We start from the raw sequence: 105,098 nt of genomic DNA on the forward strand, positions 1-105,098 counted from the left end.
GATGCTTGTTCATGCGAGCAGACTCCATGAGGGATCACACAGATGACGATCATCGGCCGGTGTCGCCCGATCTGAAGGGCCACACACCGTCGACCCGGCTCAGATCGTGAAGTCGTACTCGATGGTCAGCGGCGCATGGTCGGAAAAGCGTTGCGCCTTGTAAACACTGGCGGCGCGAGCGGTCTCAGCCACCGCCGCAGTGGCCACGTGGTAGTCGATACGCCAGCCCACGTTCTTGGCCCAGGCCTGCCCCCGATTGCTCCACCAAGTGTAGGCCTCGCCGGTGGCCTCGGGATGGAGGCGGCGGTACACATCGACCAGGCCAATCTCGCCCAGCATGCGCGTGAACCAGGCCCGCTCCTCGGGCAGGAAACCGCTGTTCTTCTGGTTGCTTTTCCAATTCTTGAGGTCGATTTCTTGATGGGCGATGTTCACATCGCCGCACAGCACGAACTCCCGCTCGGCCCGCAAGCGCTGCAGATGGGGAAAGAACTCGTCGAGGAACCGGTACTTGGCCTGCTGGCGCTCGTCCGAGCTGGAGCCGCTGGGAAAGTAGCAACTGATGACGGAGAACTTGCGCGAGGGCGTGTCGAAGCGGGCCTCGACGTAGCGGCCTTCGGGGTCGAACTCGGCCGAACCGAAGCCGATGATCACATCGCTGGGCACGTGGCGGCTGTACAGGCCCACGCCGGAATAGCCCTTCTTCTGGGCACAATGGAACCAGCCCTGCATCCCATGCGGGGCTCGCATCACTGCGGTGAGGTCGCCCTCGTGGGCCTTGATTTCTTGCAGGCAGACGATATCGGCCTGCTGCTGACCCAGCCAGTCGAAGTAGCCCTTGTTCGCCGCCGAGCGGATGCCATTGAGATTGGTGGTGATGATGCGCAACATGGGGCGGGAGCTTACCTTCCCGGCCCGCAGCTTGCTCAGGCGAAGACTTCGGCCTGACTCAGCCAGGCGCCCTGCGCGTCTTTGGCCGACACCTGAGGCGGCACGCCAGCATCGGGCCAATCGATGCCCAGGGTCGGATCGTCCCAGCGGATGCAGCGCTCGGCCTGCGGTGCGTAATAGGCCGTGGTCTTGTAGAGAAAGTCGGCGCTGTCGCTGAGCACCAGGAATCCATGGGCAAAGCCCGGAGGAATCCACAACTGCCGGTGATTGTCCCCGCTGAGCTCCACCCCCACCCACTGGCCAAAGCGTGGACTGGATCGGCGCAGGTCCACCGCCACGTCGAACACCCGGCCGTGCGTGACGCGCACGAGTTTGCCTTGGGCATTGGGGTGGAGCTGGTAGTGCAGTCCGCGCAGCACGCCGCGGCGCGAGCGCGAATGGTTGTCCTGCACGAAATCGACATGGGTGCCGACGGCTTCGTCGAAGACGGACTGCCGAAAGCTTTCGAGGAAGAAGCCGCGTTCATCGCCGAAAACACGCGGCTCGAAGACGAGCACCTCGGGCAAGCGGGTGGCCGTGACGTTCATCAGAACACCTTTTCCGTGAGGAGCTGCAGCAGGTACCGCCCGTAGCCGCTCTTGGCCAAGGGTTCGGCCAGTCGGGCCAGCTGCTCGGCATCGATCCAGCCTTGGCGCCAGGCGATTTCCTCGGGACAGCAGATCTTCAGGCCCTGGCGCTTTTCCAGAGTCTGGATGAACTGGCTGGCCTCGATGAGCGAGTCGTGCGTGCCGGTGTCGAGCCAGGCATCCCCTCGGCCCAACACTTGCACGTCGAGCTCGCCGGCTTGCAGATACAGCCGATTGAGGTCGGTGATCTCGAGTTCACCACGTGCGCTGGGCTGCAGCGTTTTGGCGCGTTCGACCACCTGGGCGTCGTAAAAATACAGGCCCGTCACGGCATACCGGCTCTTGGGCTGCCGCGGCTTTTCTTCCAGACTGATGGCCCGGCCAGCCGCATCGAACTCCACCACCCCGTAGCGCTCGGGGTCGTGCACCGGGTAGGCAAAGACCGTGGCCCCGCGCTGGCGGGCTTGCGCGACCTTCAGGCGTGCAGCCAGATCGTGGCCGTAGAAGATGTTGTCGCCCAGCACCAGTGCGCTGGGCGCACCGGCCAGGAAGCGCTCGCCGATCAGAAACGCCTGGGCCAGGCCATCGGGGCTGGGTTGCACGGCGTACTGCAGGGACACGCCCCAGGCGCTGCCATCGCCCAGCAGTTGCTGAAAGCGCGGCGTGTCCTGCGGCGTGGAAATCACGAGGATCTCGCGAATGCCCGCCAGCATCAGGGCCGACAGCGGGTAGTAGATCATCGGCTTGTCATAGACCGGCAGCAATTGCTTGCTGATCGCCAAGGTGGCCGGATGCAGCCGGGTGCCGGAGCCGCCGGCGAGGATGAGGCCTTTGCGGGTCATGACCACCCCCCGACGGCCGTACCGGCCGCCACCCCCCCAAGGGGGGCCGGGCCTGGCTTGGGACGGCCCGGCGCGGCGGCCCGGGACCACCCCCCAACGGCCACACCGGCCGCCACCCCCCCAAGGGGGGCCGGGCCTGGCTTGGGGCGGCCCGGCGCGGCGGGCCGGGGCGATGCGATGACGTGAGCGTGTGTCATGTGTCGTCGAGCGTTTAGGGCAGGATTTCAGCGAGCATGCGGTCCACCCCTTGCTGCCAGGGCGGCAGGTGCAGGCCGAAGGCTTCGCGCAGGCGGGTGGTGTCGAGACGGGAGTTCAAGGGCCGGCGCGCCGGTGTGGGATACGCATCGGTGGGCACGGGCTCGATGGCCTGCGGCAGCACGCGGATGGGCTGTCCGTGGGCGCGGGCCCGTTCGATGACATGGCGTGCATAGTCGAACCAGTTCGTCTGGCCCGCGGCCACCAGGTGGTACAACCCCGCCAGCTCCGGCCGGGCCTGCACGGTGCGCAAGGCATGCGCTGTCACGTCGGCGATCAAGTCGGCCCCAGTCGGGGCGCCGACCTGGTCGCTCACCACGGTGAGGCGGTCGCGCTGGCTGGCCAGGCGCAGCATGGTCTTGGCAAAGTTGCTTCCCCGGGACGCATAGACCCAGCTGGTGCGGAAAATCAGGCACCGACAACCGCTTTGCATGATGAGCCGCTCGCCTTCGAGCTTGCTGCGGCCGTAGACATTGAGCGGCGCGGTGGGCTCGTCCTCGCGGCGAGGGTGCTCGCCACTGCCGTCGAAGACATAGTCGGTGCTGTAGTGCACCAGCCAGGCGCCCATGGCCTTGGCCTCGCGGGCCAGCACGGCAGGGGCGGTGGCATTGAGCAAGGTGGCCTGCGCGGGTTCGCTCTCGGCACGGTCCACCGCGGTGTAGGCCGCGGCATTGACGATCACGTCCGGGCGTAGCGTGCGCACCGTGCAGGCCAAGCCGTCGAGCTGCGCCAAATCCCCACACAAGCCGTCCAGGCCCTGGCGATCGAGCGCCACCAGCTGGCCCAGCGGGGCCAGCGCGCGCTGCAGCTCCCAGCCGAGCTGACCGTTTTTTCCCAAGAGCAGCAGCTTCATGCGACCTTGGCGTGGGCCGACGGGTACTGCGTGGCCATCCATTCGCGGTAGGCGCCGCTTTGCACCTGAGCCACCCACTGGGGGTGATCGAGATACCACTGCACGGTCTTGCGGATGCCGGTGGCGAAGGTTTCGGCCGGTCGCCAGCCGAGCTCGCGCTCGATCTTGCGCGCATCGATGGCGTAGCGTCGGTCATGGCCGGGGCGGTCCTTCACGAAGGTGATGAGCCGGCTGTAAGGCCCGGCCGGATCGGGCCGCAGTTCGTCGAGCAAGGCGCACACGGTGCGCACGATCTCGAGGTTGGTCATTTCATTGCAGCCGCCAACGTTGTAGGTCTCGCCCACACGGCCACGCGCCAGCACGGTACGAATGGCGCTGCAATGGTCTTTGACATAGAGCCAATCGCGCACGTTCGAGCCATCGCCATAAACCGGCAGTGGCTTGCCGGCCAGGGCATTGACGATCATCAGCGGGATGAGTTTTTCGGGGAAGTGATAGGGGCCGTAGTTGTTCGAGCAGTTCGTGGTGAGCACCGGCAGGCCATAGGTGTGAAACCAGGCCCGCACGAGATGGTCGCTGGCGGCCTTGCTGGCCGAATAGGGGCTGTTGGGCTGGTAAGGATGGCTTTCGGTGAAGGCCGGGTCTTGCGGCCCCAGGGACCCATAGACCTCGTCGGTGGAGACATGGAGAAAGCGGAAGGCCGCCTGCTCGTCGGCCGGCAAGGCCTGCCAATGGGTGCGGGCCGCCTCCAGCAGCGTGAAGGTGCCTTGCACATTGGTGCGGATGAAGGCAGCCGGGCCATGGATGGAGCGGTCCACATGGCTTTCGGCCGCGAAGTGCACGATGGCGCGCGGCCGGTGCACAGCCAGCAGCCGATCGAGCAAGGCACGGTCGCAAATGTCGCCATGGACGAAGACATGGCGGGGGTCGCCGCGCAGGCTGTCGAGGTTGTGCAAATTGCCCGCGTAGGTGAGGGCGTCCAGGTTGAGCACGGGCTCGTCACTGTGTGCGAGCCAATCCAGCACGAAGTTGCTGCCGATGAAGCCGGCGCCGCCGGTGACGAGGATCATGGGTGAAAGCCTGCCTGATGAAATGAGTGCTCGGCACGCCGTGCCGTGCCATGACCCCGTATTGTGCGAGGCCGGCGTGCGTCGGCCAACCGTCGACCACCCCCATGTCGGGGATGCAGGCTGCGCCGGCCCCCAGCTGTGGGGCCCCAGCCCGGCGCCCATGGCCCGGCCTGGGAGCCAAGGGGATAATCCGCGCCATGGTGCCCACCGCAGCCTGGGCACCCCCCTACGTTTGCGGAGATTGCATTGAAAATCGCTATCATCGGATCGGGTTATGTCGGCCTGGTCACGGGGGCTTGCTTTGCCGACTTGGGCATCCATGTCACCTGCATCGACATCGACGAGGACAAGGTGCGTCGCCTGCAGCAAGGCGAAGTGCCCATCTACGAGCCGGGACTGGAAGCACTGATCCGCCCGGCCTTGGCCAACGGTCGGCTGCATTTCACCAGCGATGTGCGCGCAGGCGTGGCCGGGCGCGAAGTGGTGTTCATTGCCGTAGGCACCCCTTCGGACGAAGACGGCTCGGCCGATTTGCGCCACGTGCTGGCAGCGGCCCGCTCGCTGGCCGAAGCCATCGACGGCTTCACGGTGGTGGTGGACAAAAGCACGGTGCCGGTGGGCACGGCCGACCGGGTGCGCGAGGAGATCGCCGCGGTGCTGCGCCGCCGGGGCGTGACGCATGAATTCGCGGTCGTCTCCAACCCGGAGTTCCTGAAGGAAGGCGCGGCCGTGGCCGACTTCATGCGGCCCGACCGCATCGTGCTGGGCCTGCCCGGTGGTGAGCTGGGCCGCCGCGCGCGCGAAGTGATGGACCGGCTGTACGAGCCGCTGCAACGCAACCATCCGCGCACGATCTACATGGATGTGCGTTCGGCCGAACTCACCAAATACGCCGCCAACGCGATGCTGGCCACACGCATCAGCTTCATGAACGAGCTGGCCAATCTGGCCGATGCCGTGGGCGCCGACATCGAAGCCGTGCGTGTGGGCATTGGCTCGGACTCGCGCATCGGTTACGACTTCTTGTACGCTGGCACGGGCTATGGCGGCTCGTGCTTCCCGAAGGACACGCGCGCGATTTTGCACACCGCGCGCGAGCATGGCGTGCAGTTGCAAGTGATTGGCGCCGTCGAACAAGTCAACGAGCGTCAAAAGCGGGTGCTGGTGCGCAAGATCACCGCGCGCCTGGGCGAGAACCTGAACGGCCGCCGCTTCGCGCTATGGGGCCTGGCCTTCAAACCCAACACGGACGACATGCGGGATGCCCCCAGTCGGGTGATCATCCGCGAGCTGCTGGTGCGCGGGGCGGAGGTGACCGCCTACGACCCGGTGGCCACGAAGGAGGCGCAACGCGTGCTGCGGCAAGATCTGGCCGACCTGCCCGGCGGGTTCGAGCGGGTGCGCTTCGTCGAGACGCCCGATGCGGCCTTGCCTGGCGCCGATGCCCTGGTGATTGCCACCGAATGGAAAATTTTCCGCAGCCCCGACTTCGGCGCGCTGCGCTCGCAGCTCAAGCAGCCGCTGGTGTTCGATGGGCGGAACCTGTATGCGCCCCAACGCATGCTTGAAGAAGGCATCGAATACCACGCCATCGGCCGGCCCATGCCGCAACGCTAAGACGGTGGCTCTTCGGCGTCCAGCCAGTGGGCGCAGCCATGTTGCAGGATGCGCCGGCGCAGCGCGGGCGTGGCCCCACGCACGCGCAAGGGCTGCCCGCTGAGCAGTTGATGGGCCTGCACGAGCAACAACAAGCCCATGGCTTGGGGGTCGAGATCGCGCAGGCCAGACAGCTCGATCTCCAGCGGCTGCGGCCTGTGCAAAGCCTGCTTGAATGCCTGGCGCAGCGGCTCGATGGTCAGCCCACAGGCCACACCGGCCAGCCGCACACGCTGGCCCCCCTCCTCCGCCATGGGCTCGACTCGCACGTCCAGCGCGGGGCAACCGCGCCAACGCCTGCGCGCCCACCACAGCGGCAGCAAGCAGCCCGTCAGCAGTGGCAGCGCGGCCGCGGCATCGCGCGCATAGCGCTTCCACAGCGCAGGCTCTTGCAGGATCCGCCACAGCCATTCCAAGCCCAGATGTCGCCAGGCCGCCGGCGCGCGGCGCACCGTGCCGGCCTGGAAGTTGACCACCGCCCCGAGATGACTGATGAGCGGGGCGTGCAGCTGCGGGTGGTTGTGCGCGATCCAGGCCTGCCCTTTCTGGGCACCCAGGGCCACGACGATGAAATCCGCCCCGCTCGCATTGATGCGCGCCCAGGTCTGCGGCGTGCTCATCGACTCGAGCGACCCAAAGCCCGGGGACTCGAAGCCCACGCAGCGCAAGCCCCCTGCGCGCGCATTGAGGCGCTCGCAAGCCGCCTGAGCCGCCCCCTCGGGGCCGCCGAAGAAATAGACCTTGAGCGGCGCGGCCGCGTCCTCACGGCTCAAGGCCTCGAACAGATCCGAGCCGGCCACCCGCTGGCGCAGCGGCAGCCCCAGCAGCCGCGCCGCCCACACCAGGGGCATGCCATCGGCCAGGCTGAGCTGGCTCATCAACACCGAACGTCGGAACGCGGCATCCTTGCGCGCGGCGATCACGAAGTTCAGGTTCGGCGTGGACACCCAGCAGCGTCGCCCGCTGCGTGCGGCCTCGCGCAGCGCCTGCACGGCGCCGGGCAGGTCGATGACGTCGAAGGGCAGGCCCCACAGGCAGACCACCCGGCGGTCCAGGTCGATGACCGGCGCACGAGCCGGTGTGGACAGCGCGCTGACCTCGCCCGGCATCAGTCCACACGCCCGTAGTGGTCCTCGAAGCGCACGATGTCGTCCTCGCCGAGATAGGCGCCGGACTGCACCTCGATGATCTCCAGCGGCAGCTTGCCTGGATTGGCCAGGCGGTGGCGCTGGCCCAAAGGAATGTAGGTGGACTGGTTTTCGGTGAGCAAGAAGGTGCGGTCTTCGCAGGTGACCTCGGCCGTGCCGCGCACGACGATCCAATGCTCGGCGCGGTGGTGGTGCATTTGCAGGCTCAGCCGCGCCCCCGGGTTGACGACGATGCGCTTGACTTGGAAGCGCTCGCCAGCGTCGATGGCGTCGTACCAGCCCCAGGGCCGGTAGACCTTGCGATGCTGCAACGCCTGTTGGTCGCCGTTGCGGCGCAAACGCTCGACGATCTTCTTGACCGACTGGGTGTGGGCCTTGTTGGCCACCAAGACCGCATCGGGCGTCTCGACGACGACGGCATCCTCCATCCCCACGGTGGCCACCAGCCGTGAGTGGGCCATCACCAAGCTGTTGCGGGTGTCTTCAAGCAGTGCCGGGCCGCGCACCGCATTGCCGTGCTCGTCCTTGTCGGCCACGGCCCACAGGGCATCCCAGGCGCCCACATCGGACCAGCCCACGCTCATGGGCACCACCACGCCGGCACCGAGATCCGGGTGCGCGGCCAGCTTTTCCATCACGGCGTAATCGATGGAGTCCGTCGGGCAGGCTTCGAAGGCGGCACGATCCACCCGCAGGAAGTCGAGGTCCCGGCGCGCACCGGCCACCGCCTGCTCGCAAGCGGCCAGGATCGCCGGCGCGAGCCGCTGAACCGCACGGCGCCAGGTCGAGGCCCGCAACAAGAAGATGCCGGCGTTCCAAAAGTACTCGCCACTGGCCACGTAGGCGGCCGCCTGTGGCGCATCGGGCTTCTCGACGAAGGCGTCGATGCGGCAAGCCCGCCCCGTCTGACTCAAGCGCTGGCCAGCCCGGATGTAACCGTAGCCCGTCTCAGGCCGGTCGGGCACGACGCCGAAGGTGACCAAAGCGCCCTGCCCGGCCGGCGGCACGCCCTCCATGACGGCTCGTCCAAACGCGCTCACATCGCGCACGACATGGTCCGACGGCATGACCAGCAGCAAGGGATCGTCGCCGTCGGCCAAGGCGGTCAATGCAGCCAGCGTGAGCGCCGGTGCAGTGTTGCGTCCGGTGGGCTCCAGCAGGATGCGCGAGGGCACCCCCACTTGGCGCAGTTGCTCGGCGATGACGAAGCGGTATTCCTCGTTGGCCACCACCAGCGCAGGCCCCACGTGCAATGCGTCCAGCCCCTGCAGCCGCTGCGCCGTGGCCTGCAGCAAGGAGTCGTCGCCCAGCAAGGCCAGCAGCTGCTTCGGGTAATGCTCTCGGGAAGCCGGCCACAGGCGGGTGCCTGAGCCGCCACACAGGATGACGGGTTGAATCTGCATGCGCGCAAGATAGCAGGAACGGTCCGCATTGGACCGCCTGGCCTGCGCGCTGTCACCCCCGCCATTGCGGGATGCGCCCCTTCAAGGGGTGGCCTCGCCCAGCAAGCGGCGCGTGTGCTCGCGGTATTCGCTCGGGGGCATGCCGTAGCGCGACTTGAACACGCGGCTGAAATGCGCCAAATTGGCAAAGCCATGGGCCAGCGCGATCTCGGTGACCGAGCGGCGCGTCGGGCGCAGCAGTTCGCGCCGACAAGCCTCCAGGCGCTCGCGCAAGATGTAGCCGGCCACGCCCTCGGCTTCGTCCGAGAAGGCGTTGTACAGATGGCGCCGACTGCAGTTCAAAGCCGCCGCAATGGCCTCCACGTTCAGTCCCGGATCACCCAGGCGGGCGGCCACCAGCTGCTTGATGCGCTCTCTCAAGGCCTCTCGCTGGGACATCGCCGTGGCCCGCCCGGCCAGCTCCAGCAGCGACAAATGCACAAACTGCGTGATCGCCTCGCCCGCAGCGCGCGCGGCCTCGTCATGCATGCCGGGCAGCTCCCGATAGACGCTGCGCATGGTTTCCAGTGCCAAGCGGGCCACCCCTCCATGGCCGCCGAGTCGCCGCGCCATCAGCTCGTCCAAGGCCAGCCCACGCTCCAGCAGGTGCGCCTTGGGCACCATCACGATGAGATGCTCCACGCGCACCGGGTTGGCCACCGCGTAGGTCTCGGTGGTGTCGTAAATGCTCCATTGCCCCGGCGTGACCCAGGCCAGCCGGCCCTGTTGCTCGACACCGGCGCAGCCGCTGTACGGCGCCACGATCTTGAGGTAGCCGTGGTCGCTGCTGCGCGCTTTGTCGCGCGAGCGCATGACACGGTGGCGATTGGCCTCCAATCGCGTGAGAATGACCGCACCGGCATGGGCGCTGACCATGCGTCCGTCGAAGTCGGTGTCGCCGTAGACGTCGGACTCCAGGCCGCAGAAGAGCCGGCTGATCCACTCCGACCAAAAGGGCACCCGCTCGCGCGGCGCCACTTCATCGGTGTTCATCATCACGGTGGGCATGGGCTGAGCTCCTGAGTCGCAGCTGCTCATTATTCGAGGGCCGCTGGGCCCTGCAAAGGCTATCGAGCCCATAGCGCGGGTAAATCCCCAGCCGGTGTGCACGGATCGTCAAACCGCTTTGCATGCTCGGCAAAGCAGCCTGGCGGCCGTCTTCCTACCATCGCAGCTGGCTGTCGTTGGTGCAGCGCCACGACCAGACCCCCACAAGGAAAAGGAGACTGCCATGTCCTCGTCGAACGACCGTCCCTGCCGCCGCCACCCGGCTGCTGCCGTGAGCCGACGCACCGCCGTGCAAGCCTTGGCCGCTGGCGCCGCCACCGTGGCCCTCCCGGCCTTGGCGCAGGCCTCCGCCGGCGCCGTGCGCATCGGCTACGCCATCGCCCGCACCGGCCCTTGGGCGCCCGGCGCCCAGGTCAGCCAGGAGCCGAACTACCTGCTGTGGGCCGAGCAGGTCAATGCCGCCGGGGGTCTGGACGTGCAAGGCCGCAAACGCCCCATCGAATTGGTCAGCTCCGACGACCGCAGCGATATCGAAACCTGCGTGCGCTCTTACCAAAAACTCATGGGCAGCGACAAGGTCGACCTCATCTTGCCGCCCTGGGGCAGCAATGCCAATTTCGCCGTGGCCCCGCTGGCCAACCGCTTCGGCTACCCGATGCTCGCGCCCACGGCCTTGTCGCGCAAGCTCATCGACATGAACTTGCCCTACTTCTTCTCCTTGCTGCAACAGCCCGACCGCATGATGTCGGCCTTGGTGGACATGTTGCAGGCCCAAGGCGCCAAAACGGTGGCCATTCTGTACATGGATGACCTGTTCGGGCTGGAGAACTTCGCGGCCCTGAACAACGCCTTGAAGACCAGCAGCCTGCAAGTGGTCGAGCGCAAGAGCTATCCGCTCGGCGTCAAAGACCTCGCCCCGGTGCTGCGTGGCATCAAAGACCTCAACCCCGACGCTTTCATCGGCATCACCTACCCCCCCGACACGCTGTTGGCCAGCCGGCAGAGCAAGGAGATCGGCTTCAACCCGCGCTTCTTCTACTGTTCGGTGGGAACGGCCTTCCAGCTCTACCGCAATGTGATGGGCGCCAGTGCCGAAGGCGTGCTGGGCATGGGCTCATGGAACGCCAAGACCAGCCCCGCGGCCAAAGCCTATTTCGAGGCCCACGTGGCCAAATTCGGCGCACAAAAAGAGCCCGACCGTTGGGCCAGCGGTCATTGCTGGGCCGGGTTGCAAATCCTGCAAGCGGCCGTGGCCAAGGTGGGGCTGGACCGCAAGGCCATCCGCGATTACGTGGCACGCACCGAACACGACACCCTCATCGGCAAGATCCGGTTCACCGGCAGCGAGAACACCGCCACGCCCGGCACGGTGGGCCAATGGCAAAAGGGTGAGTTCGAGGTGGTGTGGCCGCGCAGCATGGCCACCGCGCCTTTGCTGGCGCACAAGCCGGCCTGGGTGTGAGTCGGGCCCATGTCTTTGAGTGCCTGGCTTGAGTTGATGGCCTCCGGTCTCATCACCGGGGGCATCTACGCCTTGGTGGCGCTTGGCCTGAACCTTCAGTACGGCTTGATGCGCATCCTCAACATCGCGCACGGCGAGTTCCTGATGGTGGGCGCTTTTCTCACCTGGCTGATGCACACGCAGTTCGGCCTCTCGCCGCTGCTGATGCTGCCGGTGAGCTTCGCGCTGCTGATGGGCGTGGGGCTCATCGTGCACCGGCTGTGGTTCCGACCGCTTGCGGCCACCTCCCCCAACCTCGATGTCTTCGAAGCGCGTGGCCTGATGGTGTGCTTCGGCCTGCTGTTCCTGGTGCAGAACTTTGCCTCGCTGATCTGGGGCGGCGACCTGCGCGGCTACGACTACCTCACCCAGCCCGTGGCCGTGGGCGGCGCGCAGTTCGCCGCCAACAAACTGGTGGTCTTTGGCCTGGCCCTGTCGTTGAGTGGCGTGCTCATCGTGCTGCTGCGCACCACCTTGCTCGGCAAAGCCGTGCGTGCGCTGATGCAATCGCCCGTCGGGGCTCAGTTGGTGGGCATCGACACGCAGCGACTGCACCCACTGATGTTCGGCATCGGCCTGGGCCTGTCGGGCGTGGCCGGCTGCCTGCTGTCGATGACTTATGCGATCACGCCCTCGATGGGAGAGCCGTATACCGTCACCGCCCTCATCGTCATCACGCTGGGCGGCTTCGGCAGCATGAGCGGCGCGTTGGCCGGTGGATTGCTGCTGGGCGTGATCGAGGCGCTGGGCATGCATTTCACCAATCCGTCTTTGAAATCTTTGCTGAGCTACGCCGTGTTCATCACCGTGCTGCTACTGCGGCCCAACGGGCTGTTCAAGAAATGAAGGATCGAAGCTATCTCAGGCGCGATGCCCTCACGCTGCTGGCCCTGCTCGGCGTGGCCCTGGTCGTGGCTCGGTGGGGCAGCGAGTTCGTGCTGTCGCTCACGCTCACCTGCCTGATGTACATCGCGCTGTCGTCGAGCTGGGCGCTGTTTTGCGGCACCACCCGTTATCTGTCGCTGGCCACCGCGGCCTTCTTCGGCATCGGCGCCTACACCAGCGCCATCGTGCTGGCCCAGGTCTCGTGGCTGTCGGCCGTGGCCTTGGGAGCGTTGTTCGCCGCCGCCGTCGCAGTGGTGATGGGCGCTGCCGTGCTGCATCTGAGGGGCACCTACTTTGCAGTGCTCACCTTCGGCATGACCGAGCTGATCCGGCATGCCATCACCTACTTCGAAAAGCAAGTCACGGGCACGGTGGGCCGCGTGTTGGTCGTGGTGCCCGAGGATGACACGGTTTACTTCACGGTGCTGGGGCTGGCCGTGTTGGCACTGATCACGGCCATCGTCGTGCGGCGCAGCCGCTTCGGTTTGGCCCTGGTGGGCATCGGGGCCGACGAGCAGCGCGCTCAGACCCTGGGCGTGAACACCCGGCTGGTGAAGATCGGCGGCTTTGCGCTGACGGCGGCCTTCGCCGGCGCCGTGGGCGCGGCCATGTCGGTGCGCTGGACTTACATCGACCCGACCACCGTCTTCAACCCCTTCATCGGCTTTCAGACCGTGCTGATCGCGCTCATCGGCGGCGCGGCCACGCTGTGGGGACCGCTGATCGCCGCCATCGTGTTCAGCCTGCTGGCTGAGACCCTGCGCCTGCAGCTGCCGCAGCTGTACATGATGTCACTGGGCCTGCTGCTCATCCTGTGTGTGCTCTACCTGCCTGGCGGCCTGGCCTCGGTGCGCTGGCACACCGTCGGGACGTGGTGGCGCCACAGTCGCTGGTGGTCGAAGGAGCCGCACCATGGCTGAAGTCTTGCTCGAAGCCCGCGGTGTGACGGTGCGCTTTGGCGGCCTGACCGCCGTGGACCAGGTCGATGCGCACTTCCACGCCGGTGAGCTGGTGGGCATCATCGGGCCCAATGGGGCGGGCAAGACCACCTTCTTCAATGCCATCTCCGGTGTGATCGCACCCACCCGTGGGCAGCTCGTGGCGCAGGGACATGATCTGACCGGCGCCAAGCCGCATGCCTATGCCCACCACGGCATCGCACGCACCTTTCAGACGCCACGCGTCTTTGCCGAACTGCCGGTGGCAGCCAACATCGACTTCGGACTGCAATTCGCCGGCCGCCGCCGCGACGCCTCGCCGCTGTTGCGGGATACGGGCAGCATCCTCGAGGTGATCGGACTGTCGGCCCAGGCCGCCCAGCCGGCGGCCACCCTCACGCCTTCGCAGCAGCGCCTGCTGGAAATCGGCATGGCCTTGGCCACGCGACCGCGCATGCTGCTGCTGGACGAGGTGGCCGCCGGCCTCACCGAGGCGGAAGTCGAGCACATGGCCCGCCTGATCCGGCGGCTGCGTGACGAATTGAATCTGACGGTGGTGTGGATCGAGCACGCGGTGACGACCTTGCTGCGTCATGTCGAGCGCGTGCTGGTGCTGCACCAAGGACGCAAGATCGCCGATGGCCCGCCGCGCGAGGTGGTGCGCCACCCCGAGGTGATCGAAGCCTACCTGGGAGACGAAATGGCCGAGGTTGTGGCATGAGGAACGACTTGGCTCAGGCCCCAAGCGCGGGCCGCAAGCTCGCCCACCTCAAAGTCGAGGGGCTGAGCGCCGGCTATGGCGGCTTCTTGGTGCTGCGCGATCTGACGCTCGAAGCTCGACCCGGCCTGACCGTGATCCTGGGCCCCAACGGCGCGGGCAAGACCACGCTGCTGAAGGCCATCGCCGGACTGATCCCACGCACTGGCACCGTCTTGCTCGATGACGAGGCCCTGCCCGTGGGCCGCCCCGACGAGATCGTGCGCCGCGGGCTGAGCCTGGTGCCCGAGGGCCGCCAGCTCTTTGCCCAGATGACCGTGAGAGAAAACCTCGAGCTCGGCGGCTGGCTGGTGGACAAGGCCGAGCGCGCGAGGCGTCTGGCTCAAGCCTTCAAAGACTTTCCCAGACTTGCCGAACGCGCGCAGCAACTGGCCGGCACGATGAGCGGCGGCGAGCAGCAGATGGTGGCCGTGGCGCGCGCCATGATGAGCGCACCGCGCCTGCTGATGCTCGATGAGCCCTCGCTCGGTCTGGCGCCGCGCATGGTCGATGAATTGCTGGCCATCGCACGGCGCATCGCCGACGCCGGCACCACCGTGTTGATGGTCGAGCAAAACGTCCGCAAAGCCCTGGCAGTGGCCGATTGGGGCTATGTGCTCGAACGTGGCGTCCTCGTGGCCAGCGCGACCGCCTCGTTGCTGTCGCGCTCCACGGTGATCCGCCAGGCCTACCTGGGAGGCCCGTCGGGGGCCTCCTGCTCGTCTTCGTCCTCTGCCTCCGACACGAAGGAGAAGTCCATGTCCGACCTGTCCATGCTCATCAACGGCCTGGCCGTTTCCGCCGAGAAGGGTGCCACCTTCGAACGTCGCAACCCGCTCGATGGCAGCGTGGCCACGCGCGCGCCTGCGGCCAGCACTGCCGATGCCATCGCAGCCGTGGAAGCCGCCGCGCAAGCCTTCAAGACCTGGAGCCAGACCGGCCCTGGCGAACGTCGCACGCTCCTGCTGAAAGCCGCTGACGCGCTGGAGGCCAAGACCCCCGAATTCATGGAAGCCGTGCCCGCCGAAACCGGCGCCACCGGCATGTGGGCTCACTTCAATGTCTTCCTGGCCGCCAGCATGTTGCGCGAAGCCGCCGCCCTGACCACGCAAATCACCGGCGAGTTGATCCCCTCGGACGTGCCGGGGTCCTTGGCCATGGGCGTGCGCCAGCCCGCCGGCGTGGTGCTGGGCATCGCCCCATGGAACGCCCCGATCATCTTGGGCGTGCGCGCCATCGCCACACCACTGGCCTGCGGGAACACCGTCATCCTCAAGGGATCGGAGAACTGCCCGCGCACCCACCAACTCATCATCCAGGCGCTGCAAGACGCAGGCTTCCCGCCCGGCGTGGTGAACTACATCACCAACGCCCCTGCCGATGCCGGCGCCGTGGTCGAAGCCATGGTGGCGCATCCGGCGGTCAAGCGGGTGAACTTCACCGGCTCCACCAGGGTCGGCAAGATCATTGCGATGACCTGCGCCAAGTACCTCAAGCCGGTGGTGTTGGAGTTGGGCGGCAAGGCCCCCATCGTGGTGCTCGACGATGCCGATCTGGACGATGCGGTCAATGCCACGGCCTTCGGCGCCTTTGCAAACTCTGGCCAGATCTGCATGAGCACCGAGCGCATCATCGTGGATGAGAAGATCGCCGAGGACTTCATCACCAAGCTGGTGGCCAAGGCCCGCGGGCTCCCCCTGGGCGACCCGCGTCAAAGCGACCCAGTGGTGCTGGGCTCGGTCATCGGCATGGGCACCGTGGAGCACTGCAATGCCCTGATCGACGACGCGCTGGCCAAGGGGGCCCGCCTGCTGTGCGGCGGCAAAGCAGACAACACCCTGATGCCGGCCACGCTGCTGGACCACGTGACGCCGGACATGAGGATCTACCGCGAGGAGACCTTCGGTCCGGTCAAGTGCATCGTGCGGGTCAAGGGTGTGGAAGAGGCCATCGCCTGCGCGAACGACAATGAATACGGATTGTCGGCTGCGGTCTTCGGGCGTGACATTGCACGCGCCATGCAGGTGGCGCGGCGCATCGAGTCCGGCATCTGCCACATCAACGGCCCCACCGTGCACGACGAAGCGCAAATGCCCTTTGGCGGGGTCAAAGCCAGCGGCTATGGCCGCTTCGGCGGCAAGGCCGGTGTGGCCGAGTTCACCGAACTGCGCTGGATCACCGTGCAAACGGCTCCACGCCACTATCCTTTCTGATCGCACGAGACCCACCGCAAGGCGCGGGCCGCACCGCACGCGCCGATCGAACGGCAGACGGCCTGCGGCAGCCCCGCCCCCGGCGGGCTGCCTTCCAAGGAGCTATCGGCCCGCGCGGCGCGGCTGCAGCGCCCGCGCCAGCGGCGCATCACGTCGATAGACATCGTCGGCAAAGCGCACGGGCGCCCCGGCGGCCTCGGCCCAGGCCGTGAGGTATACCAAGGCCACCGACACCGGCGATTCGAGCCGCACGTATTGCGACGCCGCGGCATCGTCTCGCATCGCCGCGGCCACCCGCTGCGCATTCCACGGGGGTTGATCACGCAGCAGCCAAGTCGCCAGGGCGGCGGGCTCTTGCACGCGCACGCAGCCGTGGCTGAAGTCGCGACGCTCGCGCAGGAAAAGGCCGCGCGAGGGCGTGTCGTGCAGGTAGATGGCCTCGTCATTGGGCATCATGAATTTCACGGCGCCCAGGGCATTGGCTGGCCCGGGTTTTTGGCGCAAGCGCAGGCTGCCCGCGCGCAGCCCCGCCAGCGCCTCGGCCCCGAAAGGCACCACCGGCGAGTGGTCCGACGCTGCGGCCACCACTTCTTTGTCGTGGCGCTGCAGATAGCCCGGGTCCGCTTCGAGGCGCGGCAGTTCTTCTTCGCGCAGGATGCTGGGAGGCACGTTCCAGTAGGGACGGAACACCAGGTAGCGCAGCTCCTCCATCATGGAGGGCGTGGGGTGTTTGCCGCTGCGGCCCACGATCACCCTCGACTCCAGCACCGGCGCCTCGGTGGCATCGGCATAGGCCCACAAACGGAACATCGGCACATTGACCACGATGAGCGGCCGGCCCGGCACGAAGGGCATCCAGCGCAGCCGCTCCAGGCTCAATTCGACCTGGCGCACACGCTGCCACAGCGGAACGTTGAGCGCCGCCACGGTCGACGGTCCGATGACGCCATCGTCGTTCAGTCCATGACGAGCCTGAAAGCGCCGCACGGCCGGCTCCCAGGCCGGGTCATACATGTCCGGGTCGCCAGAGGCGGGCGCATCGCCTGGCAGCTCGCCCAAAAAGCGCAGCCGCTCGAAGACCTGCCGGGCCTGGGGATGCGACTGGCCAGGGCGCAAGCCGGGGCGAAACACCGGCAATGCGACTTGCCTTTCCCGCGCTGCCTGGGCCCGCAGTGCGGGCAAGGTCACACGCAGGGCCTCGTAGGCCGGCCAGGCGGGGCGCAGGGCCTGCAAGGCGCTGGCCAGCCGGCCGCCCTCCAGGGCGTGATGCAACACGGCGGCGAAGTCGGGCACCACGGTCGCAGGCCGACGCTTCCAGCCATCTCGGCGCGGATCGACCCGGCCCAAGTGCAGATCGCGCAGCAAGCGCAGCACGGCCAGACTCAAACGCACATCGAGCGCCGACACGTCGGCAGCCTCGGCGTTGGGGGCTGCATCGAGTGCGGCACCAACGGCCCGGGCGAGTTCATGCGCCTGGTAGTCGGCGGGGTGCAATCCATCGTCCTCGGCGGCGGCCAGCACCGACAGCGCCTCGGCCAACCCAGGACGCGCCCGGCCCTGGGCATCGAACCACCGCCAGCCGCGAGGGCCCAATGCGTAGAAGCGCCGCAGGGCCTCGGCCTCGGCCGGCGCCACGGGCGCAGCCCAGACCGACTCGGGATGCTCAAGCCATGGGGTCGGCAGCGGTGCTGCCACGGTGCGAGGCACCGTGACGATGCCGGCACAGACGGCCACACAAATCGCAAGACACAAAGCAGATCGACGCATGGGGTGCCAAGGGTAACGCCGATGCCGGCTTTGACGGCATCCCCCGAATCGGCGAGCCTGAGCCTTGGCCGCGGTGGCACGATGCGGCCGGCCGCGCCGCTTCGCCACGGATGCGCAAGATGCGCATGCAAGGCCCTCAAGCGGCCGCCGCTGGCGTGAGCAGCCGCTCGATGAGCTCACGCACGCTGCGAATTTGATCCCCAAAGGGCAACGCACCCACGCCGCGGAAAAACAGGCCCTTCTTCACATCGCCTCGCAAGGCCGCGGCCAGTTGATGGTCGATGCAAAACTGGCCCCAGCCCGGCCGTCCATCGCGCAGCCCACATTGGGCCAGGCAATCGAAGGCCTTGGTGCAGCGACGCTTGGCGCGTGCGGCGGCTTGCAGTTTGGCCTCGATGCCCAAATAAGCTTTGAGCCAAGGGGTGAGCACCGCGCGCGCGGGCAGACCAGCCACGCTGGTGAACTCGACCATGTCCTCCTCGCGGGCTTGTGCCAGCACCCGTTTGAACTCCGGGTGTGCATCGCCTTCTTCGGTCACGGCAAACGGGGTGCCCAGCTGCACGGCGCTGGCCCCCAGCGACTGCACGCGGGCGATGTCGGCATGCGTGCGAATGCCCCCGGCGGCAATGAGCGGGATCTCCCGCTCGATGCCGGCCTTGTGCAGGAACTCGCGGGTTTCGGGCAAGACCCGCTCGAAATCGAATCGGGGGTCGTTCAGATCGGCGACCTTGGCAGCGCCCAGATGGCCCCCGGCCAGACGCGGATGCTCGATCACGATCGCATCGGGCAGACGCTTTTTGCGCTCCCACTTCTTCACCAGGAGCTGCACGCCGCGGCTGTCCGACAAGATGGGGATGAGCAGAGCCTTCGGATGGTCTTGCGCCAAATCGGGCAGGTCCAGCGGCAAGCCAGCACCCACCACGATGGCGTCGATACCCGCTTCCAATGCACGCTTGACGCTAGCGGCATATTGGCTGACCGCGCGCATGACGTTCATCGCCAACAAACCTCGGCCAGCACTGCGCTTGCGAGCCGCGGCCACCTCGCGGTCGATGGCTTCGAGGTTGGCCGCATCGATGGCCTGCTTGGCCGCTTCGCCGCTGCCCAAGCCACGGGTGCGCTCCATCAGGTCGGGATGGTGACGGCGCAGGTCCACGCTGCTGAGCGTGCCCACACCGCCCAGCGCAGCCACGCTGCCGGCCAAACGATGGGCGGACACCCCCACCCCCATGCCGCCCTGGACGATGGGCAACAGACGCCGCCCCCGCAGGCGTAGCGCCGACAGGCCGCTGCGCTCGAGCAGCCCGGCCAATGCAGGTTCGACACAAGACGCGACTTCAGACATGAACACACCGCTCGATGGAGAGGGTGAGAAGGTAAGCGCATCTCGTCAGTCGTGACTTGAGCCTGCTCAATGAACGATCGTCGATGCAGCACGAGCACCGGCGGCTTGGCGCGTGAGACGACGTTGCCGGTGGACCAGGCCGGCACAACGCCACCGGCGGGCACATCGACCCCATGCACCTCACCGACTTCGATCACCTGGGGCTGCCCATGCAATGCCCCATGACCTTGACGGCCACCTGACAACCCCATCCGGGCGTGCGACTTGAACGACCACACGCGCCCGCATCCCTCAGGACAAACCCGCGCAATAAGGTGGACGTAAGCCGGGCCGGTCACATTGCATTGCGTCGATGCAGCGTCGCGTGCTGCCACACGTTGGGACGGGCGGCGCCATCCACGCCCGCAATGCAATTTCTCGTTTCGAGAGGAGACACTCGATGGACAACAACAACGCGCAGGCTTACTGGTCGGCCACTCTGAGGTTGCTGACCAAGGTGCTGCTGATCTGGGCCCTGGTGTCCTATGGGGCCGGCATCTTGTTCGCCCCGGCCCTCAATGCCATTCATCTCGGGGGCTATCCCCTGGGTTTCTGGTTCGCCCAACAAGGGTCGATCTACATCTTCATCGCGCTGATCTTCTGGTACGCCAAGAAGATGAAGCAGATCGACCGCCAATTCGGCATGCAGGAAGACTGATCGGGGGCGCACCATGGATCTTCAATGGATGACTTACCTGATCGTGGGGCTGAGCTTCGCGATCTATATCGGCATTGCCATCTGGGCCCGCGCCGGCAGCACCAAGGACTTTTATGTGGCCGGCGGTGGCGTGCACCCCGTCACCAATGGCATGGCCACGGCGGCCGATTGGATGAGCGCAGCCTCCTTCATCTCGATGGCCGGCCTGATCTCCAACATGGGCTACGGCGGCGCGGTGTTCCTGATGGGCTGGACCGGCGGCTATGTGCTGTTGGCTTGCCTGCTGGCGCCTTACCTGCGCAAGTTCGGCAAGTTCACGGTGCCCGAGTTCATCGGCGACCGCTACTACTCGCAGTTTGCCCGCAATGTGGCCGTGGTCTGTCTGTTGGTGGCTTCCATCACCTACATCATCGGTCAGATGACCGGCGTGGGCGTGACCTTCGCACGCTTTCTGGGCGTCACCAGCGACCAAGGCATCTACATCGGCATGGCCATCGTGTTCGCCTATGCGGTGTTCGGCGGGATGAAGGGCATCACCTACACCCAAGTGGCACAGTACATCGTGCTCATCCTGGCCTACCTGGTGCCGGCATTCTTCATTTCGCTGAATCTGACCGGACACTTCCTGCCGCAGCTGGGCCTGGGCGCGAACTTGGCAGGCACCGACGTGTCGCTGCTGTCCAAGCTCGATCAAGTGATCACCGATCTCGGCTTCGCACAGTACACGAGCAACACGGCCGGCAGCACGATCAACATGCTGTTCTACACCATCTCGCTGATGATCGGCACGGCCGGCCTGCCGCACGTGATCGTGCGCTTCTTCACCGTGCCCAAGGTGGCCGACGCCCGGTCGTCGGCCGGCTGGGCCTTGGTGTTCATCGCGCTGCTGTACACCACCGCCCCGGCCGTGGGGGCCATGGCCCGTCTGAACCTGTTTGGCACCACCAACACGGCCGTGGGCATCACACAGAACGAGGCCGGACAGCTGGTCGTCGACCCCGAAGTGATCAAGGCCAAGCCTGACCTCTTCTCCCCCGAAGCCAGCCTGCCGTATGACAAGCGCCCCGAGTGGATGAAGCGCTGGGAAGCCACGGGGCTGCTGAAGTGGGAAGACAAGAATGGCGATGGCCGCATCCAGTTCTACAACAGTGCCACCAAGGACCCGGAGGTGCAGGCCAAGGCCGCGGCCGCAGGCTGGAAAGGCAATGAGCTGACGGTGAACGCCGACATCATCGTGCTGGCCAACCCCGAGATCGCGCGACTGCCCAACTGGGTGATCGCCTTGGTGGCCGCCGGCGGCCTGGCCGCAGCGCTGTCTACCGCAGCAGGCTTGTTGCTGGCGATTTCCTCGGCCATCTCGCACGACCTGATCAAAGGTGCGATCAAGCCCGATATCAGCGAAAAAGGCGAACTGGTGGCCGGCAAGATCGCCATGGCCGGCGCCATCTTCGTGGCCGGCTATCTGGGCTTGAACCCGCCGGGATTTGCCGCCGGAACCGTGGCCCTGGCCTTCGGCATCGCTGCTTCGACGATCTTCCCGGCCCTGATGATGGGGATCTTCAGCAAGACCGTGACCGACAAAGGCGCCAGCGCCGGCATGATCGCGGGTCTGGCCGTGACGCTGTTCTATGTGTTCGCACACAAGGGCATCTTCTTCATCAAGGGCACCGAGTATGTCCACCTCATCGGCGGAGCCAACAGCTTCTTCACCATCACCCCCGAAGCCTTCGGCACCGTGGGCGCGCTGGTGAACTTCGCCGTGGCTTTTGTGGTCAGTAAGATGACGGCCCCCGTGCCCTCGCACATTGCCGCGATGGTGGACGCCGTGCGCACTCCCAAGGGCGCCGGCGCCGCCACGGCGCACTGAGCGGCACGCAGCCGCCGCGGGTCGTCTGTCTGCACGGCCCGCCCCGACCCCGCCGGTGCGCGGGGTCTTTTCTTGGCCAACAATCGACGCTGCGACGGTCCACGGTCATGAGCATCTATCTCCTCAATTGGTTCTTTCTGCTGGCGCTCGTTCCAGTGGCGTTTTTCTGGCTGCGACGCGCCTGGCGCATTGGGGTACGCCGCGACTTCTCGGAGGTGGCGCTCAAGAAGGGGCTGCCGCCGCCCGATGCCGAGCGCTACGCCCCCTATGAGCTGGCCATCAACCTGTTGGGGGGCCTCGTGTTGGTGGCGGTGTTGGTGGCGGTGCTGGGCTTCCAGGCGCTCAGCCGCGATGAATGGATTGCCATTGCCGGCTCGACGCTGTGGATCAAGATCTTCGCCTCCCTCGCCCTGAGCCGGCAGGCCCATGGGTTTGCGGTAGCGGGCCGCCGGCGGCCTGGGAGTTCACCGTAAGGCCGCCGTCGAAGGCACAGGCACAATTCGTGTTGCAAGGAGAGCCTTGCCGCCATGAACGGCGCGCCCAGAATGAGGAGACACCGATGTTCAGGAGTCTGGGGGCGCAGCGGCTGGTGTTTGTGTTCTTCGCCGGCTGGCTGTTGCTGAACTTTCCGCTGATGGCGCTGTGGGACCGCGAGGCCACGGTGCTGGGGGTGCCGCTGTTCCCCGCAGCGCTTTTCCTCGTGTGGGCGGTGCTGATCGGCATGACCGCCTGGCTCGTGGAACGCCTGGACGACTGACATGGTGCTCAGCGCGCCGCTGGTCATCGTCACCGCCTTCGCTTACTTGCTGCTGTTGTTCGCCGTGGCCCACCATGGCGACCGTCGCGCGGCCGAGGGTCGATCGATCATCGGCAATGCCTGGATTTACACCTTGTCGCTGGCGGTGTACTGCACCGCCTGGACCTACTTCGGCAGCGTGGGTCGCGCCGCCACCGCAGGCGTGTGGTTCCTGCCGATCTACCTGGGCCCGACGCTGGCCATGGTGCTGGCATGGATGGTGGTGCGCAAGATGATCCGCATCGCCAAGACGTACCGCATCACTTCCATCGCCGACTTCATCGCCAGCCGCTATGGCAAGAGCCCCGCCCTGGCCGGGCTGGTGACGCTGATCACGGTGGTAGGCATCGTGCCCTACATCGCGCTGCAGCTCAAAGCCATCTCCGTGGGCTACGGCCTGCTGACGCAGCCGCCGGCGCCCCCCGGGGGGGTTTCCGGCTCGGCCTGGTGGCAGGATACCGCGTTGTATGTCGCGCTGGTGCTGGCCGGCTTCACGATCGTCTTCGGGGTGCGCCACCTGGACAGCACCGAACGCCACGAAGGCATGGTCGCAGCCATTGCTTTTGAGTCGCTGGTCAAGCTGCTGGCCTTCCTGGCCGTCGGCGTCTTCGTCACCTGGGGGCTGTACGACGGCCTGGGCGATCTGTTCGGCCGGGCCCTGGCCGACCCGGAACTGGCTGCCCTGCTCAGCCCCTCCCAAGGCGCGGGGCAGGGCCATGGATTTGCTTACGGCTCGTGGTTCGCGCTGACGCTGCTGTCGATGCTGTCGGTCATCTTCTTGCCGCGGCAGTTCCAAGTGATGGTGGTGGAAAACGTCGATGAGAACCACCTCAAACGCGCCGCCTGGGCCTTCCCGGCCTACATGCTGCTCATCAATCTCTTCGTGCTGCCCATCGCGCTGGGCGGATTGATGCACTTCGACAAAGGCAGCCACGACCCCGAGGGCTTCCTGATCTCGCTGCCGCTGTCGGCCGACCAACAGGCCTTGGCCTTGTTGGCCTTCATCGGTGGCTTGTCGGCCGCCACGGGCATGGTCATCGTCGAGTCGATCGCCGTCTCGACCATGGTATGCAACGATCTGATCATGCCCTGGCTGCTGCGCACCCGGCGCGTGCAAGCCCGCTCGGGCGGCGATCTGACCGGGGTGCTGTTGGGCATCCGGCGCGCGGCCATCGTGGGCATCTTGCTGCTGGGCTACTTGTACTTCCACCTCGCCGGTGAAGCCTACGCGCTGGTGAGCATCGGTCTGATCAGTTTTGCCGCGGTGGCCCAGTTCGCGCCGGCGATGCTGGGGGGCATGTATTGGAAAGGCGGCACCCGCGAAGGCGCGATGGCCGGCCTGTTGGCCGGTTTTACCCTGTGGATGTACACGCTGTTGTTGCCTTCACTGGTCAAGTCGGGCTGGCTGGAGACCTCGCTGCTGGAGCAAGGCCCCTTCGGCTGGGAACTGCTCAAGCCCGAAGCGTTGCTGGGCCTCAGCGGGCTGGACCCGCTCACGCACTCCTTGTTCTGGAGCCTGTTGGCCAACATCGGCGCCTATGTGGGCCTGTCCTTGTGGCGCGGCCCCTCGGCCCATGAAACCAGCCAGGCCATGCTGTTCGTCGACGTGTTCGATCGCACCCAGGCCACCCGTCCGGTGTTCTGGCGCGGCCGCGCGCACGTGGCCGATTTGTTGCCGCTGGTCTCACGCTTTCTCGGTCCGGCACATGCCCAGCGGCTGTTCGAGGACTATGCCCGCCAGGTCGGTGCGCCCAGCATCGAGCGCATCCCGGCCGACGCCCGCCTGGTGCACTACGTGGAAACCCAGCTCGCCGGCGCCATCGGCAGCGCCTCGGCGCGCGTGATGGTGTCCTCGGTGGTCGAAGAAGAAGCCCTGGATCTGGACGACGTGATGCGCATGCTGGAGGAAACCTCGCAACTGCGAGCCCACTCGCGCGAGCTGGAGGAAAAATCGCGTGCGCTGGAGCAGCTCACGGCCGAGCTGCGCCAAGCCAATGAGCAGCTCAAAAGCCTCGACCGCTTGAAGGATGATTTCATGTCCTCGGTCACGCATGAGTTACGCACACCGCTGACCTCCATCCGGGCGCTGTCCGAACTGATGCTCGACGACGCGGACATGGATCGCGCCCAGCGCCAGCAATTCCTGGGTCTCATCGTCAGCGAAACCGAACGCCTGAGCCGACTGGTCAACCAGGTGCTGGACATGGCCAAGATCGAGTCGGGCCACGCCGAATGGCACCCCACCGACGTGGACTTGGCTGCGTTGTTGGAGCAAGCCGTCAACACCACGCGAGAGCTCTTCCACGAGCGCGGCGCCGAAGTCCACCTGCATCTGCCACCGGGCTTGCGCACGCTGCGCACCGACCGCGACCGGCTGATGCAGGTGATGTTCAACCTGCTGACCAATGCCGCCAAGTTCGTGCCGCAGGGCCGCGGCCGCGTGGACGTTCGGGTCCTGCCCGACGAGCGCGGCGTTCGCATCGAGGTGCAAGACAATGGCCCCGGCGTCCCCGAGTCGCTGCGGTCCACGGTGTTCGAAAAATTCCGTCAGGGCGGGGACGAGAGCATCCGCCGTCAAGGCACCGGGCTGGGCTTGCCCATCAGCCGGCAGATCGTGGAGCATTTCGGCGGACGCATGTGGTTGAGCGAGGAAGACGGCCCCGGCGCCTGCTTCTGCCTGTGGCTGCCCTGGACGCCCACGAACGAATCGATGCATCAAGAACGCCCCACCGGAGACGAGCATGCCTGCCAAGATCCTCATCGCGGACGATGAGCCCAACATCTTGCTGTCGCTGGAATACCTGATGAAGCGCGAGGGCTATGAGGTGAGCTTGGCGCGTGATGGTCAGGAGGCCCTGGAGGCCATCCGTGCCGACCCGCCGGCCCTGGTGCTGCTCGATGTGATGATGCCGCGCCGCAACGGCTTCGAAGTGTGCCAGGAAGTGCGCAGCGACGAGCGCCTGCGCGGCGTGCGCATCTTGATGCTCACTGCCAAAGGGCGCGACACCGACATCGCCAAAGGGTTGGCGTTGGGTGCCGACGCCTATGTGACCAAGCCCTTCTCCACCAAGGACCTGGTGGGCAAGGTGCGCGAGATGCTGGAGGCACAGGGCTCGTGAGGATCGATCGCCGCTTCGTGCTGGCCTTGCTGGCCTTCGCGCTGGCGCTGCTGTCGTGGGGCGCGCTGAGCGTGGCGCTGGTGTGGTCCACCGTCGATGAGCCCCAGCGCCACATGCTGCGCACGGTGTTGACCGAGCGAGCCCCCTTGATCGCCATGGCCTTCGTCGTCACGTTGGGCCTGGTCGTGTTGCTGTTGCGCCCGGTTTATCGGCGCTGGATCACCGCGGCGGCCCGACTGGCCGAGGACACCCAAACCGTGCTGGGCACCGGCGTCGTGCGCGAAATCACCCCGCGCGGCAGCGCCGAGCTGCGTGCACTCACCGGGGTGATCAACGAACTCGTGCGCCAACGCGCGCGGCTGCGCGAGGACATGGCCCAGCAAGTGCGCCTGGCCAGCCAACGCATCGAACAGGAACGCTCGCGCCTGGCCGCGCTGATGGCCGAGCTCCGGCAAGCCGTGGTGGTGTGCAACCTCGACGGACGCATGCTGCTGTACAACGCCCGTGCGCGCAGCCAGTTCCGTGCCCTGTCCAGCACGCCGGCCCTGGCCGACGGAGCGGAATTGATCGGTCTGGGCCGCTCGATCTACACCGTGATCGACCGCCGTCTGGTGGCCCATGCGCTAGACCACCTACGCCGTCAAATGGCACGTGGTCAGCCCGACCCCTCGGCCCAGTTCGTCACCAGCACGCCCACGGGCCAGCTGTTGCGCGTGCAGATGACGCCGGTGCGCGATCCATCGGAGTCGGGCCTGGGCGGCTTTTTGCTGATGCTGGAGAACATCACCGAGGCCTTCGAGGCCGAAAGCGAGCGCGACCGCGTCTTGCACGACCTCATCCAAGGCACGCGCGCCTCGCTGGCGTCGCTGCGGGCGGCCGTCGAAGTGCTGGATGATCCTGCACTGGACGCATCGATGCGTGAGCGCTTGCAGCACGTGGTGCGCGAGGAAACGGCCACGATGAGCCGCCGGCTCAACGACCTGGCCCAGCGCAGCACCGAAGCGCGGCGCACCCGCTGGCCGCTGGAGGACATGCTCGGCGCCGACTTCGTCGCCGCCGCCGCCCAGCGTCTGCAAGCCATCCACGGCGCTCGTGTGAACGTCGGCGAGGTCGATGCCACCGTGTGGCTGCGCGTGGACAGCTTCTCGTTGCTGCAGGCCCTGGCCTACCTGGCCGGCCGGCTGGTGGACGAGTACCAGGTGCGCTATTTGCAGTTGCGCCTGGCCCCGGCCGGCGCACATGCCCACCTGGACCTGGTCTGGCCCGGCCAGGCGATGAGCACCGAGACCGTGATGAGCTGGGAGCTCGACCCCATGCAGGGCGGCGCGGGCGCCTCCCCGCTGAGCGTGCGCGAAGTGCTCGACCGCCACGGCGGCGAATTCTGGTTCGAACGCGAGCGCACGCGCAATCAGGCCTTCTTCCGTTTCCTGCTCCCGCAGGCCACTGCCCCGGAAGCCCCCGCGGCAACAGCCCTGCTCCCTCAGGACCGCCGGCCGGAGTTCTACGATTTCGATCTGTTCCAGACCAGCGATTCCAACCAAGACCTGGCCGAGCGCCGGCTCGTGGACCTGGTCTACACCGTGTTCGACACCGAAACCACGGGCTTGGAGCCCACCGGCGGGGACGAAATCATCCAAATCGGTGCCACGCGCATCGTCAATGGCAAGTTGCTGCGCCAAGAATGCTTCGAGCAACTGGTCGATCCGCAACGCCCGATCCCGCCGGCCTCCACGGCCATCCACGGCATCACGCCGGAGATGCTTTTGGGCCAACCCACCATCGACAAAGTCCTGCCCGCCTTTCACGCATATGCCCGCGACACCGTGCTGGTGGCGCACAACGCGGCCTTCGACATGCGCTTTTTGCAGCTGAAGGAAGCCCGCACCGGGGTGCGCTTCGACCAGCCGGTGTTGGACACCCTGCTGCTGTCGGCCGTGGTGCACCCGCACCAAGACTCCCATCAGCTGGAGGCCATCGCCGAACGTCTGGGCGTGACGGTGTTCGGCCGCCACACCGCGCTGGGCGACGCCATCGTCACGGCCGAGATCTTCCTCAAACTCCTCCCCCTGCTGGCCGCCCAAGGCATCCACACCCTCGCGCAGGCGCGGGAAGCGTCGAAAAAGACCTATTACGCCCGTATTCACTACTGACCGCCATGCTAGGCTGCCGGTATGTCAAAGGTCGAGCACCAGACGTGAGCAGCGCGCTCGGGAACAGCAGGACATCATGCGCCGATGCGCCTCGCGCTCGGCGCGGCTGAGTACGCTGTCGCGGTGATCGACCTCACCATCGACCACGCCCACCTCGCAGCTACCACACAGGCCTTCTTCGCAATCGCTTTGCACGTCCACGTTTGCCCCGCGCAACACCTCCAAGAGCGTTTTGTCGGCCGGTACCTGCAGGCGCAGCCCTGAGTTGCGCAGTTCTACCTCGAACGGCCGCTCCTGCGCCGGATCGAGCCGCTTTGCACCACCGGAAAAGTGTTCGATATGCAAGGCCCCTTCGGGCCACACGGCAGCCAACTGTTCCAATTCGTCGAGCATACGCCGAGGTCCGCAGGCGTAGATGCGCGTAACCGCATCGGGCGTGCCGAGCAGGCGGCCGAGGTCATTGCGCTGGCCCGCCGAACTCACATACAGATGCAGGCGTTCACCATGGAGGGCACGCAACTCCCGACCGAAAGCCAGCACAGCCTGCGAGCGGACGCTGTAGTGGATCTCGTAGTCGATGCCCAGCGCCTTGGCGCGAGCGGCCATCGCCATGATGGGCGTGATGCCGATACCGCCAGCAATGAATAGCAGCCGGCCGGCCGTCTCGTCCAGGCGGAAGTGGTTGCGCGGACCGCGCACGCGCAGGACCTGTCCCGGGTGGACCTCGTCGTGGATCCAGGCCGAGCCCCCTCGGCTCGCAGGGTCGCGCTGCACCGCCACGACCCATTCCTGCTCGTCCTGCACATCGCCGCACAGCGAGTACTGCCGCGATAAGCCCGTCTCTCCGCACTCGATGTCAATGTGCGCCCCGGGGCTCCAGCGCGGCAGGCTGCGCCCATCGGGCGAGGCCAGCCGCAGGCGCACGATGCCCTCGGCCACCGCATCGACGGCGCGCACGACCAACGGACGGACCATGTCGCGTGCCAGCGGGGCCCCGATACGCACCGGATGCCTGCTGCCCAGCACCGATGGGTCGCGCCGCTCGGGGTTGCGGGCCGGATCCCATTCCACCCACAGGTGCTGTGGCCCGCGGAACGACACGTTGTGCACGTATTCGTAGCGCTGCGATGCGAGCCGCATGTGGGGAAGCCTTCGACTCAGCTCCTCGATCATGATCTGCATCTCCATGCGGCCGATGTTCTTGCCCAGGCACTGGTGAGCTCCGAAACCGAATGTGAGATGTTCCGCCGAGTTCTCGCGACGGATGTCGAAGAGGTCCGGGTCGACGAAATGGTCGCCGTCGTGGTTGGCCGAGGCCACCACGAGCAACAACTTCGACTCGGCGGGAATGGACACGCCGTCGAGCACCACGTCGCGCGTGGCGCGGCGACGCCAAGAGGCCACCGAGCCGCTGAAGCGTAAGCACTCCTCAAGGGCAGGCGAGATCAACGCCGGGTCCTCGCACAGCTCGCGCCAGGCGGTGGGGTGCTGCAGCAGCAGCTTGATCGCGTTGGCCGAGGCGAAGGCGGTCGTTTCGTGCGCGGCCACGATGATGGCCATCATCATCGAGTGCAGGTACGAGTCGGTGATGACGTCGGGGTGGAGCTTTTGCTGACGGATGGAGTAGCGCATCCACCCGGGCCCATCTGGCGTGCGGCGCATCTTTTCGAGCACCTCGCCAGCGAATTGCCAGAACTGCCCCACCGTGTGCGCCACCGACAGCTGCTCCTCGGGTGAAGGTCGACCGAAGGCGTTGACCGTGTGCGCGATGGAGAAGCGACGCATCTTCTCCCGGTCCTCCGCATCGACACCGAGGAAGTGCAGCGCCACTGTGAATGGCACCTCCCAGAGCAACTGGTCGACCAAGTCCGCGCGGCCGTCGTTGACGAAGCGGTTTACCGCCTTGCGCACCAACTCGCGCACCATGGGCTCGTGCTCGGCCAGGTGCTCCGGGGTGAAGGGGGCCATCAGCACACGGCGGCGTGCCATGTGCATCGGCTCGTCCTCGTTGACGAGCGTGCGGCTCATTGCGTAGCCGTACTGCTGGAGCACCCGCAGCGCTTCGTCAGACGTGGGCGAGATGCGCTCGAGCACGATGGACGGGCTGAAGGTGATGGGGTCACGGAAGATGTCCTTGATCGTCTGGTAGCGCGTCACCACCCAGTAGCCCAGCTTGGGTGCGTAGAACACCGGCTCCTGTTCGCGCGCCCAGCGCACGAACTCGGCCGGGTCCTCCATGTAGGCGTCCTGGAAGGGGTCGAACTCGGCCGCCCGAGCGCTGACGGGGCAACCGTTGGGCGCCGAGTGACCGGCGTGCGCGACCGGGCACCGCGAAGCGGCGGCCGCGGTGGAGGAACTCATGGATTCCATCGAAGGCTCCTGCGGGAAGGCACTGCAAGCAGACAGCCGGCGCGATGAAGGCAGGCACGCCCCGCCCACCGGCGACAAGGCAGCGCGCCATGCGCCGCCGGAATCGAGAGACGGTCCACGGGCTCAGTCCAGCGTGATCTTGAGATCGTGGATCAACTTGTGCCAACGGGCGGTTTCCTTGCGCAGCAGTTCGGCGTACTGCGCAGGCGTGTTCCCCACCGGTTCGACGCCGAAGTCGACGAGGCGCTTGTTCACCTCGGGGTCCCTGATCGCCTCGACCACGCGCTTGTTGAGCGCCACGACAATGTCGGCCGGCGTGGCCGAGGGCACCACCATCCCCACGAGTGCGGCGGCCTCGACGTTCTTGTATCCCAGCTCCGCGAAGGTTGGAACGTCTGGCAACTGGGCCAAACGTGTGGAATGCGCCACCGCCAGCGGCTTGAGCTTGCCGCTCTTGATGAAGGCCGCGCCAGCAGCGTAATCGACCATCATCACCGGCACCTGCCCACCCACCACGTCGGCCAGAGCGGGGGCAGCCCCACGGTAGGGTACGTGCACCATGAACAGGCCGGCCTCGACCTTGAGCAGCTCCATGGCCAAGTGGTGCGGGCTGCCCGCGCCGGCCGACGCGTAATTGAACGCGCCAGGCTTGGCCTTGGCTTTGACGATGAAGTCCTTGGCCGAGGCAAACCCCTGCTCGGGGTTGGCCACCAGGATCATCGGGAAACGCCCCATCAAGGTGACAGGCGTGAAATCGCGCGCGGGGTTGTAGGTAAGCGACTTGTACAGCGCCGGATTGAACACCAGCGTGCCGTTGTCGGCCGACAGCACGGTGTGCCCGTCAGCCGGCGCACGCGCCACATCCACCGCAGCGATCGACGTATTGCCCCCTGGCTTGTTCTCGATCAACACGGGCTGCCCAAGCCCGGCCGACAGCGCGTGGCCGATCGTGCGCGCCAGAAAGTCAGAACCGCCGCCCGCGGGATAAGGCACGACCCAACGCAGCGGCTTGGACGGGAAACTCTGCGCCATCGCGCCCCCCGGCAGCACCAGAGGCAGGGCCAGCAACAGGGCAGACAGGCACTTCTTCATAGGGGGCTCCTTTCCAACAGCGACCAATTACGCTCTGCGAAATTTTTATACGCATTGCGTAATTTATTGATCCTGGATAACCCGCATACCTGTTGTTGGCTGCATGGCAACCCCCTCGCTAACATTCACGCCACCGCGCTGCCGCCCAAGCCCATGCCCCGCCCCCCAGTCACCCAGGACGCCTCCGCTCTGACCCGCCAACGCCGCCAGCGCGTGCAGGCGGCGGCCACTGGCGTGGCGGTGCTCAAGGGGCTGTCCCGGCTGGGCGGGCGGGCGAGCCTGACGGCACTGGCGGCGCATGTGGGCGAAAGCCCGGCCAAGGTGCACCGCTACTTGCAAAGCCTGATGGAAGAAGGCCTGGTGGAACAGGACACCGGCTCGCAGCATTACTACCTTGGCACCGAGGCAATCCAGATCGGCATTGCCGCCATGCGCCAGGCCGACCCACTGCGCGTGGCCGAGCCCGCGCTAACCCGCCTGCGCGAGCGGTTGGAAGTGACCTGCTTCATCGCCGTAATGGGCAACAAAGGGCCTACCATCGTGCGGTTTGAGGAACCCGGTCTGCCGGTGACCGTGAACGTGCGGGTAGGCTCGGTGTTGTCGATGTTGTGGTCGGCCACTGGGCGCGTGTTTCTCGCGCTGACCGAAGACTCACGGGTGCAGGCCATGGCCCATGAGGAGTTGGCCGCAGCCAGCCTCGAGCAGCGGCGGCTCCTGGATGCTCGCGACCCGATCGGCCGGCTGCGCGAGGAAGTGCGCAGCCTGGGCCTGGCCTGTATTCGCGACGTCTACCTGCAGGGCATCAGCGCCGTGGCTGCACCGCTATACGACCACAGCGGGCAGGTGCGCGCCGTGCTCACCGCGCTGGGGGCCACCGGCGGGTTCGATGCCTCGCCGCAGGGCCCGATCGCCCAGGCCCTGGCTGCCGAAGCCCGTGCGGCCAGCGCAGCGCTCGGACACCGGGCCTGACCGCTGCGCAACGCCACCCATCCTGGTCAGCCCAGCTGCACCGCTTGCTCCGCCTGCCCGTGGCAGCAGGCAACGCCGTGCACCCCATCACGGATTCCGTCCCGCAGCGCGATCTTCGCACTCTGGTCCGCCCCTCCCCCTCAAGCGGCAGCCCACACGGGCCGATAACCGTTGCATCCAAGCCCCCCTCGTCAGCACGGAGGGGGTCGTACGGCCATCGACGGGATTCTTGACCATGAAATTCATCCAACACTGGCGCGTGGGCACCCAGCTCATCGGCGGGTTCATCGCGGTATGCACCATCGGCGCGATGATCGGCGCCGTGGGCTTGTGGCGCACGTCCCAGATGAACGAGTACGCCCAAGCCATGTACCAACGGCAAGTCATTGGGCTCAATGCAGCGGCCGACACCGCCTTGATGCTGCAAGCCACCAACCGAGCGGCCATGGATGCCGTGTTTGCCGACACCTTGACCACCCGCAAAGAGCGCGTGGACACCGCGCAGCAGCGCATGCGCCAAACGCTGGAACTGCTGGATCAGACCGACAACTATTTCACCACCGCCGAAGGCAAGCAAATGGTGCAAGCCGCGCGCGAGCAGCTGGGCAAGGTGCAGCAGGCCTTGAGCGAACTGATCACCCGACTGGACAGCGAGCCGCCCGGCGAAGCCTGGACGGCGGTCCACATGCTCAGCGAAGACTTGCGGCCCGTGATCAGTGAAGCCGAAACCCGGCTGACCGCACTCAAGCAACGCAAGCAGGCCGACGCCCAGAAATTGGCCGAAGCCACCTCGGCCGCCTTTGCCAGCGGGCGCATCGCAACGATCGGGCTGATCTTGGCCGGCGTGGCCACGGGCCTGGGGCTGGGCGTGTGGCTGACTCGTCGGCTGACGCGCCAGCTCGGCGGCGAGCCGGCCGAGGTGGCGGCCGTGGCCAACGCAATCGCTCAAGGCGATTTGACCACGTCGATCGACCTCTCACGCGCCAAGCCGGGCAGCGTGGTGATGGCCATGCATGCGATGCAAGAGTCTTTGCGCCGCGTGGTGGGCAGTGTGCGCGCCAGCAGCGACCACATTGCCACGGGCTCCAACCAGATTGCCGCGGGCAATGCCGATTTGTCCCAGCGCACCGAGGAGCAGGCGAGCAATCTGCAGCAAACGGCCGCCTCGATCGAGCAGTTGGTGAGCACCGTGCAGCACAATGCCGAGACCGCCCGCCAAGCGGCCCAGTTGGCCGGCGTGGCCAGCGACGTAGCCAGCAAAGGCGGTCAAGTGGTGGGCGAGGTGGTGCACACCATGGGCGAGATCAATGCCAGCTCCAAGAAAATCGCCGACATCATCGGCGTGATCGATGGCATTGCCTTCCAAACCAACATTTTGGCGCTCAATGCCGCGGTGGAAGCCGCGCGCGCCGGCGAACAAGGCCGCGGCTTCGCGGTGGTGGCCGGCGAGGTGCGCAACCTTGCCCAGCGCAGTGCCCAGGCCGCCAAGGAAATCAAGAGCCTGATCCAGGCCAGCGTGGAAAAGGTGGAAGCCGGCAGCGGCCTGGTGGATCAGGCCGGGCAGACGATGAGCGACATCGTGGCCCAGGTCAAGCGCGTGACCGATCTGATCCAGGAAATCAGCGCGGCCACCATCGAGCAGACCTCCGGCCTGAACCAGATCAACGACGCCGTGGGCCAGCTGGACCAAGTGACGCAGCAAAACGCCGCGCTGGTGGAGCAATCGGCCGCTGCCGCCGACAGCCTGGCCCAGCAGGCACGCCGTTTGGTGGAGGCCGTCGCGCAGTTCAAGCTCAGCGAGCAGCAAGCCGCCGCACTGATCGAGCGGGCCCAGGCGTCCAGCCGGAATGCCGTGGCGGCTTCCTCCGAGCCACCGCCGATGCAAGCCACCGACGGCGGTTGGCGCGAGCACTGAGCATCGCGCGCCCAGGCTAGAACCACCCCGACTGGAAACGCTGCTCCAGCACGCTTTGCAAGGTGTGAACGATGTCGAAGGCTTCCTTGAGCTGACTGCGCTCGAAGTGCGACAGTCTTTCGACGACGAGGAAGTTGTCCGGCGCCCGTCCTTGCGCGATCTGGCCGGCCTGGTGGCGAATGCGCAACGCCGCTAGAAATTCCAGCGCTTGGCGCAGGTCGCGCGCGCCGTCGGCGCTGATCTCGCCGCTGTCGGCCGCGCGCTGCAAGCGCTCTTGCGTGTTGACCTCCTTCAAGGCCGCCGCCAGAGCGTAGATGCGCGCCAGATCGACGATGGGCACGATGCCCGTGTGCTTCAGATCGATGGCGCCGCGATGCTCGCCGCTGCGAATGGGTGCAATGCCCCCAAACAGCCCTCGCGGCGGCCGATGGGCCAGCGCGTTGCCCACCATATGCGCCAAAAAGATGCCGTTGCCACGCGTGCGATCGAGCATGTGGCCGCGCAGCGAATCGAGCCAATCGGCGCGTCCATGCACCGCACGCAGATCGAAAAACACGCAGGTCAGCATCAGCGCCTTGGGTTCGGGCTCGTCGATCCAGGTGCGGAAATACTGACGCCAGCGGCGCAAGGGCTGACGCCAAGCCGGCGTCATGGCCATCATCTCGCCCGGACAATGCACATAACCGCAGGCGGCCAAACCATCGCAGACCCAGCGCGCGAAAGCCTCGAAGTAGGCCCCGTGGCGCGCTTCGTCGTAGCCATCGTCCAAGATCAGGCAGTTGTCCTGGTCGGTCTTGGCCGTCTGTTCGCAGCGGGCCTGCGAGCCGGCAGCCACCCAGACATAGTCCACCGGCGGCGGACCCAGCCGATTTTCTGCGAGCTGGATCAGCCGGATGGTGAAGGCATCGGTGACGGCGGTGATCAAGTGCCCCGTGGCATGGGCTGAGGCGTCGGCCGCCGCGAGGTGGCGCTGCAGCTCGGGCAAGCGCCGGCTCAGGCGCACCAGGCCGTCCAGATCGGCCTGCTTGTAGATCTCGCCAACGAGGAACACCGCGGTCGTGCCGTGCCGCTCGGTGAGGTCGCGCGCCGTGACCAGGCCGGTGACACGCGACCCGTTCATCAGCGGCAGATGATGGATGTTGTGTTGCGCCATCAGCATCAGCGCCTCGATCGCCGGGCGGCTCTCATCCAAGGTCAGGGGGGCCAGCGTCGCGATGTCCAACACCGGACGGGACGGATCCAGCCCGGCAGCCACGACCCGGTTGCGCAAGTCGCGGTCGGTCACCAGCCCAAACAGCCGGCCTTGTTCGACCACCAGCACCGACGACACGCCCTGCTGCTGCATGAGCTGCGCCGCCTCTCGCACACTGGCCGTGGGCGGCACCGTGACCGGCGCGCGCCAGCGCAAGCTCGACAACGGCTCGTTCAGCAGATGCAGGTGCTGCTCGCGGCGGCCGGTCGCCCGATGGGGCTCGGACGGTGGCGCCGACGGTTCCAGACCCGACAGGGGAGCATCCATGGCCCCATCATCGCCGGCCAGCCCCGACCTGACCAGAGGGGAAACCGAGAAGCCTCGAGCGCTTGGCGGCCCGCTGGATCCGCGCCACCGCACCCAGGTCTTGATGGGCGTCATACCGCCCGCCCTGCCGGCAAGAACTCACCAGGCGTCGAGATAGCGCCCTGCCGGCTCGCCCACACGGGCCGAGGCCAGCGCGCGCGCCAGCCAGGAGCGTGTGTCGGCCGGGTCGATCACCGCATCGATCTCCAAGGTCTGCGCAATGTGCAGCGCCGCACCGCGGGCCCGCTGCTCGGCCAGCAAACGCTCGAACAAGGCCTGCCGCGCGGGGCCCTCGGGCTGGGCTTCAAGCTCTTTGCGATACCCCAGGCGCACCGCGCCTTCCAAGCCCATGGCGCCAAATTCACCGGTGGGCCAGGCGGCCGTGGCCATGGGCGCATGCAGGCTGCCGCCGGCCAAGGCCATCGCGCCCAGACCGTAAGCCTTGCGCAGCACCACGGCCAGCCAGGGCACGCGCTTGCGTGCTGCAGCCAGGAACAAGCGGCTCACGTGGCGCACCTGCGCCTGCGCCTCGGCCTGCGGCCCCACCAAGAATCCGGGCGTGTCGATGAGCGAGACGATGGGCAGGCCATGCACATCACACAACTGCACGAAGCGCGCCGCTTTGTCCGCCGCCTCCGCATCGACGGCGCCGCCCAAATGCGCCGGATTGCTAGCCAACAAACCCACCGGTCGGCCCTCGATGCGGGCCAGGGCCGTCAACACGCTGCGCCCGAATCCCTCACGCAATTCCAGCACGGAGCCCGCATCGGCCACGGCCCGCATCACCGCCCGCATGTCGTAGGCGCGCAAGCGGTTTTCTGGGACGGCCTCGCGCAAGACCGCGGGGTCGCTCCAGTCCCATTCACTCACCCGGCCCTGAAAATACGACAGATACTGGCGCGCCACACGCACCGCGGCGGCCTCGTCGTCCACCAGCACATCGATCACCCCGTTGCGGGCTTGCACTTCGCTGGGCCCGATGTCCTCGGCACGGTAAACGCCCAAACCCGCGCCTTCGATCATGGCCGGTCCGCCCATGCCGATGCAACTGTCGCGCGTGGCGATGATGACATCGCAACACCCCAACAACGCGGCATTGCCGGCAAAACAACGCCCGGCGGCGATACCCACCACCGGGACCAGGCCCGACAGCCTGGCGTGACTCGCAAACGTGGGCAGGTGCAATCCGGCCACCACCGGCCAATCCGTATCGCCCGGGCGGCCACCGCCCCCCTCGGCAAACAACACCACCGGCAGCCGCTGCTCGAGGGCGATCGCCAACATCCGGTCGGTCTTTTGGTGGCTGCGCGCGCCCTGGGTGCCGGCCAACACCGTGGCGTCATAGGCCATGACGACACAGCGTGAAGCCTCTTCGCCGAACCAGGCACTGTTGACCGAGCCGATACCGGTGACGATGCCATCGGCCGGGGTGTGGCGCTGCAAGTCCTCCAGGCTACGCCGACGGCTCTGCGCAGCGATGGCCAGTGCGCCATACTCGATGAAGCTGCCCGGATCACACAGGTCGGCGATGTTTTCGCGTGCCGTGCGCAAGCCCTGGGCGTGACGACGCGCCACTGCCTCGGGCCGGGCGGCATCCTGCGTCAGCGCCAAGCGCTCGCGCAGCCGCTGCAGGTCGGCGCGCTCGCGGCAAGCCGGCGGCATCGCCGCCGTGGCCTCGCAGGCGCTTGGCAAGGCCGGCTCCGCAGGGCCCAGCCGCAGCAAGGCGGCGCCTTCTTGCACCAACTCCCCCACGGCGGCCAGCCACTCGCGCACCACACCATCGGACGGCGCGCAGATTTCGTGCTCCATCTTCATGGCTTCGAGCACCAGCAGTGGTTGTCCGGCGCGCACGGTCTGGCCAGGCCGAACGAGGAATTCAACCACCGTCGCGCTGGTGGGAGCGTGCACGAGATCGGTCGGCATGGTGGTCCTCGAGACGAAAGCAACACAAGCGGCTTTATCCCTCCAAGGCGCGGTCCATGTCCGTCACCTGGGTGACGCCTTCGAGGGCGACTGAACGCCCGCGCACTGCTGCAAATGGTCCACCAACAGCCGAGCAGCTGCGGTCAAGGTCTGTGGCGATCGCATGCAGATCACGAAGCGACGGCAAGCCCAAGCATCCGTCAACGGAATGAGTCGCAAGCCCAGGCTGCGCGCCTGCGGCTCGCACACTTCCCGAGGCAGGATCGCCAAACCCAAACCGGCGGCCACGATGCGACAAGCCGCATCCAGTGTCGAGACTTGAATGCGGTGAACCCAGGTGCGGCCGGCCATGGCCGCATAGCGCCGCAGCATCGTCTCCATGATGCTGCCGGGCATGACACCGACGGCCTCGTGATCCAGCGTCTCGACGAATTTCAAGCGGCGGCGCCGCGCCAGCGGATGCGAGGCATGCACCAAGACGGCCAGGTGATCGCATCGGTACGGCAGCGTGTGCAGCCCCTGAAGCTCGCCGGCGTCCCAAAGCACACCCAGATCGGCCGTTCCCTCGCGCACGCTGCGCACGATCTCCGGGCTCAAGCGCTCCTCGAAACTCACCTTCACGGCTTGGTAACGCGCCAAGAATTCCGCCACGTCATCGGGCAAGCGTTCCGACAGCACCGAGATGCTGGCCAGCACCCGCACGCTGCCATGCACCCCGCTGGCAAAGCCACTGAGCTCGGCTTGCAAACGCGCCAATGCGCCCAGCACTTCACGCGCTTGGCGCAACAAGGCTTCGCCGGCGGCCGTCGGCCGAATGCCGCGCCGAGCACGCACCAACAAGCGCACGCCGGCGTCTTCCTCGATGGCCGCAATGCGCTTGCTGATGGCCGAAGGCACGATGGCCTCGCGCTCGGCCGCTCGGGCGATGTTGCCCTCTTCGCAGACGGCAACGAAAAGCTTCAGGCTCACAGGATCGATCGGACGCATCGGGTCAGGTGCGGCATCAGCGTTTCCAAACAGGAACGGTATTGGTTCCCAAATATCGCTACAAGTCCATGCCGGAAACCCTAAAGTCCTGCGCAAGCCATCTTGTTCCACCCGCTGAAGTGCACCCCATGCAAACACTGCCTCTGTGCGCCACCGTTCGCGAAGTCGGTCTGCGCGATGGCCTGCAAAGCATCGGCACCATCGTGCCCACCGAGCACAAATGTGCGTGGGTGCGTGCCGCGCATGCTGCGGGCCTGCGCGAGATCGAAGTCGGCTCGTTCGTGCCGGCGCGCAGGCTGCCCCAGTTGGCCGACACGGCCGAGGTCTTGCGCGAGGCCAAAACCTTGCCGGGGCTGAGCGTCTCCGTGTTGATCCCCAACCTCCAAGGTGCCGAGCGCGCGCTCGAACTCGAGGCGGACCTGATGATCCTGCCCTTGTCGGCCAGTGCTGCGCACAGCCTGGCCAACCTGCGCAAAACGCCGGACGAGGTGGTGGCCGAGATGGCTCGCATCCGCGCCGCGCGTGACGCCAGCGGCCGGCGCACCCTGATCGAAGGCGGGGTGGGCACGGCCTTTGGCTGCACGATCCAAGGCGAGGTGCGGCCTGCCGAGGTGCTGCGCCTGCTGCAAGCCCTGCTCGATGCCGGCGCCGACCGGGTGAGCCTGGCCGACACCGTCGGCTACGCCGACCCCGCGTCGGTCAGTCGCCTGTTCGAGCAGGCGCTCAAAATCGCCGGCGATCGTTTGTGCGGCGCCCACTTCCACGACACCCGCGGCCTGGCCCTGGCCAATGTGGTGGCCGCGCTGCAACTGGGCATCACGCGCTTCGATGCGTCGCTGGGCGGCATCGGCGGCTGCCCTCATGCCCCGGGCGCCAGCGGCAATGCAGCCACCGAGGACTTGGTGTTCCTGCTGGAATCCATGGGGGTGGACACGGGCATCGACATCCACGCCTTGCTGGCGCTGCGTGCGCAGCTGGTGCGCTGGATCGAGGGCGAACCAACCCACGGCACACTGTGGCGAGCCGGACTGCCCAAGACCTTCCGGCCGGCCCGCGCCTGCACGTGAGGCCCCCTCTGTTCATGGCATCGATGGAGCTCGCTTCTATGACTGCTGCGTTACCACTGGATGGCCTTCGCGTCATCGAATTCACCCACATGGTCATGGGGCCGACCTGCGGGATGATCCTGGCCGACCTCGGGGCCGAGGTGATCAAGATCGAACCCCCCGGCGGAGACAAGACCCGCCGCTTGCCGGGGCTGGGCATCGGCTTTTTCCGCAGCTTCAACCGCAACAAAAAGAGCGTGGTGCTCGATCTGCACACCCCCGCAGGCCGTGCGACGGCTTTGGAGCTCATCGGTCAATCCGACGTGCTCATCGAAAACTTCCGCCCCGGCCTGATGGCCGAGCTCGGTCTCGATTACGACACCCTGTCCGCCCGGTTTCCTCGGTTGATCTACGCCTCTCACAAAGGCTTTCTGCCTGGGCCCTACGAGCATCGCACGGCACTGGACGAAGTGGTGCAGATGATGGGCGGCCTGTCGTACATGACCGGCCCGCCAGGCCAGCCGCTGCGAGCCGGCGCGTCGGTCAACGACATCATGGGCGGCATGTTCGGCGCCATTGGCGTGCTGGCAGCCTTGCGCGAACGCGAGCGAACCGGACGCGGGCAGGAAGTGCAAAGCGCCCTGTTCGAAAACTGCGTCTTCCTCGTGGCGCAACACATCCAGCAATACCTGATGACCGGTGAGCCGCCGCCGCCCATGCCCGCGCGGGTCTCGGCCTGGAGCGTCTACGACGTTTTTTCACTGGCCGATGACGAGCGATTGTTCATCGGTGCCGTCAGCGACCGGCAGTTTCGCACGCTGTGCGAAGTGATCGAACGCCCGGACCTGGCCGATGACCCTGCCTTGGCCACCAATACCCAACGCGTGGCCGAGCGGCCCCGCCTCATGCAGGAACTCCGCCAAACCTTGCGCGGCTGGCGCCTGGACGAGCTGTGCGCTCGCTTGGAAGCCGCCGGGGTGCCGTTTGCGCCCTTGCGCCGCCCCGACCAGCTGGTGGACGACCCGCATTTGCGCGCCAGCGGGGGCCTGATGCCGATGGACACCGATGACGGCCAGACCACCCAGGTCGTGGCGCTGCCCTTGCGGATGGGACACCGCCGCCTGGGCGTGCGCCAGCCGCTGGCCCGAGTGGGCGAACACACCGAAGACGTGTTGTCGCGCCTGTCGTCCCACTGATGTTCGCGTGAACCTTCCACCCCCGAGGAGACCCCGATGAAACCAACCCTTCGTCGCCGCCACCTGATGATGCTGGCTGCCTTGGCCCTGGCGCCTGCCGCCTTCGCTCAAAGCAGCAACACCCCGCTGCGCGTGATCCTGCCGGTGAGCGCCGGCTCGGGCGTCGATGCCATCGTGCGTGCCGCACAAAATGCCTTGTCCCAAGCCACGGGCCAGCCCGTGGTGATCGAAAACCTGCCTGGGGCTGGCGGCATCACCGGCACCCAGGCCATCGTGAAGGCTGCTCCAGATGGCAACACCATCGGCTTCGTCTCCAACAACCATGCCGTCAATCCCAGCGTGTTCAAGAACATGCCCTATGACGGCCTGCGCGACCTCACGCCGATCTCGGTGGTCGGAGAAACACCGTTCGTGCTCGTGGTCCATCCCACCCATGTGCCGGCGCGCACGGCCAAGGAGCTGCAAGCCTTTTTGCAATCCCGGCCGGGCAAAACCAACTATGCCTCCTCGGGCAACGGCACCATCATCCACCTGGCCGCCGCCATGTTCGCCGAAGCCGCCAAGGTGGACAGCCGCCACATCCCCTACAAGGGCACCGGGCCGATGATCACCGACTTGATCGGCGGCCAAGTCGACTGGGGCGTGGTGGCCGTGCCGGCCGTGCTCGGTCATCTGCAAAGCGGCGCCTTGCGAGCCATCGGTGTGATGGGCCGTCAGCGCATTGCCGCACTGCCCGATCTGCCCACCATCGCCGAACAAGGATTTCCCGAAGTGGAAGTGGCCGGCTGGTTCGCCGCCGTGGCGCCGGCCAAGCTGCCGCAAGACCAGTTGCAGCGCCTGCACTCAGCCATCGTGACCGCCTTCAACGACCCGGCCGTGCAAGCCGCCATGGCCCGGCAGAACAACCTGATCCAGCCCACGTCGCCGCAGGCCGCACGGGCTTTCATGGAAGCCGAACAAGCTCGCTATGCCCGCTTGGTGAAACAAGCCCACATCACGCTGGACTGAGGAAGCCATCGCGGCGCGGCAGGGCCGCGGGGGCTTTTCCGTCATGCTCGCTTCATGCGAGCATGGCAAACTGACCCTGCGACCGCCTGCCCTGCAAGTCCATGCCGCCCCACCGTCAGACCGGCCCCTTTCCACCCCACCACCCGCTCGACCCCACACGCCGTCTTTGGCTTGGGCGCACCATCTTGGCCTGCGCCACCGTGGCCGGCTGTGCCCGGCCCCCAACAACGCCCTTGGGGGCCGGCCTGGCCCCAACGAGCATCGCTCCCTTTTCCGCCTCGGCGCCCGACGGGCGCGTGCCTCGCGGCTGGGAGCCTTATGTCCTGCGGCGCGACAAGCGCCCCACCCACTACGCCACCGCGTCGGTCGATGGTCGTACCGTGCTGCGGGCTCACTCCGACGGCGCGGCCACCGGCCTGCGCTGCCTGGTGGACATCGACCCATGGCAAGCCGGCCGCCTGCGCTTTTCCTGGATGGTCCAGCATGTGGACCCCCGACTGACCGTCAGCGACCCACGCATCGACGATGCGCCCGCGCGCGTGATCCTGGCCTTCGACGGCGATCTGCGGCGGCTGTCGCTGCGGGATCTGATGTTCTACGAGCAAGTGGAGCTCTTCACCGGACAGCGCCTGCCCTATGCCAGCCTGATGTACGTCTGGGACGCTCAAACCCCGCGCGACACCGTGGTCCACTATGCCCGCAGCAGCCGCATCCGCTACCTCGTCATCGACGGCGGCCCCGGAGCCCTCGGGCACTGGCGCTTCCACGAGCGCGACGTGGTAGAGGACTACCGACGCACCTTCGGCGAAGACCCTGGCCCGATCCGCAGTGTGGGCGTGCTCACCGACAGCGACGACCTGGGCGTGCCCGTGACCGCCTGGTATGGCGACATCACACTGAGCCGGCGCTGAATCGTCAAGGCCCAAGACGCCCGCGGCACCACCGCACGCCCAACGCCTCAAGCCGCTTGCGGTCGTGGCGCCTCGGACACCAAGCAACCTTGCTCGAAATAGCCTCGCAGGTTGTCCAGCACCCGTTGGGCCATGGCCCAACGGGTCTGCACCGTCGCGCTGGCCATGTGCGGGGCCAAGACCACATGGTCCAGGCTCCGCAAGGCTTCGGGCACTTCGGGCTCTCTTTCGAACACATCCAAACCGGCCCCAGCGATGCGCCGCTGTTGCAGTGCGCGCACCAGCGCTTGCTCATCGACCACCGTGCCGCGAGCGATGTTGATCAGATAGGCGTGCGGTCCCAAGGCCTCCAACACCGCCTCATCGATCAAATGGCGCGTGCCCTCGCCGCCGGAGGTGGCCACCACCAGCACATCGGCCCAGCGCGCCAGTTCGATCAAGCACGGCTCGTACGTCCAGGGCACCCCATCCACCGGACGACGGGCGTGATAGCGCACCGGCATGGCAAATCCGCTGGCACGACGTGCGATGGCCTGCCCGATACGACCCAGCCCCACCACGCCCAGGCGGGAACCGCTGACCTTGCAGCCCAGCGGCCGGAAGTGGCCTTGCGCCCAGGCACCGCTGCGCACGAAGCGGTCCGCGGCACTGAGACCGCGCATCACATCCAGCAGCAAGGCCCAGGCCATGTCGGCCACGCAATCGTCCAGCACCCCCGGCGTGTACCCCACCGCCACCCCACGACGGGCTGCCATCTGCAAGTCGATCCGATCCAATCCCACACCGAGACTGGAAATCAGCTTCAAGGCCGGCAAAGCCTCGATCAAGGACGCATCCGCCCCCACCGCCGCCGACGTGATCACCGCCTCGATGCGAGGCCCGTGTTCCGCGATCACCTCCTCCAAAGACCGCTGCGTGGGGGCCTCATGCAGCTCGCAGTATGTGGCCAATTCCCGCTGCAACTCGGGCGCAAAGCGGTCAGGCACTCGCTGCAAGACAACCGGCCGGCGTGATGCGCTCATCATTCGAGGCGAGCTGTGCCATTGGCAAGCCGTGCCCTGCCACGGCATCGGCCCTGGGTCTCAGGCCTGCGTGTAGGCCGTCTTGACCGTGGTGTAGAACTCGGCCGCATAAGCGCCTTGCTCGCGCGGCCCATAGCTCGAACCCTTACGCCCTCCAAACGGCACGTGGTAGTCCACGCCTGCCGTGGGCAGGTTGACCATCACCATCCCGGCCTGCGCATGGCGTTTGAAATGCGTGGCGTACTTCAGGCTGGTGGTGGCAATGCCGGCGGACAAACCGAACGGCGTATCGTTGGCGCAGTGCAGCGCCTCCTCGTAATCCTTCACCCTCAGCACACTGACCACCGGGCCGAAGATTTCTTCGCGGTTGATGCGCATCTGCGGCGTCGTCTCGGTGAACAACGCCGGGCTGAGGTAGTAGCCAGGTGCACCATCGGAGCTGAGCTCGATGTGCTGCCCACCGGCGGCCAAGCGAGCCCCTTCTTGCTGCCCGATGGCCAAGTATTCCAAGTCTTGCGCCAGCTGCCGCTCGTCCACCACGGGGCCGATGTCGGTGCCCGCTTTGCGCGCATCATCCACCTTGAGCGCACGCATGCGCTCGATCATCGCGGCCACGAAGCGGTCATGGATGCCCTCGGTGACGATCACCCGCGAAGACGCCGTGCAGCGCTGACCGGTCGAGAAGAAGCCACTGTTGATCGCGCAACTGACGGCGACGTTCAAGTCGGCATCGTCCAACACCACGAAAGGATTCTTGCCGCCCATCTCGAGCTGGAATTTGGCGCCCCGGGCCACACAAGCCTGCGCCACTTGGCGCCCGGTGGCCACCGAACCGGTGAAGCTGATGGCCGCCACGCGCGGGTCGTCCAGCAGCACCTGACCCACGTCGCGGCCGCGGCCCATGACCAGGTTGAACACCCCGGCAGGCACACCGGCACGGTGCAAGATGTCGGCCAAGGCCCAGGCCGAACCGGGCACCAGCTCGGCCGGCTTCAGCACCACGGTATTGCCATAGGCCAGTGCCGGAGCCACTTTCCAAGCGGGAATGGCGATCGGGAAATTCCACGGCGTGATCAGGCCCACCACCCCCAGCGGCTCGCGGGTGACTTCCACGCCCACCCCTGGGCGCACCGAAGGCAGCACATCACCGGCACCGCGCAGCGCCTCACCGGCAAAGTACTTGAAGATGTTGCCGGCACGCACCACTTCACCGATGGCCTCAGGCAGGGTCTTGCCCTCCTCACGGGCCAGCAAATCACCCAACTCGTTGCGCCGCGCCAGGATTTCGCTGCCGACCGCATCCAGGATGTCGAAGCGCTGCTGCGGCGTGGTCTGCGACCAGCTCGGGAAGGCCGCCTCGGCCGCGGCCACCGCCTCGCGGGCCTGCGCCGCATCGGCTTGGGCATATTCGCCGATCACATCCCGTGTGTCCGACGGGTTGATGTTGCGGGTGACACTCGGGCCTTCCACCCACTGGCCGTTGATGAGGTTCTTGAACATGGCGTTGTGCGTTCAGCGGACCAGACAAGGCCGCTTGGGATCGAAAGTCCAGTTGGGAATCAGGTATTGCATGGCGATGGCGTCGTCACGCGCGCCCAGACCGTGCTCAAGGTAGAGCCGATGGGCTTTCTCCACCTCGGCCATGTCCAGCTCGACGCCCAGGCCCGGCTTGTTTGGCACCTCGACGAAGCCGCCACGGATCTGCAACGGCTCTTTCGTGAGGCGTTGGCCGTCCTGCCAGATCCAGTGCGTGTCGATGGCCGTGACGCGACCCGGCGCCGCCGCGGCCACATGCGTGAACATCGCCAGCGACACATCGAAGTGGTTGTTCGAGTGCGAGCCCCAAGTCAGGCCCCAGTCTCGGCAGGTCTGCGCCACGCGCACCGAGCCCGATAGGGTCCAGAAGTGCGGGTCGGCCAACGGAATGTCCACCGCTTGCACGGCCAGCGCATGCACCATTTGTCGCCAATCGGTGGCGATCATGTTGGTGGCCGTCGGCAGCCCCGTGGCACGGCGGAACTCGGCCATCACCTCGCGGCCGGAAAACCCGTTTTCCGCACCGCAGGGGTCCTCGGCATAGGCCAGCACGCCGTGCAAATCTCGCATCAAACGGATGGCGTCTTTCAGCCACCATCCTCCGTTGGGGTCCAGCGTCACACGGGCCGTTGGGAAGCGCTCGTGCAAAGCCCGCACCGCCTCCACCTCCTCCTCGCCGCGCAACACGCCGCCCTTGAGCTTGAAGTCATTGAAGCCATAGCGTGCATGCGCCGCTTCGGCTTGGCGCACAATGGCCTGCGGCGTCAATGCACACTCATTGCGCACCCCGAACCAGGGATCGTCTTGCGGTTCGTCCTTGGGGCTGCGGTAGGGCAAGTCCGTGCGGGTGCGGTCGCCCACGAAGAAGAGATAGCCCAGCATCTCCACCTTGTCGCGCTGCTGGCCTTCACCCAGCAAAGCGGCCACCGGCACCCCCAAGTGCTGGCCCAGCAGATCGAGCAGCGCCGACTCCAAGGCCGCCACCGCGTGAATCGTGGTCCGCAGGTCAAACGTTTGCAGGCCCCGCCCCTCGCTGTCGCGGTCGGCGAAGGTCTGCTGCACCCGTTGCAACACCTGCTTGTACGCGCCCACCGGCTGGCCGACCACCAAGGGGCGAGCCTCCTCCAGGGTCTGCCGGATCTTTTCGCCGCCAGGCACTTCGCCGACCCCAGTGCGCCCGGCGCTGTCGGTCAACACCACCAGATTGCGAGTGAAAAACGGGCCGTGCGCACCGCTCAGATTCAGCAGCATGCTGTCGCGTCCGGCCACGGGGATGGCGCGCAGGTCCGTGATGCGGGGGGTATCGTTCAAAGACATGGAAACTCCATCGATCCAAGGCGGTTGCGCAGCCGCCTCCGCGGCGGCCACGCTTCCTGCCGCCTGGGTTCAGTCGGCCGTGATGTTGCGCGCCTTGATCAGCGTGCGCCAACGCTCATACTCGGCGCGCTGGAAGCTGGCGAACTGCTCGGGCGTGTTGGCCACCAGCTCGAAACCGACCGAGACGAACTGGTCACGCACCTGCGGATCGTTGATCGCGTTGACCAACGCCGCATGCAACTTGCTCTTGACCTCTGCCGGCAACCCTCTGGGGGCTGCGATGCCCTGCCAAGAGAACACATTGGCGCCTTTGATGCCGGATTCCTCCAGCGTGGGCACCTCCGGCAACAGCTTGGAGCGCTGTGCGGACGTGATCGCCAAAGCACGCAGCTTGCCCGAGCGCACGTGCTGAATGATCGCGTTGATGTTTTGGAACGAGGCATCGACCTGTGCGCCCAACAGATCCGAGATCGCCGGGGCGCCGCCGCGGTAGGGCACATGAATGCCCGTGGTGCCCGTCTGCTGCCAGAACAGTTCGGCCGTCAGATGGTCCGACGAGCCGTTGCCCGAAGACGCAAACGTCATCTTGCCCGGGTGGGCCTTCAAATGGGCCAGCACGTCGCTCAACGACTTGAACGGTGAGGCCGCTGGCACCACCAGCACGTTGGGGGCCTGCACGGCCACGGTCAGCAGATCGAAATCCTTGGTCGCGTCATACGGTACGCTCTTGAGCAAGTGCGGCGCGATCACGTAGGGCCCGAGCGAGGCCACCAGCAGCGTGTGGCCATCGGGCTCCGATCGAGCCACCAAGCCCGCACCAATGGTGCCTGTGGCTCCAGGCTTGTTGTCCACGATGACCGTCTGCCCCAGCTGCTGCTGCAGCTTGGGGCCGATGGCGCGCGCCAAGGTGTCGGTCGAGCCTCCCGGCGGGAAAGGCACGACCAACGTGATCGTCTTGGTGGGCCAGGCCAAGGCATTGGCAGCAAGCCCCACACCCAGGGCCACGGCGGCCAGCCACTTCATGGTTCGGTTCATCGACGTCTCCTCTGAGGTTTGCAAAACAACATCACTGAGGCCCGAGCTTGTCGATCAGCGCTCGCAGCTGCTCGACTTCCGCAGGTTGAAGGTCTGACAGCGGCGGCCTCACCGGCCCGGCACTGCGGCCCACCACGGCCGCACCGGCTTTGACGATGCTCACCGCATAGCCTTGCCCCTTGTTGCGCAGCTCGACATAGGGGAGGAAGAACTCGCGCATCAGCCGCTCGGTCGTGGCGGTATCGCCTGCGGCATGGGCGTTGTAGAACTCGATCGCGGTGCGCGGGATGAAGTTGAACACCGCCGACGAGTACACCGGACAACCCATGGCCTTGTAGGCCGCGGCGAACACTTCCGCCGTGGGCAATCCGCCCAAGTAGGCGAAACGGTCGCCCAGACGCTGACGAATGGTGACGAACGCCTCGATGTCACCGATGCCGTCTTTGAAGCCGATCAGGTTCGGGCAGCGCTCGGCCAAGCGCAGCAGTGAATCGGACGTCAAGCGGCAGGCGCCGCGGTTGTAGACGATGACGCCAAGCTTCACGCTCTTGCACACCGCCTCGACATGGGCCACCAGCCCGTCCTGCGTGGCCTCGGTCAGGTAGTGCGGCAGCAGCAGCACGCCCTGCGCGCCCAGCCGCTCGGCCTCCTGGGCATACTGAATGGCCAGCGTCGTGCCGCCGCCAGCCCCCGCAATGATGGGCATGCGGCCCTTGCAGGTCTGCACCGCCACACGGATCACCTCTGCATACTCGCGCGGCGCCAGCGAGAAGAACTCGCCCGTGCCACCGGCTGCAAACAAGGCGCTGGCGCCATAGGGCATGAGCCACTCCAGGCGCTCGGCATAGGGCTTGGGCGCAAAGTGCAGGTCGGCATCGAAGTCCGTCAGCGGGAACGACAGCAGACCAGAAGAAATGGTGCGTTGCAGGTCTTGAGGGCTCATGGACAGGCTCACAGGGCTGGAAGAAAGACGCTCCGATCTGCAGTGACCGAGCGGATATGTTGTACGTCATCGTACAACTAACCCGGGCCGACGGCAAGTCTTGCGTGATCCGCGGTTCTACGTAGGCCGCCCCGCCGGCGGCCTCACCGGCTGGCGCCTTCGGCGGCCTCCTGGGCGCGACGCAGACGTTCGCGACTGTTGGACAGATGGGTGCGCATGGCCGCCCGAGCGGCCTCCGGGTCGCGGTTGGCAATGGCCACGACCACGCTCTCGTGCTCGGCCAACACTCGCAGCAAATACTCTCGACGCCCCTGCCCCGCCAACCGAGCGGAATTCACCCGCGCACGCGGAATCAGCATGTCGCCCAAGTGCTGCATCAAATCGACGAAATGCGGATTCTCGCTGGCGCGGGCGATCTCCATGTGCAGCGCCCGATCGGCAGCCACCGCATCCGTGCCTTCCTCGATGGCGCGAGCAAACGCGGCCTGCGCCTCGTGCATGGCCCGCAAATGAGCCTCGCTGCGTCGCACCGCCGCCAGCGCCGCGGCCTCGGCTTCCACCCCGATGCGCAGCTCCAGCACCGCGATCACATCGCGCAAGGTGGCCACCTGCTCCGGCGCGATACGGAAGCTCCCCCCGTCGCCCGTGCTGGCCACAAAGGTGCCGATGCCGTGGCGGGTTTGCACCAGCCCACTGGCCTGAAGCTTGGAAATCGCCTCGCGCACCACGGTACGACTCACGCCGAACTCTTCCATGATGGCCGCCTCGGTGGGCAACTTGTCACCGACGGCCCACTGCCCGGCACGGATGCGGGCACTCAAGGCATCGACGAGATCGAGCGCCAACGTGCGGGATTTGCGACGAACAGGGGGGGCAAGCGTGGACATGAAGCTCCGTGTAAACCCCAGGTCTTGCCATCTTGACAGCACCCAGGGGCTGAACGACGATTGTTGTACGACGACTGATGACGTATGTCAGCGTCTTCACGACTCTAGCAATCCAACCCTGGTTCCGCAAGCCGCCCATGCCTGCTTTGCATTGCACATCTCTACGCATCCCCCGTCTGCTGCTCACTGGCGCGGCCGGCGGCCTGGGTCGTGAACTGCGCTCTCGCTTGAAAGCCTACTGCGACGTTTTGCGAATCAGCGATATCGCCGAGCTGGGTGCAGCCGCCCCAGGCGAAGAATTGCGTCCAGTGGCACTGCAAGACAAAGCCGGGATGATCGACTTGCTGCACGGCGTGGATGCCGTGGTGCACCTTGGAGGCATCTCCACCGAGCAACCATGGGAACCCATCTTGCAGGCCAACATCGTTGGCGTCTATCACTTGTACGAGGCAGCGCGTCTCCAGGGAGTGCGGCGCATCGTCTTTGCCAGTTCCAACCATGTGACCGGGTTTTATCGGCAACACGAAGTGATCGACACCGAGGCCCCCGTGCGCCCCGACTCTCTGTACGGCGTGAGCAAGGCATTCGGCGAAAACTTGGCACGCTACTACTTCGACCGCTTCGGCATTGAAACGGTGGCGTTGCGCATAGGCTCGTCATTTCCCGAGCCGAAAGATCGCCGCATGCTCGCCACCTGGCTCAGCTATGACGATCTAGAACGACTCGTGGTCGCCAGCCTCACCGCCCCAGTGGTGGGCTTCACCGTGATCTATGGCATGTCGGACAACCGTACGAGTTGGTGGGACAACACCAAAGCGCGCCACATCGGTTACCGGCCGCAAGACAGCGCGGACACCTTCCGAGCCGCTGTCGAGGCCAGGCAGCCACAAATCGACCCCAACGACCCTGCAGCCGTTTTCCAAGGGGGCGTTTTCGTTCGCACCGGTCCATTCGAGTAGAGGAGACATCAGACATGAAAGCCATCCACCGCTCATTGCTTGCTGCCACCGTTGTGGCCGTGTCCACGCTGACCAGCGCCCAGACCTTGACGTTGAAAGCCGCTGACGTGCACCCGGCTGGCTATCCCACGGTTGTTGCCGTCGAAAACATGGGCAAGAAGCTTGAGACGGCCACCAACGGACGCATCAAGGTTCAGATGTTTCCAGGCGGAGTGCTCGGCGGGGAAAAAGAAATGATCGAGCAGACCCAGATCGGTGCCATCCATTTGCTGCGCACATCGCTGGGTCCCATCGGTCCGGTGGTGCCCGAGGTCAATGTGTTCAACATGCCCTTCATCTTCCGCAATCAGGCGCACATGCGCGCTGTACTCGACGGCCCGATCGGCACCGAAATGCTCGACAAGATCAGCGCTTCGCCAGCCCGCCTGGTGGCACTGGCCTGGATGGACAGCGGCTCGCGCAGCCTCTACACCAAAAAGCCCGTGCGCACTCCGGCCGACCTCAAGGGCCTGAAGATCCGCATGATGGGCAATCCGCTGTTCGTCGACACCATGAACGCCATGGGAGGCAACGGCATATCCATGGGCTATGGAGAAGTGTTCACCGCACTACAAACGAATGTCGTAGATGGTGCCGAAAACAATCCACCGAGCTACTTCACCAGCAACCACTACACCACCGGCGCCAAGTACTACACCCAGACCCACCACCTGATGATCCCGGAGATCCTGGTGATGTCCAAAGTCACCTGGGACAAGCTCTCGAAAGACGAGCAAGCCCTGGTGAAAAAGCTTGCGCGTGAAGCCCAGATGGAACAGAGGATGCTGTGGGACAAGGCCGTGGCGGAATATACCGAGAAGCTCAAGGCTGCTGGCGTCGAATTCATCAACATCGACACCCGCCCCTTCTACGAAGCCACCGCACCGGTGCGGGCAAAGTATGGCGCCCAATTCACCGAGCTCATGAAACGCATCGAGGCCGTTCAGTAAGGCAGTCGCGATGGACTCTCTTTACGTCCGACTGATGGACGCGCTGTACCTGGCGGCCATTTGGGCCGCTGGTATCGCGATCTTCCTCATGTCTCTCATCATTCCATGGGGGGTGTTCACCCGCTACGTGTTGGGCACCGGCTCTCAGTGGCCAGAACCCATCGCCATCCTGCTGATGATGCTTTTCACTTTCATTGGAGCCGCAGCGGCCTACCGGGCTGGGGGTCATATCGCGGTCAGCATACTCACCGAAAGGTTGCCTGCCTCTGCACGGCGAGTGATCGCCATCATGGTTGATGCAATGATGGTCGCAGCCTGCATTTTTGTCTTGTACTACGGCACACGCTTGTGCATGGCAACGATGGGCCAATCGATCAGCGAGCTGCCCTGGCTGCCCGTAGGGGTGACCTATGCCTCGCTGCCCATCGGCTCACTGCTGACGCTGCTTTTCGTGATCGAAAAGATCGTTTTCGGCCCCCAAACCGATCGACCCATCGTGCGCCATGAGGAACAGGAGGCCCACTGATGGATACTCTCGTCCTCCTGGGTAGCTTCTTTGGGCTGGTCCTGCTGGGCGTGCCTGTGGCGTACTCACTGGGCTTGGCAGCCCTGATCGGAGCCTTGTGGATCGATCTGCCGTTGGATGCGGTGATGATCCAAGTCGCCTCAGGGGTCAACAAGTTCTCCCTCTTGGCCATCCCTTTCTTTGTGCTGGCCGGCGCCATCATGGCCGAGGGCGGCATGGCGCGTCGCTTGGTGGACTTCGCCAACGTGCTGGTGGGTTTCATTCGCGGCGGACTGTCATTGGTGAACATTCTGGCCTCGACATTCTTCGGCGCGATCTCGGGTTCTTCGGTGGCCGACACAGCATCGGTCGGCTCGGTACTCATTCCCGAGATGGAGAAAAAGGGCTACCCGCGCACCTTCGCCACCGCGGTGACGGTCAGCGGATCAGTGCAAGCCATCTTGATTCCGCCTAGCCACAACGCAGTGCTGTACTCACTGGCCGCTGGGGGCACGGTGTCCATCGCCGCGTTGTTCATGGCCGGCGTCCTACCCGATTTGCTGCTGGGGATCACGCTGGCAATCATGTGTCTTGTGATCGCCCGGAAGAACAACTACCCCAAGGGTGAGGTCATCCCGCTGCGTCGGGCATTGAAGATCTGCGTCGACGCGCTGTGGGGTTTGATGACCATGGTCATCATTCTCGGCGGCATTCTCAGTGGCATTTTCACCGCCAATGAGTCTGCCTCGATTGCCGTGCTTTGGGCGTTTTTCGTGACGATGTTCGTCTACCGCGACTACAAGTGGCGCGACCTCCCCAAGCTCGTTCACCGAACGGTCAAGACGGTCACTGTGGTGATGATCCTGATCGGCTTTGCTGCAGCCTTCGGCTATCTGATGACCCTGATGCAGATTCCGATGAAGGTCACGGCATTCTTCACCAGCCTGTCGGACAACAAATGGGTCATCCTGCTGCTGATCAACCTGATGCTCCTGGTGCTGGGCTGCCTGATGGACATGTCGCCGCTCATCCTGATCTGCACGCCCATCCTGCTGCCGGTGGTCACCTCGCTGGGTATCGACCCGGTGCACTTTGGAATGATCATGATGATCAACCTGGGCATTGGACTCATCACCCCTCCAGTAGGCACCGTGCTATTCGTTGGCAGCGCTGTGGCCAAACTACCGCTTGGCGTGGTCTCCAAGACCCTGCTGCCCTTTTTCGTCGCACTGTTCATTGTGCTGATGATGGTGACCTACATCCCGTGGCTATCGCTGTGGCTGCCGCGGGCCATGGGGTTGTGACGTGGCAACACGGCTGGTTGTGGTCTCATGCGCTGACAGCGGCGAGCTGCACTCGCTGGCATTGTCCTCGGAGGGTCGGCTAACGCCTCGTCAGCGTTTGAGCTTGGGGGGCAGCCTGATGCCCATGGCTGTTCATCCAGCCCAGCATCGGCTGTACATCGCTCGGCGCAGCGACCCTTTGGCCGTCATCAGCCTTGCCATCGATCGCGACGGCACCCTCACTCCGCTGGCGGAAACCTCAATGCCGGCCAGCATGGCCTACTTGGCCTGTGATCGAGACGGCCGCTACCTATTGGCCGCATCTTACGGCGCCGATTGCATCAGCATCGGCCCCATCGACCATGAGGGCGTGGCAAGAGCCGTCGAGCAAATCCTGCCCACGGGACGCCACGCCCACGCCGTCGTACCCGACCCGGCCAATCGCTACGTTTATGCCACCAGCTTGGGCAGCAACCTCATCCACCGCTACCGTCTGCAGCAGGGCCGTCTGCTCGAGACGGAGCCCGCCACGATCGGGGTACGCGCGGGGTCTGGTCCGCGGCACCTGGTCTTCCACCCAGGTGGTCGCTGGCTCTATCTGCTGAACGAGCTGGATGCAGGACTCGACACCTTCGACGTCGAGCCAGAAACAGGGCTGTTGTATTGGCGGCATCGTGTCAGTGTTCTTCCGCCTGGCTTTTCCGGTCAACCCTGGGCCGCCGAACTGCGCCTGTCTGCCGGAGCACACCGACTGCTGGCCACTGAACGCCGATCGAGCACGCTGTCGGTGTTTGACGTGGCCACCGAGCCGGGCCAGCCCCGTCTGCTGGCGCAAATCCCCACTGAAGCTCAACCACGTGGCATGCAAGTGACGCCCGATGCCAAGCTGGCCGTCGTCGCCGGTCAGGCTTCTCATCACATCACCGCCTACCTCCTGGACATGCGTACCGGCGCGCTCGTCGCGAGCGACCGAGCGCGTGTAGGCCTGAACCCCAACTGGGTCGAGATTCTCGACCTCTCACCGTGATACCCCTGAAAACGACCTCCTTGTTTGATCCTTCCTGATTTGGAACCTCACCATGCGTTTACATCGTCGCACCCTGATCGGCGTAGCTTTGGCCAGCGCTGCGTGCTTTGGACTGCCGGCCCATGCGCAAGACAGTTGGCCCTCCAAACCTATAAAGATTGTCGTGCCCTTTGCCCCGGGCGGCACCTCTGACATCCTCGCCCGCACATTGGCCGAGAGACTTCAAGTCGCGCTCAAGCAAACCGTAGTGATCGAAAACAAGGCTGGCGCTGGCGGTGTCATTGGCGCAGACTCGGTGGCCAAGGCTGCTCCTGATGGCTACACCTTTCTGCTCGGCACCATCGCCAGCCACGCGATCAACCCAGTGCTGCAACCCAAAATTCCCTACGATGCCACCAAAGACTTCGCACCGATCATGCTGCTGGGCAGCATCTCCAACGTGCTCTTGGTCGGGGCCGATCAACCCTACAAGACGGTGGCCGACCTGATCGCCGCTGCAAAGTCCAAGCCCGGCACCATCGCCTTCGGTTCGGCTGGCACCGGCAGCTCGCAACACATGTCCGGCGAAGCCTTCAAGCTGCTGGCCGGCGCGCAACTCACCCACGTGCCGTACCGAGGTAGCGCCCCCGCCATCCAGGACTTGATCGGCGGCCAAATCCCGGTCAGCTTCGAGACGGTGACCGTGGCCTTGCCTCACATCCAATCGGGCAAAGTGCGGGCGCTGGCGGTCACCTCGGCCACACGCAGCCGCGCGCTACCGGATGTACCAACCATGCAAGAAGCAGGCGTGGCAGGTTTTGACGTCGTCAGCTGGCAAGCGTTCTACGCACCGGCGGGCACACCGCCATCGATCATCCAGCGCATGCACCGCGAACTGGCCGCCATCATCGCCACCCCCGATGTCAAATCCCGCATGGAAAGTCTGGGCCTGGAGCATCGCCCCAACACCCCGGAGGACTTTGCAGAATTCGGTCGCAAAGAACTCGTCAAATGGGGCCGGATTGTCAAAGAAGGCAACGTAAAGCCCTGAGGACGCAATGACTCGTCCGATCCTGATCCGCATCCACCCCGCCGACAACGTGGCCATCGTGGCCAACGAAGGCGGCTTGCCGGCGGGCACTGTCGTCGATGGTCTGACGCTGCGTGAACATGTGCCCCAAGCTCACAAGGTCGCGTTGGTCGATCTGCCGCAGGGTGCGGCGGTGCGGCGCTACAACGTGCCGATCGGCTACGCCGTGCGCGACATTCCGGCCGGCAGCTGGGTGCACGAGCGGCTGCTCCATATGCCCGCGGCCCGTCCGCTGGACGACCTGCCCATGGCCACGGTGCGCGCCCCGGCCATGGCGCCCTTGGAGGGCTACACCTTCGAGGGCTATCGCAACCCCGACGGCTCGGTGGGCACGCGCAACATCCTGGCCATCACACAGACGGTGCAATGCGTCGCGGGAGTGACCGCGTTCGCAGTCCAGCGCATCAAGCAAGAGCTGCTGCCCAAGTATCCGAACGTCGATGACGTGGTGGCGCTGGAGCACGGTTACGGCTGCGGCGTGGCCATCGACGCGCCCGATGCGGTGATCCCCATCCGCACCCTGCGCAATCTGGCGCGCAACCCCAATTTCGGCGGCGAGGTGATGGTCGTCAGCCTGGGCTGCGAGAAGCTGCAACCCGAGAGGCTGCTGCCGCCGGGCAGCATTCCCATCGATGATCATCGCAGCAGCAGCCTGGACGTGGTTTGCCTGCAAGACGAGGCTCACGTGGGCTTTCATTCGATGGTCGATGCGTTGATGCGTCAGGCCGAGGTGCATCTGCAACGCCTGAACGCCCGCCGGCGCGAGACCGTGCCCGCCAGCGAATTGGTCGTGGGCGTGCAGTGCGGCGGCAGCGATGCCTTCTCCGGTGTCACCGCCAATCCGGCCGTGGGCTTTTGCACCGACTTGCTGGTGCGTGCCGGGGCCACGGTGATGTTTTCCGAAGTGACCGAGGTGCGCGACGGCATCGACCAGCTCACCTCACGCGCCGCCACCCCCGAGGTGGCGCAAGCCATGATCGAACAAATGGCTTGGTATGACGCCTACCTCAAGCGGGGCCAGGTCGATCGCAGCGCCAACACCACTCCCGGCAACAAAAAGGGCGGGTTGTCCAACATCGTCGAAAAAGCGATGGGCTCGATCATCAAAAGCGGCACCGCGCCGATCATGGGAGTGGTGCCTCCGGGTGAGCGCGCCGGTCAACGTGGCTTGCTCTATGCCGCCACGCCCGCCAGCGACTTCATCTGCGGCACCTTGCAATTGGCCGCCGGCATGAACGTGCATGTCTTTACCACCGGCCGTGGCACGCCCTATGGCCTGGCGGCCTGCCCGGTGATCAAGGTGGCCACGCGCACCGAGCTGGCCCGCCGCTGGCACGATCTCATGGACATCAATGCCGGCCGCATCGCCGACGGACAGGCCAGCATCGCAGACGTGGGCTGGGAGCTTTTCCATTTCATTCTCGACGTGGCCAGCGGCCGCAAAAAGACCTGGGCCGAGCACTGGAAGCTGCACAACGCGCTGGTGCTGTTCAATCCAGCGCCGGTGACCTAAACACGCCATCCTCCACCATGCGACACGGCCAGGGGCTTTGGGTCCCTGGCCGGGGCCGGCCAAACTTTCGGCACACAATGTCCGTTTCGTGTGACGATTTCGTTTGCCCTCATGGCCATGTGGATGCCCCCGTTTTTTGCTCCGGAACGCTTCGACGACCCACACGCCGCGCTGCAACGCGTGCGCACCATCTATGAGCACAGCCTTGCGCACCTGCGTCAAGCCTTGCAACGCTACACCGCCGGAGAGGATTTCACGCAGCGCGTGCGCGCCTGCTATCCCTACGTGCGGGTGCGCACCGAGACGGTGGCCCGGGCCGACTCGCGCCTGTCTTACGGCTTCGTCGCCGGCCCAGGCACCTACGAAACCACCTTGACCCGGCCGGACCTGTACGAAGACTATTACCTGGAGCAGTTCCGGCTGCTGCTGCGCAACCACGGCGTGCCGCTGGAAGTGGGCACGAGCCAGCAACCGATCCCCGTGCACTTCGCGGTGGACGGCTCCGATCACGTGGAAGGTCAGCTGGATGCGGCCCGCCGCCTGCGGCTGCGCGATCTGTTCGATCTGCCCGATTTGGGCGCGATGGATGACGGCATCGCCAATGGCACCTACGAGCCCGCACCGGGCGAGCCGCGCCCGCTGGCCCTGTTCACTGCACCGCGCGTGGACTACTCGTTGCACCGCCTGCGCCACTACACCGGCACCGCGCCCGAGCATTTTCAGAATTTCGTGCTGTTCACGAACTACCAGTTCTACATCGACGAGTTCGTGCGCCTGGGCCGCGAGCTGATGACGCAGGCGCCCAACCAGGGGGCGCTGTTCACCCCCTCCAAAGACGCCGCGGCCGACGACGGCTATGTGGCCTTCGTCGAGCCCGGCAATGTGATCACACGCCGCCGCGGCGAGGCCCCCGAGCCCGAGGACGCGCTGGGCGCGCCGCCGCCGCGCCTGCCGCAAATGCCGGCCTACCACCTGGTGCGACGCGACCGTGCGGGCATCACGATGGTCAATATCGGTGTGGGTCCGGCCAATGCCAAGACCATCACCGACCACATCGCCGTGCTGCGGCCGCATGCATGGATCATGCTGGGTCACTGCGCCGGCTTGCGCAACAGCCAGCAGCTGGGCGACTATGTGCTGGCCCACGGCTACGTGCGTGAAGACCATGTGCTGGACGAAGATTTGCCTCTGTGGGTGCCGATCCCGGCCCTGGCCGAGATCCAGATTGCGCTGCAAACCGCCGTGGCCGACATCACACAACTGAGCGGCTACGAGCTCAAGCGGATCTTGCGCACCGGCACGGTGGCCAGCACCGACAACCGCAACTGGGAGCTGCTGCCGCACCGCACCCCCGAGCGCCGCTTCAGCCAGAGCCGCGCCGTGGCGCTGGACATGGAAAGCGCCACCGTGGCAGCCAATGGTTTCCGCTTCCGCGTGCCCTACGGCACTTTGCTGTGCGTGAGCGACAAACCGCTGCACGGCGAGCTCAAGCTGCCAGGCATGGCCAACCAGTTTTACCGTGAGCGCGTGGACCAGCACCTGCGCATCGGCATCCGCGCCATCGAGATCCTGCGCGGCCAGGGCATCGACCGACTGCACAGCCGCAAGCTGCGCAGCTTCGCCGAGGTGGCCTTCCAGTGAGCGACCTCAAAAACTGCCCGTGAACTGGTAGCGCGAGGCCGGATGCCACATCGCCGCCACCGAGGCCACCTGACCCAGCGAATGGGTCTGGCGGCGCAGCACCAGGCAGGGCTCGTGCGGCCCCATGTGCAGCAGCTCACCAATCTCCTTGGGGGGCAAGCAGGCCTCGATGGCAAAGCGCACGCCTTGCAGCGGCGCCACGCGCATCAGGTAGGCATTGGGCGTCTGGCTGCGGAAGTCCTGGGCCATGTAGTCAGGCGCCACCAGGGGATTGACGTAGCGGTCTTCCACCTGGATGGGCAGATCGTTTTCGTAGTGCACCACCACCGAATGGAACAGCAACGCGCGTGAGGGCAGCCCGAATTGGCGCGCCAGCGCTTCGGTGGCCTTGCAGCGCTCGAGCAGCTGCAGTTCGCTGCGATGCACATGGCCGCGCGCAGCCACCTCGTCGGCGATGTTGCGGATCTCCACCAGCGTGGACTGGTACTTCTGCTGGGCCACGAAGGTGCCCGAGCCCTGCACCCGCACGACGATCTGCTCATCGCTGAGCTCGCGGATCGCGCGGTTGACTGTCATGCGCGAGACACCGAACTCCCGCGCCAGCGCCTCTTCGCCGGGGATGGCTTCGCCCTCCTTCCACTGCCCGCTTTGGATGCGTTCGAGCACATGGGCCTTGATGGCCTGGTAGGCCGGCAGGCGGGCCCCGTCGGCGGACCGGGAAGGCATGTTCATCCTAGGGAAATCACCAAGACGTTCTGCGGCCGATTGTATTGACGGCCTTCGGTGTCGACAAACAAAATGTATATACAACTTTTTGACAATATGAACCTACTTGTATAGGTTCATCACAACCAAGGAGACCGCATGAGCCGCCCTGACACCGCCCTGGCCTTGCCGCGCAGGGGCTTGACCCTTCCGTTGCTCAAGCTGCTGGCCTTCAGCGCGCTGGGCGTCTTCCTGTTCTTCGTCGACCTCGAGATCGGTGGCCGCCGCACCATCCCGGTCGACCACATCAGCAGCTACCTGGTGCGCGAGCAACGCAGCCTGGCAGTGGTCTTCGTGTTGGCGCTGATGGCTTGGGGAGCATTCGCGCCCTTCGTCACCGGCACCTTCGGCCAGAGCATCACCACGCGGGTGTTCAGCGTGGTCAAGCTGACTGGCTTGGCACTGGCAACGCTGTACCTGACTGGCCTGGCGCCCGACTTGGCCAGCCAGAAAGACATGCTGCCCTTCCTTTTCGAGAAGCTGGCGCTGTCGGTGGGTGTGCTCATCCCCATCGGCGCACTGGCGCTGACTTTTCTGGTGGGCTTTGGCCTGCTGGAGCTGGTGGGCGTGCTGATGGAACGCGTGATGCGCCCGCTGTTCCGCACCCCCGGCTACTCGGCCATCGATGCCGTGACCTCCTTCGTCGGCAGCTATTCGATCGGCCTACTCGTCACCAACGCCATGTACTTGCAAGGCAAGTACACGGTGCGCGAGGCCATGGTCATCGCCACAGGTTTTTCCACGGTCTCAGCCACCTTCATGATCGTCGTGGCCAAGACCCTGGGCCTGATGGAGCACTGGACCTTCTTCTTTTGGGCCAGCTTCGTCGTGACTTTCGCCGTCACCGCGATCACGGCCTACCTGCCGCCCATCGCCGGCATGGACGACCGCCGCCGCACTCCCGACGAGGTCGACCCTGGCCAGCCCGTCGGCCCCCGCTGGCGGCAGGCCTTGCAAGCCGGGGTGGCACGTTACCAATCGCGCGATCCGCTGCCGAAGATGCTGTGGGCCCATCTGAAGGATGGCTTGCAAATGTCTGCCGTGGTCACCCCCAGCATCCTGGCGGTGGGCTTTGCCGGCCTGTGCCTGGCCAAGTTCACGCCCGTATTCGACTGGATCGGAGTGTTGCTGAAGCCCGCGCTGTGGGTCGCCGGTGCCTTGCTGGGCTTGGACAACGCCACGGCCGCCAGCGGCGCCTTCGCCTCGGGCCTGGCCGAGATGTTTCTGCCGGCCATCCTGCTCAAAGACGCCGAGTTCCTGCTGCGCTTCCTGGTAGCCCTGGTCTCGATCAGCACCGTGCTTTTCCTGTCCGGCTGCGTACCTTGCATCCTGGCCACGCGCATCCCGGTCAAGTTCCGCGACTTGCTCGTGATCTGGCTGCTGCGCAGTGTGCTGAGCATCGTTCTTGGCGCCATCTCGCTGCGTGTGGGCTTGGCCTTGGGCTGGCTGGTGCTGCCGGCCTGACCTCCCCTGCCGCCACATTGTCTTGCCCTGGAGAACCCCATGACTCCCCAACCCGACCCCCGCTACGACCCGACCCGCGTGATCCGCGCCCCGCGCGGCTGCGAGCTGCATTGCAAGAGCTGGCTCACCGAGGCCGCCTACCGCATGCTGCAGAACAACCTCGACCCGGACGTGGCCGAGAACCCGCAAGCCCTGGTGGTCTATGGCGGCATCGGCCGCGCCGCGCGCAACTGGGAGTGCTTCGATCGCATCCTGGCCTGCCTGCGCGAGCTCGACGACGACGAATCGCTGCTGATCCAGTCGGGCAAGCCCGTGGGCGTGTTCAAGACCCACCCCGACGCCCCACGCGTGCTGATCGCCAACTCCAATCTCGTGCCCAAGTGGGCCACCTGGGAGCACTTCAACGATCTGGACCGCCGGGGCCTGTTCATGTACGGCCAAATGACGGCCGGCAGCTGGATCTACATCGGCAGCCAAGGCATCGTGCAAGGCACGTTCGAGACCTTCGTCGAGGCCGGCCGCCAGCATCATGGCGGCGATTGGTCGGGCAAATGGATTCTCACCGCCGGCCTGGGCGGCATGGGCGGCGCCCAGCCACTGGCCGCCACATTGGCCGGCGCGGTCTCGCTGACCGTGGAGTGCGAGCAAAGCCGCATCGACTTTCGGCTGCGCACGCGCTATGTAGACAAGCAGGCCCGCAACCTCGACGAAGCCCTGGCCATGGTGCGCCACCACTGCGAGCGTAAGGAGGCCGTCTCCATTGCGCTGCTGGGCAATGCCGCCGAGGTGCTGCCCGAACTCGTCCAGCGCGCCAAAGCCGGCGGCCCGAAGCCAGACCTCGTGACCGACCAGACCTCGGCCCACGACCTCATCCACGGCTACCTGCCGGCCGGCTGGACCATCGAACAGTGGAAGGCCGCCCAACACGATCCTGCCCTGCACGCCACACTGCGGGACGCCGCTGCAAAGAGCTGTGCCGTGCACGTGCAGGCCATGCTCGACTTCCACGCGATGGGGGTGCCCACGGTGGACTACGGCAACAACATCCGCCAGGTGGCGCACGACCACGGCGTGAAAAACGCCTTCGACTTCCCCGGCTTCGTGCCGGCCTACATCCGCCCGCTGTTCTGCGAGGGCAAGGGCCCCTTCCGCTGGGTGGCGCTGTCGGGCGACCCGGAAGACATTTACAAGACCGACGCCAAGATCAAGGAACTCTTCCCCGACAACCACCACACCCACCGCTGGCTGGACATGGCGCGCGAACGCATCGCCTTCCAAGGCCTGCCCGCACGCATCTGCTGGCTGGGCCTGGGCGAACGCCACCGCGCCGGCTTGGCCTTCAACGAGATGGTGCGCAAAGGGGAACTCAAGGCCCCCATCGTGATCGGACGCGACCACCTCGACACCGGCTCGGTGGCCAGCCCCAACCGCGAAACCGAGGGCATGCGCGACGGCACCGACGCCGTCTCCGATTGGCCGCTGCTCAATGCCCTGCTCAACACCGCTGGCGGCGCCACCTGGGTCAGCCTCCACCATGGCGGCGGCGTGGGCATGGGCTACTCTCAGCATGCGGGCATGGTCATCGTGGCCGACGGCACCGAGGCCGCGGCCCGGCGCCTGGCGCGCGTGCTGGTCAACGACTGCGGCTCGGGCGTGATGCGCCATGCCGATGCGGGGTACGACCTGGCCATGGCCACCGCGAAGAAACACGGGCTCCATCTGCCCATGATCGACCGGGCCTGAACATGCAAGACACCTTGGTTCTCCATCCTGGCCGGCTGACCCTGGGCGAGCTGCGTGCTCTGTGGAGCGCCCCGCAGCGCGTGGTCCTGCCCGAGTCCGCGCATGCAACCATCCGCGACTCCGCGGCCGCCATCGAGGCCATCGTGACACGGGGTGTGGCGGCCTACGGCATCAACACCGGCTTTGGCAAGCTGGCCAAAACGCGCATTCCTGAGGCCCAGCTCGAACAACTGCAACGCAATCTCATCCTGTCGCATGCCGTGGGCACGGGCGAGCCGATGAGCGATGCCACCGTGCGGCTGGTAATGGCGATGAAAGCAGCCAGCCTGGCGCGCGGCCATTCGGGCGTGCGCCCGGTGGTCATTGACACCCTGCTGGCCCTGCTCAACGCGGGCATCATGCCGCTCATCCCGTCCAAGGGCTCGGTCGGGGCCTCGGGCGACCTGGCCCCGCTGTCGCACATGACCCTGGCGCTCATGGGCCAAGGCGAGGTGCGCATGGACGGCCGCGTGATGCCGGCCGCAGCCGCCTTGCAGGCCGCCGGCATCGTGCCACTGACACTGGCGGCCAAAGAAGGACTGGCGCTGATCAACGGCACCCAGGTCTCCACCGCACTGGCCCTGCATGGACTGTTCATGGCCGAGCGGTTGCTGGAAGCCGGCCACCTCATCGGAGCGCTCTCGGTGGACGCCGCCAGAGGCAGCGACACGCCTTTCGATGCCCGCATCCATGCGCTGCGCGGGCAACCCGGCCAGATCGCCAGCGCCGCGGTCACGCGCGGCTTGCTCCAAGGCAGCGAGATCCGGCGCTCGCACCTCGTCAACGACGAACGCGTGCAAGACCCTTACAGCCTACGCTGCCAGCCTCAGGTGATGGGCGCCTGCCGCGACCTCATCGCCCAGGCCGCGCGCACCTTGCTCTTCGAGGCCAACGCCGTCACCGACAATCCGCTGGTGTTTGCAGACACCGGCGAGGTGCTCTCCGGCGGCAACTTCCACGCCGAGCCCGTGGCCTTTGCCGCGGACAGCCTGGCCCTGGCGCTGGCCGAGATCGGGGCGCTGTCCGAGCGGCGCATCGCCTTGCTGATCGACAGCACGCTGTCGGGCCTGCCGCCCTTCCTGGTGGACAACCCCGGACTGAACAGCGGCTTCATGATCGCCCACGTCACGGCGGCCGCCTTGGCCTCAGAGAACAAGACGCTGGCGCATCCGGCCAGCGTGGACAGCTTGCCCACCAGTGCCAACCAGGAAGATCATGTGAGCATGGCCACTTTCGCTGCTCGACGCCTGGACGCGATGGCCGACCACAGCGCCACCATTCTGGCGATCGAGTGGCTGGCCGCCGCGCAGGGGGTGGACTTTCACCGCCCGCTGCGGACCTCGCCACGTCTGCAACATCTGCACGCCCTCTTGCGCGCGCAGGTGCCCTTCTACGACCAGGATCGCCTGTTCGCCCCCGACATCGAAGCCGCCAAGGCGCTGGTGCTGCGGGGGGCCGCAGGCGCCGGCAACGACGATCTGCTCGCGCAGCTGTGGAAGGATGGATGATGCCAAGGCCGCCGACCCCGCTCACCCTTTGGCGTCACGCCCGCCTGGCCACGCTGGCTGGCGAAGGCTGGGGCCTGATCGATGACGGTGCCGTGCTCACGCAAGGCCCGCGCATCACCTGGGTGGGCCCGGCCAGCCAATTGCCCACCGGCCTCCAGGTGGAGGCCGAACATGACCTGGGCGGCGCCCTGGTCACCCCCGGCCTGATCGATTGCCACACCCATCTGGTCTATGCCGGGCAGCGAGCCGATGAGGCCGAGCTGCGCCTCCAAGGGGCCAGCTACGAACACATCGCCCGTGCCGGCGGTGGCATCCGTTCGACCGTGGCTGCCACGCGTGCGGCCACCGACGACGAACTGCTGCGCCTGGCCGCTTTGCGGGCCCAGGCCCTGCGAGCCCAGGGCGTGACCACGCTGGAAGTGAAGTCGGGCTATGGCCTGTCGCAGGAGGCCGAGGCGCGCTGTCTGCGCGTGGCGCGGCGCCTGGGCGCAGCCCTGGGGCTGACGGTGCGCACCACCTATCTCGGGGCGCACGCCCTGCCCCCGGAATATGACGGCCGCAGCGACGACTACATCGACGCCGTGTGCGCGTGGCTGCCCGCGCTACACGCCGAGGGCCTGGTCGATGCGGTGGACGCTTTCTGCGAGCACCTGGCCTTTACCCCGGCGCAGACCCGCCGCGTGTTCGAGGCCGCCCGCCGACTGGGCCTGCCAGTGAAGCTACATGCCGAGCAACTGTCGGACCAGGGCGGCGCGGTTCTGGCCGCCTCCTTCGGCGCGCTGTCGTGCGACCACCTCGAACACCTGGGCCCAGACGGGATTGCCGCGATGCGCTGCGCCGGCAGCGTGGCCGTGCTGCTGCCCGGCGCCTTCTACATGCTGCGCGAGACGAAGCTGCCGCCCATCGCCGCGCTGCGCGAAGCCGGCGTGCCCATGGCCGTGGCCACGGACCACAACCCCGGCACCTCGCCGGCGCTGTCGCTGCCGCTGATGGCCCACATGGCCTGCGCCTTGTTCCGTTTGACGCCGCTGGAGGCCGTGCGCGGCATCACGGTGCACGCCGCCCGCGCGCTGGGCTTGCGCGACCGCGGCACCCTGCAGGCCGGCCAGCGCGCCGACCTGGCCGTGTGGGCGCTCGATCATCCCAATGAGCTTTGCTACTGGTTTGGCCACGCGCCCTGCACCCAGGTGGTGGTGGCCGGCGAGATCGCACGATGAACCCCGACGTCTGGCAAGGTCGCATCGACAGCGAAGACAGCGGCGTGACCACCCGCTGGCATCAGCATGTGCAGCCCTGGCGCCCCGGCAGCCGCGGCGGCATCGTGCTGCTGGGCTTCGCCTGCGACGAGGGCGTGCGCCGCAACGGTGGCCGCCCCGGCGCGGCCCAGGGGCCCGCGGCCCTGCGATCGGCCCTGGCCAACCTGCCCGTGCTGGGCGAGCCAATGGTGTTCGATGGCGGCGACGTGGTCTGTGAAGATGGTGAACTCGACATCGCCCAGACCACGCTGGCCGCGCGCGTGGCCCAGGTGCTGCGGCAAGGCCATCTGCCGATGGTGCTGGGCGGCGGCCATGAAGTCGCTTGGGGCAGCTTTCAGGGTCTGATGCAGGGTCGGCCGGATCTGCAGCGTGTGCTCGTCATCAACCTCGATGCCCACTTCGACCTGCGTGAAGCGCGCCAGGGCAACTCGGGCACGCCCTTCCTGCAAATCCAACGCTGGTGTGCTGCGCAGGGCCGGCCCTTCGACTACCGGGTGTTGGGCATCAGCCGCTTTGCCAACACTCAAGCCTTGTTCGACCGGGCCCAGGCCCTGGGCGTGAAACACTGGCTGGATGAGGCCCTTCAATCGCCCGAAGGCCTGCGGATGGCGCAAGCCGAACTCGCCCGCGACTTGATCGCGTGTGAAGCGGTTTACCTCACGCTGTGCCTGGACGTGCTGCCTGCTGCGCTGGCGCCGGGCGTGTCGGCCCCAGCGCCGCTGGGGGTGCCGCTTGCGCATGTCGAGGCCCTGGTCGATCAGGTGATGGCCAGCGGCCGCGTGGCCTTGGCCGATATCGCCGAGCTCAACCCGGCCTTCGACCGCGACGGGCTGACCGCGAGGGTGGCCGCCCGGTTGGCCGCACGCATCGCTCGTGCGGCCCGAGCTTGAGCCTCAGCGGCCGTGGGGCCGCTGCGCCGCACGCGGGCCCGACGCGCGGGTCTCCAGGTGGCGGAAGGTGATGCGGCCTTTGCTGAGGTCGTAGGGCGACAGCTCCAGCGAGACATGGTCGCCCGCAAGAATGCGAATGTGATGCTTGCGCATCTTGCCTGCGGTGTAGGCCACGAGGCTGTGGCCATTGTCCAGCGTCACACGGTAGCGCGAATCCGGCAACACTTCCTCGACCCTGCCGCGCATCTCGATCAGTTCTTCCTTGGCCATATCGACTCCTTGAGAAATGCTGGGGTTGCGCTCACCAGGCTCAGGCCAGGAGGGCGCGCTGCGCCCATAGCCGGCCTTGCTCGGCGGCATGACGCAAAGCGCCTTCGTAAGTTTCGAAGCTCGTGGCAAAGCGGAACACACGGTCATGTGTGCCCGCGCCCCGACCGCTGCGAATCGACACCGATGCGGCGTAGCCGCCGGCATCGTTGCGGCGTGACAGTGGAGACACAAGGTATTTGCCCACCGAAAACGGTGGCTCTGAATGGGCTTGCATGAGTTGTTTTGCGCATGAGGCCTTGACGGCGTCATGCCTTTCCCAAAGGTATCGAGGCCGGCCCCCAAGGGCCGGACACGAGGCCGCCCGTGGCGGCCCGTAGAACGAAAGAGCTGACCTTGCACGATCTAGGCAAGGCAGCAGCGAAGGAAGCTTTCCGACGGAGAAAGCACACACCACGGCCTTCGAGCATGTAGCCTGGCTCGAAGCCTCGGCTCACCGGCCGATCCCGCCACGCGCCACCTCGTGCACCAAGCCCCTTGGGCTCTTGGAGGACTCTGAACGCCGCGCGGCAATTGCAGTAGAAGCGTTCGAGTATACCCGGGTGGGGCATCGGCATGCGCGACAATCCTGGCCATGCAGGAATTGCCCTCCGAGGTGCCCCCGTCTTTCGTGGCCTTGTTCCAGGAGCCAGGCCGCCTCAAACCGAATCGGCCTTGGGCCGAGATCGCGCAGCGCCATGAACTGTGCGAAGACCTGGCCCAGATGCTCACCGAGACGGCGCGCACCAAGCGCTGGGAATTGCATGCCACCGAAGCCGATGTGCTGGCACGCATCGGCCGCGGCCTGCACGAAAGCAGCCCACTGGATCTGAGCCCGCAAGAGGTGCAGTGGGTGCTCAGGCGCCTGGCGGAGCTGCTGGGGTGGGCGCCGTGCTAAAACCCGGCGCGCGGCAGACGGCGGCAAGCCGGCTCAGGCCGCTTGCGCGGGCATGGGCTCGATGTCCCTCCACTGTTGGCGCACTTGCACAATCTCCTCGAGACAGGCATGCAAGGCCCGCACCGCTGGCGGCCAGAAGTGCTGGCCGCTTTGTCCATCGATCCACGCCAAGGCTTGTTCGATGGGCCAAGCCGGCTTGTACGGCCGCACACTGGTCAAAGCATCGAACACATCGGCCACCGCCACGATGCGCGCCTCCACCGCGATGGCCTCCCCCGCCAGGCCCTGAGGGTATCCGCTGCCGTCCCATTTCTCGTGGTGCTGGGCCGCAATGCGACTGGCCATCTGCAGCAGGGGGCTGTCGTCGTCGCCAAGGATTTGCGCGCCGATGAGCAGATGGGTTCGCATCACCGCCCATTCGTCCTCGTCCAGCTTGCCCGGCTTGAGCAAGATGCGGTCGGGAATGCCGATCTTGCCGATGTCATGCATCGGCGCGGCCGCTTCGATCAAGTCGCAGAACACCGGCGGCGCCCCCAGGGCTTGCGCGATGAGGCGGCTGAATTTGCTCATGCGGATCACATGGCGGCCGGTCTCGTTGTCTTTGAACTCCGCGGCTCGGCCCAAGCGCCAGATCACCGCCTGACGGGTCCGCTCCAGCTCTTGCCTTTGCACCAAAGCCAAGTGGGTGCGTATGCGGGCTTTGAGCACCGCCGGCGAGATCGGTTTGGTCACATAGTCCACGGCCCCCAGGTCCAGTCCGCGGGCTTCGTCCTCCTCGTCGCCCAAAGCGGTACAAAACAACACCGGGATCGACGCCGTGGCCGCGTCGGCTTTGAGTTGCACGATGACCTCGTGCCCGGTCATGCCCGGCATCATCACATCCAGCACGATGAGTGCCGGCTGCAAACGCTTGGCCATCTCCAAGGCTTGCATCCCATGTCGAGCAAACGACAAGGTGTACAGCGGCTCCAGCACCCGCTTGAGCAACTGCAGGTTGGCCGGCTCGTCATCGACGAGCAGCAAGCGCGGGCGCTCTTGCAAGGCCGTCCACGGTGTCCACACGGCCTGCAGTGCTGTGTCGTCCTTCATGCGCGCACCTCCTCGTTCTGTGCTCGATCGCCCAGGCGCCAAGCCAGCCATTGAGCAGCCCGTTCGAAATCGAACTCTTCGAGCCAGCCCCGCAAGCCTTGCGCGCCGGCGGGATCCTGCTCGGCCAGTTCCGCCAGCGCAGCGCCATCGATCTCCCCGCGCTGGCAAGCCTGCAGCAGCCGCTGCAGCAAGGCCGCATCGATGGGCACATCGCCGCCCGGCTCGTGCGCAGCCGTCCCTGCCCCAGCGTGCACACCGCCATCGGCGTCTGGTGACAGGCCACACCATTGCCACACCGCCCGCCAAGCCTGCTCGGCCTGTGGCCACGGCACCGTGCGGCCTTCCCGCAGCGCGCGCTCACACGCGCGCGCGGCCGCAGCCAAAGCCGGCAGCCCCAGATTCGCCGCCGTGCCCGCCCATCGATGCCATTGCTCGGCCGACCACTGATCCCACCGGCTTGCGCGCACCAGGGGCTTTTGCTCGCGCAGCCAATCCTGCACCCGCGCGAGCCAGTCATCCCCCCACAAGGCTCGACCACGCGCCTCATCGGCCACTGCAGTGGATGTGTCGGACCCGCTGGCGCGTGCATCCTCGCCTCGGGTCTGGGCGGCATGTTCTTGCACCGAGCGCTCCAGCGCCCGCACATCGATGGGCTTTTCCAAAAAGCCATTCATGCCGGCTTGCCCCGCAGCGTGGCGGTCGGACTCCAACACGCTGGCGCTCAAAGCCAGCACCGGTCGCGCCGGCCAGCGATGCGCCCGCTCGGCCGCGCGCAGCTGCTTGCAAGTCTCCACCCCATCCCACTGCGGCATGTGCAAGTCCAGCAAGATCACGTCCCACTGCCCACCCTGCTCCACGTAGTGCTGCAGCAAGGAGCGCCCATCGGGCAGCACACACACCTCGTGCCCAGCACGCTGCAACAGTCGCCGCAGCAAATCCCGGTTCTGCTCCACATCGTCACACGCCAGCACACGCAGGCGCGGCCCCTGCGCGGCTGCGGCCGGCGGCAAGGGCGACGGCTCGGTGGGACACGGCGCATCCTGCACCGGCGCCAGCGGCAACCATAGCGTGACCGTCGTGCCTTGGCCTGGCACGCTGTGCAAGCTCAGGCGCCCTCCCATGCGCTGCACCAATCCCTTGACGATGCTCATGCCCAAGCCCGTGCCGCCATAGCGTCGCGCGGTGCCGGCGTCGGCCTGCACGAAGGGCTCGAAGATCGCTTGTTGCCGCTGCGGGTCGATGCCGATGCCCGTGTCTTGCACCCACAGGCGCAACTGGCCGTCTTCGGTCGCCGCGCCGAGGGTCACATGCCCCTGTTCGGTGAACTTCAGCGCGTTGCCAAGCAAGTTCGTCAATATCTGGCGCACCCGATCGCCATCGCCCAGCCAGCAATCCGGCAAGCCATCGGCCATCTCCAGGCGCAGCGACAAGCCCTTGCGCGCGGCCAAGACCCCGAACTGTGAAACCAGATCGCGCAGCATCCGCGGCAGCCGGAATGGCGCCTCGACGATGGAAAACTCGCCGCTTTCGAGCTTGGCCACATCCAGCAGATCATTGAGGATGCGCAGCAAAGAGCGTGCGGCATCCAGGATCGACTGCGCTTGCGCACGCTGCTCGGCGTCGGTCAGTTGATCACGCAACAGCTCGGCAAACCCCACCACCGCATTCATCGGCGTGCGGATCTCGTGACTGACCGTGGCAAAGAAGGTGCTGCGTGCGGCCATGGCCTGTTGCAGCCGTTCGTTCAGGTGCTGCAATTCCTGCAGGGCCTGCACGTGCTCGGTCACATCCATCACCAGCTTGAGCACTGCCACCACCTGCCCGTGCAGGTCGTGGATCGGTTGGTACCAGCCGCTCATATGCCGCACCCCACCGGACTTGGTGCGCCGCTTGAAGGTCCCTTTCTGCGGCTGCCCTTGACGCAAGGCCTGCCAGAACGCCTCCATTTGTGCAGGGTCTTGGGCCAGCGCCCAGACCGACCGGTGGGGCCGGCCGATCAACTCTTCCGGTTCGTACTCCAAAGCCCGCGCCAGGCGATCATTGACGTCGAGAAACTCGCCTTGGACGCTCAGCCGCGCCCGGCCCACCACCTCATCCACGCCAAGCAGGAGCTCTTTCTCGCGCTGTTGGGCCCATTGGGCGGCGGTCACGTCGGACAAAAACAAGTCCACCACCGGCTCGCTGGCATCCACACGATGAGCCACTGCACGCACTTCCATCCAACGCTGTGCGCCGCTGGCATGCTCGAAGCGCACGTTCAAGTGGATCGGTCGCCCGGTCTGCAGTGTCTGACGCATCGCCTGCAGAAACACCGGCCGGTCCGCATCGGTGATGATCTGCGTCAGCGTCCACTGCTCGCGCTCGTAATCCTGCAGGCTTCGTCCGGTCAGATCTTCCAAAGACCGCGACACCAGCACGCGCTGCATGGTCTCGTCACGGCGCGCGCGCAGGCGCACCACGGTGCCCGGCAAGTGTTCCAGAATGTCGCTGATGAGCCGATCGCGCTCACGCAAGTGCTGCGCCAAGGACCGGTAAGACACCAGGCCCACCACGCCCCAGGCAAACCCGAAGACGCACACCGTCACCAGCGCCACGGCCACCGCCAGCTCGAACTGGCGGCTCGACCAGCGCTGGTACAGCAGGTCCACCGGCCCGACGAACAAGGACGCCTGCATGGCCGTGTAATGCATGCCGCTGATGGCCAGCCCCAACAAGGCGCCAGACACCAGGACCACGACCAACCGCGGCCAACGCGTGCGGCTGAGCACGGCGCGTGCGCCCAGGCCCAGCGTGGCCAGGGCCACCGCCACCACGATCGAGATGGCAAACCAGGTCGGGTCGTAGCGCAGCTGGCTGTCCATGCGCATCGCGGCCATGCCGGTGTAGTGCATCACGCCAATGCCCGCCCCCACGGCCACCCCGGCCCACACGATCGAGCGCAGATCGTCCCGGCGCTGCTGCACAGACCGCAGCCCCACCGCGCTGGCCACCACACTGGGCAGCATCGAGGCGGCCGTCACCCACTCGTCGAATTGCACCGGCTGGCAAACGTCCACGGCCAGCATGCCGATGAAGTGCATGCTCCAAACGCTGCCGCCCAGCACGATCACCGCCGTCCAGTGCGCCGCGTGTGCGGTGGCCGCCCCAAAGCGGTCGGGCCGCCGGGCGATCCCCATCAGCTGCATCGCCGCCATGCCGCCGAGCATGGCCACGATCACCGATGCGGCCACCAGCATGTCCGAGTACACGAGCTCGGCCCGCGGCACCTCGGCGCTGCGCGACAAAAACCAGCCCAAGCCATCGAAACTTTCCATGGACGGCTTATCGGCCGTCCCTGGTCGCCACTTGATGGCTGCCAGCGTGAATTATTCGACCGTGACGCTCTTGGCCAGGTTGCGTGGCTTGTCCACGTCCGTGCCCCGCGCGCAGGCCGTGTGATAGGCCAGCAGCTGCAACGGCACCACATGCAAAATGGGCGACAGCACCCCGTAATGCTCCGGCATGCGAATGACGTGCACGCCCGGCTCGCTTTCGATGCGCGTGTCCGCATCGGCAAACACATAGAGCTGGCCGCCGCGGGCGCGCACTTCCTGCATGTTGCTCTTGAGCTTCTCCAACAAGGTGTCGTTGGGCGCCACGGTCACCACCGGCATCTGGTCGGTCACCAAAGCCAGGGGACCATGCTTGAGCTCACCGGCCGGGTAGGCCTCGGCATGGATGTAACTGATCTCCTTGAGCTTGAGCGCCCCCTCCAAGGCGATCGGATAGTGCAGGCCACGGCCCAAGAACAAGGCGTTCTCCTTGCGCGCGAATTCCTCCGCCCAGGCGATCACCTGCGGCTCCAGCGCCAGCACCGCCTGCAAGGCCACGGGCAGGTGGCGCAAGGCTTTGAGATGCGCCGCTTCGTCCTCCTCGCTCAGGCGGCCGCGCACCTGGGCCAAGGCCAGCGTCAGCAAAAACAGCCCGACCAGCTGCGTGGTGAAGGCCTTGGTCGAGGCCACGCCGATCTCCACGCCGGCGCGCGTGATGTAGGCCAGCTTGCATTCGCGCACCATCGCGCTGGTGGCCACATTGCACACCGTGAGCGTATGGGGCATGCCCAGCGCCCGCGCATGCTTGAGTGCCGCCAGCGTGTCGGCCGTCTCGCCCGACTGGGTGATCGTCACCACCAAGGTCTTGGGATGAGGCACGCTGTCGCGATACCGGTATTCGCTGGCAATCTCGACGCTGGTCGGAATTTTGGCGATCGATTCCAGCCAGTATTTGGCCGTGCAGCCGGCGTAGTAGCTGGTGCCGCAGGCCAGGATGAGCACTTGCTCGACCGCTTTGAACACCGAATAGGCCCCATCGCCAAAGAGTTCGGGGGAGATGGCCTGTACCGCATCGAGCGTATCGGCAATGGCACGCGGCTGCTCGAAGATTTCTTTCTGCATGTAGTGGCGGTACGGACCCAGCTCGGCCGCACCGGTGTGCGCCAGCACCGTGCGCACCGGCCGCTCGACCCGCTCATAGCGGTCATGCGGCGCCTGGGCCGTGCGCGATTCGATCCAGTAGCGACCCCATTGCAGGTCCACCACATCGCCGTCCTCCAGATAAATGATCTGGTCCGTCACCCCGGCCAAGGCCATCGCATCGGAGGCCAGGAAGTTCTCGCCCGACCCCGACGCCCCCACCCCCAGCACCAAGGGCGAGCCCTCGCGCGCCCCGACCACCCGGTGGGGTTCGTCGCGGCAAAACACAGCAATCGCATAGGCGCCTCGCAGCCGCAATGCGGCGCGCTTGACCGCATCGAAAAGGTCGCCCTCGTAAAGATGGTCGACCAAGTGGGCGATGACCTCGGTGTCGGTCTGGCTCGCAAACGCATAGCCCTTGGCCTGCAGCTCGGCGCGCAACTCATCGTGGTTCTCGATGATGCCGTTGTGCACCAGGGCAATGCGTGCCGGGCGCGTGGTGTAGGCATCGGCGCCCGTGCCATGTGAAAAATGGGGGTGGGCGTTGTGCACCGCCGGCGCGCCATGCGTGGCCCAGCGGGTGTGGGCGATGCCGGTGTATCCCGCCACTTGGTCCTCAGCCACCTGAGCTTCCAGCTCGGCCACACGCGAGGTGCTGCGCGCACGGCGCAGTCCGCCGTCTTGGTGCACGGCCACACCACAGGAGTCGTAACCGCGATATTCCAGGCGCTTGAGGCCCTCGATCAGGATGGGAACGATGTTGCGCTGGCTGGTGGCGCCGACGATGCCGCACATGGACGAGCTCCGTAAACAAGGGATGTCGGCATGCTAGACAAGGCGATGAGAAATTTTCTTGCGTTTATAAACACTTTATGAACGATCAAGACATCATATCCTCGAGATGCAATAATCTGTCATTTGTGATCATGTTTTGATGGATTCATTCGCCACCCTCCCTCACCTTCCCCTGGACGCGATCGACCTGCGCCTGCTCGATCAGCTGCAGCGGGATGCCTCCTTGAGCAACCAAGCCCTGGCGCAGCGCTGCCATGTGTCGCCGGCCACCTGCCTGCGCCGGGTGCGGCGTCTGGTGGAAGCGGGCGTGATCGAGCGGCGCGTGGCCCTGCTGTCGCCCGAGCGGCTGGGGGCCGGGCTCACGGCCATCGTCGAGATCACACTGGACCAGCAGGCCGCCGAACGCCTGGCCGCCTTCGAAGCCCGTGCCGTGGCCGAGCCCCAGGTGCAGCAGTGCTACCGCGTCAGCAGCGGACCCGACTTCGTGCTGGTGATCCAGGTGCGCGACATGGACGCCTACCACGCACTGGCGCAGCGCCTGTTCACCAACGATGCGAACGTGCGCAATGTGAAGGCCTACTTCGCTGTGAAGCGAGCAAAGTTTGAACCTGCGCTGAACCTGCCCCCGCCTTCGGCCTGAGCCCCGCGGTCGCCCCGGGCTGCGCGGCGCCTCTTGACTGCAATGTTATAACATTGCATTCATCGATTTTCGACTGGAGGAAGCCGCATGACCCCATCCCATCCCCCCATCCCCCGTCGTCGGTGGCTGGCGGCCGCCTTGTCGGCCACCTTGCTGCTGGCCGCTTGCGGTGGCGGCAGCGACAGCAACGACCATGACGATGAGTACCACGTCGACACCCTGGGCCGGCTGGTGATCGCCGATGGCAGTACCACGGTGCGTGTGCTCGACCTCGACGGCGGCACCGTGGTGCAGAACTACACGCTGGACCACGCCCCCTCCGCCCTGTACAGCAGCCCCGGCCACCGCTACGCCCTGGCCGTGCAGCGCACGCAGGACCAGGTGCAGGTGATCGACGGCGGCATCTACCAGGAAGACCATGGCGACCACCTGCACGACTACAAGCGCAATCCGGCGCTGTTGGACTGGCGCCTCCCCGGTGTGCGGCCCACCCACTACCAAGCGCATGACGGTCTGGCCGCCTTCTTCATGGACGGCCTGGAGGCCAGCAGCCTGCCGGCGCAGGTCGTGGTCCTCACCGACGCCAGCATCGCCGCGCGGCAAGCCCTGGCTTCGCTGACCCTGCCGCGCGCGATGCATGGCACGGCCGAGCCGCGCGGCAACTTCCTGCTCACCACCTACCGCGAAGCTGGCAGCCAAAGCACGCTGCCCAGCCAGGTGGAGCTCTACCAGCGCAACGGCAGCGGCTACAGCTTCGTGCAGCGCTTCGAGGAAGCCTGCCCCGGCCTGCACGGCAGCTACTCCAACGAAAGCCACAGCGCCTTCGGCTGCACCGACGGCGTGCTCATCGTCACGCAGGACGGCAGCAGCTTCAGCACCCGCAAGCTGCCCAACCCGGATGACATGCCGGTGGATGCGCGCATCGGCACGATCCTCGGTCATCCCGAGCGCAGCACCTTCATCGGCATCGCCTCGCCCGGCCACTTCTTCGACATCGACCCGGTGGCCGGCACCCTCACCCGCATCGACTGGGCCGAGGGCCGCACCCGCCGCGCGCATGCCATGGACGCCCAAGGCCGCCACCTGCTGATCCTGGACGACCAGGGCACGCTGCACCTGCTCGACGGCCACGCCGGCTGGGCCGTGCGCGCCCGGCTGCCGGCCATCGCCAGCATGCCCACGGCAGCCCCCTTCCCCGCCATCGCGGTGAACCGCGCCGCCAACCGCGCCTACCTGAGCGACCCCAACGGCGCGCGCATCGTGGTCGTCGACCTGGACACGGCCACCTTGGCTACCCCCATTGCCTTGAACTTCAACCCCACGCTGCTGACCTGGGTGGGCATCGAACGACATGACAACCATGCGCATTGACCGCATCGCACCGCTGATCCTGGCGGCCGCCGGCCTGGGCACCCCCGTGTGGGCGCAGACGCCGGCCAACCCGCCCACCGTCTCGAACTTCGAGCTGGGCCTGGTGCTCGACGGCGCCTTCAGCTCGCGCGAACTGGCCTTGGGCCAGCGCGAGCGGGGCTTCGGCCTCGGCCACAACGAGTTGAGCCTGGCCGGTGCCGTGGACCCCCTCTTCCAGGCCCGCGCGACCGCCGTGCTGCACAGCCACGAGGGCGACACCGAACTGGACCTCGAAGAGGCCTACCTCGAGACGACCACGCTGCCAGCCGGCGTGCAGGTGCGTGCGGGCCGCTTCCTGGCCAGCCTGGGCTACCTGAACGAGCAGCATGTCCATGCCGACGACTTCGTCGAACGCCCCTTGCTCTACCGCGCCTTCCTGGGGGGGCATTACTTCGACGACGGGCTGCGCCTGAGCTGGACGGCCCCCACGCGCCTGTACTGGCGCTCCACCGTCGAGGTGCTGGGCGGCCGCCAGCTCGTGCCGGCATCGACCCACGATCCGCGCGCTGGCGCCTTCACCGCCAGCACCAAGATCGGCGGCGACTGGAATGCCTCGCACAGCTGGCAACTGGGCCTGTCCTACCTGCACAACCGGCGCAAGGCGGTGATGGAGGAGGAAGACCCCGACCCGGATCACGACCATGACCATAACCATGCCCATGGCAGCCGGTTCGGCGGACGCCATCTCGTGATCGCCGATGCGGTGTGGAAATGGGCCCCTGCTGGCAACAACCGCCAGCGGCAGCTGCGTGTCTCGGCCGAGTACGCGCGTGTGAGCGAGCTCAACGAGTTCGCCCGCTCAGGCGATGTGCACGAAGCCGGCTATCTCTCGGTGGTGTACCGCTTCGCGCCGCAGTGGGAAGCCGGCCTGCGCGTGGACCAGCTGCGCGTGCGCGAGCCGCATGGCGACCACTTCCACAGCGGCCGCCTGCGCGAAGCCAGCGCGATGCTGGCCTGGAAGCCCACCCACTTCTCGGCGCTGCGCCTGCAGCTCACCGCGCAGCGCGACCGTGGCGGCTTCCAAGACGCCGCTCACAGCGTGCAACTGCAATACGTGATGAGTCTGGGAGCCCATGGTGCGCACGGTTTCTGAACGGATGCGCCGCTGGGCGGCGGCGGTGCTGGGCTGCCTCTTGGCCGCGCCGGCGGCGCAAGCGCTGGAAGTGTTCACCTGCGAGCCCGAATGGGCCGCGCTGGTGAAGGCCCTGGCCCCACAGGCGCGCGTGACCAGCGCCACGCACGCGCTGCAAGACCCGCATCACATCGAGGCTCGCCCCGCGCTCATCGGGGCTATGCGCCGTGCCGATGTGGCCGTGTGCACCGGCGCCTCGCTGGAAGCCGGCTGGCTGCCCATGCTGCAGCAGCGCGCGGGCAATGCACGCGTGTTCGACGGTCGCGACGGCATGTTCTACGCGGCCGACCACGTGACGCTGATGCACGACCACGCCCACACGCCCCTGGACCGCAGCCTGGGTGACGTGCATGCCGAGGGCAACCCCCACTTGCACCTCGACCCGCACAAGCTCAAGCAAGTCGCCCAGGCCCTCGCCGACCGCCTGGCGCGCATCGACCCCGCCGGCGCCGCAGGTGTGCGCCAGCGCCACGCGGCCTGGGTCCAGGCATGGGATCAACACATCGCCCGCTGGGAAAAGAAGGCCGAGCCGCTGATGGGCCACGCCCTGGTGGCCCAACACACCACCTTTGCGTACCTGTGGGAATGGCTGGGGCTCACCCAAGTGGCCGACTTGGAACCCAAGCCCGGTTTGCCGCCCACGCTGGCGCATCTGCAGCGGGTGCTCAAGGACGTGGCCGAGGACCCGCCACGCTTCATCGTGCAAGCAAGCTACCAAGACCCTCAGGCCGGCCGATGGCTGGCCGCACGCACCGGCTTGCCGCTCAAGGTCTTGCCAGCCACCGTCACCGAGCAAGGGCGCAGCGCCACCCTCGAAGGGCTGTTCGACGAGTTGATCGACCAGCTCTTGGACGCCCTGCGAGCATCGGAGGCTCGAACTCGATGAACGAACTGTCCGTGCTGGGCTGGCCACTGGCCGCCGGCGTGCTGGTCTTGCTCAGTCACGTGCCGCTGGGCCTGCAAGTGCTGCGCCGCGGCATCGTTTTCATCGACTTGGCCGTGGCCCAGGTGGCAGCCCTGGGCGTGCTGATGGCCGACACCCTCACCGGCGCAGACCGCATCGTCTCCTCGCTCGCCGGTGGCCTGGCCGCGCTGCTCGGGGCCGCCGGGGTGGCCATGCTCAGCCGCCTGTGGCCCCAGCGGCGCGAGGCCCTCATCGGCCTGGTCTATGTGGGCGCCGCCGTGGCTGCACTGCTGTGGATCAGCGCCGACCCGCATGGGGGGCAAAAACTCGCCGCCGTGCTCGCCGGCGACGTGCTGTGGGTGCTGCCGCAGCAGTTGGCAGTGCTGGCCGCAGCCACGGCCGTGTTCCTGCTGCTGCAACGGTGGGCTGGGGCCTCGCTGTGGAACGGCCCGGCCTTCTACCCAGCCTTTGCGGTGCTGGTCAGCTTGTCCGTGCCGCTGCTGGGGCTTTACCTCGTGTTCGCCACGCTCATCGTGCCGGCACTGGCCGTGGCCGGCCTGCGCGGCCCCCTCTGGGCCGGCGTGGGCCTGGGCACCTTGGCCTATGCGGCGGGCCTGTGGGCCTCGCTGCACTGGGACTTGCCCAGCGGTCCTTGCATCGTGCTGGCACTGATGGCCGCCGGTGGACTGGCGGCCCTGGGCCGGCGCAAGCCGCCAGCCCGCCAGGGCAGCGCTACACTGGATGCGTGAGTCCCACGAACGCTTCCACGAACGCCTCGTCCGCCCGCCCCAGCCCCGCCGAGGTCTCGCGCCGCCTCGATCGCGCCGAGGCCCTGTGCGCCGCGCGCGGGGCCCAACTCACGGCCTTGCGCCGCGAAGTGCTGGAGCTGCTGCTGCTGCGCCAAGGCAGCGCCAAGGCCTACGACCTGCAAGACGACCTGCGCCAACGCCACGGCCGGGTCGCCCCCACGACCGTCTACCGAGCCCTGGAATTCCTGATGGAGCAGCAGCTGGTGCACCGCGTGGACACCCTCAACTGCTTCGTCGTCTGCAACCTCGACCCGCAGCCCCACGATCATCCCCATGAGCACACGATGATGCTGGTGTGCTCACGGTGCGGCCAGGTCACCGAAGTGCACGACCCGGCGGCCACCGAGGCCATCGGCCGGGCCTTGCAGACCGATGCCCCCGGCTTTCGCGCCATGGACATCGAGATCAAAGGGCTGTGCGCAGCCTGTCAGTCGGCCCCCGCCTCGTCCTGAACCTCGGCGCAGCGGCGGCAAATGCAAGCCCGCCGGCGCAAGGGCTGCGGCACGCGAGCCAAAGTCTCGGCCCGGAACCTCACCCGGGTGCACCAACAAGGCGTCGGGGCCTGCGCCGGCGCGGCCATCGCGCAGCCGTTGGGCCCGCCACACAAAGGGCAACGGCTGGTATCGATCGGCGGCTTGGCGCTCACGGGGTTTTGCGCGGCCGTTGCCAGCCCGCCACCGTCACCGCCTTGGCGCGCGCCACGGTGAGCTGGCCTGCCGGTGCATCCTTCGACAAGGTGCTGCCGGCCCCGATGGTCGCCCCCTCACCGACGGTCATCGGCGCCACCAGCACGCAATTGCTCCCCACATGCGCGTCGTTGCCGATCACCGTGCGGTGCTTGTTGGCGCCATCGTAATTGGCGGTGATGCTGCCGGCGCCGTAGTTCACCCGCTCCCCCACGGTGGCATCGCCCAGATACGCCAAGTGATTGGCTTTGGCGCCACGCGCCAAGGTCGAGTTCTTCACCTCCACGAAGTTGCCGATGTGCACCTGCGGCCCCAGCTCGGTGCCCGGACGCAGCCGAGCGAACGGCCCCACCAGCGCCGCCTCCCCCACCTTCACCCCCTGGGCGTCCCCATCGATGTGGGTATAGGCATGGATCACCGCGCCGGCGGCGATCTCGGCATTGCGAATCACGCAATACGGCCCGATGCGCACGCCGTCACCCAGCACCACATGCCCTTCGAACACACAGCCGACATCGATCTCCACATCCCGCCCACAGCTCAGGCGGCCACGCACATCGAAGCGGGCCGGGTCGGCCAAACGCACCCCCTCGGCCATCAGGCGCTCGGCCTGGCGGCGTTGCCAGCGGCGCTCCAGGTCCGCCAGCTGTGCCGGGCTGTTGACCCCCAAGACCTCGATCTCATCGGCCGGGTGGGCGGCCACCACCTCCACGCCCTCGGCCACCGCCAGGGCCACCACGTCGGTCAGGTAGTACTCCCCCTGGGCGTTGTCGTTGTTCAGTTGCGCCAGCCAGCGCTTCAGGTGCGCCGTCGGTGCGGCCATCATGCCGGTGTACACCTCTCGAATCTCCCGCTGCGACGCGCTGGCATCCTTGTGCTCCACGATGGCACGCACCGCCGCCCCTTCACGCACGATGCGGCCGTAGCCGGTGGGATCGGCCAAATGCACCGTCAGCAAGGCCAGACGGCGTCCATCGCAGGCCGCCACCAAGGCACGCGCGGTTTCCGCCTCGATCAACGGCACATCGCCATTGAGAATCAATGTGGTGCCTGGCTCGAGCAATTCCGGCACCGCCTGCTGCACCGCATGGCCGGTGCCCAACTGCGGCTGCTGCAGCACGAAGCGCAGGCCCTCGGCCGCCTGCGCCATCGCCGAGCGCACCTGCTCGGCCCCATGACCCACCACGGCAATGAGGCGATCCGGCTGCAAACGTGCAGCCGCGTCGATCACATGCTGCAATAGGGCTCGCCCCGCCAGCCGATGCAAGACCTTGGGCAGCGAGGATTTCATGCGGGTGCCTTGCCCCGCGGCCATGATGACGACGTTCAGTGCCATGGAAAGGTTCGCTCGTGTCGAATCGATGCCCCGCATTATCGGTCGGCGATCCGTCGGGCTGCTGCTCGCGCTGGCGATGCTGCTGGGCGGCTGCAGCCTGCTGCGTCTGAGCTACGAGCAAGGCCCCACCCTGCTGTACTGGCGGCTCGACCGCTGGGTCGGTTTCACGCCGGCGCAAGCCCCCAGGGTGCGTGAAGCGATCGCGCACTGGTTCGAATGGCATCGGCGCGAAGAGCTGCCTCGCTATGCCGCAGCCTTGGCCCGGCTCCAGCAGGAACTGCTCCAAGACGCGACCGCGCCGCAAGCCTGCCGCTGGCTGCACGAGCTGGCGGCCTGGCGCGATGCGGCCTGGCAGCAGGCCCTGCCCCTGCTGGCCCCGCTGGCCCGCGAGCTCCAGGCCGACCAACTCGCACGCCTGGCGCAGCAATGGCAGCGCGACGACGACGCCTTGCGCCGCGACATCCTGCCCGACGACCCCGCCGAACGACTGCAGGCGCAAGTCCAGCGAACCGTCCAGCGGGCCCAACGACTCTACGGCCGGCTCGATGCCCCGCAGCGCCACCAGCTCGCTCAGGCCCTCGCCGAGGCCGGACTCGATCCGCAAGCCTGGTGGGCCGAACGTCAACGCCGTCAAGCCGACCTGCTGGAAACCCTGGCGCAGCTGCGCGAGCGCCACGCGGGAGGGCCCGACACCTTGGCCGCCCTGCAAGCCGTGTATCAGCGCGCGGTGAACGCCCCCACGTCCAGCCTGCATCGAGACTCCAAGGCCTGTGAGCTGCTGGCCCGACTGCACAACCTCACCACGACGGCCCAACGGCGCACGGCCCAGCAGCGCCTGCGTGACTGGGAGGCCGATCTGCGCGCCCTGGCCCGCGAGCAGCCGGCCTCCGCACAGCCGGCCTCTCATTCCTGGGCCGACACGCCCCGGCCCCGGTAGGCACCGGGCGTCTGCCCGGTCCACAGCCGGAAGGCCCGGTGGAAAGAAGCCGCATTGTCGAACCCCAACTCCGCGCCGATGGCCGCAATGGACTGGCGCGTGCGCGTGAGCTTGTACACCGCCAAATCACGCCGCAGCTCGTCCTTGATGCGTTGAAAGCTCGTGCCTTCCTCGGCCAGCCTGCGGTGCAAGGTGCGCACCGACAGGTTCAGCGCATGCGCCGTGGCCTGCGCACTTCCTTCCTGCAGCAAATGCGCCGACAGGTGCGAGCGCACCCGCTGGGCCAGCCGGCCGTGACGAAACTCGGCGAACATCCAGCCCTCAGGCGCACGGCGCAAAAACTCCGGCAACTCCTGGGCGCTGCGCCGCAGCGGTCGCTCCAGCCAGCTCGCATCCAGATACAGGGCCGACAGCGGCTGCCCAAAGCGCACCGGACCGGGATACAAATGCTGATAGTCCTCGGCAAAGGCAGGTGCCTCGAAAGCGAAATCCACCCGCTCCAAGGGCAGCTTGTGCCCCACCAGCCAAGAACTCACGCCATGGACGAGTTTGAGCATCAACTCTTCGGCAATCGGTGCGGGCGTGGGCGCGCCCGCATTGCGTTGCATCGCGATGCGACACCAGCCGTCCTGCACCGACACCGCCAGTTGGAAATCGTCCTGCAACATGCGCAAGAACAACGACCAGCGGTGCAAAGCCACCTGCAGATTGCGGGCGTCCAGCAGGCTCAAACACGTGAACTTCAATGCGCCAGGCCGCAGCGGTCTGGAAAAAAACCGCAACATCTCATCGTCCAGACGGCGCACCAAAGCGCGATACAAGGCCGCAAACTGTGCCTCGGTCACGCGAGCGCTCAGGTGCTGCACCAGCCCGGCGGATACACCAGCCTCCTCCAACGCCGCCTGCACATCGGCTGCACGGGCACCACTGGCCTCGAAGAGGGCCCGCACATAGCCCATCGACAAAGTGGGCGTGGTCATCGACGAAGGGGCTCGGACAGGCAAGGCACAAGGCTCCCGTGGCGGCATCCGACCCTGGCCGCGCAAGTCCGAACCCTAACATGCTTCGGCCAACGATCGCCGCCTGCGACGGCGCCCCATGCCCCTCAACCCACGCCTGCCCACCTCCGAGCCAGCTCGTCCAACCCCGCCGCAGCCGGTGCAGGCTTGGCCGCGCGCGCCCGACCGCGCCGGCTCAATCCCATCCACCACTGCGCATCGGCGTCGGCCAGCGTTTGCAGCCGGGCCATGTCCAGCACCGACAAGCGCGCCTCGCCCAGCCGCAACAGCCCCAAGGCCTGCAATTCACGCAAGGCTGCATTCACCCGCTGACGACTGCCCCCCACCATCGCGGCCAGATCGCTTTGCGAGATGCGCAGCTCGATGCGCACCTCCTGCTCGCCCACACGGCCGAACTGACGCGCCAGGCGCAACACCTGCCGCGCCAGCCGCTGCGCCAAAGGCAGCGTGTGCAGCTCCTCGAAGCGGCGGAACATGTGCCGCAGGCGCTGGCAATTCAAGATCATCAAGGCATCGCGCAGCTCGGGATGATCCGCCGTGAGACGACGCAAATCCGTCTGCGACACCATCAACAAAGTCGACGGCACCTGGGCCACCACATCGAGGTCATTGGGCTTGCCATCGATCAACGCGATATCGCCGAACCACTGCCCCGGCCCCACCAGGTCGAGCGTGAACGGACGCCCATCTCGCAGCACCGTCCCCAGGCGCACCGCGCCGCGCAGCACGCCGATCCAATCCGTGGCCGCGCTGCTGCGCCGGGCCAACACGGTGCCCGAAGCCACGCCCAGCACCCGTGCGCGGGCCAGCACCGCACAGCGCAAGGACTCCGACAAAGCACCGAACCACGCGCCGGCCTGCAGACGGGCCAGCTCATCCAAACGCAAATCGGCAGCCGTCATGCCAGGTCGCCACGGCGTAAGACGTGCGTCCGACGACTGGCTGCGCACCAAGGCAGACCAGGAGCTCACGAAGGCAGACATCGACACATCCCAGACATCGATCCATGCCGCAGCGCCCACAGGCCACGGGCGGCGCGGCCACGCATCGGCTTCAATGTACGAAGCGCCGTGAAATCCGTCATTCACGATTCGAGCCGAAATCTTGCCTTCTTGTGCCATCCCCCCTTCAAAGCGGCCAGAAGGCGCCGATACTCCAAGGCAACCCAGCGCAAAGCCCAAACCCGGCGGACCGATGGAGACCATCGCCCCACTGTTCATCTCGACCGGTCTGACCCAGGCCCTGTACGCCATGGGCTGGACCATGGTCGCGGCCCTCCTTCGCGAGCACCGCCGCACCGCCTGGCATTTCGTGGGCTTTTGCGGCTTCCATGCCGCCGCTTTGTTGCTCATGGCCGGCCGCGGCTCGGTCGAGCCGTGGTGGAGCGTCACGGGCTCCAACCTGTGCCTGATCGCCTCCTACCTGATGGTGTGGCGCGGCGTCACCGCGTTTTTCGCACTGGAAGATCAGACCCGCGAGCGCCGCCTCGTCGGCCTGGCCGCCGTGCTAGCCTCCCTGTGGATCGGCCCCGAATCTGAGCACACGCCGTGGCGCGTGGTGGTGGTCAGCGCCGTGGTCGTGTGGACCATCGTGCGCTCCGTCATGGCCGTGCACCATGCCCTGAAACACGAATTCGGTGCGCGCCTGGCCTGGGCCATCGATGGCACCGCCTTGCTGATGGCCGTGCTGCTGAGTCTGCGCGCGCTGCGGGTCCTGCTCGCCCCCAGCCCCGACACCGACATCGTCTCCACCACGGCGGCTCACCCCAGCTTCGCCTACGCTGCGCAGATCGTCTCGGCCTTCATCAACTTCGCCTATGGCGGCATGCTGATGGCGCGCGTCATGCGCCGCCTCGATGCGCTGTCACGCACCGACGGGCTCACCGGCCTGCTCAACCGGCGGGCCATGGGCGAAGTCCTGCGCGACGAATGGTCCCGGTTCCAACGGCACCGCAGCCCGATGTCCGTGGCCCTGATCGACATCGATCACTTCAAAGCCGTCAACGACACCCATGGCCATGACGTGGGCGACCAGGTCTTGCAGCATGTCGCGCACCGCTTGCAAACCCACGTGCGCCCCAACGACCGGCTCTCGCGCCACGGCGGCGAGGAGTTCTTGCTGCTGATGCCCTCGACCGACGCCGCTGGCGCCCAACGGGCCTGCCAACGGCTATGCCACCTGATCGCCAGCACCCCTGTGTCCACCACCGCCGGCCCCTTGCCGATCACGGTCAGCATCGGCCTGACCAGTGCCCGCCCATCCGACGAGCGCATCGACACGGTCCTGATTCGCGCCGACCAAGCGCTGTACGCTTGCAAGCGCAGTGGCCGCAACCGCGTCATGGCCCTGTGAGGCAAGATGAGGCAAGCCAGCCCGCTAGCTGGCCCGCGACGAAAACAGCGACGAAAACATCGACAAAAAACAAAAACGCCAGCCTGCTTGGGCTGGCGTCTCGTTTTGCCGTTTTCGTTTGTTGTGGTTTTCGTTTGTCGTCGCGTGTTGGTTGCGGGGGCAGGATTTGAACCTGCGACCTTTGGGTTATGAGCCCAACGAGCTACCAGACTGCTCCACCCCGCGTCAGAAGCTGAAATTCTAGCACGGAATTTTGCTGCGGCGCAAGATGGCTCAGGGTCGCAAACCCACGGCAGCCAAGCTCTGCAAGAACCGCTCGGGCGACTGAAAGCCGATCACCCGCGCCCCGTCCACCTCGCGCCCCTGGGCATCGAAAAACACGATCCCCGGCGGCCCGAACAAGCGGAAGCGTCGCAACAAGGCTCGGTCTTCGGGGCTGTTGCGTGTCACATCGGCTTGCAGCAACAAGGCGGCCGACAGCGCCGACTGCACGCGCGGGTCCTTGAAGGTCCAGACCTCCATCTCCTTGCACGACACGCACCAGTCCGCATAGAAATCCAGCATCACCGGCCGCCCGGCCGTGGCCACGATGCGCTCCAATTCCTCCACACTGGCCACGCGCTGGAAGCGCAGCCCGGTCGATGCCGGCGTGTCCACGCGAGCGGCCCAATGACGCAACGGCTGCCAAGGATCGCTCCCGCCCGAGGCGGCACCAACCAATTGCAGCACGCCCAACACCGCCAGCACCATCCCCACGCCCTTGAAAAAGCGGGCCCAGCCACGCGCCCCCGCAGGCAGGCTGTCGAACACCCGCAGATAGACGGCCGACACCAGCAGCAGCGCGCCCCACAGCAGCATCGACACCGGCCCGGGCAAGACCGACTGCAGCATCCACAGGGCCAAGGCCAACAACAGCACGCCAAAGAAATGCTTGACATGCTCCATCCAAGCCCCCGCGCGTGGCAACCAATGGCCAGCCGAAGCCCCCAGCAACAGCAGCGGCACGCTCATGCCCCCAGCCAGCGCGAACAACGCCGCCCCCCCCAAGACCACGTCACGCGTCTGACTGATGTAGACCAGCGCCGCAGCCAAGGGTGCGGCCACGCACGGGCTCACGATCAAGGCAGACAGCCCGCCCATCACGAACACCCCTCCCAGCCGACCGCCGCGTGTGCGCCCGCTGGCTTGCGTGAGCCGTTCACGCCAAGCGCGTGGCAGCTGCAGTTCGTAAAAGCCGAACATCGACAATGCCAAGCCCACCAGCAGCGCGGCAAACAGCGCCAGCACCTCAGGCTGCTGCAGGCGCGCGGCCAACCCTTCGCCGGCCCACCCCGCAGCCACCCCCAGGGCCGTGTAAACCAAGGCCATGCCCAAGGCATAGCTGGCTGCCAGCGCCAGCCCCCGCCCGCGGGTCACCGGTCGTGATGCGGCATCGGCCTGTCCAACGATGAGCGACGACAAAATGGGCAACATCGGCAACACGCACGGCGTCAGCGACAGCAGCAGCCCCGCGACCCAAAACACCGCCAACACCGCCCACCACTGTCCCGAGGCCAACACCGCCTCGATGCGCGCAGGCTGCGCCGGTGAGGACCCGCCTGCGGGCACCGGGCCGGGCGTCGCCGCCGTCGAGCCGGCCGCCTGAGGCCCCGAGCCCCACAAGGCCGACCAGCCCTGCGACAACACCCCCAGCGCCCCGCCCACCGGCCGATCATCGATGCGCAGCAGCCGCACGCGGTCTTGCGCGGCTCCGAAGGCCCGCAAACTCACCTCGTGCTCATGTTCCATCGGCGGGTAGCACAGCCCCTGATCGGCACATCCCTGGCTGCGCACCACCAGCCGAAAACCCTCCGGCGGCGCGGCTTGCACCGGCAGCTCGATCAGCACCTCGCCCCGATAGGTTTCGACGTCTTTCTGGAACGTGGTGTCGTATTTGATCTGGCCAGACGGCAGACGCGCCGCCCCCAGCGTGGCCGCTGGCGCCGTGAAAGCAAACTGCTCACGGTACATGTAGTAGCCGTCGGCAATCTCGAATCGCAACGCCAGCGTGCGCTCGTCGATCAGTCTGGCGCTGTGACGAAAAGCTTGTTCGGGCGCCAGCACCTCTTGGCTGGCGCCCACCGCCCATGCCCAGCCCAGCGCAAGCAGTCCCAGCATCCAACGGCGCACCATCGACCTCACCGATCGGCCCCTTTCACGTTGGCCAACACCCAGGCCAGGTACGGCGCATGACCGTCCTGCACCTGCAGCGCGAGCAATTCCGGCACCTCATAAGGGTGCCACTGCGACAAGCGCTCCTTCAGTCGCGGCCAAGCCTCGCGGGTGGTCTTGATCCACATCATCCACTCGGCGGCCTCCTCCACCTGCCCCTGCCACCGATAAATGGACTGCGCCGAGCCCAACAGGTTCACGCAGGCCGCCAAAGACTCCTCCACCAGCTGCCGAGCCAGACGGCGAGCCGTGGCTTCATCGGGGGCCGTGCTCAGCGCCACCAGCACCTCGGATGCAGCCATATCGTCCATGATCCACCCCTCAACGGTAGAAGCGCCGGCGCGTCATCACCAGCGCCACATAGTAGCCCCCGGCGGCGTACAGGCCCAACACCGCCAGCGCCCGCCCCCAGTCGGCCGGCCACTGGCCCACCACCAACGGGCGCACGATCTCCACCGCCGCCGTCAGCGGCAACACCCTGGCCACCGATTGCAACACCGGCGGCAATTGCTCCAGCGGGAAATACACCCCGGACAGGAAGGTCATCGGCGTGAGCACCAGGGTGAAGTAGTACGTGAAGAAATCGTAGTTGCGAGCCAACGCATTGAACACCAAGGCCACCGAGGCGAACGTGATCCCCACCACGAACAGCAAGGGCACCGCCAACAGCAGGGTCGGTGCACGGCTGATGTTCAGCGCGATCAACACTGCGGCGATCGCCACGGCCGAAAACAACGCTTTGAGCGCCGCCCACAACATCTCGGCGAACACGATGTCGTCCAAGCTCACCGGGGCATTCATGATGCCGTCCCAGGTCTTTTGCACATGCATGCGCGAAAAGGCCGAGTACAGCGCTTCGAAAGAAGCCGCATACATCGTGCTCATGCAAATGCTGCCCGAGGCGAGAAACACGATGTAAGGCAAGCCCTGCACCTCGCCCACCAACGCGCCCAAGCCATAGCCAAAGGCCACCAGCACGATCAACGGCTCGGCAATGTTGCCCAGCAAACTCGGCACGGCCAGCTTGCGCCAAACCAACAAATTCCGCTGCACCACCGGCCAGACACGGCGGCTCAGCCGAGGCGGCGCGTAAAACGATTCGGGCATGACTCGGCAGACCTCATGAAGTCAGGCATCGTCGCGGATCTGCCGCCCCGTGAGCTTGAGAAACAGATCCTCCAAATTGGCCGGACGATGCAGGTATCTCACCCCAGCCAGATCGGCCAAGCGCTGCAACACCGGCTGCGGCCGGTTCACATACAAAAACGTGGTCTCCCCGCTGCGCTCGACCCGCTCGCACAAGGGCTGGAGCTGCTGTGCCGCCTGCCGCGCCCCCTGGCCATACACCTCGATCACATCGGACTCCAAATGCTCGGCAATCAAGCCGCGTGGCGTGCCCTCGGCGATCTTGCGCCCATGGTCCAACACGATGAGCCGATCGCACAAACGCTCGGCCTCGTCCATGAAATGGGTCGTCAGCAGGATGGACTTGCCTTGCTGCAGCAACTCTTTGAGCCGCTCCCACATCAAGTGGCGCGCCTGCGGGTCCAGCCCCGTGGTCGGCTCATCCAGCAGCAGCAAGTCCGGGTCATTCACCAAGGCCCGTGCCAAGCTCAGGCGTCGCCGCATGCCGCCGGACAACTCCGCCGGCTTGGCCTGTGCCTTCGATTGCAGCGCCGCAAACTGCAACAACATCGGCACTCGCTGCGCCACCACGGCGCCAGGCAAGCCGAAATAGCGCGCGAAAACGATCAAGTTCTCCGCACACGAAAAATCCGGGTCCAGGCTGTCGAACTGGCTGACCACGCCCAAGCGCTGCTTGATCTCCCTCAGCCGCTCGGGCACCGACATCCCAAACGCCGTGATGCGCCCGGACTGCGGCGCCGTCAGCCCGAGACACATCCGGATCGTCGTCGTCTTGCCGGCCCCGTTGGGCCCGATCACGCCCAAGCATTCCCCAGCGCGGATCTCGAAACTGAGGCCATCGACCACCGTGTGGCCGTTGTAACGCTTGACCAAGTGCTCGACGGCAAACAGCGGCGCAGACGGAGACGAGGCGGACATAGACCTGCCAGTGTGCCAAAGAGCCGGATTCCTCGCCCGCAGGCGGCCATTGCCGCCCACCGGCCCCCTCCAAAGACGGCCCCTCCAAAGAGGCCCCTCCAAAAACAAGGGGCCGGCACAAGGCCGGCCCCCGGAAGCCTATCGCCAGCGCCGGCGTCTGCCGACGCCCAGCCGACTTACTCGGCCGCCTCGGTCTTGGCCGCCTCGACCTTGGCCGCTTCGGCCTCGGTCGGCTCGGGGCGATCCACCAGCTCGACATACGCCATCGGCGCGTTGTCGCCCACGCGGAAGCCCATCTTCAGGATGCGGGTGTAGCCCCCCGGCCGGGTCTTGTAGCGTTCGCCCAGCACATTGAACAGCTTCACCACGTTGTCACGGTTGCGCAGACGGGCAAACGCCAAGCGCTTGTTTGCCACCGTCGGCTCCTTGCCCAGCGTGATCAGCGGCTCGACGATGCGGCGCAGTTCCTTGGCCTTGGGCAGCGTGGTTTTGATGGCCTCGTGCTCGATCAGCGCATTGGCCATGTTGCGCAGCATCGCGAGACGGTGCTCGGAGGTGCGGTTGAGTTTGCGAAGTCCGTGACGATGACGCATGGTGCATTCCTTTCTTTATCCAAAACTTCCGGCCGTATCAGGTACCGGAAGGTGCACACGATTCATGAAACGAAGGCTGCGGATCCGCCCCCGGGCCGATCCGGCGGCCGCGCCCTCGCAAGAGGGCCGGCCGATGTCAGCGCTTGTCCAAACCAGACGGCGGCCAGTTCTCCAGACGCACGCCCAGCGTGAGGCCCCGCGAGGCCAACACTTCCTTGATTTCGTTGAGCGACTTGCGGCCCAGGTTCGGGGTCTTGAGCAGCTCGGTCTCCGTACGCTGAATCAAGTCGCCGATGTAGTAGATGTTCTCGGCCTTCAAGCAGTTGGCCGAGCGCACCGTCAACTCCAGCTCGTCCACCGGACGCAGCAAGATCGGGTCGAAGGTCTGGCTGCGCGGCATGGCCGGCTCGAAGCCGGGCAGATCGCTGCCTTCCAACTGGGCAAAGACGGCCAGCTGCTCGACCAGGATCTTGGCCGAGGCCCGGATCGCCTCCTCCGGAGAGATCGCGCCATTGGTCTCGATCTCCATCACCAGCTTGTCCAGGTCGGTGCGCTGCTCCACACGGGCGCTTTCCACCGTGTAGCTCACCCGCTTGACCGGCGAGAACGAGGCGTCCAGCACGATGCGGCCGATGGCTTTGGTGGGCTCGTCGCCGAAGCGGCGCAGGGTACCAGGCACATAGCCACGCCCCTTCTCCACCTTGATCTGCATGTCCAGCTTGCCCCCCTGGGCCAAGTGGGCGATCACATGGTCGGGATTGATGATCTCGACATCATGCGGCGTCTGAATGTCACCGGCCGTCACCGGGCCTTCGCCTTCCTTGCGCAGCACCAAGGTGACTTCATCGCGGTTGTGCAGACGGAACACCACGCCCTTCAGATTGAGCATGATGTGCACCACGTCTTCCTGCACCCCGTCGATGGTCGAGTACTCGTGCAGCACGCCGGCAATCGTCACTTCGGTGGGCGCATAACCCACCATCGACGACAGCAGCACACGGCGCAAGGCGTTGCCCAGCGTGTGGCCATAACCGCGCTCGAAGGGCTCCAGCGTCACCTTGGCTCGGTGACCGCCCAGCGGCTCGACATTGATGGCCTTGGGTTTCAGCAGATTGGTTTGCATGAGGTCTTCCTGTCAATACCCTCGGCTCGTTACACCGATAAGGCTGATGGACCGCCTGGTGCCAGGCACCAGGTTCTTTGAAAACACGCTTGGCGCCTCGTGCCACCCGAAAGGACGCGAGGCCGCCTTCGGCATCAACGCGAGTACAGTTCGACGATCAGCGATTCGTTGATCTCGGCACCGAATTCATCACGGTCGGGCGTCTTCTTGAACACGCCTTCGAGCTTGCTGCCGTCCACCTGCACCCAACCCGGCAATCCGATTTGCTGGGCCAGCTTGAAGGCCTCCTGCACGCGCAGCTGCTTCTTGGCCTTCTCGGCCACGGCCACCACGTCACCGGGCTTGACCAGGTAGGACGGGATATTGACGCACTGCCCATTGACCGTAATGCCCTTGTGCGACACCAGCTGGCGGGCTTCCGCACGCGTGGAGCCAAAGCCCATGCGATAGACGACGTTGTCCAGACGCGACTCCAGCAACTGCAGCAAATTCGCACCGGTGTTGCCCTTGCGGCGCTCGGCCTCGGCGAAATAACGTCGGAACTGACGCTCCAGCACGCCGTACATGCGCTTGACCTTTTGCTTCTCGCGCAACTGCAGGCCGTAGTCCGAGGTGCGAGACCCCGACGTGCGGCCGTGCTGGCCGGGCTTGCTGTCGAACTTGGCTTTGTCCCCGATGGCGCGGCGGGCGCTCTTCAGGTAGAGATCGGTGCCTTCACGGCGGGAGAGTTTGGCCTTGGGGCCGAGATAACGTGCCACTTGAGTCTTTCCTCAAAAATCTGACGCCGCCGCTTGCGCGGCCGCGCGAGTCCGGAAGCGGGATATCGATGCTCTGTCGATCGCGTCCGGACGGTGGGCTTCAACGAAACCGCCGGCCCAGGTGCCTCACAACACCGGCCGGCGAACCAAAACACACAATTCTATTAGATGCGACGACGCTTTGGCGGGCGGCAACCATTGTGCGGGATCGGCGTCACGTCGGAAATCGAGGTGATGCGAATGCCCAGCGCCGCCAACGCGCGCACCGAGGACTCCCGCCCGGGCCCGGGCCCCTTGATCTCGACGTCCAGGTTCTTGATGCCCTGCTCCTGCGCAGCGCGTCCGGCCATTTCGGCGGCCACCTGGGCGGCAAACGGAGTGGACTTGCGCGAGCCCTTGAAACCCTGACCACCGGAAGAAGCCCAGGCCAACGCGTTGCCCTGGCGGTCGGTGATCGTGATGATCGTGTTGTTGAACGAGGCGTGGACGTGCGCGATGCCGTCCGCAACGTTTTTGCGGACCTTCTTGCTCACGCGGCGGGCAGCGGTGTTCGCAGGTGACTTGGCCATGAATACCTTCTTTCAATCAGCGTGATTGCGGCGGCTTACTTCTTCAACGCCACGCCGGCTTTGCGCGGCCCCTTGCGGGTACGGGCGTTGGTACGAGTGCGCTGGCCGCGCACAGGCAGGCCGCGACGATGGCGGAAACCGCGGTAGCAACCCAAATCCATCAAGCGCTTGATATTGATCGACATCTCGCGGCGCAAGTCGCCCTCGATGGTGAGCTTGCCCACTTCTTCCCGGATTTTCTCCAGGTCGGCGTCGGTCAAATCCTTGATCTTCTTGTCATACGGAATCGCGCAGGCGTCGCAGATCTTCTGCGCCGTCGAGCGGCCGATGCCGTAGATCGCGGTCAGACCGATCTCGGTGTGCTTGTGGGGCGGGATGTTGATACCAGCAATACGTGCCATGTGCGTCCTCTAACTCGCGTTCATCCGGGGCGGCGCTGTCGCTCAGCCCTGGCGCTGCTTGTGGCGCGGGTCGGTGCAAATCACGCGAACCACGCCATTGCGGCGGATGATCTTGCAATTGCGGCAGATCCTTTTGACAGATGCCGAAACTTTCATGGTCTTCTCCTTGACCTTTCAGTTGCTCACTTCGCTCGAAACACGATGCGAGCGCGACTCAAATCGTAGGGCGTGAGTTCGACGGTCACCTTGTCGCCGGGCAGGATGCGGATGTAATGCATGCGCATCTTGCCCGAAATGTGACCGAGCACCACGTGCCCGTTCTCCAACTTCACGCGAAACGTGGCATTGGGCAAGTTTTCGATCACTTCGCCCTGCATTTGAATGACGTCGTCTTTCGCCATGCGTGTTCGTTCGTTTCGCTGACGGCCTGTCTCAACCGGCCTTGAAATTTGCCTTCTTCAGCAGCGATTCATACTGCTGCGACATCACATAGGACTGCACCTGAGCCCAGAAGTCCATCGTCACGACCACGATGATCAGCAACGAGGTGCCGCCGAAATAAAACGGCACGTTGTACTTCAAGATCAAAAACTCAGGCAGCAAACACACCGCGGTGATGTACAGCGCGCCCGCCAGGGTCAGACGCGACAAGATTTTGTCGATGTAACGCGCCGTCTGCTCGCCCGGACGGATGCCCGGAATGAAGGCACCGCTTTTCTTCAAGTTGTCTGCGGTCTCACGGCTGTTGAACACCAACGCCGTATAGAAAAAGCAGAAGAACACAATCGCCGCGGCATACAGCATCACATAGACCGGTTGGCCCGGATGCAAGGCGTCGGCAATGTTCTTCAGCCAACGCAGGCTGTCGCCCGTGCTGAACCAACTCACCACCGTGGCCGGCAGCAAGATGATCGACGAGGCAAAGATCGGCGGGATCACCCCGGCCATGTTCAGCTTCAGGGGCAAGTGCGAGGCCTGCCCCCCGTAGATCCGGTTGCCGACCTGGCGCTTGGCGTAATTCACCAAGATCTTGCGCTGTCCCCGCTCCACGTACACCACGAAGTAGGTGACCACCGCCACGAGCACGATGATCGCCAGGCTCACGATGATGCTCATCGCCCCCGTGCGCACCAGCTCGAAAAGCCCTCCGATGGCATTGGGCAGGCCGGCCACGATGCCCGCGAAAATCAGGATCGAAATGCCATTGCCCAGGCCGCGCTCGGTGATTTGCTCGCCCAGCCACATCAAGAACATGGTTCCCGCGGTCAGGCTGATCATGGCCGTCACGCGAAAGCCGAACCCAGGATTGAGGACCAAGCCGGGCGAGCTTTCCAAGGCGATGGCGATCGACACCGACTGGAAAATCGCCAGCCCCAGGGTGCCATAGCGCGTGTACTGCGTGATCTTGCGACGACCCGCCTCACCCTCTTTCTTCAGCTGTTCGAGCGTGGGCACGACGTAGGTCATCAACTGCATGATGATCGACGCCGAAATGTAGGGCATGATGCCCAGCGCGAACACGGTGAAGCGCGACAGCGCCCCGCCCGAGAACATGTTGAACAGGCTCAGGATGCCGCCTTGTTGGCTGCGGAAAAGCTCCTGCAGCTGATTGGGGTCGATCCCCGGCACCGGGATGTGCGCCCCAATGCGGTAGACGACCAGCGCCATGACCAGGAAAAACAGCCGGCGACGCAGATCGCCGAACTTCCCGGTCTTGGCCAACTGACTTGCGTTGCTTGCCACGGCTAAGGTGTCCTCGTGAGCCTAGTCTTTGCTTGCGGCGCGTTACTCGACGATGGAGCCGCCAGCGGCCTCGATCGCCTTCTTGGCGCCGGCGGTGGCCGCCAGGCCCTTGAGCACGACCTTGCGGGTGAGCTCGCCCGAAGCGATCACCTTGACTTGACGCACCAGCTCGCCGACCAAGCCGGCTTGCTTGAGCGCAAGCAGATCGATCTCGGTGGCTTCCAGACGCTGCAGGTCACTCAGGCGCACCTCGGCGTTGAACTTCAGGCTCTGCGACTTGAAGCCGCGCTTGGGCAGCCGCCGCTGCAAGGGCATTTGACCGCCTTCGAAGCCCACCTTGTGGAAGCCACCAGCACGCGACTTTTGGCCCTTGTGGCCGCGACCAGCCGTTTTGCCCAGGCCCGAACCGATGCCACGGCCCACGCGGCGCTTGGCGTGCTTGGAGCCCGCAGCCGGCTTGATGGAGTTGAGTTGCATGATCGTCCTCAGCCTGCCTGAACCACCTGCACCAGGTAGCTCACCTTGTTGATCATTCCGCGCACGGCGGGAGTGTCTTCCAGCACCGATTCGCTATTGAGCTTGCGCAGGCCCAAGCCGCGCACGGTGGCGCGGTGATCGGCCCGCGTGCCGATCACGCTGCGAACCAGCTTGACTTTCAGGGTCTTTTTCTCAGCCATGTCGTTCTCCTGCCCGTCAGTTGAACAGCTCTTCAACCGACTTGCCGCGCTTGGCCGCGATCTCGGCCGGTGTGGAGCAGCGCTTCAGAGCATCCAGCGTGGCGCGCACCATGTTGTACGGGTTGGTCGAGCCATGGCTCTTGGCCACGATATCGGTCACGCCCATGACTTCGAAAATCGCTCGCATCGGGCCGCCGGCGATGATGCCGTCACCAGGCTTGGCCGGGGCCATCAGCACCTTGGCCGCGCCATGCTGACCCACGACGTTGTGATGCAAGGTGCCATTCTTCAGGCTGACCTTGAACATGTTGCGGCGCGCCTGCTCCATGGCCTTTTGCACGGCCACCGGCACCTCACGGGCTTTGCCCTTGCCCATGCCGATGCGCCCATCGCCATCACCCACCACGGTCAAGGCCGCAAAACCGAGAATGCGACCGCCCTTGACCACTTTGGTGACGCGGTTGACCGCGATCATCTTTTCGCGCAGACCGTCGTCGCGACCTTCGTCCGCCACTTTCGGTTGAAACTTTGCCATTTCGGATTCCTTGAGGTCGTGCGCTTAAAACTTCAGTCCGCCTTCGCGCGCCGCTTCGGCCAGCGCCTTCACACGGCCGTGGTAGGCAAAACCCGAACGGTCGAAGGCCACTTTCTCGATGCCAACGGCCTTGGCCTTCTCGGCGATGCGCTTGCCGACGATCTGGGCCGCCGCCACATTGCCGCCCTTGCCCTTGCCACCGAGCTGCTCGCGGACTTCCTTCTCGACCGTCGAGGCCGAAGCCAACACACGGGTGCCGTCTTCGGAGATGACGTTGGCGTAGATGTGCAGGTTGGAGCGGAACACGGTCAAGCGCGCCACACGCTGCTGGGCGATACGCAAACGCGTCTGACGGGAGCGACGCAGGCGCTGTTCTTTCTTGTTCAACATCTGGCGGCTCCTTACTTCTTCTTGGTCTCTTTGATGACCACCTTCTCGTCCGCATAGCGGATGCCTTTACCCTTGTAGGGCTCGGGCGGACGGAAGGCGCGCACCTCGGCAGCAATCTGGCCCACCGCTTGACGGTCGGCGCCTTTGATCACGATTTCCGTCTGCGAGGGCGTCTCCACCTTGATGCCGGCGGGCATGTCCTTGACCACCGGATGGGAAAAACCGATTTGCAGACTCAGTTTCTGCCCCTGAGCCTGTGCACGATAACCCACTCCCACCAAGGTCAGCTTGCGCTCGAAGCCCTTGCTGACGCCTTGCACCATGTTGGCCACCAAGGCGCGCATGGTGCCGGACATGGCATTGGCTTCGGCAGAGTCATTCACGGGCGCAAACGACAGCTTGCCGCCCTCGTTCTTGACCGTGACCAGCTTGTTCAACGGACGGGACAGCGTGCCCAGCGAGCCCTTGACGCTGATCTGGTCGGCAGTGATCGACACATCCACACCCTGGGGGATGGCGATCGGCATTTTTCCAACGCGGGACATTTGCGACCTCTCCTCGATCAAGCGACGTAGCAGAGCACTTCGCCGCCGATGCCGGCCTGACGTGCCTTACGATCCGTCATCACACCCTTGGGCGTGGTGACGATGGCCACACCCAGGCCATTCATGACCTGAGGAATCTCGTGCCGACCTTTGTAGATCCGCAAACCGGGACGGCTCACACGCTCCAGACGCTCGATCACCGGACGGCCGGCGTAGTACTTCAGCGCAATTTCGAGCTCCGGCTTGGAAGCCTCGCCACGCACGACGAAGTCTTCGATGTAGCCCTCATCCTTCAGCACCTGCGCGATGGCCACTTTCAGCTTCGACGAAGGCATGCGAACACTGGCCTTCTCGACGATCTGGGCGTTGCGGATGCGGGTCAGCATGTCGGCGATAGGATCACTCATGCTCATGGGTTCTTCTCCTGATCGTGCCGATTACCAGCTGGCCTTGATGACGCCCGGGATATCGCCACGGAACGCCAAGTCGCGGATCTTGCTGCGACTCAGACCAAACAAACGGAAAGTGCCACGCGGCCGCCCGGTCAGGCCGCAACGCGCGCGCAGGCGGGTGGGGTTGGCATTGCGCGGCAGCTTTTGCAATTCCAGACGCGCCAAGTAGCGCTCCTCGTCACTTTTCTTGGCATCGTTGGCGATGGCCTTGAGCTCGGCGTACTTCTTCGCGTACTTGGCGGCCAGCTTGCTGCGCTTGGCTTCGCGCTGAATCATGGAAACCTTGGCCATGAGCCACCTCAGTTCTTGAACGGGAAACGGAACTCGGACAGCAGCGCTTTGCACTCTTCGTCCGACTTGGCCGTCGTGGTGATGCTGATGTTGAGGCCACGCAGGGCATCAACCTTGTCGTATTCGATCTCGGGGAAGATGATCTGCTCTTTGACGCCGACGTTGTAGTTGCCGCGGCCATCGAAGGAGCGCCCCGAAATCCCACGGAAGTCACGCACACGGGGCAGCGCGATCGTCACGAAACGATCGAGGAATTCATACATGCGCACCCCTCGCAGCGTGACCATGCAACCGATGGGCACCCCCTCGCGGATCTTGAAGCCGGCAATGGCCTTGCGCGACTTGGTGATCACGGGCTTTTGCCCAGCGATCTTCGCCAGGTCGCTGACCGCATGCTCCATGACCTTCTTGTCCGACACCGCCTCGCTCACGCCCATGTTCAGCGTGATCTTGGTGATGCGCGGCACCTCCATGACCGACTTGTAGCCGAACTTCTTCATGAGGTTCGGGACGACTTTCTCGCGGTAGTACTGTTGCAGACGAGCCATCTCGAACACCTCTTACGCCTTGATCTCTTCGCCGCTGGACTTGTAGACGCGCACCTTCTTGCCGTCAGCCAGCAGCTTGAACCCGACCCGGTCAGCCTTGCCCGTCGCGGCGTTGTAAATCGCCACATTGGACTGATGAATGGGCATGGCCTTGTCGACGATGCCACCGGTCGTGCCTTTCATCGGGTTGGGGCGCACGTGTTTTTTGACCACGTTGACCCCCTCGACGACGATGTACTGCGAGTCGATGCGCGCCGTCACCGTCCCGCGCTTGCCCTTGTCGCGCCCGGTCAACACGATGACCTGGTCGCCCTTACGAATCTTGTTCATGGCCTGTCCTCGGCTTGAAGCTCAAAGCACTTCGGGGGCGAGCGACACGATCTTCATGAAACGCTCGGTGCGCAGCTCGCGGGTCACCGGGCCGAAGATGCGGGTGCCGATCGGCTCCAGCTTGTTGTTCAGGAGCACGGCCGCGTTGCCATCGAACTTGATCACCGAGCCGTCCTGACGACGCACCCCCTTGGCCGTACGCACGACCACCGCGCTATACACCTCGCCCTTCTTGACGCGGCCGCGCGGCGCAGCTTCTTTGATGCTGACCTTGATGATGTCGCCAATCCCGGCATAACGGCGCTTGGACCCGCCCAGCACCTTGATGCACATGACGGACTTGGCGCCAGTGTTGTCGGCGACGTCGAGTCGCGATTGCATTTGAATCATGAAAGTCCCCAACTTCTCCCGCCGAATCCCCCCGTGCCCATCACGGAAAAGGCAAAGCGGTCAGTCTTGGGCCCGTCGAATGCCTACCCGATGGCAGACACCCGCTTGGGCGAAGCCGGCGCGCTCTGACTTTGGCTCAAGCACCGCCACTGACGCTCGTACCAGCTCGCGCTCGTACCACACGCAGCCTTTGGTGCACGCAAAATCAGCCGATTCCCGGCGAAGCTGCATATTGTCGTAGAAGTTTTTTCTCGCGTCAACTGCTCTGAACCCCTGGGGCGCCCCCCAGCCCGCCTCGCAAGGGGTGTCGGGCCGGGCGCCGGCCGCACGCGCAGTGCGCCTGCTGCACCGCCAGACCCCGGAAAGCTCAGCCGCGCAAGGCCTGGGCCTGCTTCAGCAGGGTGGCCGCATCGCTCACCTCGAACTTGCCGGGGGCCTCGATGTTCAGCGTCTTGACCACCCCATCGACGACCAACATCGAATACCGTTGGGATCGCACCCCCATGCCCCGGGCGGTCAGATCCAGCGTCAGCCCCGTGGCGCGCGCAAAGTCCGCGCTGCCGTCGGCCATCATGCGCACTTTGCCGGCCGTCTTCTGCTCGCGGCCCCAAGCGCCCATCACGAACGCATCGTTGACCGCCACGCACCAGATTTCATCCACGCCGGCGGCCTTGAAGGCGTCGGCCAATTCAAGGTAGCCCGGCAGGTGCTTGGCCGAACACGTCGGGGTGAACGCGCCGGGCACGCCAAAAATGGCCACCGTCTTGCCCGCGGTGGACTGGTGAATGTCGAAGCTGTTCGGGCCGATCGAGCAGCCCTGCCCCTCGACCTCGATAAATTCCTGCAGCGTACCGGCTGGCAGCTTGTCACCGACTTTGAGCATCGTCGTCTCCTGGGTTGCTTGGGATGATGAACACCGGCCACGGATGTGAAAACGGCCGGCCGCCAGTATGAGGCGAACCGGCCGTTTTCGCCGGCGGGCGGCCCGGAAACCCAGGCCGCCAGCGGGCCGTTCAGACGCTGGGGATCAGACCTCGCGGGCCCTTTCGATCAGGCGGGTGACATACCAGGCCTTGGTCTTGGACACCGGACGGCCCTCGGCAATCTCCACCAGATCGCCCATTTTGTACTCGCCCTTTTCGTCATGGGCGTGGTACTTGCGCGAACGGGCCACGATCTTGCCGTACAGCTCGTGCTTGGTACGACGCTCGACCAAGACGGTGACGGTCTTAGCCCGCTTGTCACTCACCACACGCCCAATCAGCGTGCGAGTGTTCTTCACGGCGCCTTGAGCTTGCGTCATTTCGCGGCTCCTTCCCTCTTCTTCTGCGCCAGGATGGTCTTGACGCGAGCGATGTCACGGCGGGTCTTGCCCAGCGCAGCCGTGTTGCTCAGCTGCTGGGTTCCCTTTTGCATGCGCAGCCCGAAATGGGCCTTGAGCAAGTCTGCCAATTCCTTCTCCAGGCCGGCGACGTCCTTGCTACGCAGTTCAGATGCTTTCATGTCGATACTCCGAATGCGGTTCAGGCGCCGATCTGACGGCTCACGAAGATGGTCTTCAGCGGCAGCTTGGCCGCAGCCAGCTGGAAGGCCTCGCGGGCGAGTTGCTCGGGCACGCCGTTGATCTCATACAGCACTTTGCCCGGCTGGATCTCGGCCACCCAATATTCGGGATTGCCTTTGCCGTTACCCATACGCACTTCGGCGGGTTTCTGGGAAATCGGCTTGTCCGGGAAGATGCGGATCCAAATGCGGCCGCCACGCTTGACGTGACGGGAAATCGCACGGCGGGCCGCCTCGATTTGGCGGGCCGTGATGCGGCCGCGCTCGGTGGCCTTCAAGCCGAAATCACCGAACGCCACGGTCGCACCGCGGGTGGCCACGCCCGTGTTGCGGCCTTTTTGCTCCTTGCGGTATTTGCGACGAGCAGGTTGCAGCATGTCTTATTCTCCTTTGACCTCGCCGGCGGGCGAAGCCGCTTTGCGCACGCGCTTGACGGCCGTCTTGGGCGCGTCCGCGGCCTCGGCCGGCTTGTCACTGCCGTCGGCCGGCGCTTCATTGCGGCCGGCCGCAGTGCGCGCAGCGCCGCGCGGGGGACGGCGATCGCCCGCAGGGCGGTCGCTGCGCGGGCCGCGACGGCCACGGCGGTCATCTTCCGGACGCTCCTCGGTCTTGGCCGTCGGCTGCTCGCCGCGACCCAGACGCTCGCCTTTGTAGACCCACACTTTGACGCCGATGACGCCATACGTGGTCTTGGCTTCCGAGAAGCCATAGTCGATGTCGGCACGCAGGGTGTGCAGAGGCACGCGACCCTCACGGTACCACTCGGTCCGCGCGATTTCGATGCCGTTGAGTCGGCCGGAGGACATGATCTTGATGCCCTGTGCGCCCAGTCGCATCGCGTTTTGCATCGCGCGCTTCATGGCGCGGCGGAACATGATGCGCTTTTCGAGCTGCTGGGTGATCGAATCGGCAATGAGCTGCGCATCGATCTCGGGCTTGCGCACCTCCTCGATGTTCACCGCCACGGGCACGCCCAAGCGCTTGGCCAACTCAGCCTTGAGGCTTTCGATGTCCTCGCCCTTCTTGCCGATCACCACGCCCGGGCGCGCCGAGAAAATCGTGATGCGAGCATTCTTGGCAGGGCGCTCGATCAGGATGCGCGAGACGGCGGCATTCTTCAGACGCTGCTTCAGATACTCGCGCACCTGCAGGTCATCGGCCAACATCTGGCTGAAATTGCGGTTGGACGCATACCAGCGCGACGCCCAGGCACGGGTGACGGGCAGCCGGAAACCGGTCGGATGGATTTTCTGTCCCATGGTTCTCTTTCTGCCCCTTAGTTGCCGACGGTCACAAAGATGTGGCAGGTGGGCTTGCTGATGCGATTGCCACGGCCCTTGGCCCGGGCGGTAAAGCGCTTCAGCGTGGTGCCTTGCTCCACGTAGATCGTCTTGACTTTCAGCTCATCGATGTCGGCACCGGCGTTGTGCTCGGCGTTGGCGATGGCGGACTCCAGCGCCTTCTTGATGATGCCTGCAGCCTTCTTGCGCGTGAATGTCAGAATGTCGAGGGCCTGGTCGACCTTTTTGCCGCGGATCATGTCAGCCACCAGACGGCCTTTGTCGACCGACAGGCGCACACCGCGAACGATTGCTCTGGTTTCCATCGCCGCTCCTTACTTCTTCGCCTTCTTGTCCGCGGGGTGACCCTTGAACGTGCGGGTCAGCGCGAACTCGCCGAGTTTGTGGCCGACCATTTGGTCGGTCACATACACCGGCACGTGTTGCTTACCGTTGTGCACCGCGATCGTCAGACCGATGAATTCAGGCAGGATCGTCGAGCGACGCGACCAGGTCTTGATCGGCTTCTTGTCCTTGGTCTCGACGGCCTTCTCGACCTTGGCCATCAGGTGGTGGTCGACGAACGGGCCTTTCTTGAGTGAACGAGCCATAGCGTCCTCTTATTTCTTGCGGCGCGAGACGATCATCGTCTGAGTGCGCTTGTTGCGACGGGTGCGGTAGCCCTTGGTCAAGGTATTCCACGGCGACACGGGCGCGCGGGCCTCACCGGTGCGACCCTCACCACCACCGTGCGGGTGGTCGATCGGGTTCATCGCGACGCCACGCACGGTCGGGCGGATCCCCCTCCAGCGCACCGCGCCGGCCTTGCCGTACTGACGCAGGCTGTGTTCTTCGTTGCTGACCTCGCCGATCGTGGCACGGCACTCGATGTGGATCTTGCGAACCTCACCCGAACGCAACCGGACCTGCGCATAAGCGCCTTCGCGAGCCATCAACACGGCCGACGTCCCGGCCGAACGGGCGATTTGAGCCCCCTTGCCCGGCAACATCTCGATGCAGTGGATGGTCGAACCCACCGGAATGTTGCGGATGGGCAGCGCATTGCCCGCTTTGATCGGGGCGTCCGAGCCGCTGAGCACGGTCGCCCCCACCTCCAACCCCTTCGGGGCGATGATGTAACGACGCTCGCCGTCCGCATAGCACAACAATGCGATATGCGCCGTGCGGTTCGGGTCGTACTCGATACGCTCGACCTTGGCGGGAATACCGTCTTTGTTGCGACGGAAGTCGATCACACGGTAGTGATGCTTATGCCCACCCCCCTTGTGACGGGTGGTGATGTGACCGTTGTTGTTACGGCCGGCGTTCTGCTTCTGGGGCTCGATCAAAGACTTCTCGGGAGCGCCCTTGTGCAGGTGCTTGTGCACCACTTTCACCACGGCGCGACGGCCGGGCGAGGTGGGCTTGAGTTTGATGACGGCCATTTACGCAGCCTCCCCAGAGAAGTTGAGCTCCTGGCCTTCCTTCAGCGACACATAGGCCTTCTTGACGTGATCACGCCGACCCATGGAACGACCGAAGCGCTTGACCTTGCCCTTCTGATTCACCACCTGCACGCCCTCGACCTCGACCTTGAACAGCAGCTCCACAGCCGCCTTGATCTCGGGCTTGGTGGCGTCGCGCAGGACCTTGAACAACACCTGATTGTGCTTTTCCGCAACCGCGGTCGCCTTCTCCGAGACGATGGGGGCGACCAGCACTTGCATCAGGCGGCCTTCATTGAATTTCGGGGCGCTCATGCCAGCATCTCCTTGAGCTGCTCGATCGCGGCCTTGGTCACGAGCACCTTCTTGTAGTGCACCAGCGACACCGGATCGGCGTAGCGGGGCTCGACGACGAGCACATTGGCCAGATTGCGCGACGCCAGATACAAGTTTTCGTCGATCTGGTCGGCAATCACCAGCACGGACTCCAGGCCCATGGCCTTGAATTTGGCCGCCAACAGCTTGGTTTTGGGCGCCTCGACTTTCAGCGAGTCCACCACGGCCAGGCGACCTTCGCGGGCCAGCTGCGAGAAGATGGCAGCCATGCCGGCGCGGTACATCTTCTTGTTGACTTTGTGCGTGAAGTTTTCGTTGGGGCTGTTCGGGAAAATCCGACCACCGCCACGCCACAGCGGCGATGAGGTCATCCCGGCACGCGCACGGCCGGTCCCCTTTTGCCGCCAAGGCTTCTTGGTGGAGTGCTTGACCGCCCCACGATCCTTCTGGGCACGGGTGGCCTGGCGAGCGTTGGCTTGGTAAGCCACCACCACCTGGTGCACCAGGGCCTCGTTGTATTCACGACCGAAAACGGTATCGGGCGCGTCGATCTTGGCCGACGACTGACCCTGTTCATTCAGGAGCTCGAGCTGCATCAGTTGGCCCCTTCTTTCTTGGCCTTGGCCTTGACGGCCGGGCGCACGACCACATGGCCACCCTTGGCGCCAGGCACGGCCCCTTTGACCAGCAGCAGCTGGCGAGCCTCATCGACGCGCACGATGTCCAAGTTTTGTACGGTGACGGTCACATCCCCCAGGTGCCCGGACATTTTCTTGCCAGGGAACACACGGCCCGGATCCTGAGCCATCGAGATCGACCCAGGAACGTTGTGCGAGCGGCTGTTGCCGTGGGAGGCACGCTGCGAACCGAAGTTGTGACGCTTGATGGTGCCGGCGAAGCCCTTACCGATGGAGGTTCCCTGCACATCGACCGCCTGACCCGCCGAGAACATCGTCACCGGCAACACAGCGCCCGGCTTGTACTCGGCCGCCACCTCGGCGGAGACACGAAACTCCTTGAGGATCTCGCCCGCCTCAATGCCGGCCTTGGCGAAATGACCGGCTTCAGGCTTGGTCACACGGGAAGCCTTGCGGGTGCCAAACGCCACCTGGATGGCGTTGTAGCCGTCGGTCTCCACGGTTTTGACCTGAGCCACACGGTTGTTCGACACGTCGAGCACCGTCACCGGCACGGCATCGCCGTCGCCCGTGAAGATGCGCATCATGCCCACCTTGCGGCCCAGCAATCCGAGACGATTGCTAAGACTCATTGTTTTCTCCAATGCTCGACAACGATTGGCCGAGCTGACCTGATGCACGAAGACCGAACGGCGCCGGCTTCGCAACCACAAACCACAAAGGCCCACTTTCGGTGGGCGGCCTTGTGGTAAAGCGAGTGATTGTAGCAGACGCGGCCTGCCCTGCAAGCCAGCCCGCGCCCTGCGGGGTTTACTGCAACTTGATTTCCACGTCGACGCCGGCAGGCAGATCCAGCTTCATCAGGGCATCGACGGTCTTGTCGGTCGGATCGACGATGTCCATCAGGCGCTGGTGCGTGCGAATCTCGAACTGGTCGCGCGAGGTCTTGTTGACATGTGGCGAGCGCAGGATGTCGAAACGCTGCATGCGCGTCGGCAGGGGCACCGGGCCCTTGACGATCGCCCCGGTGCGCTTGGCGGTGTCCACGATCTCCAGCGCCGACTGATCGATCAGCTTGTAGTCGAACGCCTTGAGGCGGATACGGATCTTTTGCTTTTGCATGGTGACTCCTAAAGAGCAGTGTTGCAGCTTCGATCGCTGCAACGAAGCGATGATGGAACGAGGAGGCCGCCTGGGCGGCAGGCCCCCTCGGGGCAGGCATCCAGCGGGCGAGCGCCGGACACCCAGGGACACCATGTC

At 65.8% G+C, this 105,098-nt stretch carries 106 protein-coding genes, 1 tRNA gene and 2 pseudogenes (1 of these 109 running past the window's edge); 42 read left to right on the forward strand and 67 right to left on the reverse strand.

Annotation, left to right across the window (positions count from 1 at the left end; genetic code table 11):
- The 6 genes from CTA01S_RS06210 to rfbB form a co-directional block, all read right to left on the reverse strand.
- Nucleotides 1-13 carry the start of a hypothetical protein gene (locus CTA01S_RS06210; protein ID WP_062193393.1) on the reverse strand. 623 nt of this gene lie to the left of the window's left edge, so 13 of the gene's 636 nt are visible here — the first part of the coding sequence; the start codon lies at nt 11-13; its stop codon lies off the left edge, out of view.
- Between the two features lie 86 nt (nt 14-99).
- Nucleotides 100-891, reverse strand: coding sequence for an exodeoxyribonuclease III (locus CTA01S_RS06215; RefSeq protein ID WP_019561186.1), 792 nt, complete (start codon nt 889-891; stop codon nt 100-102).
- Between the two features lie 35 nt (nt 892-926).
- Nucleotides 927-1,478: a dTDP-4-dehydrorhamnose 3,5-epimerase gene (gene rfbC / locus CTA01S_RS06220; protein ID WP_062193397.1), complete on the reverse strand. Its 552-nt coding sequence runs from the start codon at nt 1,476-1,478 to the stop codon at nt 927-929.
- The gene (gene rfbA / locus CTA01S_RS06225; protein ID WP_019561188.1) at nt 1,478-2,359 is read right to left on the reverse strand and encodes a glucose-1-phosphate thymidylyltransferase RfbA; all 882 of its coding nucleotides are present in this window, start codon (nt 2,357-2,359) and stop codon (nt 1,478-1,480) included. The genes rfbC and rfbA overlap by 1 nt, the downstream gene beginning before the upstream one ends.
- A 211-nt stretch (nt 2,360-2,570) precedes the next feature.
- The gene (rfbD, locus tag CTA01S_RS06230; RefSeq protein WP_019561189.1) at nt 2,571-3,467 is read right to left on the reverse strand and encodes a dTDP-4-dehydrorhamnose reductase; all 897 of its coding nucleotides are present in this window, start codon (nt 3,465-3,467) and stop codon (nt 2,571-2,573) included.
- Nucleotides 3,464-4,537, reverse strand: a complete 1,074-nt coding sequence (gene rfbB / locus CTA01S_RS06235; RefSeq protein ID WP_062193401.1) for a dTDP-glucose 4,6-dehydratase — start codon at nt 4,535-4,537, stop codon at nt 3,464-3,466. The genes rfbD and rfbB overlap by 4 nt, the downstream gene beginning before the upstream one ends.
- Nucleotides 4,538-4,783: 246 nt before the next feature.
- On the opposite strand from rfbB, the gene CTA01S_RS06240 reads away from it, so the two are divergent.
- Complete coding sequence (locus tag CTA01S_RS06240) at nt 4,784-6,154, forward strand: UDP-glucose dehydrogenase family protein (RefSeq protein WP_019561191.1); 1,371 nt, start codon at nt 4,784-4,786, stop codon at nt 6,152-6,154.
- Here the strand turns inward: CTA01S_RS06240 and CTA01S_RS06245 are convergent.
- The 3 genes from CTA01S_RS06245 to CTA01S_RS06255 all read right to left on the reverse strand — a co-directional run bounded on the left by CTA01S_RS06245 (nt 6,151) and on the right by CTA01S_RS06255 (nt 9,791).
- On the reverse strand, nt 6,151-7,302 hold the full coding sequence (locus CTA01S_RS06245; RefSeq protein ID WP_084362318.1) for a WecB/TagA/CpsF family glycosyltransferase: 1,152 nt from the start codon (nt 7,300-7,302) through the stop codon (nt 6,151-6,153). The two genes, CTA01S_RS06240 and CTA01S_RS06245, sit on opposite strands and share 4 nt — an antisense overlap.
- Nucleotides 7,302-8,744 carry a mannose-1-phosphate guanylyltransferase/mannose-6-phosphate isomerase gene (locus CTA01S_RS06250; RefSeq protein WP_062193404.1) on the reverse strand — a complete coding sequence of 481 codons (1,443 nt, stop codon included), beginning with the start codon at nt 8,742-8,744 and terminating at the stop codon, nt 7,302-7,304. Before CTA01S_RS06250 ends, CTA01S_RS06245 begins: the two co-directional genes overlap by 1 nt.
- Before the next feature lie 81 nt (nt 8,745-8,825).
- The gene (locus tag CTA01S_RS06255) at nt 8,826-9,791 is read right to left on the reverse strand and encodes an AraC-like ligand-binding domain-containing protein (RefSeq protein WP_019561194.1); all 966 of its coding nucleotides are present in this window, start codon (nt 9,789-9,791) and stop codon (nt 8,826-8,828) included.
- A 223-nt stretch (nt 9,792-10,014) separates the two neighbouring features.
- On the opposite strand from CTA01S_RS06255, the gene CTA01S_RS06260 reads away from it, so the two are divergent.
- From CTA01S_RS06260 to CTA01S_RS16865, 6 genes and pseudogenes are all read left to right on the forward strand, one after another.
- Nucleotides 10,015-11,253, forward strand: coding sequence for an amino acid ABC transporter substrate-binding protein (locus CTA01S_RS06260; RefSeq protein ID WP_019561195.1), 1,239 nt, complete (start codon nt 10,015-10,017; stop codon nt 11,251-11,253).
- A gap of 9 nt (nt 11,254-11,262) precedes the next feature.
- Nucleotides 11,263-12,138, forward strand: a complete 876-nt coding sequence (locus CTA01S_RS06265) for a branched-chain amino acid ABC transporter permease (protein WP_062193408.1) — start codon at nt 11,263-11,265, stop codon at nt 12,136-12,138.
- A complete protein-coding gene (locus tag CTA01S_RS06270) occupies nt 12,135-13,097 on the forward strand; it encodes a branched-chain amino acid ABC transporter permease (RefSeq protein ID WP_062193411.1) in 963 nt (320 codons plus the stop codon). Before CTA01S_RS06265 ends, CTA01S_RS06270 begins: the two co-directional genes overlap by 4 nt.
- Nucleotides 13,090-13,836 (forward strand): ABC transporter ATP-binding protein, encoded by a 747-nt coding sequence (locus CTA01S_RS06275; RefSeq protein ID WP_062193415.1) that lies wholly within the window; start codon nt 13,090-13,092, stop codon nt 13,834-13,836. The genes CTA01S_RS06270 and CTA01S_RS06275 overlap by 8 nt, the downstream gene beginning before the upstream one ends.
- Nucleotides 13,833-14,345 (forward strand): annotated as a pseudogene (locus CTA01S_RS16860) (ABC transporter ATP-binding protein); the annotation flags it as partial. The gene CTA01S_RS06275 and the pseudogene CTA01S_RS16860, both read left to right, overlap by 4 nt.
- 285 nt (nt 14,346-14,630) lie before the next feature.
- Nucleotides 14,631-16,085: an aldehyde dehydrogenase gene (locus CTA01S_RS16865; protein WP_062193607.1), complete on the forward strand. Its 1,455-nt coding sequence runs from the start codon at nt 14,631-14,633 to the stop codon at nt 16,083-16,085.
- A 102-nt stretch (nt 16,086-16,187) separates the two neighbouring features.
- Here CTA01S_RS16865 and CTA01S_RS06285 read toward each other — a convergent pair whose 3' ends face one another.
- Nucleotides 16,188-17,852, reverse strand: coding sequence for a L,D-transpeptidase family protein (locus CTA01S_RS06285; RefSeq protein WP_084362319.1), 1,665 nt, complete (start codon nt 17,850-17,852; stop codon nt 16,188-16,190).
- A gap of 136 nt (nt 17,853-17,988) precedes the next feature.
- Nucleotides 17,989-19,197, reverse strand: a complete 1,209-nt coding sequence (locus CTA01S_RS06290; RefSeq protein WP_062193422.1) for an NAD(P)H-dependent flavin oxidoreductase — start codon at nt 19,195-19,197, stop codon at nt 17,989-17,991.
- A gap of 439 nt (nt 19,198-19,636) precedes the next feature.
- Here CTA01S_RS06290 and CTA01S_RS06295 point away from each other — a divergent pair, with 439 nt between their 5' ends.
- The 7 genes from CTA01S_RS06295 to CTA01S_RS06325 all read left to right on the forward strand — a co-directional run bounded on the left by CTA01S_RS06295 (nt 19,637) and on the right by CTA01S_RS06325 (nt 27,826).
- Nucleotides 19,637-19,894: a DUF4212 domain-containing protein gene (locus CTA01S_RS06295; RefSeq protein ID WP_062193425.1), complete on the forward strand. Its 258-nt coding sequence runs from the start codon at nt 19,637-19,639 to the stop codon at nt 19,892-19,894.
- A gap of 13 nt (nt 19,895-19,907) precedes the next feature.
- Nucleotides 19,908-21,761, forward strand: coding sequence for a sodium:solute symporter family protein (locus tag CTA01S_RS06300; protein ID WP_026330237.1), 1,854 nt, complete (start codon nt 19,908-19,910; stop codon nt 21,759-21,761).
- Between the two features lie 107 nt (nt 21,762-21,868).
- Nucleotides 21,869-22,234 carry a hypothetical protein gene (locus CTA01S_RS06305; RefSeq protein WP_019561204.1) on the forward strand — a complete coding sequence of 122 codons (366 nt, stop codon included), beginning with the start codon at nt 21,869-21,871 and terminating at the stop codon, nt 22,232-22,234.
- Between the two features lie 86 nt (nt 22,235-22,320).
- Entirely contained in the window at nt 22,321-22,518 is a 198-nt protein-coding gene (locus CTA01S_RS06310; protein WP_019561205.1) for a hypothetical protein, read from the forward strand.
- A 1-nt stretch (nt 22,519) separates the two neighbouring features.
- Nucleotides 22,520-25,330, forward strand: coding sequence for a sensor histidine kinase (locus CTA01S_RS06315; protein ID WP_062193428.1), 2,811 nt, complete (start codon nt 22,520-22,522; stop codon nt 25,328-25,330).
- Nucleotides 25,299-25,676 carry a response regulator transcription factor gene (locus CTA01S_RS06320; RefSeq protein ID WP_019561207.1) on the forward strand — a complete coding sequence of 126 codons (378 nt, stop codon included), beginning with the start codon at nt 25,299-25,301 and terminating at the stop codon, nt 25,674-25,676. The genes CTA01S_RS06315 and CTA01S_RS06320 overlap by 32 nt, the downstream gene beginning before the upstream one ends.
- Complete coding sequence (locus CTA01S_RS06325; protein WP_062193432.1) at nt 25,673-27,826, forward strand: 3'-5' exonuclease; 2,154 nt, start codon at nt 25,673-25,675, stop codon at nt 27,824-27,826. The genes CTA01S_RS06320 and CTA01S_RS06325 overlap by 4 nt, the downstream gene beginning before the upstream one ends.
- A gap of 24 nt (nt 27,827-27,850) precedes the next feature.
- Here the strand turns inward: CTA01S_RS06325 and CTA01S_RS06330 are convergent, their stop codons facing one another.
- On the reverse strand, nt 27,851-30,187 hold the full coding sequence (locus CTA01S_RS06330; RefSeq protein ID WP_062193436.1) for a cytochrome P450/oxidoreductase: 2,337 nt from the start codon (nt 30,185-30,187) through the stop codon (nt 27,851-27,853).
- A 132-nt stretch (nt 30,188-30,319) separates the two neighbouring features.
- Complete coding sequence (locus CTA01S_RS06335; protein WP_062193439.1) at nt 30,320-31,288, reverse strand: Bug family tripartite tricarboxylate transporter substrate binding protein; 969 nt, start codon at nt 31,286-31,288, stop codon at nt 30,320-30,322.
- A gap of 153 nt (nt 31,289-31,441) precedes the next feature.
- Between CTA01S_RS06335 and CTA01S_RS06340 the strand changes: the two genes are divergently transcribed.
- Nucleotides 31,442-32,257, forward strand: coding sequence for an IclR family transcriptional regulator (locus CTA01S_RS06340; RefSeq protein WP_062193442.1), 816 nt, complete (start codon nt 31,442-31,444; stop codon nt 32,255-32,257).
- Nucleotides 32,258-32,492: 235 nt separating this feature from the next.
- Nucleotides 32,493-34,172, forward strand: a complete 1,680-nt coding sequence (locus CTA01S_RS16970; RefSeq protein ID WP_062193445.1) for a methyl-accepting chemotaxis protein — start codon at nt 32,493-32,495, stop codon at nt 34,170-34,172.
- Between the two features lie 16 nt (nt 34,173-34,188).
- Here CTA01S_RS16970 and CTA01S_RS06350 read toward each other — a convergent pair whose 3' ends face one another.
- The 3 genes and pseudogenes from CTA01S_RS06350 to CTA01S_RS06360 form a co-directional block, all read right to left on the reverse strand.
- A complete protein-coding gene (locus CTA01S_RS06350; protein ID WP_062193450.1) occupies nt 34,189-35,691 on the reverse strand; it encodes a DUF294 nucleotidyltransferase-like domain-containing protein in 1,503 nt (500 codons plus the stop codon).
- 138 nt (nt 35,692-35,829) lie between these two features.
- Nucleotides 35,830-37,653 (reverse strand): annotated as a pseudogene (locus CTA01S_RS06355) (carboxyl transferase domain-containing protein); the annotation flags it as partial.
- 63 nt (nt 37,654-37,716) lie between these two features.
- On the reverse strand, nt 37,717-38,622 hold the full coding sequence (locus tag CTA01S_RS06360) for a LysR family transcriptional regulator (protein ID WP_371326083.1): 906 nt from the start codon (nt 38,620-38,622) through the stop codon (nt 37,717-37,719).
- A gap of 146 nt (nt 38,623-38,768) precedes the next feature.
- On the opposite strand from CTA01S_RS06360, the gene CTA01S_RS06365 reads away from it, so the two are divergent.
- The 4 genes from CTA01S_RS06365 to CTA01S_RS06380 all read left to right on the forward strand — a co-directional run bounded on the left by CTA01S_RS06365 (nt 38,769) and on the right by CTA01S_RS06380 (nt 42,801).
- Entirely contained in the window at nt 38,769-39,707 is a 939-nt protein-coding gene (locus CTA01S_RS06365; protein WP_062193461.1) for a hydroxymethylglutaryl-CoA lyase, read from the forward strand.
- A 38-nt stretch (nt 39,708-39,745) separates the two neighbouring features.
- On the forward strand, nt 39,746-40,882 hold the full coding sequence (locus CTA01S_RS06370) for a CaiB/BaiF CoA transferase family protein (RefSeq protein WP_157451312.1): 1,137 nt from the start codon (nt 39,746-39,748) through the stop codon (nt 40,880-40,882).
- A gap of 36 nt (nt 40,883-40,918) precedes the next feature.
- Entirely contained in the window at nt 40,919-41,890 is a 972-nt protein-coding gene (locus CTA01S_RS06375; protein WP_062193470.1) for a tripartite tricarboxylate transporter substrate binding protein, read from the forward strand.
- A gap of 296 nt (nt 41,891-42,186) precedes the next feature.
- Nucleotides 42,187-42,801: a DUF3047 domain-containing protein gene (locus CTA01S_RS06380; RefSeq protein WP_062193473.1), complete on the forward strand. Its 615-nt coding sequence runs from the start codon at nt 42,187-42,189 to the stop codon at nt 42,799-42,801.
- Between the two features lie 47 nt (nt 42,802-42,848).
- Here CTA01S_RS06380 and CTA01S_RS06385 read toward each other — a convergent pair whose 3' ends face one another.
- From CTA01S_RS06385 to CTA01S_RS06410, 6 genes are all read right to left on the reverse strand, one after another.
- Nucleotides 42,849-43,823: a 2-hydroxyacid dehydrogenase gene (locus CTA01S_RS06385; protein ID WP_033371324.1), complete on the reverse strand. Its 975-nt coding sequence runs from the start codon at nt 43,821-43,823 to the stop codon at nt 42,849-42,851.
- Nucleotides 43,824-43,883: 60 nt separating this feature from the next.
- Entirely contained in the window at nt 43,884-45,323 is a 1,440-nt protein-coding gene (locus CTA01S_RS06390) for an aldehyde dehydrogenase family protein (protein WP_062193477.1), read from the reverse strand.
- A gap of 12 nt (nt 45,324-45,335) precedes the next feature.
- Nucleotides 45,336-46,676, reverse strand: a complete 1,341-nt coding sequence (gene gudD, locus CTA01S_RS06395; protein WP_062193481.1) for a glucarate dehydratase — start codon at nt 46,674-46,676, stop codon at nt 45,336-45,338.
- A 69-nt stretch (nt 46,677-46,745) separates the two neighbouring features.
- Nucleotides 46,746-47,711: a Bug family tripartite tricarboxylate transporter substrate binding protein gene (locus CTA01S_RS06400; RefSeq protein WP_019561221.1), complete on the reverse strand. Its 966-nt coding sequence runs from the start codon at nt 47,709-47,711 to the stop codon at nt 46,746-46,748.
- A gap of 31 nt (nt 47,712-47,742) precedes the next feature.
- Complete coding sequence (kdgD, locus tag CTA01S_RS06405) at nt 47,743-48,654, reverse strand: 5-dehydro-4-deoxyglucarate dehydratase (protein WP_062193484.1); 912 nt, start codon at nt 48,652-48,654, stop codon at nt 47,743-47,745.
- 143 nt (nt 48,655-48,797) lie between these two features.
- Nucleotides 48,798-49,541 carry a FadR/GntR family transcriptional regulator gene (locus CTA01S_RS06410; protein ID WP_033371326.1) on the reverse strand — a complete coding sequence of 248 codons (744 nt, stop codon included), beginning with the start codon at nt 49,539-49,541 and terminating at the stop codon, nt 48,798-48,800.
- Between the two features lie 137 nt (nt 49,542-49,678).
- Here CTA01S_RS06410 and CTA01S_RS06415 point away from each other — a divergent pair, with 137 nt between their 5' ends.
- The 8 genes from CTA01S_RS06415 (at nt 49,679) to CTA01S_RS06450 (ending at nt 58,527) form a co-directional block, all read left to right on the forward strand.
- Nucleotides 49,679-50,500, forward strand: coding sequence for an NAD-dependent epimerase/dehydratase family protein (locus CTA01S_RS06415; RefSeq protein ID WP_062193489.1), 822 nt, complete (start codon nt 49,679-49,681; stop codon nt 50,498-50,500).
- 14 nt (nt 50,501-50,514) lie between these two features.
- Nucleotides 50,515-51,489 (forward strand): TRAP transporter substrate-binding protein, encoded by a 975-nt coding sequence (locus CTA01S_RS06420; RefSeq protein WP_062193493.1) that lies wholly within the window; start codon nt 50,515-50,517, stop codon nt 51,487-51,489.
- A gap of 10 nt (nt 51,490-51,499) precedes the next feature.
- Nucleotides 51,500-52,015, forward strand: a complete 516-nt coding sequence (locus CTA01S_RS06425; RefSeq protein WP_062193497.1) for a TRAP transporter small permease — start codon at nt 51,500-51,502, stop codon at nt 52,013-52,015.
- On the forward strand, nt 52,015-53,298 hold the full coding sequence (locus CTA01S_RS06430; protein ID WP_062193502.1) for a TRAP transporter large permease: 1,284 nt from the start codon (nt 52,015-52,017) through the stop codon (nt 53,296-53,298). The genes CTA01S_RS06425 and CTA01S_RS06430 overlap by 1 nt, the downstream gene beginning before the upstream one ends.
- A gap of 19 nt (nt 53,299-53,317) precedes the next feature.
- On the forward strand, nt 53,318-54,304 hold the full coding sequence (locus CTA01S_RS06435) for a lactonase family protein (RefSeq protein ID WP_198150793.1): 987 nt from the start codon (nt 53,318-53,320) through the stop codon (nt 54,302-54,304).
- 52 nt (nt 54,305-54,356) lie between these two features.
- Nucleotides 54,357-55,334, forward strand: a complete 978-nt coding sequence (locus tag CTA01S_RS06440; protein ID WP_062193509.1) for a Bug family tripartite tricarboxylate transporter substrate binding protein — start codon at nt 54,357-54,359, stop codon at nt 55,332-55,334.
- Between the two features lie 7 nt (nt 55,335-55,341).
- Complete coding sequence (gene garD / locus CTA01S_RS06445) at nt 55,342-56,886, forward strand: galactarate dehydratase (protein ID WP_062193512.1); 1,545 nt, start codon at nt 55,342-55,344, stop codon at nt 56,884-56,886.
- A gap of 117 nt (nt 56,887-57,003) precedes the next feature.
- Complete coding sequence (locus CTA01S_RS06450) at nt 57,004-58,527, forward strand: AMP nucleosidase (RefSeq protein WP_026330381.1); 1,524 nt, start codon at nt 57,004-57,006, stop codon at nt 58,525-58,527.
- Nucleotides 58,528-58,533: 6 nt separating this feature from the next.
- On the opposite strand, the gene hutC is transcribed toward CTA01S_RS06450, so the two are convergent.
- The gene (hutC, locus tag CTA01S_RS06455; RefSeq protein WP_062193611.1) at nt 58,534-59,253 is read right to left on the reverse strand and encodes a histidine utilization transcriptional repressor HutC; all 720 of its coding nucleotides are present in this window, start codon (nt 59,251-59,253) and stop codon (nt 58,534-58,536) included.
- A 138-nt stretch (nt 59,254-59,391) separates the two neighbouring features.
- Here hutC and CTA01S_RS06460 point away from each other — a divergent pair, with 138 nt between their 5' ends.
- From CTA01S_RS06460 to hutG, 5 genes are read left to right on the forward strand one after another with little or no spacing between them, the layout of a single operon-like run.
- Entirely contained in the window at nt 59,392-60,756 is a 1,365-nt protein-coding gene (locus tag CTA01S_RS06460; protein WP_062193515.1) for a YjiH family protein, read from the forward strand.
- 39 nt (nt 60,757-60,795) lie between these two features.
- Complete coding sequence (gene hutU, locus CTA01S_RS06465) at nt 60,796-62,499, forward strand: urocanate hydratase (protein WP_062193517.1); 1,704 nt, start codon at nt 60,796-60,798, stop codon at nt 62,497-62,499.
- Between the two features lie 2 nt (nt 62,500-62,501).
- A complete protein-coding gene (hutH, locus tag CTA01S_RS06470; protein ID WP_062193521.1) occupies nt 62,502-64,046 on the forward strand; it encodes a histidine ammonia-lyase in 1,545 nt (514 codons plus the stop codon).
- Nucleotides 64,043-65,263, forward strand: a complete 1,221-nt coding sequence (gene hutI / locus CTA01S_RS06475) for an imidazolonepropionase (protein WP_198150795.1) — start codon at nt 64,043-64,045, stop codon at nt 65,261-65,263. Before hutH ends, hutI begins: the two co-directional genes overlap by 4 nt.
- A complete protein-coding gene (gene hutG / locus CTA01S_RS06480; RefSeq protein WP_062193524.1) occupies nt 65,260-66,192 on the forward strand; it encodes a formimidoylglutamase in 933 nt (310 codons plus the stop codon). The genes hutI and hutG overlap by 4 nt, the downstream gene beginning before the upstream one ends.
- A gap of 3 nt (nt 66,193-66,195) precedes the next feature.
- Here the strand turns inward: hutG and infA (CTA01S_RS06485) are convergent, their stop codons facing one another.
- Both infA (CTA01S_RS06485) and CTA01S_RS06490 read right to left on the reverse strand, forming a co-directional pair.
- Nucleotides 66,196-66,462, reverse strand: a complete 267-nt coding sequence (gene infA, locus CTA01S_RS06485; protein ID WP_019562106.1) for a translation initiation factor IF-1 — start codon at nt 66,460-66,462, stop codon at nt 66,196-66,198.
- Between the two features lie 40 nt (nt 66,463-66,502).
- Entirely contained in the window at nt 66,503-66,736 is a 234-nt protein-coding gene (locus CTA01S_RS06490; RefSeq protein WP_062193528.1) for a hypothetical protein, read from the reverse strand.
- 357 nt (nt 66,737-67,093) lie between these two features.
- Between CTA01S_RS06490 and CTA01S_RS06495 the strand changes: the two genes are divergently transcribed.
- Nucleotides 67,094-67,396 carry a hypothetical protein gene (locus CTA01S_RS06495; RefSeq protein ID WP_062193530.1) on the forward strand — a complete coding sequence of 101 codons (303 nt, stop codon included), beginning with the start codon at nt 67,094-67,096 and terminating at the stop codon, nt 67,394-67,396.
- 33 nt (nt 67,397-67,429) lie between these two features.
- Here CTA01S_RS06495 and CTA01S_RS06500 read toward each other — a convergent pair whose 3' ends face one another.
- Genes CTA01S_RS06500 through glmS form a run of 3 tightly spaced genes read right to left on the reverse strand, consistent with a single transcriptional unit; the run spans nt 67,430 to nt 73,731 of the window.
- Nucleotides 67,430-68,485: a response regulator gene (locus tag CTA01S_RS06500; RefSeq protein ID WP_062193533.1), complete on the reverse strand. Its 1,056-nt coding sequence runs from the start codon at nt 68,483-68,485 to the stop codon at nt 67,430-67,432.
- Nucleotides 68,482-71,799: an MHYT domain-containing protein gene (locus tag CTA01S_RS06505; RefSeq protein ID WP_062193536.1), complete on the reverse strand. Its 3,318-nt coding sequence runs from the start codon at nt 71,797-71,799 to the stop codon at nt 68,482-68,484. Before CTA01S_RS06505 ends, CTA01S_RS06500 begins: the two co-directional genes overlap by 4 nt.
- A 51-nt stretch (nt 71,800-71,850) precedes the next feature.
- Complete coding sequence (gene glmS, locus CTA01S_RS06510) at nt 71,851-73,731, reverse strand: glutamine--fructose-6-phosphate transaminase (isomerizing) (RefSeq protein ID WP_062193539.1); 1,881 nt, start codon at nt 73,729-73,731, stop codon at nt 71,851-71,853.
- A 139-nt stretch (nt 73,732-73,870) separates the two neighbouring features.
- On the opposite strand from glmS, the gene CTA01S_RS06515 reads away from it, so the two are divergent.
- The 6 genes from CTA01S_RS06515 (at nt 73,871) to CTA01S_RS16390 (ending at nt 79,078) form a co-directional block, all read left to right on the forward strand.
- Nucleotides 73,871-74,371: an Lrp/AsnC family transcriptional regulator gene (locus tag CTA01S_RS06515; protein ID WP_062193542.1), complete on the forward strand. Its 501-nt coding sequence runs from the start codon at nt 73,871-73,873 to the stop codon at nt 74,369-74,371.
- Between the two features lie 87 nt (nt 74,372-74,458).
- Nucleotides 74,459-75,742, forward strand: coding sequence for a hypothetical protein (locus CTA01S_RS06520; protein ID WP_198150797.1), 1,284 nt, complete (start codon nt 74,459-74,461; stop codon nt 75,740-75,742).
- Nucleotides 75,723-76,874, forward strand: a complete 1,152-nt coding sequence (locus CTA01S_RS06525; RefSeq protein WP_232301006.1) for a TonB-dependent receptor — start codon at nt 75,723-75,725, stop codon at nt 76,872-76,874. Before CTA01S_RS06520 ends, CTA01S_RS06525 begins: the two co-directional genes overlap by 20 nt.
- Nucleotides 76,855-77,799: a metal ABC transporter substrate-binding protein gene (locus tag CTA01S_RS06530; RefSeq protein WP_232301007.1), complete on the forward strand. Its 945-nt coding sequence runs from the start codon at nt 76,855-76,857 to the stop codon at nt 77,797-77,799. Before CTA01S_RS06525 ends, CTA01S_RS06530 begins: the two co-directional genes overlap by 20 nt.
- Nucleotides 77,796-78,566 carry a metal ABC transporter permease gene (locus tag CTA01S_RS06535; protein WP_084362323.1) on the forward strand — a complete coding sequence of 257 codons (771 nt, stop codon included), beginning with the start codon at nt 77,796-77,798 and terminating at the stop codon, nt 78,564-78,566. Before CTA01S_RS06530 ends, CTA01S_RS06535 begins: the two co-directional genes overlap by 4 nt.
- A complete protein-coding gene (locus CTA01S_RS16390; RefSeq protein WP_062193551.1) occupies nt 78,563-79,078 on the forward strand; it encodes a transcriptional repressor in 516 nt (171 codons plus the stop codon). The genes CTA01S_RS06535 and CTA01S_RS16390 overlap by 4 nt, the downstream gene beginning before the upstream one ends.
- Here the strand turns inward: CTA01S_RS16390 and CTA01S_RS16615 are convergent.
- Together CTA01S_RS16615 and glmU are read right to left on the reverse strand one after the other, a co-directional pair.
- Nucleotides 79,054-79,272: a cysteine-rich CWC family protein gene (locus CTA01S_RS16615; RefSeq protein WP_198150799.1), complete on the reverse strand. Its 219-nt coding sequence runs from the start codon at nt 79,270-79,272 to the stop codon at nt 79,054-79,056. The genes CTA01S_RS16390 and CTA01S_RS16615 overlap by 25 nt on opposite strands.
- Nucleotides 79,269-80,648, reverse strand: coding sequence for a bifunctional UDP-N-acetylglucosamine diphosphorylase/glucosamine-1-phosphate N-acetyltransferase GlmU (glmU, locus tag CTA01S_RS06545; RefSeq protein WP_062193554.1), 1,380 nt, complete (start codon nt 80,646-80,648; stop codon nt 79,269-79,271). The genes CTA01S_RS16615 and glmU overlap by 4 nt, the downstream gene beginning before the upstream one ends.
- A 25-nt stretch (nt 80,649-80,673) precedes the next feature.
- Between glmU and CTA01S_RS06550 the strand changes: the two genes are divergently transcribed.
- Nucleotides 80,674-81,585 carry a DUF6279 family lipoprotein gene (locus CTA01S_RS06550; protein WP_157451314.1) on the forward strand — a complete coding sequence of 304 codons (912 nt, stop codon included), beginning with the start codon at nt 80,674-80,676 and terminating at the stop codon, nt 81,583-81,585.
- Here CTA01S_RS06550 and CTA01S_RS06555 read toward each other — a convergent pair.
- Together CTA01S_RS06555 and CTA01S_RS06560 are read right to left on the reverse strand one after the other, a co-directional pair.
- Nucleotides 81,552-82,565, reverse strand: coding sequence for an AraC family transcriptional regulator (locus CTA01S_RS06555; RefSeq protein WP_198150801.1), 1,014 nt, complete (start codon nt 82,563-82,565; stop codon nt 81,552-81,554). The two genes, CTA01S_RS06550 and CTA01S_RS06555, sit on opposite strands and share 34 nt — an antisense overlap.
- Before the next feature lie 125 nt (nt 82,566-82,690).
- A complete protein-coding gene (locus CTA01S_RS06560; RefSeq protein WP_084362334.1) occupies nt 82,691-83,587 on the reverse strand; it encodes a Crp/Fnr family transcriptional regulator in 897 nt (298 codons plus the stop codon).
- A gap of 211 nt (nt 83,588-83,798) precedes the next feature.
- Here CTA01S_RS06560 and CTA01S_RS06565 point away from each other — a divergent pair, with 211 nt between their 5' ends.
- The gene (locus tag CTA01S_RS06565; protein ID WP_062193565.1) at nt 83,799-84,956 is read left to right on the forward strand and encodes a GGDEF domain-containing protein; all 1,158 of its coding nucleotides are present in this window, start codon (nt 83,799-83,801) and stop codon (nt 84,954-84,956) included.
- A gap of 148 nt (nt 84,957-85,104) precedes the next feature.
- Here CTA01S_RS06565 and CTA01S_RS06570 read toward each other — a convergent pair.
- The 35 genes from CTA01S_RS06570 to rpsJ form a co-directional block, all read right to left on the reverse strand.
- Nucleotides 85,105-85,181, reverse strand: a tRNA-Met gene (locus tag CTA01S_RS06570).
- Between the two features lie 48 nt (nt 85,182-85,229).
- The gene (gene dsbD / locus CTA01S_RS06575; protein WP_062193569.1) at nt 85,230-87,128 is read right to left on the reverse strand and encodes a protein-disulfide reductase DsbD; all 1,899 of its coding nucleotides are present in this window, start codon (nt 87,126-87,128) and stop codon (nt 85,230-85,232) included.
- Between the two features lie 5 nt (nt 87,129-87,133).
- Complete coding sequence (cutA, locus tag CTA01S_RS06580; RefSeq protein WP_084362327.1) at nt 87,134-87,478, reverse strand: divalent-cation tolerance protein CutA; 345 nt, start codon at nt 87,476-87,478, stop codon at nt 87,134-87,136.
- Between the two features lie 10 nt (nt 87,479-87,488).
- Nucleotides 87,489-88,274 (reverse strand): ABC transporter permease, encoded by a 786-nt coding sequence (locus CTA01S_RS06585; protein WP_019561693.1) that lies wholly within the window; start codon nt 88,272-88,274, stop codon nt 87,489-87,491.
- Nucleotides 88,275-88,295: 21 nt separating this feature from the next.
- Nucleotides 88,296-89,231 carry an ATP-binding cassette domain-containing protein gene (locus tag CTA01S_RS06590; RefSeq protein WP_019561692.1) on the reverse strand — a complete coding sequence of 312 codons (936 nt, stop codon included), beginning with the start codon at nt 89,229-89,231 and terminating at the stop codon, nt 88,296-88,298.
- A gap of 176 nt (nt 89,232-89,407) precedes the next feature.
- Nucleotides 89,408-89,824, reverse strand: coding sequence for a 50S ribosomal protein L17 (gene rplQ, locus CTA01S_RS06595; RefSeq protein ID WP_019561691.1), 417 nt, complete (start codon nt 89,822-89,824; stop codon nt 89,408-89,410).
- Nucleotides 89,825-89,960: 136 nt separating this feature from the next.
- Nucleotides 89,961-90,947 carry a DNA-directed RNA polymerase subunit alpha gene (locus tag CTA01S_RS06600; protein WP_019561690.1) on the reverse strand — a complete coding sequence of 329 codons (987 nt, stop codon included), beginning with the start codon at nt 90,945-90,947 and terminating at the stop codon, nt 89,961-89,963.
- A 134-nt stretch (nt 90,948-91,081) separates the two neighbouring features.
- Nucleotides 91,082-91,705: a 30S ribosomal protein S4 gene (gene rpsD, locus CTA01S_RS06605; protein ID WP_019561689.1), complete on the reverse strand. Its 624-nt coding sequence runs from the start codon at nt 91,703-91,705 to the stop codon at nt 91,082-91,084.
- A 164-nt stretch (nt 91,706-91,869) separates the two neighbouring features.
- Nucleotides 91,870-92,274 (reverse strand): 30S ribosomal protein S11, encoded by a 405-nt coding sequence (rpsK, locus tag CTA01S_RS06610; protein ID WP_019561688.1) that lies wholly within the window; start codon nt 92,272-92,274, stop codon nt 91,870-91,872.
- 35 nt (nt 92,275-92,309) lie between these two features.
- Complete coding sequence (gene rpsM / locus CTA01S_RS06615) at nt 92,310-92,675, reverse strand: 30S ribosomal protein S13 (protein WP_019561687.1); 366 nt, start codon at nt 92,673-92,675, stop codon at nt 92,310-92,312.
- A 42-nt stretch (nt 92,676-92,717) separates the two neighbouring features.
- Nucleotides 92,718-92,831: a 50S ribosomal protein L36 gene (gene rpmJ, locus CTA01S_RS06620; RefSeq protein ID WP_019561686.1), complete on the reverse strand. Its 114-nt coding sequence runs from the start codon at nt 92,829-92,831 to the stop codon at nt 92,718-92,720.
- A 26-nt stretch (nt 92,832-92,857) separates the two neighbouring features.
- Nucleotides 92,858-93,076 carry a translation initiation factor IF-1 gene (gene infA / locus CTA01S_RS06625; protein WP_004521905.1) on the reverse strand — a complete coding sequence of 73 codons (219 nt, stop codon included), beginning with the start codon at nt 93,074-93,076 and terminating at the stop codon, nt 92,858-92,860.
- Nucleotides 93,077-93,107: 31 nt separating this feature from the next.
- Nucleotides 93,108-94,418, reverse strand: a complete 1,311-nt coding sequence (gene secY, locus CTA01S_RS06630; protein ID WP_062193577.1) for a preprotein translocase subunit SecY — start codon at nt 94,416-94,418, stop codon at nt 93,108-93,110.
- A gap of 42 nt (nt 94,419-94,460) precedes the next feature.
- Nucleotides 94,461-94,895: a 50S ribosomal protein L15 gene (gene rplO / locus CTA01S_RS06635; protein ID WP_019561684.1), complete on the reverse strand. Its 435-nt coding sequence runs from the start codon at nt 94,893-94,895 to the stop codon at nt 94,461-94,463.
- An 8-nt stretch (nt 94,896-94,903) separates the two neighbouring features.
- Nucleotides 94,904-95,095 (reverse strand): 50S ribosomal protein L30, encoded by a 192-nt coding sequence (gene rpmD, locus CTA01S_RS06640; RefSeq protein ID WP_019561683.1) that lies wholly within the window; start codon nt 95,093-95,095, stop codon nt 94,904-94,906.
- Nucleotides 95,096-95,111: 16 nt separating this feature from the next.
- Entirely contained in the window at nt 95,112-95,630 is a 519-nt protein-coding gene (gene rpsE / locus CTA01S_RS06645; protein WP_019561682.1) for a 30S ribosomal protein S5, read from the reverse strand.
- A gap of 24 nt (nt 95,631-95,654) precedes the next feature.
- The gene (rplR, locus tag CTA01S_RS06650) at nt 95,655-96,020 is read right to left on the reverse strand and encodes a 50S ribosomal protein L18 (RefSeq protein WP_019561681.1); all 366 of its coding nucleotides are present in this window, start codon (nt 96,018-96,020) and stop codon (nt 95,655-95,657) included.
- Nucleotides 96,021-96,031: 11 nt separating this feature from the next.
- Nucleotides 96,032-96,565: a 50S ribosomal protein L6 gene (gene rplF, locus CTA01S_RS06655; protein WP_062193581.1), complete on the reverse strand. Its 534-nt coding sequence runs from the start codon at nt 96,563-96,565 to the stop codon at nt 96,032-96,034.
- 17 nt (nt 96,566-96,582) lie between these two features.
- Nucleotides 96,583-96,978 (reverse strand): 30S ribosomal protein S8, encoded by a 396-nt coding sequence (rpsH, locus tag CTA01S_RS06660; protein ID WP_019561679.1) that lies wholly within the window; start codon nt 96,976-96,978, stop codon nt 96,583-96,585.
- A 24-nt stretch (nt 96,979-97,002) separates the two neighbouring features.
- A complete protein-coding gene (gene rpsN / locus CTA01S_RS06665; RefSeq protein WP_019561678.1) occupies nt 97,003-97,308 on the reverse strand; it encodes a 30S ribosomal protein S14 in 306 nt (101 codons plus the stop codon).
- Between the two features lie 8 nt (nt 97,309-97,316).
- Nucleotides 97,317-97,856, reverse strand: a complete 540-nt coding sequence (rplE, locus tag CTA01S_RS06670; protein WP_026330314.1) for a 50S ribosomal protein L5 — start codon at nt 97,854-97,856, stop codon at nt 97,317-97,319.
- Between the two features lie 12 nt (nt 97,857-97,868).
- Entirely contained in the window at nt 97,869-98,186 is a 318-nt protein-coding gene (rplX, locus tag CTA01S_RS06675; RefSeq protein ID WP_019561676.1) for a 50S ribosomal protein L24, read from the reverse strand.
- Nucleotides 98,187-98,207: 21 nt separating this feature from the next.
- Nucleotides 98,208-98,576: a 50S ribosomal protein L14 gene (gene rplN / locus CTA01S_RS06680; protein ID WP_019561675.1), complete on the reverse strand. Its 369-nt coding sequence runs from the start codon at nt 98,574-98,576 to the stop codon at nt 98,208-98,210.
- Nucleotides 98,577-98,943: 367 nt separating this feature from the next.
- Nucleotides 98,944-99,459 (reverse strand): peroxiredoxin, encoded by a 516-nt coding sequence (locus CTA01S_RS06685; RefSeq protein WP_019561674.1) that lies wholly within the window; start codon nt 99,457-99,459, stop codon nt 98,944-98,946.
- Nucleotides 99,460-99,603: 144 nt separating this feature from the next.
- Nucleotides 99,604-99,879, reverse strand: coding sequence for a 30S ribosomal protein S17 (gene rpsQ, locus CTA01S_RS06690; protein ID WP_019561673.1), 276 nt, complete (start codon nt 99,877-99,879; stop codon nt 99,604-99,606).
- A complete protein-coding gene (gene rpmC, locus CTA01S_RS06695; protein ID WP_019561672.1) occupies nt 99,876-100,079 on the reverse strand; it encodes a 50S ribosomal protein L29 in 204 nt (67 codons plus the stop codon). Before rpmC ends, rpsQ begins: the two co-directional genes overlap by 4 nt.
- A 20-nt stretch (nt 100,080-100,099) precedes the next feature.
- The gene (gene rplP / locus CTA01S_RS06700; RefSeq protein ID WP_019561671.1) at nt 100,100-100,516 is read right to left on the reverse strand and encodes a 50S ribosomal protein L16; all 417 of its coding nucleotides are present in this window, start codon (nt 100,514-100,516) and stop codon (nt 100,100-100,102) included.
- 3 nt (nt 100,517-100,519) lie between these two features.
- Entirely contained in the window at nt 100,520-101,398 is an 879-nt protein-coding gene (rpsC, locus tag CTA01S_RS06705) for a 30S ribosomal protein S3 (RefSeq protein WP_019561670.1), read from the reverse strand.
- A 17-nt stretch (nt 101,399-101,415) separates the two neighbouring features.
- Nucleotides 101,416-101,745, reverse strand: coding sequence for a 50S ribosomal protein L22 (rplV, locus tag CTA01S_RS06710; protein WP_019561669.1), 330 nt, complete (start codon nt 101,743-101,745; stop codon nt 101,416-101,418).
- A gap of 9 nt (nt 101,746-101,754) precedes the next feature.
- Nucleotides 101,755-102,030: a 30S ribosomal protein S19 gene (rpsS, locus tag CTA01S_RS06715; protein WP_019561668.1), complete on the reverse strand. Its 276-nt coding sequence runs from the start codon at nt 102,028-102,030 to the stop codon at nt 101,755-101,757.
- A 9-nt stretch (nt 102,031-102,039) separates the two neighbouring features.
- Entirely contained in the window at nt 102,040-102,864 is an 825-nt protein-coding gene (rplB, locus tag CTA01S_RS06720; protein WP_019561667.1) for a 50S ribosomal protein L2, read from the reverse strand.
- The gene (gene rplW, locus CTA01S_RS06725) at nt 102,865-103,179 is read right to left on the reverse strand and encodes a 50S ribosomal protein L23 (RefSeq protein WP_019561666.1); all 315 of its coding nucleotides are present in this window, start codon (nt 103,177-103,179) and stop codon (nt 102,865-102,867) included.
- Nucleotides 103,176-103,796 carry a 50S ribosomal protein L4 gene (rplD, locus tag CTA01S_RS06730; protein WP_019561665.1) on the reverse strand — a complete coding sequence of 207 codons (621 nt, stop codon included), beginning with the start codon at nt 103,794-103,796 and terminating at the stop codon, nt 103,176-103,178. The genes rplW and rplD overlap by 4 nt, the downstream gene beginning before the upstream one ends.
- Entirely contained in the window at nt 103,796-104,470 is a 675-nt protein-coding gene (gene rplC / locus CTA01S_RS06735; protein WP_019561664.1) for a 50S ribosomal protein L3, read from the reverse strand. Before rplC ends, rplD begins: the two co-directional genes overlap by 1 nt.
- A 178-nt stretch (nt 104,471-104,648) precedes the next feature.
- Nucleotides 104,649-104,960, reverse strand: a complete 312-nt coding sequence (gene rpsJ / locus CTA01S_RS06740; protein WP_019561663.1) for a 30S ribosomal protein S10 — start codon at nt 104,958-104,960, stop codon at nt 104,649-104,651.
- Nucleotides 104,961-105,098 lie beyond the last annotated feature (138 nt).

Origin of the sequence: Caldimonas taiwanensis NBRC 104434, from assembly GCF_001592165.1 — a bacterium.
GTDB classification, from domain to species: Bacteria; Pseudomonadota; Gammaproteobacteria; order Burkholderiales; family Burkholderiaceae_C; genus Caldimonas; species Caldimonas manganoxidans.

Excerpts from the sequence above, each read along its gene's own strand:
- CTA01S_RS06310 (WP_019561205.1), top strand. The coding sequence starts at position 22,321 with ATGTTCAGGAGTCTGGGGGCGCAGCGGCTGGTGTTTGTGTTCTTCGCC.
- CTA01S_RS06215 (WP_019561186.1), bottom strand. The coding sequence starts at position 891 with ATGTTGCGCATCATCACCACCAATCTCAATGGCATCCGCTCGGCGGCG.
- CTA01S_RS06535 (WP_084362323.1), top strand. The coding sequence starts at position 77,796 with ATGAACGAACTGTCCGTGCTGGGCTGGCCACTGGCCGCCGGCGTGCTG.
- infA (WP_004521905.1), bottom strand. The coding sequence starts at position 93,076 with ATGGCGAAAGACGACGTCATTCAAATGCAGGGCGAAGTGATCGAAAAC.
- rpsE (WP_019561682.1), bottom strand. The coding sequence starts at position 95,630 with ATGGCAAAGTTTCAACCGAAAGTGGCGGACGAAGGTCGCGACGACGGT.
- CTA01S_RS06585 (WP_019561693.1), bottom strand. The coding sequence starts at position 88,274 with ATGCCCGAATCGTTTTACGCGCCGCCTCGGCTGAGCCGCCGTGTCTGG.
- CTA01S_RS06295 (WP_062193425.1), top strand. The coding sequence starts at position 19,637 with ATGGACAACAACAACGCGCAGGCTTACTGGTCGGCCACTCTGAGGTTG.
- rplB (WP_019561667.1), bottom strand. The coding sequence starts at position 102,864 with ATGGCCGTCATCAAACTCAAGCCCACCTCGCCCGGCCGTCGCGCCGTG.
- CTA01S_RS06600 (WP_019561690.1), bottom strand. The coding sequence starts at position 90,947 with ATGCAAACCAATCTGCTGAAACCCAAGGCCATCAATGTCGAGCCGCTG.
- hutH (WP_062193521.1), top strand. The coding sequence starts at position 62,502 with ATGCAAGACACCTTGGTTCTCCATCCTGGCCGGCTGACCCTGGGCGAG.
- CTA01S_RS06425 (WP_062193497.1), top strand. The coding sequence starts at position 51,500 with ATGGACTCTCTTTACGTCCGACTGATGGACGCGCTGTACCTGGCGGCC.
- CTA01S_RS06515 (WP_062193542.1), top strand. The coding sequence starts at position 73,871 with ATGGATTCATTCGCCACCCTCCCTCACCTTCCCCTGGACGCGATCGAC.
- CTA01S_RS06555 (WP_198150801.1), bottom strand. The coding sequence starts at position 82,565 with ATGACCACGCCCACTTTGTCGATGGGCTATGTGCGGGCCCTCTTCGAG.
- CTA01S_RS06270 (WP_062193411.1), top strand. The coding sequence starts at position 12,135 with ATGAAGGATCGAAGCTATCTCAGGCGCGATGCCCTCACGCTGCTGGCC.
- CTA01S_RS06320 (WP_019561207.1), top strand. The coding sequence starts at position 25,299 with ATGCCTGCCAAGATCCTCATCGCGGACGATGAGCCCAACATCTTGCTG.
- rfbD (WP_019561189.1), bottom strand. The coding sequence starts at position 3,467 with ATGAAGCTGCTGCTCTTGGGAAAAAACGGTCAGCTCGGCTGGGAGCTG.
- rplC (WP_019561664.1), bottom strand. The coding sequence starts at position 104,470 with ATGAGTCTTAGCAATCGTCTCGGATTGCTGGGCCGCAAGGTGGGCATG.
- garD (WP_062193512.1), top strand. The coding sequence starts at position 55,342 with ATGACTCGTCCGATCCTGATCCGCATCCACCCCGCCGACAACGTGGCC.
- CTA01S_RS06340 (WP_062193442.1), top strand. The coding sequence starts at position 31,442 with ATGCCCCGCCCCCCAGTCACCCAGGACGCCTCCGCTCTGACCCGCCAA.
- CTA01S_RS06390 (WP_062193477.1), bottom strand. The coding sequence starts at position 45,323 with ATGTTCAAGAACCTCATCAACGGCCAGTGGGTGGAAGGCCCGAGTGTC.
- CTA01S_RS06250 (WP_062193404.1), bottom strand. The coding sequence starts at position 8,744 with ATGCAGATTCAACCCGTCATCCTGTGTGGCGGCTCAGGCACCCGCCTG.
- hutG (WP_062193524.1), top strand. The coding sequence starts at position 65,260 with ATGAACCCCGACGTCTGGCAAGGTCGCATCGACAGCGAAGACAGCGGC.
- CTA01S_RS06430 (WP_062193502.1), top strand. The coding sequence starts at position 52,015 with ATGGATACTCTCGTCCTCCTGGGTAGCTTCTTTGGGCTGGTCCTGCTG.
- CTA01S_RS06370 (WP_157451312.1), top strand. The coding sequence starts at position 39,746 with ATGACTGCTGCGTTACCACTGGATGGCCTTCGCGTCATCGAATTCACC.
- rplP (WP_019561671.1), bottom strand. The coding sequence starts at position 100,516 with ATGCTGCAACCTGCTCGTCGCAAATACCGCAAGGAGCAAAAAGGCCGC.
- CTA01S_RS06530 (WP_232301007.1), top strand. The coding sequence starts at position 76,855 with ATGGTGCGCACGGTTTCTGAACGGATGCGCCGCTGGGCGGCGGCGGTG.
- CTA01S_RS16865 (WP_062193607.1), top strand. The coding sequence starts at position 14,631 with ATGTCCGACCTGTCCATGCTCATCAACGGCCTGGCCGTTTCCGCCGAG.
- rplN (WP_019561675.1), bottom strand. The coding sequence starts at position 98,576 with ATGATTCAAATGCAATCGCGACTCGACGTCGCCGACAACACTGGCGCC.
- glmU (WP_062193554.1), bottom strand. The coding sequence starts at position 80,648 with ATGGCACTGAACGTCGTCATCATGGCCGCGGGGCAAGGCACCCGCATG.
- CTA01S_RS06450 (WP_026330381.1), top strand. The coding sequence starts at position 57,004 with ATGTGGATGCCCCCGTTTTTTGCTCCGGAACGCTTCGACGACCCACAC.
- CTA01S_RS06350 (WP_062193450.1), bottom strand. The coding sequence starts at position 35,691 with ATGGATGCTCCCCTGTCGGGTCTGGAACCGTCGGCGCCACCGTCCGAG.
- CTA01S_RS06260 (WP_019561195.1), top strand. The coding sequence starts at position 10,015 with ATGTCCTCGTCGAACGACCGTCCCTGCCGCCGCCACCCGGCTGCTGCC.
- rpsC (WP_019561670.1), bottom strand. The coding sequence starts at position 101,398 with ATGGGACAGAAAATCCATCCGACCGGTTTCCGGCTGCCCGTCACCCGT.
- CTA01S_RS06550 (WP_157451314.1), top strand. The coding sequence starts at position 80,674 with ATGCCCCGCATTATCGGTCGGCGATCCGTCGGGCTGCTGCTCGCGCTG.
- rpsN (WP_019561678.1), bottom strand. The coding sequence starts at position 97,308 with ATGGCCAAGGTTTCCATGATTCAGCGCGAAGCCAAGCGCAGCAAGCTG.
- hutU (WP_062193517.1), top strand. The coding sequence starts at position 60,796 with ATGACTCCCCAACCCGACCCCCGCTACGACCCGACCCGCGTGATCCGC.
- rplO (WP_019561684.1), bottom strand. The coding sequence starts at position 94,895 with ATGCAACTCAACTCCATCAAGCCGGCTGCGGGCTCCAAGCACGCCAAG.
- rpsS (WP_019561668.1), bottom strand. The coding sequence starts at position 102,030 with ATGGCTCGTTCACTCAAGAAAGGCCCGTTCGTCGACCACCACCTGATG.
- CTA01S_RS06685 (WP_019561674.1), bottom strand. The coding sequence starts at position 99,459 with ATGCTCAAAGTCGGTGACAAGCTGCCAGCCGGTACGCTGCAGGAATTT.
- CTA01S_RS06285 (WP_084362319.1), bottom strand. The coding sequence starts at position 17,852 with ATGCGTCGATCTGCTTTGTGTCTTGCGATTTGTGTGGCCGTCTGTGCC.
- CTA01S_RS06490 (WP_062193528.1), bottom strand. The coding sequence starts at position 66,736 with ATGCAAGCCCATTCAGAGCCACCGTTTTCGGTGGGCAAATACCTTGTG.
- CTA01S_RS06315 (WP_062193428.1), top strand. The coding sequence starts at position 22,520 with ATGGTGCTCAGCGCGCCGCTGGTCATCGTCACCGCCTTCGCTTACTTG.
- CTA01S_RS06565 (WP_062193565.1), top strand. The coding sequence starts at position 83,799 with ATGGAGACCATCGCCCCACTGTTCATCTCGACCGGTCTGACCCAGGCC.
- CTA01S_RS06505 (WP_062193536.1), bottom strand. The coding sequence starts at position 71,799 with ATGGAAAGTTTCGATGGCTTGGGCTGGTTTTTGTCGCGCAGCGCCGAG.
- rpmJ (WP_019561686.1), bottom strand. The coding sequence starts at position 92,831 with ATGAAAGTTTCGGCATCTGTCAAAAGGATCTGCCGCAATTGCAAGATC.
- CTA01S_RS06410 (WP_033371326.1), bottom strand. The coding sequence starts at position 49,541 with ATGTCCACGCTTGCCCCCCCTGTTCGTCGCAAATCCCGCACGTTGGCG.
- rfbB (WP_062193401.1), bottom strand. The coding sequence starts at position 4,537 with ATGATCCTCGTCACCGGCGGCGCCGGCTTCATCGGCAGCAACTTCGTG.
- rpsK (WP_019561688.1), bottom strand. The coding sequence starts at position 92,274 with ATGGCCAAGTCACCTGCGAACACCGCTGCCCGCCGCGTGAGCAAGAAG.
- CTA01S_RS06255 (WP_019561194.1), bottom strand. The coding sequence starts at position 9,791 with ATGCCCACCGTGATGATGAACACCGATGAAGTGGCGCCGCGCGAGCGG.
- CTA01S_RS06495 (WP_062193530.1), top strand. The coding sequence starts at position 67,094 with ATGCAGGAATTGCCCTCCGAGGTGCCCCCGTCTTTCGTGGCCTTGTTC.
- rplD (WP_019561665.1), bottom strand. The coding sequence starts at position 103,796 with ATGCAGCTCGAGCTCCTGAATGAACAGGGTCAGTCGTCGGCCAAGATC.
- CTA01S_RS06560 (WP_084362334.1), bottom strand. The coding sequence starts at position 83,587 with ATGTCTGCCTTCGTGAGCTCCTGGTCTGCCTTGGTGCGCAGCCAGTCG.
- rplE (WP_026330314.1), bottom strand. The coding sequence starts at position 97,856 with ATGGCTCGTCTGCAACAGTACTACCGCGAGAAAGTCGTCCCGAACCTC.
- rpmC (WP_019561672.1), bottom strand. The coding sequence starts at position 100,079 with ATGAAAGCATCTGAACTGCGTAGCAAGGACGTCGCCGGCCTGGAGAAG.
- rpmD (WP_019561683.1), bottom strand. The coding sequence starts at position 95,095 with ATGGCTGAGAAAAAGACCCTGAAAGTCAAGCTGGTTCGCAGCGTGATC.
- glmS (WP_062193539.1), bottom strand. The coding sequence starts at position 73,731 with ATGTGCGGCATCGTCGGCGCCACCAGCCAGCGCAACATCGTTCCCATC.
- CTA01S_RS06290 (WP_062193422.1), bottom strand. The coding sequence starts at position 19,197 with ATGTCTGAAGTCGCGTCTTGTGTCGAACCTGCATTGGCCGGGCTGCTC.
- CTA01S_RS06460 (WP_062193515.1), top strand. The coding sequence starts at position 59,392 with ATGAGCCGCCCTGACACCGCCCTGGCCTTGCCGCGCAGGGGCTTGACC.
- infA (WP_019562106.1), bottom strand. The coding sequence starts at position 66,462 with ATGGCCAAGGAAGAACTGATCGAGATGCGCGGCAGGGTCGAGGAAGTG.
- CTA01S_RS06275 (WP_062193415.1), top strand. The coding sequence starts at position 13,090 with ATGGCTGAAGTCTTGCTCGAAGCCCGCGGTGTGACGGTGCGCTTTGGC.
- cutA (WP_084362327.1), bottom strand. The coding sequence starts at position 87,478 with ATGGACGATATGGCTGCATCCGAGGTGCTGGTGGCGCTGAGCACGGCC.
- rplW (WP_019561666.1), bottom strand. The coding sequence starts at position 103,179 with ATGAGCGCCCCGAAATTCAATGAAGGCCGCCTGATGCAAGTGCTGGTC.
- CTA01S_RS06400 (WP_019561221.1), bottom strand. The coding sequence starts at position 47,711 with ATGAACCGAACCATGAAGTGGCTGGCCGCCGTGGCCCTGGGTGTGGGG.
- CTA01S_RS06440 (WP_062193509.1), top strand. The coding sequence starts at position 54,357 with ATGCGTTTACATCGTCGCACCCTGATCGGCGTAGCTTTGGCCAGCGCT.
- rplF (WP_062193581.1), bottom strand. The coding sequence starts at position 96,565 with ATGTCCCGCGTTGGAAAAATGCCGATCGCCATCCCCCAGGGTGTGGAT.
- CTA01S_RS16970 (WP_062193445.1), top strand. The coding sequence starts at position 32,493 with ATGAAATTCATCCAACACTGGCGCGTGGGCACCCAGCTCATCGGCGGG.
- hutC (WP_062193611.1), bottom strand. The coding sequence starts at position 59,253 with ATGCCTTCCCGGTCCGCCGACGGGGCCCGCCTGCCGGCCTACCAGGCC.
- CTA01S_RS06415 (WP_062193489.1), top strand. The coding sequence starts at position 49,679 with ATGCCTGCTTTGCATTGCACATCTCTACGCATCCCCCGTCTGCTGCTC.
- CTA01S_RS06375 (WP_062193470.1), top strand. The coding sequence starts at position 40,919 with ATGAAACCAACCCTTCGTCGCCGCCACCTGATGATGCTGGCTGCCTTG.
- rplQ (WP_019561691.1), bottom strand. The coding sequence starts at position 89,824 with ATGCGTCATCGTCACGGACTTCGCAAACTCAACCGCACCTCCGAGCAC.
- hutI (WP_198150795.1), top strand. The coding sequence starts at position 64,043 with ATGATGCCAAGGCCGCCGACCCCGCTCACCCTTTGGCGTCACGCCCGC.
- dsbD (WP_062193569.1), bottom strand. The coding sequence starts at position 87,128 with ATGGTGCGCCGTTGGATGCTGGGACTGCTTGCGCTGGGCTGGGCATGG.
- CTA01S_RS06500 (WP_062193533.1), bottom strand. The coding sequence starts at position 68,485 with ATGAAGGACGACACAGCACTGCAGGCCGTGTGGACACCGTGGACGGCC.
- CTA01S_RS06385 (WP_033371324.1), bottom strand. The coding sequence starts at position 43,823 with ATGAGCGCATCACGCCGGCCGGTTGTCTTGCAGCGAGTGCCTGACCGC.
- CTA01S_RS06265 (WP_062193408.1), top strand. The coding sequence starts at position 11,263 with ATGTCTTTGAGTGCCTGGCTTGAGTTGATGGCCTCCGGTCTCATCACC.
- CTA01S_RS06590 (WP_019561692.1), bottom strand. The coding sequence starts at position 89,231 with ATGTCCGCCTCGTCTCCGTCTGCGCCGCTGTTTGCCGTCGAGCACTTG.
- rpsJ (WP_019561663.1), bottom strand. The coding sequence starts at position 104,960 with ATGCAAAAGCAAAAGATCCGTATCCGCCTCAAGGCGTTCGACTACAAG.
- rplX (WP_019561676.1), bottom strand. The coding sequence starts at position 98,186 with ATGAACAAGATTCGTAAGGGCGACCAGGTCATCGTGTTGACCGGGCGC.
- CTA01S_RS06525 (WP_232301006.1), top strand. The coding sequence starts at position 75,723 with ATGACAACCATGCGCATTGACCGCATCGCACCGCTGATCCTGGCGGCC.
- CTA01S_RS06330 (WP_062193436.1), bottom strand. The coding sequence starts at position 30,187 with ATGAGTTCCTCCACCGCGGCCGCCGCTTCGCGGTGCCCGGTCGCGCAC.
- CTA01S_RS06300 (WP_026330237.1), top strand. The coding sequence starts at position 19,908 with ATGGATCTTCAATGGATGACTTACCTGATCGTGGGGCTGAGCTTCGCG.
- CTA01S_RS06305 (WP_019561204.1), top strand. The coding sequence starts at position 21,869 with ATGAGCATCTATCTCCTCAATTGGTTCTTTCTGCTGGCGCTCGTTCCA.
- CTA01S_RS06420 (WP_062193493.1), top strand. The coding sequence starts at position 50,515 with ATGAAAGCCATCCACCGCTCATTGCTTGCTGCCACCGTTGTGGCCGTG.
- rplR (WP_019561681.1), bottom strand. The coding sequence starts at position 96,020 with ATGTTGAACAAGAAAGAACAGCGCCTGCGTCGCTCCCGTCAGACGCGT.
- gudD (WP_062193481.1), bottom strand. The coding sequence starts at position 46,676 with ATGTCTTTGAACGATACCCCCCGCATCACGGACCTGCGCGCCATCCCC.
- CTA01S_RS06520 (WP_198150797.1), top strand. The coding sequence starts at position 74,459 with ATGACCCCATCCCATCCCCCCATCCCCCGTCGTCGGTGGCTGGCGGCC.
- rfbA (WP_019561188.1), bottom strand. The coding sequence starts at position 2,359 with ATGACCCGCAAAGGCCTCATCCTCGCCGGCGGCTCCGGCACCCGGCTG.
- rfbC (WP_062193397.1), bottom strand. The coding sequence starts at position 1,478 with ATGAACGTCACGGCCACCCGCTTGCCCGAGGTGCTCGTCTTCGAGCCG.
- CTA01S_RS06245 (WP_084362318.1), bottom strand. The coding sequence starts at position 7,302 with ATGCCGGGCGAGGTCAGCGCGCTGTCCACACCGGCTCGTGCGCCGGTC.
- CTA01S_RS06365 (WP_062193461.1), top strand. The coding sequence starts at position 38,769 with ATGCAAACACTGCCTCTGTGCGCCACCGTTCGCGAAGTCGGTCTGCGC.
- rplV (WP_019561669.1), bottom strand. The coding sequence starts at position 101,745 with ATGGAAACCAGAGCAATCGTTCGCGGTGTGCGCCTGTCGGTCGACAAA.
- rpsH (WP_019561679.1), bottom strand. The coding sequence starts at position 96,978 with ATGAGCATGAGTGATCCTATCGCCGACATGCTGACCCGCATCCGCAAC.
- rpsM (WP_019561687.1), bottom strand. The coding sequence starts at position 92,675 with ATGGCACGTATTGCTGGTATCAACATCCCGCCCCACAAGCACACCGAG.
- kdgD (WP_062193484.1), bottom strand. The coding sequence starts at position 48,654 with ATGAGCCCTCAAGACCTGCAACGCACCATTTCTTCTGGTCTGCTGTCG.
- CTA01S_RS06335 (WP_062193439.1), bottom strand. The coding sequence starts at position 31,288 with ATGAAGAAGTGCCTGTCTGCCCTGTTGCTGGCCCTGCCTCTGGTGCTG.
- rpsQ (WP_019561673.1), bottom strand. The coding sequence starts at position 99,879 with ATGACGCAAGCTCAAGGCGCCGTGAAGAACACTCGCACGCTGATTGGG.